This window comes from Rhodosalinus sp. 5P4, assembly GCF_041365695.1.
GTDB lineage: Bacteria > Pseudomonadota > Alphaproteobacteria > Rhodobacterales > Rhodobacteraceae > Rhodosalinus.
In genome coordinates this window covers 1-109580 of record NZ_JBGFSJ010000007.1, presented here as the reverse complement: position 1 = coordinate 109580, position 109580 = coordinate 1, and the positions used below count along the sequence as shown (strand labels likewise).

Genomic DNA, 109580 nt, shown 5'->3' with positions numbered 1-109580 from the left:
CGCGCTGGCCGGTCTCGCCGAGGTCGAGCCAGACCAGCGCCAGCACGGCCGCGCCCATCCAGAAGAGCAGCCAGAAATTCGCCTGCCAGCCGAAGGCCGCGTCGAGGAAGCCGCCGATCGCGGGGCTGATCATCGGCACCACCGCCATGCCCATGGTCACGAAGGCGATCATGGAGCCGGCGCGCTCTGCCGGGACCATGTCGCGCACCACGGCGCGGCCGAGAACCATGCCGACGGCGGCGCTGGCCTGGATCATCCGGAAGACCAGGAAGACGGTCGCGTTGGGCGCCCAGATGCAGCCCAGCGTGGCGACGCAGAAGATGCCGAGCCCGGCGAGTGTCACCGGGCGGCGGCCGAGATTGTCCGCGATCGGCCCCACCAGCACCTGGATCACCGCGCTGACCGCGAGGTAGAGGCCGACCGAAAGCCCGATCACCGCGGAGGAGGTGCGGAAATGCTCGGCCATGGAGGGCAGGCTGGGCAGAAACACGTTCATCGCCATCGCGGACATGCCGGTCAGCGTGATGAGCGTGAAGAGGTGTGGTGGCGTCGTCCGGGACAGGAACCGGACCTCGGGAAGGGCGGGCATGCCATACCGGTTAGGCCCGCGCCGCATGAATGTCCATCGCCCGGCTGCCGCGGGGACGATCTTTGCCGATTTGCATGTTAGCGCAGAGCCCTTTGCTTGGCTTTGCAAATTTGCCCGTTTTTCCTTTTTCGCCGGGCGGCCCATCGTTAAGGTCTGCCGAACCGGCACGAAGGGGAGGCGTGATGAAGGACATCCTGCAGGAACTCGAGACCCGCCGCGGCGAGGCACGTCTCGGTGGCGGCCAGGCGCGGATCGACAACCAGCATGCCAAGGGCAAGCTGACGGCCCGCGAGCGTATCGAACTGCTGCTCGACGAGGGCAGCTTCGAAGAGTTCGACATGTTCGTCACGCATCGCTGCACGGATTTCGGAATGGAGGATTCCAAGCCCTACGGCGACGGCGTCGTCACGGGCTGGGGCACGGTCAACGGCCGCCAGGTCTATGTCTTCGCGCAGGACTTCACCGTGCTGGGCGGCTCGCTGTCCGCGACCCATGCCATGAAGATCGTGAAGATCATGGACATGGCGATCCAGAACGGCGCGCCCGTCATCGGCATCAAGGACTCGGGCGGCGCGCGCATCCAGGAGGGCGTGGACAGCCTCGCGGGATACGGCGACGTCTTCGACCGCAACATCCTCGCCTCGGGCGTCATCCCGCAGATCAGCGTCATCATGGGCCCCTGCGCGGGCGGGGCGGTCTATTCGCCGGCCATGACCGACTTCATCTTCATGGTGAAGGATTCCTCCTACATGTTCGTGACCGGCCCCGACGTGGTCAAGACGGTGACGAACGAGCATGTCACGGCGGAGGAACTGGGCGGCGCGACCACCCACACGCGGAAATCCTCGGTCGCCGACGGCGCCTTCGAGAACGACGTGGAGGCGCTGGCGGAGGTCCGCCGGCTCGTGGATTTCCTGCCGCTCAACAACCGCGCCGGGACGCCCGTCAGGCCCTTCTTCGACGATCCCAAGCGCGTGGAACCCTCGCTCGACACGCTGGTGCCGGAAAACGCCAACACGCCCTACGACATGAAGGAGCTGATCCTGAAGGTCGCGGACGAGGCGGATTTCTACGAGATCCAGGAGGATTTCGCGAAGAACATCATCACCGGTTTCATCCGGCTCGAAGGGCGGACGGTCGGCGTGGTGGCGAACCAGCCGATGGTGCTGGCCGGCTGCCTCGACATCGACTCGGCGCGCAAGGCCGCGCGCTTCGTGCGCTTCTGCGACGCCTTCGAGATCCCGCTTCTGACCTTCGTGGACGTGCCGGGCTTCCTGCCGGGAACCAAGCAGGAATACGACGGCATCATCAAGCATGGCGCGAAGCTCCTTTTCGCCTATGGGCAGGCCACCGTGCCCAAGGTCACCGTCATCACCCGCAAGGCCTATGGCGGTGCCTACGTCGTCATGGCGTCGAAGCACCTGCGCGGCGATTTCAACTACGCTTGGCCCACCTCCGAGGTCGCGGTGATGGGCGCGAAGGGCGCGGTGGAGATCCTCTACCGCTCCGAACTCGGCGACCCCGACAAGATCGCCCGGCGCACCCAGGATTACGAGGACCGCTTCGCCAACCCCTTCGTGGCGGCCGAGCGCGGCTTCATCGACGAGGTGATCCAGCCCCGCTCCACCCGGATGCGCGTCGCCCGCGCCTTCGCGAGCCTGCGCAACAAGAAGGTGGAAACGCCCTGGAAGAAGCACGACAACATTCCGCTTTGAGCGTTCCGATGCGTCTTGCCGCTTCGAAGACCCCCGCCCGCGATGGCCTGCGGCGCCCGGCCGTGCCGGGGGGCGCCCGATGAGCCGCGCGGGCTGGCACGGCGCCTTCGAGGGCGATCGCTTCGTGCTGGCGCGGCGCCTGCCCGTGCGCTGGGATGTAGCGGCCAGCTGCCGGATGCCCCGCGTCTCGGCCCCGCGCCTGGCGCGCGCGGTGCGCCAGGACGTCTGGCGGGCCCTGCGCCGGCTGCGCGGCTTCGCGCCGAGCGTCGAGATCGCGCCGGAGGGGCAGGGGCTTCGGGTGACGGCGGGCGGCCGGGTGGATGGCCCGCTTCCCCGTGCCAGCGTCGAGGCGCGGCTTGCCGAGCTGCTCGCCTGCCCGGTGCGCCGGGCGCGATGGACCGCATATGCGGGGCCGGCCCGGTGATGCGCCCGGCGCTCTTGTTGATCGCGGCGGCGGGCGTCGCGGCCGCGGAGGGCACCGTGCCGGTGCCCTCGGGCCAGCCGGTCACGCGGATCGAGATCATCGAGGAGATGATGGCCGAGGGGCCGGTCCTGCGATACCGTTTCCTGGCCCCGAAGGCCGCGACGCTCGACTTCGAAACCCGCATGGCCGACATGGCGCATCTGTGCGAGTCGGTCGCCGTGCCGGATCTGCGCGACGCCGGGCCGGAGCGTCCCAGGGTGGTCGTCAGCCTGTCGGAAAAGCTCGTGGAATTCGGAGCGCGGGATGCCAGCGTGGCGCAATTCTTCGAGTCCTACACGGTCGCCGAAGATCGCTGCATCTGGGAGGCTTTTTGATGTGCCCTCAAGATCTGGTGGTTTTTCGCGGTTTTTCGGACGCGGATGCGACATTCGGGCCACAACCCCGGCGCATCGCGCATGCGGCATATGATTCCTTCATGGATTGCCGTAATTTGCACCAAGGTTGCCCGGAGGTGACCCGTGCCTCTCCGGCGTGTTCGGCGGACAAGTTGGTGCGTCGGCGCGCTACAAACTTAAACAGGAGTAACAAATGGCCAAGATCGTCAAGCTGTGCGCACTGTTCGGCTTCACCGCCGTCATCGCGGCCTGCGGCCAGCAGCAGCAGCAGGAAGAGTTCATCGTGGTCGAGCCCGAGCCGATCACGCAGGAACCGACCAGCACCGGCAAGTACAAGTAAGCCGGCTTCGGGACGGGCCCATGGGTCCGTCCCGCCTTCACCGCCACGGCGGGCTGAGCATCCTTTCTGTGCGCAAGCGAAGCCGTGCGGTACTTCGCTCATCGCCATTCCGGAGGATGTCAAATGGCTCATATCAGGTCCCTCATCGTTACCGCCGCGCTCTGCGCCGGCCTCGCCGCCTGCGGACAGCAGCAGCAGCAAGCCGCGCCCCAGCCCGTCTACGTTCAACCGACATTCGACAAGTTCGGCGGCGCGAGCTGCCCGGACGGGTACGCCGTTTCGAGCACCGCGAGCGGTCAGATCGTCTGCATCCCCGTGGGCCAGCGCACGCCCGGCCAGCCGGGTTACGGTAACGGAACCCGGACACCGGAGACGCCCGAAACCCCCGGTACCGCGCCCGGCCAGAACCAGAACCGGAACCAGAACGAAAATCAGAACCAGAACAACCAGCAGACGGGCGCCGGCACCTGACGCCACGCTCGCACGCGGCATGGCCACCCCGACGCGGGGGCGGCCATGCTGAAGCACCGAGGCTTTCCCGGCCGGCTGCCCGGCACCGATTACCAGTTCACCATCCGGCGGGCGAACCCGAAGGGCGCCACCGCGATCATCCGCCGCGAACGCCACGCAGACCGCAGGCCGGCCGACCGCCGCGCCGACACGGTCTTCGTCGCCGCGCTGTGGCATCATTTCGGTGACACGCCCTTTCCGCGCGGCAACCTCGATGCCGGTCGTCTCAGCTGGCTTTTTGGCCGAGAAGTGCTTCCCGCCGACGATCCTTTCGATCCGGCCGATTATGACGCGCGGCTCGTGCTGGACGCGACGGCGGCGCGACGCGCCTTCCCCGAGGCGTTCGAGGACAACCCATGGGCATGATCCCGCGCATCCGGTCCCGATCTTGGCGGGTTGCGGCCGAATGGTGCCGCACGGGAACATCGCGCTTGCGGTGCGCGGGGTTCGGCGGATCAATGCAATCTGCACGGGAAACGCTTGCGTCGCGGAACGCGGCCGCGGGCCCGGGTTACCCTTCCCCTGACGGGCGGACCGCTCTCCCCCCGGAGCGGCCGCCCGGATTTTTTTCCGACGCGCGGGAAGCTGCCGAGCCCGACGTGGCGCGCTGGCAAGGTCTTGCGCGCGGGCGTGCCGTTGGGGCATCAATGAGACGCGTAGCAGTCAACGATAAGGAAGCGAACACATGCGAAATGCGTTCCGGGCCATGGCCCTTGCAGGCGTCGCCCTCGTGGCCGCGTGCGGCGACACCCCGCTCGAACAGGGCGTCACTGGCGCCGCGGGCGGCGCCGTCGCCGGCGAAGTGCTCTTCGGCGAGGCGCTCACCGGCGCCGCGATCGGTGCGGCCGGCTCCGTCGCCTATTGCCAGCGCTTCCCAGAGCGCTGCTGACACCGGGCGCGGCCACGCCGCGACCCGTCCAATCGATACCGGGACCATCGGGGCCGCCGCCGCCCCGGTGGTCCTTTTTGCGTTCAGCGATACCGGCGCCCGGGCGCCGGCCATGAAAGACCGGAAGGGATAGCGCATGTTCAAGAAGATCCTGATCGCGAACCGGGGGGAGATCGCCTGCCGGGTCATCAAGACGGCCCGCGAGATGGGCATCGCGACGGTCGCGGTCTATTCGGACGCGGACAAGAACGCGCTGCACGTGGAAATGGCCGACGAGGCCGTGCATATCGGCCCGCCGCCGGCCAACCAGTCCTACATCGTGATCGACAGGATCATGGAGGCGATCCGCGCGACCGGCGCCGAGGCGGTGCATCCGGGCTACGGCTTCCTGTCCGAGAACCCGAAATTCGCCGACGCGCTGGCGCAGGCGGGCGTGGCGTTCATCGGCCCGCCCAAGGGCGCGATCGAGGCGATGGGCGACAAGATCACCTCGAAGAAGATCGCCCAGGAGGCCGACGTGAACACGGTGCCGGGATACATGGGCCTCATCGAGGATGCCGAGGAGGCGGTGCGTATCTCTTCCGACATCGGCTACCCGGTGATGATCAAGGCCAGCGCCGGCGGCGGCGGCAAGGGCATGCGCATCGCCTGGACGGACGACGAGGCACGCGAGGGCTTCCAGTCCTCCAGGAACGAGGCGGCCAGCTCCTTCGGCGACGACCGGATCTTCATCGAGAAGTTCGTCACCCAGCCGCGCCACATCGAGATCCAGGTTCTCGCCGACCAGCACGGCAACTGCATCTACCTGGGCGAGCGCGAATGTTCGATCCAGCGGCGCAACCAGAAGGTGATCGAGGAGGCGCCCTCGCCCTTCCTCGACGAGGAGACGCGCCGGAAGATGGGCGAGCAGGCGGTCGCGCTCGCCCAGGCGGTGGGCTACACCTCCGCCGGCACGGTCGAGTTCATCGTGGACGGGCAGAAGAACTTCTACTTCCTCGAGATGAACACGCGCCTGCAGGTGGAGCACCCGGTCACCGAGCTCATCACCGGGATCGACCTCGTGGAGCAGATGATCCGCGTCGCGGCCGGAGAGCCGCTGACGATCGCGCAGTCGGATGTCAGGCTCAATGGCTGGGCCATCGAAAGCCGGCTTTACGCGGAAGACCCCTACCGCAACTTCCTGCCCTCGATCGGCCGGCTGACCCGTTACCGCCCGCCCGCCGAGCTTGCCGTGGAAGGCGCCGTGGTGCGCAACGACACCGGCGTGTTCGAGGGCGGCGAGATCTCGATGTTCTACGACCCGATGATCGCCAAGCTCTGCACCTGGGGGCACACGCGCCTCGAGGCGATCGAGGGGATGCGCAACGCGCTCGACGCCTTCGAGGTCGAGGGGATCGGCCACAATCTGCCCTTCCTCTCGGCGGTGATGGATCATCCGAAATTCGTGGCGGGCGAGATGACGACGGCCTTCATCGCCGAGGAATGGCCCGACGGCTTCGCCGGCGTGCACTTGCCCGAGGACCAGCTGCGCCGCGTCGCCGCGGCCGCCGCCGCGATGTACCGGGTGGCAGAGATCCGGCGCACCCGCATCTCGGGACGGATGGACAACCACGAGCGCAAGGTGGGCGCCGACTGGGTGGTGACGCTGCAGGGTGCGGATTACGCCGCGCGCGTGGAGGCCGACCGGGAGGGCGCGACGGTCAGCTTCACCGACGGGCAGGCGCATCGCGTCTCGGGCGGCTGGACGCCGGGCGACCCGCTTGCCGAGATGACGGTGGACGGCGCGCCGCTGGTGATGAAGGTGGCCAAGATCTCGGGCGGCTACCGGCTTCGGCTCCGCGGCGCCGACCTCAAGGTGCATGTGCGCACCCCGCGGCAGGCCGAGCTTGCGCGGCGCATGCCCGAGAAGGCGCCGCCCGACACCTCCCGCATGCTGCTCTGTCCCATGCCGGGACTGATCATGAAGGTCGACGTGGAGGTGGGGCAGGAGGTCCAGGAAGGCCAGGCGCTCTGCACCGTCGAGGCCATGAAGATGGAGAACATCCTGCGCGCCGAGCGCAAGGCGGTGGTCGCGAAGATCAACGCCGCGGCGGGCGACAGCCTCGCCGTGGACGACGTGATCATGGAGTTCGAGTGAGCCCGCCGCGCAGCACCGACGCGTCCCGCCGGCCGCGCCTTCAGCGCGCGCCGGCCGCGCCCTGCTCGCGGACTTCCTGCTGGCGGAGCGGCAGCTTGTCGATGGAGGCGGTGATCTCGCGCACATCCCACGGCAACGGCTTGCGCGTGATTAGCGTGCCGTCCTTGCCGATGATCGCCAGCATGAAGCCGCGCGGGCGCAGTTCCCGGCGCAGCGCCGAGCGCGCGGACGGGTCGGTATCGGTAAGCACCACGACGTCGCGGTATGCCAGCGCCTCCTCTCGGGCGCGGATCTCCTCCATCTGCTGGACGAAGCGCGGATCGTTCGGGCTGTCGGCGAACACGACGACGGGGCGTGCCACCCAGAGAAATTCCTCGAGCGTCAGGTCGGTGCCGTCGCGGATGATCGAGGCTTCCGCCGTTTCTTCGGCGGTTTCGGACTGCGCGGCGTCGGCCTGCTGCGCTGTCACGGGATGCGCCGCGAGCGCGGCGAGGATGATGGCGGCTATTCGGGTCATGGTCACTCCTGTCGCCGGAGATATAGTCGGCGCCCGAGAAATTGCGAAACCCCCTAGTGACGCACGGGCGATTTTTTCCCCGAAAGAACCGGGCGCTCCGGCGCGCCGCGAAAGATGAGGACCACGACATGACCAGCAAGAAGGACGCCTGGCGCGCGCTCGCCGAGAAGGAGCTGAAGGGCCGGCCGCTTTCGGATCTGACCTGGGACACGCTCGAGGGCATCGCGGTCGAGCCGGTCTACACCGAGCAGGATCTCGAGGGGCTGGACCATCTGGGCGCGCTGCCCGGCTTCGAGCCCTTCGTGCGCGGCCCCCGGGCCACGATGTATGCCGGCCGCCCCTGGACGATCCGGCAATACGCGGGCTTCTCCACCGCGGAGGACTCGAACGCCTTCTACCGCAAGGCGCTGGCCGCGGGGCAGCAGGGCGTCTCTGTGGCCTTCGACCTCGCCACCCATCGCGGCTATGACAGCGATCACCCGCGCGTGGTCGGCGATGTCGGCAAGGCGGGTGTGGCGATCGACAGCGTGGAGGATATGAAGATCCTCTTCGACGGTATCCCGCTCGACAAGGTGTCGGTCTCGATGACGATGAACGGCGCGGTGATCCCGACGCTCGCCAACTTCATCGTCACCGGCGAGGAACAGGGCCACGACCGCTCCGTGCTCTCGGGCACGATCCAGAACGACATTCTGAAGGAGTTCATGGTGCGGAACACCTACGTGTATCCGCCCGAGCCCTCCATGCGCATCGTGGCCGACATCATCGAGTACACGATGAACGAGATGCCGCGCTTCAACTCGATCTCGATTTCCGGCTACCACATGCAGGAGGCCGGCGCGAACCTCGTCCAGGAGCTGGCCTTCACGCTCGCCGACGGCAAGGAATACGTGAAGGCGGCGATGGCGCGCGGGATGGACATCGACCGCTTCGCGCCGCGGCTGTCGTTCTTCTTCGCGATCGGGACGAACTTCTTCATGGAGATCGCCAAGCTGCGCGCCGCGCGGCTGCTCTGGCACGGGATCATGGAGGAGCTGGGCGCGCAGGACCCGCGCTCCAAGATGCTGCGCACCCACTGCCAGACCTCGGGCGTGAGCCTGGCCGAGCAGGACCCCTACAACAACGTCGTGCGCACCGCCTACGAGGCGCTTTCGGCCGTCCTCGGCGGGACGCAGTCGCTGCACACCAACGCGCTCGACGAGGCGATGGCCCTGCCCACCGAGTTCTCGGCCCGGATCGCGCGGAACACGCAGCTCATCCTGCAGGAGGAGACGGGCGTCACCAATGTCGTCGATCCGCTGGCGGGTTCCTATTACGTCGAGAAGCTGACCCACGATCTCGCCGAGAAGGCCCGCGCGATCATCGCGGAGATCGACGAGATGGGCGGCATGACGGAGGCGGTGATCTCCGGCATGCCTAAGCTGCGCATCGAGGAGACCGCGGCCACCCGGCAGGCGATGATCGACCGGGGCGAGCAGGTCGTGGTCGGGGTCAACAAGTACCGGCTGCCGCACGAGGAGGATCTGGACATCCTCGCCATCGACAACGCGAAGGTGCGCGAAAGCCAGATCGCGCGGCTGGAGACGGTGCGCGCCGCGCGCGACCAGGCTGCCTGCGACGCGGCGCTGGCCGAGGTCGAGCGCGCGGCCGGCGAGGGCGGCAACCTGCTCGGCGCGGCGGTGGGGGCCGCGCGCGCCCGGGCCACCGTGGGAGAGATCAGCATGGCGATGGAGAAGGTGTTCGGCCGCCACCGGGCCGAGGTGAAGACTCTGGCGGGCGTCTACGGAAAGGCCTACGAGGGCGACGAGGGCTTCGCGGCGATCCAGAAGGCGGTCGAGGATTTCGCCGACGAGGAGGGCCGCCGCCCGCGCATGCTCGTGGTCAAGATGGGGCAGGACGGGCATGACCGGGGCGCGAAGGTGATCGCCACGGCCTTCGCCGACATCGGCTTCGACGTGGATGTGGGGCCGCTGTTCCAGACCCCCGAGGAGGCCGCCCAGGACGCGATCGACAACGACGTGCATGTCGTGGGCGTGTCGTCCCAGGCGGCGGGCCACCGGACGCTCGCGCCGCAACTCGTGGACGCGCTGCGCGAGAAGGGCGCGGGCGATGTGCTGGTGATCTGCGGCGGGGTGATCCCGCAGCAGGACTACGAGTTCCTCAAGACGTCGGGCGTGAAGGCCATCTTCGGGCCGGGCACCAACATCCCCGATGCGGCGAAGGACATCCTGGACCTGATCCGCAAGGCGCGCAACGGCGAGGCGGCCTGACGCGCCGAAGCGGCGGGGCATCCGCGCCCGCGCGGGTGCCGGCGGGCCGGGGCCATGGGGGACACGATGGTGACGCTCGAATTCGACCATCTCGCGGTGGCGGGCGAGACGCTCGGCGCGGCCGCGGCGCATGTGGAAGCGACGCTCGGCACGCGGCTTTCGGACGGCGGGCGGCACGCGCGCTTCGCGACGTGGAACCGTCTGCTGTCGCTCGGGCCCGCGGAATACCTCGAGGTGATCGCCGTGCACCCCGAGGCGCCGCCGCCGGCCGGCGCCCGCTGGTTCGGCCTGGACGGGTTCCATGGTCCGGCCCGGCTTCAGGCGTGGATCTGCCGGGTCGCGGACCTCGACGCGGCGCTGGCCGCGCTGCCCGAGGCGGGGCAGGCGGTGGACCTGGCCCGCGGCGACCTGCGCTGGCGCATGGCCGTGCCGGAGAACGGGCTTGCGGCATGGGATGGCCTCTTCCCAGCGCTCATTGAATGGCAGGGGCCGCGCGCGGCGGATCGCCTCGCCGAAAGCGGGTGCGGGCTTCGCGCGCTCGATCTGTGCCACCCGGAGGCCGGTGCGCTCGCCGCGCGGCTCGCGCCCCATCTCGACGACCCGCGCATCGCGTTCCGGGAAGGGCGGCCCGGCCTTCGGGCGTGGATCGACACGCCGCGCGGGGTGCGGCAACTGGCATGATCGTGCGTGCGGCAAGGGTCGGGGATGCCGCGCCCGTCGCGGCGATCTGGAACGCGGTGATCCGCGACACGGCCATAACCTTCACCACCGAGGAGAAGACGGAGGCCCGGATCGCCGCCGATATCGCGGCGCGTGGCGGCGCCTTCGTCGTGGCCGAGGAAGCGGGCGCGCTGCTCGGTTTCGCTACCTATTTCCAGTTCCGCAACGGGCCGGGCTACGCCCGCACGATGGAGCACTCGATCATGCTCGCGCCCATGGCGCGGGGCCGCGGCGCGGGCCGCGCGCTCATGACCGCGCTGGAAACCCATGCGCGGGCGGCCGGCATGTGCAGCCTCTGGGCCGGGATCAGCGGGGCCAACCCCGACGGCGTGGCCTTCCACGCCGCGCTCGGCTTCGCGCATGTCGCGGTGCTGCCCGAAGTGGGCTGGAAGTTCGGGCGCTGGCACGATCTCGTGCTGATGCGGAAACGCCTTCACGGATCCGCCTGACACCGTCGCGCGCCCGCGTTAGGATCGCTCATGTCCATCTGGAACCGCATCTCCGACGCGCTGAAGGCGCTCCGTCAGGGGGAGAGCCTCGCCGACGTCTTCGACCGGTTGAAGACGCCGCCGGATCGCAGCGTGGGGTTCACCATCGCCGTGATCGCGCTCGGCGCGAAGATGGCCAAGGCCGACGGTCAGGTCACGCGCGACGAGGTCGCCGCGTTCCGGGAGGTGTTCCAGATCGCCCGGGAGGATGAGCGCGAGGCGGCGCGCGTGTTCAATCTCGCCCGGCAGGACGTGGCGGGCTACGAACACTACGCGCAGCGCATCCGCAACATGTTCGGCGACGAGATCGCCACGCTGTGCGACCTGATGGAGGGGCTCTTTCACATCGCGCTGGCCGACGGGGCCTATCACCCGGGCGAGGACCGGTTCCTGCGGCGTGTGGCGCAGATCTTCGGGCTCTCCGGGCCGCAGTTCGCGGCGCTGCGCGCGCGCTTCGTGCCCGAGGACGGCATGCGCGACCCCTACGCCGTTCTGGGCCTCGCGCCCGACGCCTCGCGCGAGGAGGCGCGCGCGGCCTGGCGCGCGCTCGTGCGCGAGACGCATCCGGACCGGATGGTCGCACGCGGCGTGCCCGAGGAGGCGATCCGGCTCGCCGAGCGGCGGATGCAGGACATCAACCGCGCCTGGGAAGAGATCAGCGAGCGCAGGGCCTGAGCCATGCGCCTGGCCACCTACAACGTGGAGTGGTTCGACGCGCTTTTCGACGACGAGGGCGGGCTTCTCGCCGACGACGCGCGCTCGGGCCGCCGCGGCGTGACGCGCTTCGAGCAGGCCACGGCCCTCGGCATCGTGTTCACCGCGCTCGACGCCGACGCGGTGCTCGTGGTGGAGGCGCCCGCGGCGCACCGGGGGCGTGACGGGGTCAGGGCGCTGGAATCCTTCGCCGCGATCTACGGGCTGCGCACGCGCCGGGCGCTGATGGGGTTCGCCAACGACACCCGGCAGGAGATCGCGCTGCTTTACGATCCCGACGCGGTCACCGCGCGGCACGATCCGCGCGGGGGCTTCTCCGACAAAGACGGAGAGCCGCCGCGCTTCGACCAGCCGTTCCGGATCGACCTCGACATAGACGACCGGGTGGATCGGGTCGCCTTTTCCAAGCCGCCGCTCGAGGTGGCGCTGGCGTCCGCGGGCGGGGCGCGGAGCCTTCGCCTGATCGGGGTGCACCTGAAATCGAAGGCGCCGCACGGGGCAAGGGACCGCGACGCGGTGATGCGCGCGGCCATCGCCAACCGGCGCAAGCAGCTTGCCCAGGCGATCTGGCTGCGCCGCCGGGTGGATGCCGACCTTGCCCGCGGGTCGGACGTGATCGTGCTGGGGGATCTGAACGACGGCCCCGGTCTCGACGTCTACGAGGATCTCTTCGGCCGCTCCTCGGTGGAGATCGTCATGGGCGGGGACGGCGAAAACGGGCTTTTCGACCCGCATGCTAGGGAGGCGCTGGAGCGGCGGCTCGGCGCGCAACCCAGCACCGCGCGGTTCTACCTGGACACCGAGCGGCGCTTCCTCGCGGCGCTGCTCGATTACGTCATGGTGTCGCCCGCGCTGATGGCCTGCCGCCCGGCCTGGCGGATATGGCATCCTTTCGACGATCCGGTCTGCTGGGAAACGCCCGAGTTGCGCGGCGCGCTTCTGGCGGCCTCGGATCATTTTCCGGTCACGCTCGATCTCGACATCGCGGCGCGATCTTAAAACCGTCATCCGAAGGTCCTATATTGCGGTCCATGAAACGCGTAGCTCCTGCCTGCCTCGCCGTGCTCCTGTCGGCCTCCCCCGCCCTGGCCCAGGAGGCGGAGACACCCCCCGAGACGCCGCCGCCCGACGCGGGAGAGGCCGAGAACGGGCTGAGCCTGATGGAAGAGGGCGCCAAGCTGTTCATGCGCGGCATCATGAACGAGATGGAGCCCGCGCTGCGCGAACTCGAGGGCATGGCGCGCGACTTCGAACCCGCGCTGCGCGATTTCGCCGAGCAGATGGGCCCGGCGCTGCGCGACCTTTTTGCCGAGGTGGAGGACTGGAGCGCCTACCACCCGCCCGAAATGCTGCCCAACGGCGACATCATCCTGCGGCGGAAGACCCCCGAGGAAATGGCGCCCGACCCCGAGGCGGGGCCCGACGGCTCGATCGAGCTCTGACGCTCAGCGCCGCCCGATATTGACCGAGATTTCGGCGCCGAGCGCTGCGCCCAGCGACTGGAACCGGGCCTCGGCGACCTCTCCGTAAAGGGGTGCGGCGTCCGCCGACAGGTGCAGCTGAAGGATCCTCTTCTTCGGAAACCACCGCAGTTCGCCCGGCTGTTCCTCGTTCGACATCCAGAGCATCGCACCGAACCGCATCGCCTTGCCGAGCACTTCCGCCTCGTTGCGTTCGGGCTCGTCGAGCAGGTCGTAAAGCCTGTCGAAGCGGGTGCCCTCGCGCTTGTTGCGGTAGCGGTGCATCAGCGCGAGCCCCAGAAAGACCCGTTCGGAATGCTTCAGCCCGCCCAGATTGGCGCGCGTGGCGTTGTCGAAACAGATCTCGGCGCGATAGTCCGGATGGGCGCGCCAGCTTACGTCGTGCAGCAGGCAGGCCGCCTGCACGAGGCGTTTCTTCGCCTCCGGCGCGTTGCGGAAGAGGGGGCGTATGAACTCGTGAAGCTTGCGCCCGAAGCCCGGCAGCCGCGCATCCTTGGCCTCTGAAAACAGGCACGACTCGATCAGCGGATCGCGGTCGCGCAGCCGCTGGGGCATCTGCTCGTAAAGCAGGCCCTCGCGGATCCCGTAGCTCGACAGCGCGATGTCCTTGGGCTGGAACCGCCGCACCAGTCGCCCCAGTACCTCGGCGGCGTAGGGCACGAGCGACATGCGGCTGGACGAGATGTTGCAGGCGGTGCGCAGCGCCTCGAGATCGGCCTTCTCGATGAACTTGACCGTCTGCGAGACGGCCTTCGCGGTCATGCGGTATTCGTGCAGCACGTGGAGCGGGTAGCCGCGCCGCTCCATGTCGATGCGCGCGATCGCGCGCCACGAGCCGCCGACGAGGAAGAGACGATTGTGTTGCGGGCCCATCTCCGCGGCAAGCTGCTCCATGACCTCGGCGATGTGGGCCGTGCGCGCCTTCTTTCCGCCCGGCATGTCGCGCAGCCTGAGCGGCCCGAGCTGGGAGCTGACCCTGCGCCCGACGCGGCCCTCGAAGATCTCCGCCAGCTCCATCGACGACCCGCCGATGTCGCAGACGAGCCCGTAGGAGCCCGGCCAGCCCAGCAGCACGCCCTGGGCGGAAAGGCGCGCCTCCTCGCGGCCGTCGATCACCCAGAGTTTCAGGCCGGTTTCGCCCTCGACCTCGGCGCGGAACTCCGCCCCGTCGGCCGCGTCGCGCACCGCCGCGGTCGCGACGACCGTGAGCGGCGTCGCGCCCATGCCTTCGGCCAGAAGCTGGAAGCGCGCGAGCGCGGCAAGGGCGCGCGCGCGTCCCTCGGGGTTCAGTCGCCCGGTTTCCGCGAAGCCCGCGCCGAGCGCGCACATGATCTTTTCGTTGTAGAAATAGGCCGGCGAGCGCGCGGCGCCGTCGAACACCACGAGGCGGACGGAGTTCGAGCCCACGTCCACCACGCCGACCCGCGACAGCGCCCGCGCCGAGGCGTCGCGGAAAAGCGGTCTGCCGAAGGGTTCCCCATCGTCAGCGACGGAGTGGTCCGACCCGTCCATCTCGCCCCCAAGCGGTTCACGCGGAAGAATGTGGTCTCGCGTCGGCAAGGTCAATCGCTGGTATGGGTCAGTTGCGGAACGTCATGCGCGCCCGCCGACCCGCGGCCCGAAAGCGAGGGGTTTTCCATGAAGAAGCGGTGGCAATTGAACGCGAACGCGCCCTCAGGCACCGGCTCGCGGTGAAAGCTGCCGTCGGGCCGCATCACCCAGGACTGCGCCGTGTCGGCGAAATTCGCGGCCATGATCTGATCCACGATCTGGGCCTTCACGGTCGCGTTCTCGATCTCCACCAGGGTTTCCACCCGGCGGTTGAGGTTGCGCCCCATCCAGTCGGCCGAGGAGATGTAGACCCTGGCCTCGCTCGAGGGCAGCCCGTGACCGTTGCCGAAGCAGACGATGCGCGAGTGTTCGAGAAAGCGGCCGACGATGGACTTGATGCGGATGTTCTCCGACAGCCCCGCGATGCCCGGGCGCAGCCCGCAGATGCCGCGCACCACCCCGTCGACGCGGACGCCGGCCCGGCTTGCGGCGTAAAGCGCGTCGATCATGTCGGGCTCGATCAGCGAGTTCATCTTCAGCCAGATCCGCGCGGGCTTTCCTTCGCGCGCGAAGGCGGCCTCCCTCTCGATCATCTCGAGCATCCGCGGTTTCAGCGAGTGCGGGGAGATCGCGAGGTTCTCCAGCGTTTCGGGCATGGCGTAGCCCGACAGGTAGTTGAAGACGCGCGTGGCGTCCCGCCCCAGCGCGGGATCGCAGGTGAAGAAGCTGAGGTCGGTGTAGATCTTGGCGGTGATCGGGTGGTAATTGCCGGTGCCGTAATGGGTGTAGGTGACCAGCCGCTCGCCCTCGCGCCGCACCACGGTGCTGATCTTGGCGTGGGTCTTCCAGTCGATGAAGCCGTAGACGACATGGGCGCCCGCGCGCTCCAGCCTTCGCGACTGACGGATGTTCGCCGCCTCGTCGAAGCGTGCCTTCAGCTCGACGAGCGCGGTGACCGACTTGCCGTCCTCCGCCGCCTCGCAAAGCGCCTCGACGATCGGGCTGTCGCGCGAGGTGCGGTAGAGCGTCTGCTTGATCGCGACGACGTCCGGGTCGCGCGCCGCCTGTTGCAGGAAGCGCACCACCATGTCGAAGGTCTCGTAGGGGTGATGGAGCAGCATGTCCTTCTGGCGGATTGCCGCGAACATGTCGCCCTCGTGGTCCTGCACCCGCTCGGGCACGCGCGGCGTGAAGGACGGCCAGAGCAGGTCGGGCCGCGCGTCGAGCACGAGCTCCTTCAGGTCGGCGACGCCGATCATGCCGTCGATCTCGATCACCTCGTCGGGGATCACCTCGAGTTCGCGCATGATCATCTCGCGCAGTTCTTCCGGAGCACCCGAAGAGATCGTCATGCGCACCACCTCGCCGCGCCGCCGGCGCTTCAGCGCGACCTCGAACTCGCGCACGAGGTCCTCGGCCTCTTCCTCGAGCTCGAGATCGCTGTCGCGCAGGACGCGGAAGGTGCAATGGCCGGTCGGCCGGTAGCCGGGAAACAGGCTGTCGAGGTGCAGCATCAGCAATTCCTCGAGCGGCAGAACCCGGTGGTTGCCGTCGGGCGAGGGCAGCGGTGCGAAGCGGTCGATCTGGTGGGGGATCGGCAAGAGCGCCTGAAGCGCGCGCCCGTCCCGGCTACGCTCGAGCTGCAACGCGAGGCTGAAGCCCGTGTTGGGAATGAACGGGAACGGATGCGCCGGGTCGATCGCGAGCGGAGAGAGCACCGGGAAGACGCGGTCGAGGAACACGGTCCCCAGATGGTCGCGGTCGGCCTCCGAGAGCGTCGCGGCCGTCTCGATGACGATGCCTTCCTTCTCCATCTCCGCGCGGAGCGCGGCGTAGACCGATTGCTGGCGCTCCATGAGGCTCCGCGCGTTCTCGTCGATCAGCACGAGTTGCTGGGCCGGGGTAAGCCCGTCGGCGGCCGGCGTCGTGTTGCCGGCCTTTGCCAGTTCGCGCAGGCCGGCCACGCGCACGGTATAGAACTCGTCGAGGTTCGTGGCCGAGATTGACAGGAAGCGAAGCCGCTCCAGCAACGGCACGCGCAGGTTCTCCGCCTCTTCGAGCACGCGCCAGTTGAAGCCGAGCCAGGACAGCTCGCGGTTGAAGAACCGCCGCGGCCCCGACAGATCGTCATCGGGCAGCGGCTCGGGCTCGGGCAGGTCCGAATTGAGGAAATCCGCGGTGGTCATGGTCTCTCCTTGCTCCGCTCTCGTGTCGTCGCGATGACACTGGGCGGGCTGGCGTCATGTTTCATCGAGCACCTCGGCGGCAAGCGCGCGCGTGACCGGACGCTTGCCCGCCAGCGCGGCGCGGTCAAGCTTCGCCACGATCCGGGCGGCGGCGGCGAAGGAGCGGTCGATCCGCCGGGTGAGGTAGGTGATGGTGTCCGGGCTCGGGCTGAGCTGGCGATCGGCGAAGAGCTTCGCCAGCAGCGCCGAAAGCAGCGCGTCGTCGGGCGCGGCGAGGCGGACGATGCCCGCGGCCTGAAGCCGGCTTTCCAGATCGGGCAGACCGAGGCCCCAGCGCCCCGGCGCGTCGCGCCCGGTGACCAGAAGCGCCCGCCGCTCGGCGAGTGCGAGGTTGTGCAGGTGGAAAAGCGCGGCCTCGGCCGCGCCGTCTTGCGCGATGCGGTCCGCATCCTCCACCGCCACGGGGTGGGCGGCCAGCGCGGGGATGTCGGCCGCCGCCAGCTCCGCCGCGGCGACGATCCGCGCCCCCGACAGCGCGGCCCAGACATGGGCGAGGTGGGTTTTCCCCGCGCCCTTCGGGCCGACGAGCACGAGCTTGCCGCCGGGCCAGTCCCGCCACCCCTCGACGGTGGCGAGCGCCTCGGCGTTCGCGGGCGAGACGAAGAAATCGTCCCGCCCGAGTGCCGGCCGCGCCGGCAGATCGAAGCTGAGCTGGCGCGGCATTCGCGTCACTCGTCGTCCATGCTGTCGAGACCGCGATATAGGCGGCTGTCGAGGTATTGCCCGACGGCGAACCGCGCCACGACCCCGATCGCAGCGGCCACGGGAACCGCGACGAGCATGCCGACGAAACCGAACAGCGATCCGAACACGGTCAGCGCCAGCAAGAGCCAGACCGGGTGCAGACCCACCGAGTTGCCGACGAGGCGCGGGGTGATGACGTTGCCCTCCATCAGCTGGCCGAACTGGAAGATCACCGCCACCAGCGCGATCCAGAGCCAGTCGCCCCAGAACTGGAACAGCGCGAGGCCGATCGCCATCATGCCGCCGACGATGGCGCCCACATAGGGAATGAAGGTCAGAAGCCCCGCGATGAAGCCGACCACGAGCCCGAACTGAAGCCCGACGGCCATCAGCGCCACGGCGTAATAGGTTCCCAGAAGAAGGCAGACGGTGCCCATGCCGCGCAGGAACCCCGAAAGCGTCCGGTCGATCTCGCTGGCGAGACGGCGGATCACCGGCGCGTGGTCGCGCGGCAGAAGCCTGTCGATCTGCGCGATCATCCTGTCCCAGTCGAGCAGAAGATAGACGGCCACGACCGGCACGATCACGAAGAGAAGGACGACGTTGAGGAGCGAGCTGACCGAGGACAACGCCCGGTTCAGCATCTCCAGCCCGCGCGACTGCACGGCCTCGGCGATCTGGTCGAGCGAGCGGCGGATCGTGCTGTCGGGCTCGACGATCTCGGGGAAGCGCGCGAGCAGGAAATCGCGCAGCTGGCTCAGCAGTTGCGGCACGACGTTCACCAGCTCGACCGTCTGCTGCACCAGCGTGGGAATGACGAGAAGCGCCATGACAACGAAGACGAGCACAGCGCCGACCGCGATGATCGCCGTGGCCAGGGCCCGGGAACATCCCGCGCGCTGAAGCCGGTCGGCCACGGGATCGAGGAAATAGGCGATGGCGCCGCCGAGTACGAAAGGCAGAAGCACGTCGCCCAGGTACCAGAGCACCACGAGGAAGAGCGCCGCGGCGATGCCCCAGTATTTCAGCTGCTGGCGGACGGGCAGGGCCATGGCTTCTCCTTGCTTTGGGGGTATTTCACCGTATCCGGCCTGCGTTTCAACCCCGCGTTGGCGTGGCGCCGCGCCGCGGCGGCAATCGGGCGGGATCTGACGAAAGGTCAGGTTTTCCGGAATTGCCGGAAAGCGGTCGAGCGTGCACGGTTCAACCACTCCATCGTTTGGAGCTTAGCGAGTGGGCGGCCGACGGCGGCGTCGGTCGCCGGGGTTACCTGTCGTTCTCGTACGAGTGCCGCCGGCCGCGCCTGCCGTCCGGGCGCGCCGGCGGGGGGTGTCCTGTGGCCGGGGCAGGGCGCGGGCCAGCGCGCTGCCCGGGCCCGCCCTCGGCGCTTCCTTGTGCCCGGACGCAACCTCTTCTAAACCGCGCGGGACTGTCATGCCAGAGAGGGTCCGATGCGCCTGTCCCGCTATTTCCTGCCTGTCCTGAAGGAAACGCCCTCCGAGGCGCAGATCGCGAGCCACCGCCTGATGCTGCGGGCGGGCATGATCAAGCAGGCCTCCGCCGGCATCTATTCCTGGCTTCCGCTGGGCTTTCGCGTGCTGCGCAACATCGAGCGCATCGTGCACGAGGAACAGGTCCGCGCCGGGCATATCCCGATGCTGATGCCGACCCTGCAAGCGGCCGACCTGTGGCGCGAGAGCGGGCGCTACGACGATTACGGCGAGGAGATGCTGCGCATCCGGGACCGCCACGGGCGCGACATGCTCTACGGCCCCACGAACGAGGAACTGATCACCGACATCTTCCGCGCCCACGTCGCCAGCTATCGCGACCTGCCGCTCACGCTCTACCACATCCAGTGGAAGTTCCGCGACGAGATCCGCCCGCGTTTCGGGGTGATGCGGGGGCGGGAGTTCTACATGAAGGACGGCTACACCTTCGACCTCAGCCGGGAAGACGCGATCCACGCCTACAACCGCCATTTCGTCAGCTACCTGCGCACCTACGAGCGGATGGGGCTTCAGGCGATCCCGATGCGGGCCGATTCGGGCCCCATCGGCGGCGACGACACGCACGAGTTCCTGGTGCTCGCCGACACCGGCGAATCCGAGGTCTTCTACGACAGTGCCGTGACCGACATTCGCATGGGCGAGCGATCGACCGACTACGACAGCCCGGCCGACTGCAAGGCCGTGGTCGATGAATTCACAGCCCTCTACGCCCGCACCGACGAGACGCATGACGCCGCGGTCTTCGCCGAGGTGCCGGAGGCGCGCCGCCGGAAGGGCCGCGGCATCGAGGTCGGCCAGATCTTCTATTTCGGGACCAAGTACTCGGAACCGATGGGCGCTGTCGTCACCGACCACGACGGCAACCGCGTGCCCGTGCACATGGGCAGCCATGGCATCGGGGTGTCGCGGCTCGTGGGCGCGATCATCGAGGCGAGCCACGACGAGGCGGGGATCATCTGGCCCGAGGGCGTGACGCCTTTCCCGGTGGGGCTGGTCAACCTTCGCCCGGGCGACGGGGCGACCGATGCCGCCTGCGGGCACATCTACGAGGCGCTCGCGGCCGAGGGGCTGGAGCCGCTCTACGACGACACCGAGGAGCGCGCGGGCGCCAAGTTCGCGACGCAGGACCTGATCGGCCTGCCGTGGCGGATCACCGTGGGGCCGCGCGGGATCGCGCAGGGAAAGGTCGAACTGACGTCGCGCCGCACCGGCGAGAGCGAGGAGATGTCGACCGAGGCTGCGGTCGCCCGGATCGTGGAGATCTACGCCCCCCACCGGCCGCGCCACGCGCCCTGACGGGGCGCCCAGTCAGCCGCTCGGCATCCGCAGGACGTGGTTCCGCCCGTTCTTGGTGTAGCGGAGTTCCGCGTCGCCGATGGCGTTGACCTGCCCGCCGTCGAGGCGGTCGCCCACCTCGACCTTGAGGTAGCGCCCGTTCGAGAGGCGCACCAGCGCGCGGCGGTTCGACGGCTGACCGTAAACCCCGATCAGGTTGACCTGTCGCAGGTTGATCGCGTTGTCGAGCGTGGCCTCGCGCGCGACCGTGGTGCTCGACGGGGCGGCGGGTGTCACGGTGCGGGGCGCCGCGGCCGCGATGCGCGTGGGTTCCGGCTCGGCGCGGGCGACGGTCCGGCCGAAATTCCCCGGCCGTGCCTCGGGCGCGATCGACGCGACGACGGCAAGCCGCGTCGCGGAGGACAGATCGGGCGCCTCGGATGCGGGTTCGGCCGTGGCGGTCGAGGCGGAGGCGCTCGCCGAGGCGGCGTCTGCGGCGGCGCGCCGGGCCTCCGCCAGCGCGGCCTCGGCGGCGGTCTGCGCGTCTTCGAACGTGGCCGCCCGGGCCTGCGCCGCGGCCGTCACGGCCGCGGGGCGCGCCTGCGGGCGCAAGGCGGCCAGGGCGCTTTCCGGCCCCGCCTCGTCCCCGAGCAGGCTCTCTTCGGCAGGCGCGGCCTCGTCCGTCCGGAATAGATCGCCCGGCCGCGTCGGCGGACCGTCCTCGGCCACGCCATCGAGGCGCGGGCCGAAGATCAGCCCGATGTCGGGCGCGGCCTCCGGCGCGGTGTTCCCCGTGTCGCGCCTAGGCGGCACCACCGGCGGCGGGCCTTCGTAGATCGTTATGCCGAGCGGCGAATAGGAGCCTTCGGGCGTGGGCCGGATGTTGCCATCCTCGTCAAGCTGGAACACCGTCCCGGGCGGCGGCGCCGGGGGCTGCCGCGGCAGGGTCCTGTCGGCACGCGCCGGCGCGGCGCGCGGGCGCGAAAGCGCCTCGGCCCGCGGGACCGCGCCGTCGATCGAGGCGAGGACAAGCCCGTCGATCGGGATCAGCTCGGGCAGATCGGGCCGCTCCGGCGCGATCTGCCAGATGCCGGTCACCGCGTAGCGCGCCTCGGCCTCGGCGGGGGTGAGTGCGCGCCGGGCCTCCGGGGCCGGTTCCGGCTCTGGCAGCGGTGTCTGCGCGGGGGGCGCCTCGGGGGTGCGTGCGGCCGTCTCGACCGCTTCGGGCTCCGGCTCCGGCGCGGGTTCGGGGGACGCGTCCTCCGCTTCCGCCTCCGGGGCGGCGACTTCCGGCGCTGGGTCGGCGGGCTCTTCCGGCGCGTCGAGACGCGCCGCCGCCCTCTCCGACCGGTCGGGGAAGAACCGCGCGAGACCCTCGTCGACGAAGACCGCGGCCCAGGCGGCGACACCCACGAGAAACAGCAGAAGCGCCGCCGTCAGCATCAGGCCGAGATAGCGGGGCTTGCCCCCCACCTTCTGGTCGCCCCGCGCGCCGAAGAGTGTCAGGCGTTCGGCTTCGTCGTGGCTCGGCGCGCTGCGCGGCGGCTGGCCCGCGGCCGGTTGCGGCGCGGCGATCGCGGGGCCCGACGTCCGGATCGGCGGGGGTGCGGATGGCGTGCCGGTCGTGTCTTTCTCCGCGCCGCGGCGCGCGGCGGGGCCGGCCGCCGGCGGTCGGGCGGGCGGCTCCCGGTGCTGCGGCGTTGGGCCGGTGCCGGGCGCCGGGGGCGTCGCGAGCCTCGGGGCGGGCGCCTGCGGGATGCGCGGCGGCTCGGACCCGGTGCCGCGCAGCGGCGGCGCGACGGGCGCCTCGGGCGGGTCGCGGCGCGCCGGGTCCGCCGAGCGGAAGGACGGCAGGACCGGCGTCGCCTCGGCCGCTTCGGAGGTGGCGGTGCTGCGGCGCGCCCGGATCGAGAAGAAGAGCGCGGGCGGCGCCTCGTCGGCGGCCTCGTCCTCGTCTTCTGCCGTGGCGTCCTCCGGTGTCGCGGCCTCGCCGGACATTCCGCCTGTCGGACCGGCGTCCGTGGGCGCCCCGGCATCCTGCTGTGCGCCGGGCGTTTCGGGGGCGGTCGCGCCGCCGGCATCCGGCGCGGAGGACGCCCCTGCCTCTTCGCCATCGGGTGCCGCCGGCGCGTCTTCCCCCGCGCTGTCGTCGCGGTCCTCGGGGCCACCGGACGGCGTGCCATCCGCCCGCTCGGCCGGAACGGCGGGTGGCGGGGCCGCGCCCACCACCTCGAGGCGGGTGTCTTCGGGCTCAACCGAGGTGCCCGCAGACAGGAAAAGATGCGCCGCGGCGGTTTCCCCGAAAAACACCTGGCGTCCGAAACCGCCGCTTTCCGGCGTGGCGACGAAGCTGACGGGATTGAACCGGTGCTCGAGCGCGAAGGCTTCCGCCTCTTCCAGCGTCTCGCGCGCGACCGCCGCGACCCGCGTGACGGAGCCGTCCACGGTCCAGTCGAAGGTCAGCTCCTCGACCGCGTAGGGCGTCGCGCCGTCGAGCGCATGGCGGATCATCGCCTGGCGAGTCTCGTCGTCCGCCGCGCCCGTCTCGATCTCGAGGTAGCGGATCTGCGACTCGGGGATGACGAGCATCGTGGTGAAGCCGCCCGGCGCGAGGCCGAGGGCGGCGCGCCGCAGGTCCGCAAGTTCGGCGTCGAGATCGTCCACGTCGAGTGTGACGTCCCCCACGCGAAGCCAGCCCCCATCCCCGCGCAGATGGAGGCCGATGCCGTCAAAGGACAGCGACAGGGCAAAATCCGGTTTCATCGCTGAGTCTCATAGCATTCTTGCGACAGGCAATGGGAGTCCCGCGATGCGCGCGCCGCGACCCGGCTAGCGATTTGCCGCCGAGCGCGATGCGCGCGCCGCGCGCGGCGCTTGCCAGCAGCCGGGGGTTGAGCGACGCTGACGCTGACGCTGTGGCCGTGGAATTCGCGGCAGGAGGAGGCTTTCGCATGCGATTTGCACTTGTTCTGGCGGCCGTGCTGGCCATCGCCGCCCCCGCCCTGGCGCAGACGACCGCGCCCACGATCACCGTCACCGGCACCGGAGAGGCGAGCGCCGCCCCCGACACGGCGATCGTCTCGCTGGGCGTCGAGGAGCACGCCGAGACCGCCCGCGACGCCATGGACCGCGCCTCGCGCGCGGCGGGCGCGATCCTGTCGCGCCTCGAGGAGATGGGCGTGGCGGCACGCGACGTCCAGACCAGCGAGCTGTCGCTGACCCCCGTCTGGAAGGACCCGGAGCGCGATGCGCCGCGCGAGATCACGGGCTACGCGGCGCGCAACCAGGTGACGGTGCGGCTGCGCGACCTCGACGCGCTGGGCGGTATTCTCGACGCGGTTCTCGCCGATGGCGCCAACCGGTTCGGCGGTCTGAGCTTCACGCTGGCGGATCCTTCGGGGCCAATGGCCGAGGCGCGCGCGGCGGCCGTGCGCGACGCGATGTCGCGCGCTGCGCAGCTGGCCGAGGCGGCTGGCGTCGGCCTTGGCCCGGTCCAGAGCATCGGCGAGCGCGGCGGCGCGCCGCGCCCGGTGATGATGGAGGGGGCGCGCATGGCCTCGGACGCGGCCATGCCGGTGGCCGCTGGCGAACTCGAACTGCGCGTTCAGGTCGAGATGGTGTTCGCCATCGCGCAGTGAGTTCGCGCGTGGCCGGTTCAGCCGGCCGCTTTCGCGAGGCCCTGCTCGAGGTCGGCGATCAGGTCGGCCGCGTCCTCGATCCCGATGGAGATCCGCACCACGTCCGGCCCCGCTCCGGCCGCGACCTGCTGTTCCGGGGTCAGCTGGCGGTGGGTGGTCGAGGCCGAATGGATGACAAGCGAGCGCGTGTCGCCGAGGTTGGCGACGTGGCTGAAGATCTCGAGCCCGTCGACAAGCTTCACGCAGGCGTCGTAACCGCCCTTGAGCGACACGGTGAAGAGCCCGCCCGCGCCCCTGGGGCAGATCCGCGCCACGCGATCGTTGTAGGGCGAGGAGGGCAGCCCGGCATAGGTGACACGCGCCACCGCCGGATGCTTCTCGAGCCAGCCCGCCACCTCGATCGCGTTCTCGCAGTGCTTGCGCATGCGCAGCGACAGCGTCTCGATGCCCATGAGCGTGTAGTGCGCGGCCTGCGGATTGAGCGTCATGCCGAGGTCGCGCAGCCCCACGGCGATCCCGTGGAAGGTGAAGGCGAGCGGCCCGAACGTCTCGTGGAACTTCAGGCCGTGATAGGCGGGCTCGGGGTCCGACAGGGAGGGGAACTTGCCCGAGGCGGACCAGTCGAACCGGCCCGAATCGACCACCACGCCGCCCGTGACCGTGCCGTTGCCGGTGAGGAACTTGGTCATCGAGTGCACGACGAGCGTGGCGCCGTGCTCGATCGGGCGGCAGAGATATGGCGTCGCCGAGGTGTTGTCGACGATGAGCGGCAGGCCCGCCCCGTCGGCGATCTTCGCGATCTCGTCGAGGTCGGTGATGTAGCCGCCCGGGTTGGCGATCGATTCGCAGAAGATCGCGCGGGTGTCGTCGTCGATCGCGGCCTCGATGGCGGCGTAATCGTCGAAATCGACGAAGCGGGCGGACCACCCGAAGCGCCTGATCGTCTGGCTGAACTGCGTCACCGAGCCGCCGTAGAGACGGGTGGAGACGACGATGTTCCGCCCCGGCTCCATCAGTGGGAAGAGCGCCATGATCTGCGCCGCGTGCCCCGAGGAGCAGCAGACCGCGCCCACGCCGCCCTCGAGCGTCGCCATGCGTTCCTGCAGGACGGCGACCGTCGGGTTGGTGAGGCGCGAGTAGATGTAGCCCACTTCCTGGAGGTTGAAGAGCGCGGCGGCGTGATCCGCGTCGCGGAAGACATAGGCCGTGGTCTGGTAGATCGGGGTCTGGCGGGCGCCGGTCGCCGGGTCGGGGCGGCTGCCCGCGTGGATCTGCAGCGTGTCGAAGCCGTAGTTGGGCCCGTCGGTCATCTGGCACTCTCCCTGTGAAATTCGCCCCGAGGTTTAGGCGCTTTCCGCGCGCCGCTCAATCGTCCCCGGCGGGTGCGGGGCTGGAAAGGACGGCCGTGCGACGCGTGGCGGCGTCCGCGGACGCGCGGCCCGCGCGCCTCGCGGTCCCGGGAACGGCGGCGCGCGGCGGACCCCGGGCGGTGGAACGCCCGTTCCTTGCGGCGCGTCAGTCCGCCAGCGCGTCGAGTACGGGCTGCCACTGCGCGCGCATCGGCGCGTAAAGCTTCTGCCGGCGGTCGAAGATCGACAGGCCCAGGCTGGCCAGGTCGCCGTAGGCCGCGCGCTCGGTGATCCAGGCGAGCGGCATCTGGCCGATTTCCTCGCAGAAGACGGCGAGCTCGCTCGTGGCGCGAGCGCGCGGACGCACGCGATTGGCCACGGTGTGGATTTCCAAGCGGCCCTTGCGGACACGCTTGATCGAGCGGAGATCCCGCAGGAAACGCTTCGTCGCGTCCTCGTCGAACCAGGACGGCATCAGCGGCACCAGCAGAAGATGGCTCCGGGCCACGAGATCCTGCGCCTCGTCCCCGTCGAGCCCGCCCGGCGCGTCCACCACCACCCAGCCGGCCTTCTTCCCGGGCGCTTTGCCGAGCGATTTGGGCGACGTCCAGTCGAGCCGCGCGATGGGCGCGGCGTCGTCCGGCCGGCGCTTCAGCCACCGGAACGCCGATTTCTGCGGATCGGCGTCGGCCAGCGCCACCCTCTCGCCCCGCGCCGCCAGCGCCGCGGCGACGGTGATCGCCAGGAGCGTCTTGCCGGCACCGCCCTTGCGGTTGGCCACGAGGATGGTGCGCACCGCTCTAGCCTTCCTTGCCCTGTCCGTGGCGCTTGACGAAATCGCGGATGAAAAGGCGAATTTCCCGCGCGGCGGAACTGTCCATCTCGTCGCAAAGCTGGATGAACTCGTCGCGATCGTCCTTTGCGATCCGGATCACGAGTTGCCCGTCCTTGGCCTTCTTCTTCTTCGGCATGGGATCCCTTGCGGCGTTAGGTGCCGTTTTTGCCTAGCCTGCGTATATACGCCGCGCAACCCCTTCGCCCTTGCGTCAGCGCATCCAGTAGCCGGCCTTCTTGATCCGGTTGCGCAGCGCCTGCTCGCGCCGGGGCAGGGCGTCGCGGTCGAAAAGGGCGCGTAACTTCCGGCCTCGCCCCTGAAAGATCAGGCGTTTGGCAGGCTCGTGACCCTTGAGCACCTTCTTGATCCGGTTGGGGGCGGCCACCTGTTCGAGAACCTCAACCACGCGGTCGTCCTCGCGGGCGTAGAGTAGCGGCAGCAGCCGGTAATGGCAGGTCGTCCGCCCGTCGAGATAGCCCGGCGGCAGCGTGTCGCGCCCCCCGCCCAGGGAATGGATGACGAGCGGCAGCGCCACCTGGTCCAGCCAGGGATCGAGGCTCTGGCACACCAGTTCCGGTGGCGGGTCGTCCCGGATCGCAAGCGCGTAGTCCAGAAAGCGCCGCCCGAAGGCATGGGCGTCGCGGTGATAGAAGAAGCCCGCGTTGAAGTAGAGATAGCGCCGCCAGAACTCGTCCGGTTCGGTGAGGTCCAGCGACGTTTCGAAATCCAGCCCGAACTTGTCGTAGAGCGAACGCCAGATATCCGTGTAGCCCGGCCCGTAGAGCTCCAGCCTGGGCCAGGTGCCCTCGCGCCGCAGCGACGCGCTCGGCCGGTCGAAGTCGAAGGGCACCTCGGCGAGTTCGCCCGTCACCAGCGTGTCGGTGTCGAAGAAGACGAAGGGCCGGTCGCCGGGCAGGGCGGCGAGCGCCTCGATCTTGTTGCCGTAGGGGTAGCTATCCCCGAAATGCCGGCTTTCGAAGGGCAGGAACTCCGCACCGAGTTCGCGCAGCAGGGCGCGGGTGGCGTCGTCGGAGATCCTCGGGTCGCGCGACCAAAGCGGGCCGGGCTGCGGCTCCGCCAGAAAGAGGCGCCCCGCAAAGCCGGGACTCATCGCGCGAAGTGACGCGGCGAACAGCACCGCCTCGTATTGCAGCCGCCCGGCCTGGACGACGACAAGGATGTCGAAGGGTTCCGCTGCGCGCGCCCCGTCCATGGCTGCCCCTTCCAAGCTCGGCCCCGACTATAGGCGGCGGGCGCACAGGCGCAACGGCACGGCGGCACGGAGCGTGACGCATGGCGGGCTTGCGGTGCGATCGCTTGTCCGGGCCGGGCCGCGAACCGATGTCCTCGGCAGACGTTTCCGAATTCCTGGCAAGACACATCATGGCAGCCGACATCCCTGCAACCCCTTCGCTGCTGCGCGGGCCTCTGGCCGCGCCGCAGGACACCCTGTCGCGCCACTACCGCAGGCTCGGCGCATTGTCGCGGATGTTGCGGTTCCGGGTGGCGGCAAGCGACAGCTGGATGGACCGGCAGGCGCACCGCGCCCGGCCCGCCCGGGTTCTCGGGATCGAGCTCGACGGCGATGTCCGCGCCGTGCTGGAGCTTTACGACCTGGGCGACGGCCACGCCGAGATCGGCCTCTCGGTCGATGACGCCTACCAGAATCGCGGCCTCGGCCGGACGCTATTCCGCGCGGGGCTCCGGGCGGCGCGGGAGATGGGGGTGGAGACGGCGGATCTGTTCTTCTCGCAGTCCAACAGGGCGATCATGAAGATCGTCTCGGAGGTCGGCGCGGAGATCCGGGACCAGCAAGGCGACCGCTGGGCCAGCATCCGCCTCGTCTGACGCCCGTGACGCCGCCGAGCGGACAAGCCTCATTCTCGGGATGAATGGTGGGCGACCCTGGAATCGAACCAGGCATGGGTCTCCCCGGCGGATTTACAGTCCGCTGCCGCACCTTGCAGCGCGTCGCCCTTACGCAGGAAGCCGTTCCGGCGTGCGGCGCGGGATAGCCTTTGGCCCATGAGGCGTCAACCGGAAATCGCGTGCGCCCGGCGTCGAGGCTTGGCAAGCGCGCCGCCGCCGCGTAAGCCGGACACCGCTTGAAGGGGAGGGTCCGACGCGTGGCGAAAAAGCCGACCTGGGTGGTCGAGAAGGAGCGCGCGCGGCGCGCGGCGGCGGCGGAGACGCTGTGGCTTTTCGGGATCCACGCGGTGGGCGACGCGCTCCGGAACCCGCGCCGGGCGCGGCTGCGCCTCGTGCTGACGAAGAACGCCGCCGACCGCCTCGCCGACGCGGTGGCGCAAAGCGGCATGACGCCCGAGATCAGCGACGCGCGAAAATTCTCCGCCCCGCTCGATCCCGGCGCGGTGCACCAGGGCGCGGCGCTCGAGGTGCGACCGCTCGACTGGGGGCCGCTCGACGCGCTGGTCGCGGATGCGCCGCAGCCCGCGCGCATCGTGGCGCTCGACCGGGTGACCGACCCGCACAACGCCGGCGCGATCCTGCGCTCGGCGGAGGTGTTCGGCGCGGCGGCGGTGATCGCGCCGCGCCACCATGCCGCGCCCGAGACCGGCGCGCTGGCCAAGTCCGCGAGCGGCGCGCTGGAGCGCCAGCCCTACCTGCGGGTGCGCAACCTCGCGGACTCGCTCGAAGAGCTGCGCGGAATGGGCTTCGCCGTGATCGGTCTCGACGGCGGGGGCGAGGTGACGGTGGGCGAGGCGCTCGCCGCGCATCGCGACCTGCCGGTGGCGCTCGTGCTCGGGGCGGAGGGGCCGGGGCTGCGTCCCCGCACGCGCGCCACGTGCGACGCGCTGGCGCGCATCCCCGCGGCGGGGCCTTTCGGATCGCTCAACGTCTCCAATGCGGCGGCGGTCGCCCTATATGCAGCACGAGCCGAGTGACGCCGGGAGAGGCCGATGCCGCACGCCACGAAGATCGCCACCTGCACCTATTGCGGAACGCGGGCCGCGCTGGTCCTGCGCGGCGACACCCGCCATGAACTGTCCTGCGCGGCCTGCGGCGCGCCGCTGCACGATCTGAAGATGCTGCGCGCGGATGCCGTGGAGGCGCGGGGCGCCCGCCCCGCGCAGCCGGCCCGGGCGGCCCCGCGCCCCGCGTCGCGCGGCCCGGGCGCCCGCGGCGTGACGCCGCCCGCCCACTGGGAGCGGATGCGCGACGGGCACGACGACCGCCCGCGGCGGAAGAAGACGTCCCGGAAGGCCCGGAAGAAGCGCAAGGGCTTCATGAGAAAGGCGCTGGAAGAGGCGTTCGACGTGCTCGAGGACATCTTCGATTGAGAGCGGGCACCCGGCGCTGGCTCTGGTCAAGGCGCCGGGGCTCCACTAAGTCCGGCCCGAGGAACGGAGGCTGCCCATGACTTACGAAAGACCCGGCCCGGTCGAACAGGCGTGGGGCGACGCGATCTCTCCGATCGAGGAGATCATCGACGACGCGCGCAACGGGCGCATGTTCATCCTCGTCGACCACGAGGACCGGGAGAACGAGGGCGACCTCGTGATCCCCGCGCAGATGGCGACGCCGGACGCGATCAACTTCATGGCGCTGCACGGCCGGGGCCTGATCTGCCTCGCGCTGACGCCGGACCGGGTGGATGCGCTCGGCCTGTCGCTGATGTCGCAGCAGAACTCGTCGCGCCACGAGACGGCGTTCACCGTCTCCATCGAGGCGCGCGAGGGGGTCACGACGGGCATCTCTGCGGCCGACCGCGCGCGCACCATCGCGGTGGCGACCGACGCGACGCGCGGCGCCGAGGATATCGCGACGCCGGGCCACGTCTTCCCGCTGCGCGCCCGCGAGGGCGGCGTTCTGGTCCGCGCGGGCCACACCGAGGCGGCGGTCGACGTGGCGCGACTTGCCGGGCTCAATCCCTCGGGCGTGATCTGCGAGATCATGAACGAGGACGGCAGCATGGCGCGCCTGCCCGAGCTCATCGCCTTCGCGCAGCGCCACGGGCTCAAGATCGGCACGATCTCCGATCTCATCGCCTACCGGCGGCGGCACGACAACCTTGTGCGGGTGGTGCGCGAGGACACGATCACCTCCGTCTTCGGCGGCGAGTGGCAGATGCGCGTCTATACCGACGAGGCGCATGGCGACGAGCATATCGTGCTGACCAAGGGCGACGTGTCGGGCGAGGCGCCGGTGCTCGTGCGGATGCACGCGCTCGACGCGATGCTCGACGTGGTGGGCGCGGGCCCCGAGGGCCGGGTGGGCGAGTTCGGCCGCGCCATGGAGCTCGTCGCGCGCGAGGGCCGGGGCGTCGTGGTGCTGCTGCGCGACACCGAGATGAAGATGACGCCGCAGGACGGCGTCTCTCCGCGGACGCTCCGGCAATACGGGCTGGGTGCGCAGATCCTGTCCTCGCTCGGCCTGTCGAAGCTGGAGCTTCTGACCAATTCGCCAACGCCGCGTGTGGTGGGGCTCGAGGCCTACGGGCTCGAGATCGTCGGCACGCGGGCGATCGGGGGGCAGGGCTGATGGCAGGCCAGGAGACGCATTATACCCTGCCGCGCGCGACGTTCGAGCGCCCGGTGAAGCTGCTGCTCGTCGTCGCGCCCTACTACCGCGACATCGCCGACGGGCTGATTGCCGGCGCGCGCGCGGAGCTCGAGGCCGTGGGCGCCGCGCATGACCTGATCGAGGTGCCGGGCGCGCTCGAGATCCCGCCCGCCATCGGCATGGCCGAACGGTTGTCGAATTTCGACGGCTACGTCGCGCTGGGCTGCGTGATCCGGGGCGAGACGAGCCATTACGAGACGGTATGCAACGACAGCTCCCGCGGGCTCATGCTGCTCGGGCTTCAGGGCGCCTGCATCGGCAACGGGATCCTGACCGTCGAGACCCGCGCGCAGGCCGAGGTCCGCGCCGATGCTGAGGGACAGAACAAGGGCGGCGGCGCCGCCGCGGCGGCCTTGCATCTGATCGCCCTCGCCCGTAACTGGGGCGGCCGGCGCAAGGGGGTGGGCTTTCGCCCCGCCTCCGAGGAATTCCGCATCGCCGGTCAGGACAGCGAAGGCTCCTCCACGGCATGACCGCAGATACCGCGCCCGGGGCCCCCACGGCCCGCCAGATGAGAACGACCGCCCGCCTTCATGCGGTGCAGGCGCTTTTCCAGATGGAAGCATCGGGGCAGGGCACCGAATCGGTGATCCGGGAATTCCTCGATCATCGCTTCGGCGCCGTCTACGACGGCGACGAGATGATGGAGGGCGATCCCGATCATTTCCGCGCCGTGGTCGAGCAGGCGGTGAACTGGCAGGCGCGGATCGACCAGATGACCGACCGCGCGCTCGTGGCCAAATGGCCGATCGCCCGCATCGATCCCACGCTGCGCGCGCTCTTTCGTGCGGCCGGAGCCGAGCTTGTCGCGACCGACACTCCGCCCAGGGTCGTCATCGTGGAATACGTCGAACTGGCGCGTGCCTTCTTTCCCGAGGGCAAGGAGGCCGGTTTCGTCAATGCGGTGCTCGACCACATGGCGCGCGAGGCCCGGCCGGAGGCGTTCTGACGCCGATGCGGCGACGGGGGGTTTTCCTCGCCCGAGACGTGGCTACATTGAGAGGGGCAAGGCAAGGAGAGCGACATGCCCAATCTCATCCGGCTCTACATTACCCAGACGGCCATCGGCTTCGTGGTCGCGGCCGCATTCGTCGCGATGCTCCTGTGGTTCAACGTCGCCAATCTCTGGCACCTGGTGACGCATGATCCCGCGGGCCCGCTCGCGGTACTGCTGTTGTGGGTCTTCAACGGGATCGTGTTCTCGGGCGTCCAGTTCGGCATCTCCGTGATGCGGATGGCCGAGCCCGACGATACGCCGCACGGCGGCGGCAGCGCGCCCGAACACGCCAGTCTGGATTACGCGACCATCCCGGTGCGTGCGGATGAGGGTCGGCGCCAGCGCTGACCGCCGTGTACATCACCGATCGGTGAAAGGGTCGTGCTTCAGGGCACGGCCCTTTTTTCGTCGTGCGCGGATGTCGCCGGACGGGAAATGTGGCGGGCCCGCGCGCAACCGTGTGGTTCTGTCATTCCCGAGGACCTGCGTGAACAGGTGGGCGCCAGGTAACCGGACCAGGGCCCGGACAGAGCCAGCTCCCTCGGAAGTGTTATAGGCCACCGGAATGTCACCGTTCACGAGAAGGGCAGCACCCGCCACAGGAAGAAGTAGTGGTGCGCCGGGGGCGGGACAAGGGGCGTTCACCCGTTCCAGGGCGAGGTGACCAGACGATAGCTCTGCAACTCCTCGGGGGTGAGCAGGTAGATCTCGTCGGGCGGCGTCAGCAGCGCGGGTTGCATCACCGCCAGATCCACACCCATCGCGCTCAGATACGCCATGACCTCGCCCTGGCCGCGCTGGATGTCCTGCACGGCGATGAAGGCCGGAAGCAGCGTGTTCTCGCCGAAATAGTGCTGGTGCACGCCCACCAGCGCGGCGGGATGCGCGCGCCGCGCGGATCCCGCCGCCAGAAGATAGGGGCAGGCGGAAAGGCAGATCGCCTGCGCGTCGACCTCGGTCGCGATGCCGAGGCGCCGGATCATCCGCCCGATGGCGAGCGCGTCGCTCACCGAGCCGCCCGGGCTGTCGAGTCGCAGGATCCCGGGCGTCGGGTCCATGCTGGCGATCCTCCGGGCAATGAGGTCGGCGTCGCCGGTCGCGATCTCTCCGCGGAGCGTCGCCGCGTCATCGCCGTCCCGCTCGAGCTGCAGGCGCACGGGCATCGGCGCGCCATCGGGCCGGGCGGGACGGTCCGTGGGCGCGAAACGACGGGTCTGGTCGCCGGGCCGGGCGGGTTGATCCAGCCCCGGCGCCGCCGGGCCGGTCGAGGGCAGGCTGAATCCGCGGCCGACATCGCCAAGAAAGAGCAGCGCGGCCAGGCCCAGCTGGAAGGCCAGAACCCCGGCAAGCGCCCGGCGTATCGTCCGCGCGCTGTCGCCGTGACCGGATTCGGGGGGCTCCGCGCTCATCCGCGGCGCGGCACCGGAGTGACGCGCGGGGCCTCCTCGCCGGGGGCGTGCGGCGGCTCGCTGTGCTGGGGCAGCCTGTCCGACGCGATCTCCACCTCGCGCAGCGCGGCAAGCGCCGCGCGCAGTTCCGCCAGCGTCAGCGTGTCGGCGGTGCTCGCGCCCTCGCGGCTGGCGCGGATCGCCCCCTGCGTGATCGCCAGGATGAGGACAAGCACGCCGGGCAGCAGGTCGATGGCGATGGCGCCTGCCCAGGAGGGCACGAAGCTCGACGCGTAAAGGATCACCGCGTCCGCCGCCGAGACCGGCGTGTAACGCGTCTCGGGCGGGGGCGGTATGGCGATCACCGCGTCCGCCGCCGCTTCGAGCGTGGCGGCGCGTTGCGCGACGACCTCGAGAACGGCCTCGATCGTGGCCAGCTGGTCGCCGCGGTTCGCCGCGGTGCGCCCGTCGAGCTCCGGCAGCACCGCCGAGGCCGCGAGATCCTGCGCCGCGCGCTGCACCAGCGGCGCGACGGAAAGCTGCCGGAGCTCCGTGACGATTCCGGCCAGGCGCACCGCCTGCTCGGAGAACTCGACCGAGCGCGTCTCGACCGGTCCGGGTTCCACCGTCAGCGCGCGCATCCGGCTCAGGATCGCGTTGCCCTCGTCGAAGGCGGCCGCGACCTGCGGGGCCTGCGCGGCGATCTGCGCCTCGAGCGCGGCAAGCTCCGTGGCCTTCTGGCGCAGCAGCGAATAGACCGACCCGCGCCCGGCGAGCCCCGAAAGACCGCCCTCGGCCTCCTGCGCAGAGAGGTCCTCGAAGCTCTGGCGCACCCGCGCCACGTCCTGTTCGAGCGCCTGCGCCGAGACGGCGATCTCGTGCGCGCGCTCCAGCGTCTGCTGGTAGTCCTGCACCGTGTTGGCGAGATGCTGCTCCACCGCCGCCGAGCCGGCAAGCGCCGCGGCGTTGAGCCAGCTCGACATCGCGACGATGGCGAGGCTGCCGAGCCCCATCGCCCCCATCAGGCCCGCTCGCGCGCGGGCCGAGCGCATGGCGGGAAAGAGGCGCAGCATGTAGGACCAGAAGACGAATATCCCCACGGACACCGCCACCGAATAGGCGATCGCCGCGAAGGCCGACATGGCGCCGCTGTCGTCGAGCAGCGAGGACACGCCGAGATAGGTGTAGATCCCCGAGGCCACGGCGAGCACGCCGAGCGCGGTGCCGGTGAAGCTGTCGAGCCAGCTCACATGGTTCTCTAGATCTCGCGCGGCGCGAAGGTCGGCGGGTCTGGGCTCGGTCGGGCTCATCTTCGGCGCTCCGGGGTGGGGACGCCCCCTTATAGCAGTGTCGCGCCGCGGCGACACTCCCGCGGTGCGGATCGTCGGGGTTGCGGCGCGTTCTTGATATGTTCATATTCGGCCCATGCCGGAAGGTTCCGACAGCACCGCGCTCGCTCCGGGCCAGCTTCTGGCGCGCGGCGTCGCGCGGCACCTGGCAGGGATGGGGTTCGCCTGCATCGAGGAGTTCGTGCCGGACCGCGGGCTGCGCCTCGACGTGCTGGCGCTGGGACCCGGGGGCGAGTTCTGGGTGGTGGAGTGCAAGTCGTCCCGCGCCGATTACGCCTCCGACCGCAAATGGCAGAATTACCTCGGCTGGGGCGACCGGTTCTTCTGGGCTGTGGACGCGGCATTTCCCGCGGACATCCTGCCCGGCGAATGCGGCCTCATCCTTGCGGACGCCTACGATGCGGAGGTGGTGCGGATGGGGCCCGAAACCCGGCTGGCCGGCGCGCGGCGCAGCGCGCTGACCCGCCGTTTCGCCCGTCAGGCGGCGCTTCGCCTGCAGACGATGCGCGACCCGGCCGCGCGTCTCATGCCCTAGCCTTTCGGGCCGGGCTTCTTCCTTTTCTTGCCGAGCGCCCGTGCGGCCCCCGCAGCGGCGCGGATTTCTTCCGCGATCTCCTCCGCCTCCTCCGGTTCGAAATCCATCGGGATCTCGATGCCGCCCTCGGCGGAGACATAAAGGCGCACGAGCCCGGTGTCGGTGGGCCCGATCTGGAGGTTGGCCTCGATGTCGCGTTCGTCGTTGATGCCCATGGGATCGCCCTCGCGCGGATGGGCGATGCTGCTAGCCGGTTTCGACGGGCCGTGCAAGCGGGGGCAAGGGGGCCCGGGCTGCGCCCGCGGGGATCGTGCCGTGCCTGCATCCGTCCCGTCGGGGCAGGGCGCGCTTTCGCACGCTTCGCCGGCCCGCGCGCCGCGCGAAACTGGCGGGCCCCGCCTGCGCCCGTCCGCCCCGCCGCGGCGCCCCCCTATCCGCGGACGGGCGATGCGGACGCCCGGCCGCGACCGCGGGGAAAAGCGCCGCGACCACGGTCTCTGAGCGCTTGCATTCGCCAGGGGCAGGCGTTAGATCGCGCGCACGGTGCCGCCTTAGCTCAGTTGGTTAGAGCGCTGGATTGTGGATCCAGAGGTCCCCCGTTCGAGCCGGGGAGGCGGTACCATCGTCCGGCACACGCGGCCGCAACCTTCCCAAGGCCATCATTCGACCGCGATCTCCTGGCGCATCTCGCCCGTGGCGCGGTCGAAGATCAGGATCCGGTCGTCGTCGGTCGTCACGGCGTACCAGTCCGGTCCCTGCGTGAAGGCCACCGCACGCGCCCCGCCCGGAAGCGCGATGCTGTCGGGCAGCGCGGGGGCCGTGGCGCCCAGGCGGATGACAAGCGCCGTGGCGACCACTACAACGCCCGCGATCATGGTGAGGGTCAGCGCCGTCACCAGCCGCCGCAGGGCCCTGACCTGTGCCGGTTCCGTCTCTGGGGATTCGTCCATGGCCGCTCGCATCCTCCGCTTCCGGATCGCGCCCGATCCGCCGCAGCGCCTTGATAAGGCGCTGGCGCGGGATGCGCCAGCCGAGGCGTCCCTGTCGCGCACCCGGCTTGCCCGGCTCCTGTCCGAAGGCGCGGTGCGGGTGGACGGTGCAACCGCGCGGGATCCGAAGGCCGCGGTGAATGCGGGGGCCGAGGTTGAGATCACCGTCGAGGATGCCGTCGAAAGCCCGATCGGCGCGGAGGCCATTCCCCTCGACGTGGTGCACGAGGATGCCGACCTCATCGTGGTGAACAAGCCCGCCGGCATGGTCGTCCACCCCGCGCCCGGTTCGCCCGCCGGCACGCTGGTGAACGCGCTGATCGCCCATTGCGGCGACAGCCTGTCGGGCGTGGGCGGCGAGAGGCGCCCCGGCGTGGTCCACCGCATCGACAAGGAGACCTCGGGGCTGCTCGTCGCGGCCAAGAGCGATCGCGCCCATCACGGTCTCGCCGCGCAGTTCGCCGCCCACGACGTGGAGCGCGTCTATGCCGCGGTGGTGCACGGCTGCCCCGACGCGGGCGACCCGAGGCTCCTGGGCACGCGCGGGGTCGGGACGGAGCCGGGCGGCGTGATCCGCATCGCCACCGGGATCGGCCGGCACCGCACCGACCGCCAGCGCCAGGCCGTCCTGTTCCATGGCGGACGCCATGCCGTCACCCGCCTCCGGGTCGCGGAACGGTTCGGCCGCCCGCCCGCCGCCGCGCTTGTGCGGTGCTGGCTGGAGACGGGTCGCACGCATCAGATCCGGGTGCACATGGCGCATGCCGGGCACGGGCTGGTGGGCGATCCGCTTTACGGCGGCCGGCGCGCGCCCTCCGTCAAGGCGCTTGGCGCCGCGGCGGCCGAGGCAGTTCGCACCTTCCGCCGGCAGGCGCTTCACGCGGGGGTCCTGGGCTTTGTCCATCCGGTGACGGGGGCGCGCCTGCGCTTCGAGGCGCCGCTTCCATCCGACATGGCGCGGCTGGTCGAAATACTGCGCGGGGCCGCCGACGGGCCCGACACGGATCCGTGAGAACGGCGACATATTGCCCGTCACCCGAAGCAAAAGGCGCCGATATCGTGTAAGCTGCGCCATATCGATCGGTTGCACGGACGGCTTCCGGCACCTAGATTGAATGTTAACGAAATACACATCGAGAGGGGATCTCAGAGAGATGAGCAATTACGGCAATCTGCCGGCACCGACGCCCGAGGGCGGACTGACGCGTTACCTCCAGGAGATCCGGAAATTCCCGCTGCTCGAGCCGGAAGAGGAATACATGCTGGCCAAGCGCTGGGTGGAGGATCAGGACACCGAGGCCGCGCACAAGCTCGTGACCTCCCACCTCCGTCTCGCCGCGAAGATCGCCATGGGCTATCGCGGCTACGGCCTGCCCCAGGCCGAAGTGATCTCGGAGGCCAATGTGGGCCTGATGCAGGCGGTGAAGCGGTTCGACCCCGAAAAGGGCTTTCGCCTCGCGACTTACGCGATGTGGTGGATCCGGGCCTCGATCCAGGAATACATCCTGCGCTCCTGGAGTCTCGTGAAGCTTGGCACCACCTCGGCGCAGAAGAAGCTGTTCTTCAACCTGCGCAAGGCCAAGGCGCGCATCGGTGCGCTGGAAGAGGGCGACCTGCGCCCCGAGGCGGTCAAGCGGATCGCCCACGACCTCGGCGTGACCGAGGACGAGGTGATCTCGATGAACCGCCGCATGTCGGGCGGCGACGCCTCGCTCAACGCCACGGTGGGCCAGGAGGGCGAGGGCACCATGCAGTGGCAGGACTGGCTGGAGGACGAGGGCGCCGACCAGGCGGCGGATTACGAGGCACGCGACGAGCTGGAGATTCGGCGCGAGCTGCTCGCCGAGGCGATGGACGTGCTCAACGAGCGCGAGCGCGACATCCTGACCAGGCGGCGGCTGACCGAGGACCCCCTCACCCTGGAGGAGCTGTCGGGGCACTACGACGTGAGCCGCGAACGCATCCGCCAGATCGAGGTCCGCGCCTTCGAGAAGCTTCAGACCCGGATGCGCGAGCTCGCGCGGGAAAAGGGAATGGCGGCGGCCTGAGGCCGCCGATCCTCATGCCACCGCGTGGGGCCGCCGTCGCACCGGGTGCGGTGCCGCGGCATTCGAATCGATGAAATCCAGAACGAGCGGCCGGATGTTGTGCCGCCAGCTGCGCCCCGCGAAGATGCCGTAGTGGCCGGCGTCGGGCTCCACGTGGCTTGCCTTTTTCGAGGCGGGCAGACCCGTCAGCAGATCGAGCGCGGCGACACACTGGCCCGGGGCCGAGATGTCATCCTTCGCCCCTTCCACCGTCTTGACCGCGACGTTGGTGATCTTGCCGATATCGACCGGCTTGCCGGCCACGGTAAACGCGTTGCGGGCGATCTCGCGGTTCTTGAAGACCCGTTCCACGGTGGAGAGGTAGAATTCCGCGGGCATGTCCATGACGGCGAGATACTCGTCGTAGAACCGGTTATGGCCGTCATGATCCGACGCCTCGCCCCTGGCCGCGCGCAAGATCTGGTCGCGGAAGGCGCGCCCGTGGCGTTCGGCGTTCATCGACATGAAGGAGGCGAGCTGCAGCAGCCCCGGATAGACCATCCGGCCCACGCCCTTGTACTTGAAGCCGACGCGCTGGATCATCGTCTCCTCGAGCTGGCCCATGGTGACGCGGCGGCCGAAATCCGTGACCTCCGTCGGCGTGGCGTCGGGATCGATCGGCCCGCCGATCAGCGTCAGGGTGCGCGGCTGCGCCTCGGGGTCCTCGGCAGCGAGATGCGCGGTGGCGGCAAGGGCGAGCGGCGCGGGCTGGCACACCGCGATCACGTGGGTGTCGGGGCCCATCTCCCGCAGGAAATCGGCGACGTAGAGCGTGTAATCCTCCACATCGAACTTGCCGCAGCTCACCGGGATGTCGCGCGCGTTGTGCCAGTCGGTGATATAGACCTCGCAATTGACGAGGAGGCTCTTGACCGTGGAGCGCAGCAGCGTGGCGTAATGGCCCGACATCGGCGCGATCAGCAGGATCTTGCGCGGCTGCTCGGGCCGGCCGAGCACGTGAAAGTGGATCAGGTCGCCGAAGGGCTTTTCGACCACCGTGTCGACGCGCACGAGGTGGTCGCGCCCGTCCTCGCAGGTGAAGGTGCGGATCCCCCAATCGGGCTTGGCGACCATCCGCTCGAAGCTGCGTTCGGTCACCTCGCCCCAGGCGGCCATCCACTGCATCATTGGATTCGGTGTCAGCGCGAACATGGGGTAGGAGGCCATGGCTTTGGCAGTCGCCCCGAGCCACTGGTTTGTGTTACGCACCGATTCCATAAAATCATATGTCGCCATGTATCGCATTCATGCTTCTCCTTTACCTGCCTCTCGGGCGCCGGTGTTGCCGGGCCCCGCAGTCGGCGACCTTCGCTGCGTGGCAGCGACGATAGGTGGAAATCCTTAACATGACAACTGACGAGGAAAATGCGCCTGAGACCGCGCCCGCGCTTCAGGACAATATCCGCAAGATCGAGGAACTGTCGCAGCGTCTGATCGCGGCGCTCTCGCGGCGCGCGCCGGCGCATCCCGGGCTGCAGGGCCCGAATCAAGAGCTCTACACCAACGCCGCGACGGCCTACTGGTCCGAGTGGATGCACAACCCCGCCAAGCTGCTCGAGCACCAGATCACCTACTGGAGCAAGTCGCTCGTCCATTTCATCGAGGCGCAGCAGCAGTTCGCGCGCGGCCAGCTCGCACCGCCGGAGGATACCACGCCGGACGATCCGCGCTTTTCCAACCCTCTGTGGAAGACGCACCCCTACTTCAACTTCATCAAGCAGCAATATCTCATCTACGCCGAGGCGATGCGCGAGGCGGTGGAGAAGATCGAGGATCTCGACGAGACGGAAAAGCGCCGCCTGAGGTATTTCTCCGACCAGATCGTCGACATGCTCTCGCCCACCAACTATCTCGGCACGAACCCCGACGCGCTTGAAAAGGCCTTGGAAACGGAGGGCGAGAGCCTCGTGAAGGGGCTGGAGAACCTCGTCTCCGACCTCGAGGCGAACGAGGGCGAGCTCGTCGTCCGCCTGGTGGACGAGGACGCCTTCGAGGTTGGCGGCAACCTCGCCACGACGCCGGGCAAGGTGGTCTATCGCAACCACATGTTCGAGCTGATCCAGTATGCGCCCGCCACCGAGAAGGTGCGCGAGACGCCGCTCGTCGTCTTTCCGCCCTGGATCAACAAGTTCTACATCCTCGACCTGAAGGCGCAGAACAGCTTCGTCAAATGGGTGACGGAGCAGGGCTACACCCTTTTCATGGTGAGCTGGATCAACCCCGGCCCGTCCTATGCCGATGTCGGGATGGAGGATTACATCGAGGACGGGTTCCTGGCCGCCATGCGCGAGGTGAAGGCGATCACGGGCCAGGAGCGTCTCAACGTGGTCGGCTACTGCATCGCGGGAACCACGCTGGCGCTGACGCTTTCGCTGATGAAGAAGCGGGGCGACAAGTCGGTCCGGTCGGCCACCTTCCTGACCGCGCTCACCGATTTTTCGGACCAGGGCGAATTCACGCCCTTCCTGCAGGACGATTTCGTGGACGCGATCGAGGAGGAAGCGACGCAAAAGGGCGTGCTGTCGAGCAAGATCATGGGTCGGACCTTTTCCTTCCTGCGCTCGCGCGACCTCGTCTTCGGGCCCGCCGTCCGCTACTACATGATGGGAGAGACGCCGCCCGCCTTCGACCTGCTCTACTGGAACGGCGACGGGGCCAACCTGCCCGCGAAGATGGCGATCCAGTATCTTCGCAGGCTCTGCCAGGCCAACGACTTCGCCGAGGACGGCTACGAGCTGATGGGAGAGACGCTGCGCCTGCGCGACGTGGACGTGCCGTTCTGCGCCGTCTCCTGCGAGTCCGATCACATCGCGCAATGGAAGGACTGCTACCGCGGATTTCAGCAGACCTCGAGCAGGTCGAGAACCTTCATCCTGTCGCAGTCGGGGCATATCGCGGGCATCGTGAACCCGCCGAGCAAGAAGAAGTACGGCCACTATACCCACGACGACCTCCGGCTGGATCACGAGAACTGGCGGGCCGAGGCGGAGTTTCACGAAGGCTCCTGGTGGCCGCGCTGGAACAGCTGGCTCGCCCGACGGTCCGGCAAGTGGGTGCCCGCCCGCGAGCCGGGCGATTCGCAGCATCCGCCGCTGGCCGAGGCCCCCGGAACCTATGTCGTGGCGCCGCCAACCGACTGACATTCCTGCCGCCAGGGAAGTTTTTGCTGCACCGCAGCAAAAAGGCTTGAAATGCTGCGGTGCAGCATGCATATTCGGTGCAGTTGGAGAACACGGGGAAAGTCCCGTTCCACCAAGGCACAAAAGGATAGCATCATGGCAACCGCAAAGACCCAGACGACCGATTTCACCCAGATGATGAAAGACATGATGGGCGCGTTCCCGGTGGACAATTCCGCCATGGAAGACGCCTTCAAGACGACCGCCTCGCTCAACGAGAAGCTGGCCGGCGTCGCGCTCGAGGCCGCCGAGAAATCGTCGGAGCTTTCGGCGAAGTGGACGAAGGACACCATCTCCAAGATGGGCGAGATGACGAAGGCGAAAGCCGAGCCCGCGGACTACGCCAAGGCGATGACCGACTTCGCGTCGGCACAGGCCGAAGTGGCCGCAGAGCACATGGCCGCCTTCGCCGAGATCGCGAAAAAGGTCCAGATGGACACCGTCGAACTGATGATGGCGGCCGGCAAGGACATGACCGAGGACGCGAGCGCGGCCATGAAGAAGGCCACCAACGACATGACGTCCGCCGCCAAGAAGGCCGGCACCGCCGCGTCGAAGTGATCGCGGGGGCGCCACGGGCGCCCGGCACGCATCGGGGCGGGCGCGGCGAGAGCCGTGCCCGCCCTTTTCATTTGATCCGTGGCATTCTAGGCTTCCTCTCGTTCACATCCGGGGAGGAGAGCCCGTGGCCGATACCGAAAAGCCGCTCCTGATCAAGCGCTACGCCAGCCGCCGGCTCTACAACACCGAAACCAGCGACTACGTCACGCTAGAGGATATCGCGGGCTTCATCCGCGCGGGACGCGAGGTCAAGATCGTCGACCTGAAATCCGGTGACGACCTGACCCGGCAGTATCTTCTCCAGATCGTGGCTGAGCACGAGTCGAAGGGCGAAAGCGTGCTGCCCATCAACGTGCTGACCGACCTCGTCCGGAGCTACACCACGTCCGCGCACTCCATGGTGCCGCAATTCCTCGCCATGTCCTTCGAGATGCTCCGCGACGGACAGACGAAGGTGATGGAGAACATGGAGAAGATAAACCCCATGTCGGCGATGCCGGGCTACGATGCCATGCGCGCGCAGCAGGAAGCGTTCCTGAAGGCGATGACCGGCGGCATGGGTGCCAACTGGTCCGGCCCGGGCCGCGAGGACGACGACAACGGCCAAGGCTCCGAGGATCTGGACGAGATCAAGCGGCAGCTCGCGACGCTTCAGGCGAAGCTCGACAAGCTGGGTGAGTGACGCCTCAGGTTCCGTAGGCGCGCGGCGGTGCGCATACCGCCTCTGCCGCCTCGACCAGCGCCCCGGCGATCGCGACGCACTCCTCCCGCGACAGCCGCGCGGGCAGGCGCACGTCGCAGGCGCGCATCAGCATGGTGCGCGTTGCGGGAAGTTCCGGCATCTCGGGCAGGAACCGCCAGTTCCAGAAGGCGCGGGCGTTGTCGTCTGACAGTCCGAAGACCTGAACCTTCACGCCGCGCGCGCCCGCCTCTGTGGCGAAGGCGCGGGTCTGCGCCTCGTCCAGGCCCTCCAGATTGAACTGGATCGAATCGGGTGCGCGCAGCTCGCCGTCGAGGGCCGCGGGAACCGTCATCGAAGGCGATGCGTTCAGCATCGCCGCGACAAGATCGTGGTTCGCGCGGCCGTCGCGCACCCGGCGCGGGATCTCGCGCAGTTGTGGGCGGATTACCGCCGCCGAGAGATTCGACATGCGCATGTTGTAAAGCGGCAGGAGGTTCTGCCAGCGGCGGAACGCCTCCTCGAGCCCGGTGTGCTTCTTCCAGTTGTGCTCGTAGGCGCCCGACATGATCACGGCGCGCGCGACGAGGTCGGCGTCGTCGGTGACGAGGATGCCGCCTTCGCCCGCGTTCACGAGCTTGTAGCTCTGGAAGCTGAAACAGCCCGCCCGGCCGAGCGTGCCGATCTTGCGCCCGCGCCATGTGGTGCCGAGCGAATGCGCCGCGTCCTCGATCACCGGCACGCCGCGCGCGTCACAAAGCGCCATGATCGCGTCCATGTCGGAGGTGTGCCCCCGCATGTGGCTGATGATGACCGCTTCGACGCCGGCAAGCTTCGCCTCGAAATCGGCGAGGTCGACGCGGTAGTCCGCGCCCACTTCGCACAGGACCGGCACGCAGTCGGCATGCACCACCGCCGAGGGCACCGCGGCGAAGGTGAAACCGGGGATCAGCACGCGGGCGTCGCGGGGCAGGTCGAGCGCCTTCAGCGACAGGAAGAGCGCCGCCGAGCAGGACGAGACGGCGAGCGCGTAATCCACACCCATCAGCGCCGCGAACTCCCGCTCTAGAAGTGCCACCGGCGCGTCGGCTGGCGCGGTGTAGCGGAAAAGATCGCCCGAGGCGAGCAGGCGGTCGATCTCGGCGCGCGCGGCCTCGGGGATCGCTTCGGCGTGGTGCACGTCGGGCATCTGGCGCATATTCGGAAATCCTGAATAGATGTTTTGGGAAAGGTAAAACAAAAGGACCATGCGGCCAAGGCGGAAGCGCTGCGCGGTTCGCCGCGTGGCCCGAATGCCGCAGCGGCAAGACCCGTCAGAAAAAATGCCGCGCGATCCGGGCGTCGAGGTCGAGGTCGCATCGCCGCAACAGTCCCTCGCGCGCGAGCGCCGCGAGACGCTCGGGCGTGGCGGTGCAGACCTCCTCGAAGAAGGCGCGAAGCCCGTCCTCGCCCGCGGCCGCCTCGATCTCCGACAAGAGCGCGTGGACGGTCAGATTCCGGCTGCCCGGCCCGGCCTGCGGCGTCAGCTCCGCCCGGTAGGCCCCGGCCTTCAGCCGGTAGCGATACTGCCCGATCCACGTCTCCCAGTCCGGAGCGTGCAGGTGGCAGAGCTCGATGCAGGGCAGGGGGCGCTCGCCGGGGTTCTGCTCCTCGCCGAGCCAGGCGTTGTGGATGCGCGCGCGAAGCCCGTGTCCCGTGCGCAGAAAGAGCTTGCCCGCCACGTGGCTCAGGAAACCGCCCGGCAGATCGCGGCCCCAGGTCGGGAAGACCCGCGCCGCGGCCTGCTGCCGCCGGGTGCGGTCGAGGTGGAACGCCTTGAAATGCACGGGCGGGCCGCCCGATGGCTCGGCGAGCGCCTCGAGGGGGCGTGTGCGGGCGCAAAGGCAGTCGTCGGGCAGGGCGGCCAACTCCTCCGCCACCGAGTTCTCGCGCGGCCACAGGAACTCGTCCACGTCGATATGGGCGAGCCAGTCGACCTCCGCGCGCCGGTCGAGCGCGTGGCGCAGGTTGCGCGTCTGGCGTTCCTGGTGCTTGGCGGGCCGGCCACCCCGTTTTTGCCACCAGTCGTCGTCCGTCCGGAAGACCCGGAGCTTCGGATGCGCGGCGAGCCGAGCCTCTGTCTCGGGCGCCTCGGCGTCGAGATAGACGAAGACGCGGTGCGCGCCGAGGTCGAGATGGTGCGCCGCGAAACCCAGCACCGCCCGCGGCGGCGCCTTCACGGTGGCGGTCACGCCCCAGCGCGGGGCGGTCATGGCGCGGGGTCTTTTCGGCGGGATCGGGCGGTCATGGGCAGAGACTGCGGCCGGGGGCGGGCGGGCTCAAGCCCCGGCGCTTGCGTGCAGGCCCGCCCGGCAGCCCGCGCGCGTCGCGCGCGGGCTCGGCACCGTAACGCGGCCGCGGGGCCGGGGACGCAGCAGGTGGCCGCCCGTCACACGCCACGCCGCGCCGTTTACGAGGATGAAGGCGCCATCGGGCAGCGCGTCCGCCTCGGACGCGTGGCGGATTTCCGAGCGGACCGGCCGCACCCGGTTCCGACGTGTCACACCTGCATTTCCTTGGTGTCGGTGAGCCGGAGTTCGGGGTAGTCGCGCTCGATCCGGTCGATGTCCCATTGCAGGCGGGTCAGGTAGACCGTGTCGCCGTCATTGTCATGCGCGATATGCTGCTTGTTGGCGGTCACGAAGCGGTCCATCGCCTGCTTCTCTCCGGCGACCCAGCGGGCCGAGGTGAACTGCGAGGGCTCGAATCGGACCGGCAGGCCGTATTCCAGTTCGATCCGGCTGGCCAGCACGTCGAACTGGAGCGCGCCCACCACGCCCACGATGAAGCCCGAGCCGATGGCGGGCTTGAAGACCTTGGCCGCGCCTTCCTCTGCGAACTGCATGAGCGCCTTTTCGAGGTGCTTGGCCTTCATCGGGTCGCCCGCCCGCGCGGATTGCAGAAGCTCCGGCGCGAAGGAGGGGATGCCGGTCACGCGGATCGCCTCGCCCTCGGTCAGCGTGTCGCCGATGCGGAGCTGGCCGTGGTTCGGGATGCCGATGATGTCGCCCGCCCAGGCTTCTTCGGCCAGTTCGCGGTCGGCCGCGAGAAAGAGCACCGGCGCGGAGACGGTGATCGGTTTTTTCGTGCGGACATGAGTGAGTTTCATGCCGCGCTTGAAGTGTCCCGACGCCAGGCGGACAAAGGCGACGCGGTCGCGGTGCTTGGGGTCCATGTTCGCCTGAACCTTGAAGACAAAGCCAGAGACGCTTGTTTCTTCAGGGGAAATCTGCCGTGGCTCCGCGCGCTGGACCTGCGGTTCGGGCGCGTAGCGGCCGATCCCGTCCATGAGTTCCTTCACCCCGAAGGAATTGATCGCCGAGCCGAACCAGATCGGCGTCATGTGCCCCTCGCGCACCGCCTTCGGATCGAGGGCGGGCAAGAGGGCGCGCGCCATCTCGACCTCCTCGCGGAGTTTCGCCAGGAGCTGCGGCGGCACGTGATCGGCCATGCGCGGATCGTCGAGGCCCTCGATCTCGACCGTCTCGGCCACGCGGTTCCGATCGGCGCGGTCCATCAGTTCGAGCCGGTCGCGCAGCAGGTCGTAGCAGCCGAGGAAATCCTGCCCCATGCCGATGGGCCAGGAGGCGGGTGTCACGTCGATGGCGAGGTTTTCCTGGATCTCGTCGATGATGTCGAAGGTGTCGCGGCTTTCGCGGTCCATCTTGTTGCAGAAGGTCAGGATCGGCAGGTCGCGCAGGCGGCAGACCTCGAAGAGCTTGCGCGTCTGGCTTTCCACGCCCTTCGCCCCGTCGATCACCATCACCGCCGCGTCGACGGCGGTGAGCGTGCGATAGGTGTCTTCGGAAAAGTCGGAGTGGCCGGGCGTGTCCACGAGATTGAAGCGGAAGTCCCGGTAATCGAAGGACATCGCCGAGGCCGAGACGGAGATGCCGCGGTCCTTTTCCATCGCCATGAAGTCCGAGCGCGTGCGCCGCGCCTCGCCCTTGGCGCGCACCTGGCCCGCCATCTGGATCGCGCCGCCGAAAAGCAGGAACTTCTCGGTCAGCGTCGTCTTGCCCGCATCGGGATGCGAGATGATGGCGAAGGTGCGCCTGCGGGCGATCTCGGGCGGCAGGTCGGGGCGGTTCGGCAGAGTGTCCAGCATGGCCGGGCATATAGGGGAGCGGCGGGGCGCGCGCAATCGCGGCCCGCCGGCGCCCCGGGCCGCCTTCTCTTTCCCTCGTGTCGCGCCGCTAGCGTGCCGAGGCGCGGCGCAGAAGCTCGGCCGCGTCGGGCCGGCGCAGCAGCGTCTCGCGCACCTCGAGGCCGCGAAGCGCCCCGTCGCCGTGGCCCGGCAGCCGGTTCGCCAGCGCGCGGTCGAGCGGCGCGGGCAGCAGGGGCCGGTTGCGCGCATCCAGCAGCATCGATTCGGCCGCGATGCCCTCGGCGTAGATGATCTGGTGGCAGTCGAGCAGCAGCTGGAAATACTCCACGAACCCGCCCGCCCGGCGCCGCACGGTGGTGCCGTTCACGAGATGCCTGGCGCGCACCAGCACCTCGGGCCGGCCGGCGCCGAGCGCATCCTCGCGCTGGTAGACGAAGAGCCGGTGATCGGGGCTGACCACGAGCTCCCCGGTGTTGTGGAGCGCACCTGCCGCGATGACGATGGGCGCGAAGGCGCCCGCAGCGCGCACCGTGCTGCGTCCGATCCAGCGGATTTCCTGCGCACCGTCGTCTCGCGTCAGCAGCCGGTCGCCCGGCGCCAGCGTCTCTATCGGGCGCTGCTCTCCGGAGGCCAGGGTGATCCGCGTCCCCCGCGAGAAGGAGACGCAGCCGAGTTCGGCGAAACGCCGGCGCGCGCCGCCGGGATCGACGTTCACGAGGGTGTAGGACGTGCGCGGCGCCACCCGGTCGAGCGGGTGAGCATGAACCGCGCGCACGGTGCCCGCGCGATCCGTTTCCACCAGCACAAGGACCTCCAGCACCTGCCCGGCGCTGTCCATGAAGGTGAGGCAACTGTCGAGGAAGACCGTCGCGCCGGGGGTGCCGAGCGGGCTGTCGGGGGCGACGACGAGGCTCTCGCCCGCGCCCATCTCCAGCGCGAGCCTGAGCGCCCGGGCGTCCGTCGCGAGTTCGTAGACGTCGTCCGGCGCAAGCGCGTCGGCGTGTTCCAGCGGGTCGCCGCGCCGCGCGCCCTCGGTCGCGCGAAAATCTTCCGCGCGGTGGACGGCCAGATTGATGACGGGTCGTTCTGTCGGCATGAGATCCGGGGATGCAGGGGCTGGCGTTCGCCCCAGCCTACTGCCATCAGCGTGATCATGGAATGTGGCGCGGCAGGGCCGGGGCGCGGGCGATTTGCTGGCATGCCCCGCGCGCCGGTGATAATTGCCACCAACGCAAAAGGGAGGGGCACATGGATCTGGGGATTTCGGGAAAGCGCGCGCTGGTCTGCGCGGCGAGCAAGGGATTGGGGCGCGGCTGCGCCGAGGCGCTCGCAGAAGCGGGGGCGAGCCTGGTGATCAACGCCCGTGGCGCGGAGGCGCTGGAAGAGACCGCCGCCGCGATCCGTGCCGCCCACGGCGTGGAGGTCACGGCCGTGGCCGCCGACATCACCACCGAAGAGGGCCGGTCGAAGGTGCTCGACGCTGCGGGCGCGCAGGTCGACATCCTGGTGACCAATGCGGGCGGGCCGCCGCCGGGGATGTGGACGGACTGGGAGCGGGACGATTTCATCCGCGCCCTCGACGCGAACATGCTGACGCCCATCGCGCTCATCAAGGCCCTGGTTCCGGGCATGATGGAGCGCGGCTGGGGCCGGGTCGTCAACATCACCTCGCAATCCGTCAAGGCGCCGATCCCGGTGCTGGGCCTGTCGAACGCGGCGCGCACGGGGCTGACGGGCTATGTCGCAGGCACGGCGCGGCAGGTGGCCGGCGCGGGCGTCACGATCAACAACCTTCTGCCCGGCATCCACGCCACCGACCGCGCGGTCGCGCTCGATACCGGCGTCGCCGGCAAGGAGGATATCACGCTCGAGGAGGCGCGCCGCCGGCGCGAGGCGACGATCCCCGCCGGCCGCTACGGCACGAAGGAAGAGTTCGGCGCGGCCTGCGCGTTTCTCTGCTCGCAGCACGCGGGCTTCATCGTCGGGCAGAACATCCTTCTCGATGGCGGCGGGACGAACTTCACCATCTGAGCCGCGCCCTCGCGCCCCGGCCGCTTGCGCGGGCGGGGCGGGGTTGCTATCCCGCCCGCATGTCCGAGCAAATTGATCGGGAAAAGTCGGCCGTGGCCGCGCCGGCACCGAGGCTGGAGGTCCGCCACCTCACCCGCCGCTTCGGCGGCCGTGTCGTCGTGGACGACGTGTCGCTGGCGATCCGGCCGGGGCAGGTGACCTGCCTGCTCGGCCCGTCGGGCTGCGGCAAGTCGACCACGCTGCGGATGATCGCGGGCGTGGAGATGCAGGACGAGGGCGAGATCCGGGTCGACGGGGAGCTGATCTGCGACACGGTCTACCGCGTGCCGCCGGAGCGGCGCTCGATCGGGCTGATGTTCCAGGACTTCGCGCTTTTCCCGCATCTCTCGGTGGCCGACAACGTCGCCTTCGGCCTGCGCGCACCGCGCGAGGCGCGCCGCGCGCGGGTCGAGGAGCTTCTCGCGCGGGTGGGGCTGTCGCATTACGTCGACGCGTACCCGCATTCGCTTTCGGGTGGCGAGCAGCAGCGCGTGGCGCTTGCCCGCGCGCTCGCCCCGCGCCCGTCGATCATGCTGATGGACGAGCCCTTCTCGGGCCTCGACAACCGGCTGCGGGACGGGATCCGCGACGAGACGCTGTCGATTCTCAAGGAAGAGGACACGGCCGTCCTGCTGGTGACCCACGAGCCGCAGGAGGCGATGCGCATGGCCGACGAGATCGCGCTGATGCGGGACGGGCGGATCGTGCAGATGGGCGCGCCCTACAACATCTACAATGCACCCCTCGACAAGGCGGCGGTGGCCTTCTTCTCCGATGTCAACGTGATCCGCGGCACGGTGCGCGGGGCGCTGACCGACACCCCCTTCGGCCAGTTCCTGGCCCCGGGCGTGCCCGACGGGGCGGAGGTGGACATCGTCTTCCGCCCGCAGCATGTGGGCATCGACTTCGATCGCGGCGGGCACGGGCCGCAGCCCACCGCGCGGGACGGGGTCGCCGCGCGCGGCGTGGTCGAACGCGCGCGCTTTCTGGGCAACGAAAGCCTCGTGGAGTTCCGCATGGATCATGACGGATCCGTGCTGAAGGCGACCGTGCCCAACGTCTTCCTGCCGAGGCCCGGCCGCGCGCTCTGGCTGACCGTGCGCCGCGACCGCTGCTTCGTCTTTCCCGCGCGCGACTGATTTTCCGCCGCGCGCGGGCCGCCGCGTGGTCCGGGGGCGCTGCCCCCGTCGCGCGTTCCGCGCGACTCCCCCGGAGTATTTCGGCCAAGAAGAAGCCCGGTGTCCTTCCGGCCGGTCAGGGCCTGGCCTCGAAATCGGAAAGGCGTTTGCCCGGCTCGTCCACGAAAAGCGAGGGGATCGTCACGAGGTCCTCGATGCGGTCCAGGCGGAGGGTGGCGAAATCCGCCGCCGCCTCGTCCCAGACCACGGCCGACCAGACGCGCCCCCAGTAGTCGACCTTGAGCGGGCGCACGACGCGCGCGCCGCCGCCGCCGGACATGCGCACGCGGAGCTTCTGGCGTGCCCGGATCGCGGCGCGCAGCCGGGGCATGTGGGCGAAGCCCCGCGCCGCGGCCTCGAACGGGTAGGTGGCCAGGCCGAAGCGGGCCTGCGCGCCCGGCTCCTCGGGCAGGACGGCCTCGATCTTGGCCGAGAGCGAGATGGCGGCGGCGCGCAGATCCTCGTCCACCGCCTCGCCCGTGACGGCGAGGGCGAGGTGCAGGATCTCGAGCTCCGTCTCGGTCAGGTTGAGCGGCGGAAGGGTGATCGCCGCGGAGGCGCGGTAGCCCTCGCCGCGCGCGCCTTCCACCGGCACGCCCGAGGCGGCAAGCGTCTCCATGTCGCGGTAGACGGTGCGCATCGAGACGCCCGTGCGGCGGGCGAGGTCCTCTGCGCGGTGCGGGCCGCCGCGCTTCAGGATCTCGATGAGGGCGTAGAGTCGGTCCGCGCGTTTCACGTCGTCATCCTGCCGGCTGATTCGGTGGATATTTGTCATTGATCTGTCAGTTGACAGAATAGTGACAATAAAGCGCCTGAAAACCTTTGTCAGAGGGGCCGCGAGGCCCGGTTTGGCGCTTTCGTGCCGGCACGGATGAGAGTAGAAACTCACGTGGCTTTTTCGGGCGCGCGGACCATGACCCGGGCTGGCGGCTGGCGGCGCGCCCTCGATCCAGGAGAGACGTCATGCTCAACAATATCGGACTACCCGGACTTCTTCTCATCGCCATCGTGGTGCTCGTCATGTTCGGCCGCGGCAAAATCAGCTCGATCATGGGCGAGGTCGGCAAGGGTATCACCGCGTTCAAGAAAGGCGTGAAGGACGGCACCGAGGAGCTGGAGAACCAGCAGGCCGAGGAGGCCCGCGACGTGACGCCGGAGGGCGAGAAGGAAAAGGACAAGGTCTGATCCATGCTCGATCTCGGCTGGACCGAACTCCTCCTGATCGGAATCGTGGCCCTGATCGTGGTGGGCCCGAAGGATCTGCCCGTGCTCTTTCGAAACGTGGGACGTTTCATGGGCAAGGCGCGCGGCATGGCGCGCGAGTTCAGCCGTGCGATGAACGAGGCCGCCGAGGAGAGCGGCGTCAAGGAAGCCACCAAGGGCTTCAAGGACATGACGTCCTCGAAGTCGCTTGGGCTCGACGGGGTCGAGAACGAGTTCCGCTCCGCCGCGAAGTGGGATCCCGACAGCGAGACGGCGAAGCTTGCCCGCGAGCGCGCCGCCGAGGCGCAAGCGCGCCGGGACGCGCTGCGCGAGCGCAAGGAGCGGGGTGCGGCGGCCGCGGCGGGTGATGCCGATCGGGAGGACGCCGCATCTTCCGAGACCGCGCCCGTTCCCGACACCGCGCCCGCCGCCGGGACGACGGCCAGCGAGGACGACACCAAGGCATGACCGACGCACCGCAGGCTGACGAGATCGACGACAACGAGGCCCCCCTTATCGAGCACCTGGCCGAGTTGCGCACGCGGCTCATCCACTCCGTGCTCGCCTTTATCGCGGGCATGGTGGTCTGCTTCACCGTCTGGAACCCGATCTTCGATTTCCTGACCCAGCCGCTTTGCAGCGCCATGGCGACGCGCGGGATGGAGAATTGCGGCCTGATCCTCATCAAGCTGCAGGAGGGCTTCTTCGTCGCCGTGTCGATCTCGCTCCTGGGCGGGCTGGTGCTGTCGTTTCCCTACATCAGCTTCCAGATGTGGCGCTTCGTGGCGCCCGGGCTCTACAAGTCCGAGCAGAACGCCTTCCTGCCGTTCATGCTGGCCTCGCCCTTCATGTTCTTCCTGGGCGCGTCCTTCGCCTATTACGTCGTGACGCCACTCGCCTTCGACTTCTTCCTTGGCTTCCAGCAAGCCGGCACGGTGCTCGACGAGGGTGAGGTGGAGAACGCGACCGCCGGCATCGCCTTCCAGGGCTCGGCGCAGGAATACCTGTCGCTGACCATCAAGTTCATCGTGGCCTTCGGGCTGTGCTTCCAGCTTCCGGTGCTGCTGACGCTCATGGGAAAAGCCGGCCTGGTCAGCGCTGAAGGGCTTCGGAAGGTCCGCAAATTCGCGGTCGTGGGCATTCTCCTGCTGGCGGCGCTCGTCACGCCGCCCGACGTCATCACGCAGGTGATCCTGTTCGTGGTGGTCTACGGGCTTTACGAGGTGTCGATCTGGCTGGTCGAGCGCGTGGAAAAGCGGCGCGAGGCGGATCTCCGGGCCCGCGGCCTCTGGTTCGAGGATGACGACGATCCCTACGGCGAAGGGTCCGAACAGGACGATCCGCTGATGCGGGAATTCGACGAGACCGACGACGAGGAGCGCGGGCGCTGATGCCGGAGTTCGAGGCGGATGCGCTGGCGCGGATCGCGTCGGCGCTGGAACGGATCGCGCCCGCCGCGCGGCCCGCGCCCGACTTCGAGGCGGCGGACGCCTTCGTCTGGCATGTCGCGCCCGACCGGCTGGACCCGGTAGGACGCGTGAACCGGGTGGATCTGTCGCTTCTCGTGGCGGTGGACCGGGCGAGAGACACGTTGCTTGCCAACACGCGCCAGTTCGCGCGCGGGCTGCCGGCGAACAACGCGCTTCTGTGGGGGGCGCGCGGGATGGGCAAGTCCTCCCTCGTGAAGGCGGTCCACGCTGCGGTGGTGGCCGAGGGGCACGACCTGAAGATCGTGGAGCTGCAGCGCGAGGACCTGCCGAGCGTGGGGCGGCTGCTCTCGATCCTGCGGGCCGCCGGGGATCACCGCTTTCTGCTCTTCTGCGACGATCTCTCCTTCAGCCACGACGACGAACACTACAAGAGCCTCAAGGCCGTGCTCGACGGCGGCGTGGAGGGTCGTCCCGGCAACGTGGTGCTTTACGCGACCTCGAACCGGCGCCATCTGATGCCGCGCGACATGATCGAGAACGAGCGATCCTCCGCTATCGCGCCTTCGGAAGCGGTCGAGGAGAAGGTTTCGCTTTCGGACCGGTTCGGGCTCTGGCTGGGCTTTCATCCCTGCAGCCAGGACGAGTTCCTCGACATGATCCGGGGCTACTGCGCCGCGCACGGCGTGAAGATCGCGGAGGACCGTCTGCGCGCGGAGGCGATCGAGTGGCAGGCGACCCGCGGCGCCCGGTCGGGCCGCGTGGCCTGGCAGTTCTTCGTCGATCTCGCGGGCCGCGAGGGCGTGCCCCTGGCTTGAGGGCGGGCAAGGCCTTTGGAAAGGCCTTGCAAGCGGTTTCGAAACCGCTTGCGCGCCGCCTTGGATGCGGCGCGGTCGATCACAACATCGCGGGCAGCGCCGCTTGCAGACCCGCCCATCCCCCCGGCCGCCAGCCGAGCGCGCGCAGCCTGTCAGTGCGCATCTCGCTCACCGCGGTGTCGCTGGGCGCGGGTGGCGGGTGGCGGCAGCCGGTGAGCCGGGCGACCTCGGCGAGCAGATCGTGGCGATCCAGCAGGATGTCCGAGGCGTTGAAGATCCCGTCGCCGAGCCGTGCATCCGGCACGGTCAGAAGCAGCCGAACGGCCGCGGCGAGGTCGGTACCGTGGAGTTCCGTTCCTTTTCGGGAAACGATCTCGTCTCCTGCCAGGTAACTGTCGAAGAGATCGCGCCACTTGTGGCGCTGTCCGGGGCCTGCCGGGCCGTACACGCCGGTGGCGCGCAGCGAGACACCGGAGAGGGGCAGGGCGGCGAGCGCGGCCTCGGCCTCCCGCTTGACCTCGCCGTAAAGCGTGTCGGGCCGGGCAGGCATCTCCTCGCGAAGCGCCGTGCCGGGCGGGTAGTCGCCATAGACCGCGCGGGAGGACAGGAAGACGATCCGCCCGACGCCCGCGGCCCGCGCCGCTTCGAAGAGCCGCCTCGTGCCTTGGGCGTTGCGCCTCAGGAAGCCTTCGGGATCCTCGCCCTCGCCGCCGCGGTAGCGGCCGGGAATGTGGGCGAAGCCCGCATGGACGAGCGCCTCCACACCCTCGAGCCGCGCCTCGGGGCGGTCGAGATCGAAAGGCTGGTGGGCCACCTCGGACGAGAAGAAGCCCGGCGCGGGCGGGCGGCGCGTCAGCACCGTCACCGCGTCGCCCGCGGCAAGCGCCGCCTCGACGATGAAGCGCCCGACGAGCCCGGTGCCGCCGGTGACGGCGAGCCTCATGCAGGGTTCTCGAGGGCTGAAAGATCGGGCGCCTCGCCCCGGGCGTAGGCGTGCCAGAGCTCGATCAGCGGGCGCAGGCGTTCGGCCTTGGCGTGGTCTTCCCACGGCTTTTCGTACTGGAAGTGCAGCACCCGGATGGATGCCCAGTCCCAGAGCCCGGGCAGGTTGAACCAGACATATTGCAGCATGTTGTCGAAGACGGGCAGCCCGTGCCAGTCGGGGAAACAGGCCTGCAGGAAGGTCTGGTCGGTGCGCCGCCAGAACGCGCCCGGCGCGTCGAGCCGCGCGAGCATCGCGTCGAAGGTCGCCTGCGCGGGCCGCGCGGTGAAGACGCCGGAGTTCATGCGGTGAAAATCGCCGAGGCTTTCGTAGACGTTGGGGGCCGCGCAGAACTCGGGATAGTCGAAGAGCCGGTCGATATCGCGCAGCACCAGCGTGTCGGCATCGAGGAACACGACGCGCGCGTAGTCGAGCTGCCAGAGCCGGAGCTTGGCGAAATTGTCGAGCGGCGTGTGGAAGGCAGGCTTCTCGCCCTTCGTGAAGGGGGCGAGCCCGTGCAACCGGTCGCGCGCGTGGGCGGCGTTGAAGGCGTCCGAGGTGGGCAGAAGATCGGTCGCCACCAGCCGCGCGCCGCGGTCGCGCAGCGGCGCGAGCGCCGCCGCCTCCACGCCGGCCGTGTGCAGCACCACGCGGTCCGCCGCGGTTCCCGTCAGCGCGAGAGAGTGCAGAAGCGCCGCCGCGCCGCGCGCGAAATCGGCATTGGTGACCAGCGTCACGAAGGCACGATCGGAGCGGGCCGGCCGCTCCGGGCTAAGGCCGCTCACGAGACGGACTTGAGCGCCTTGCCTTCCGGGTCGCGCTCCACCCGCTGCGCGATATCCTTGGTCCAGGCCGACACCGCCGGCACGCGCGAGCGGTCGATGCGGTGGGCGTATTTCCTGGCCACCTCGACCACCTCCTCGAGCAGACCTTCGGCCAGCGTCGTGGGGTCGAGGCCAAGGGCCAGGAACTGCTCGTTCCTGACCACGAGCTCGTTCTCGTCGGCCTCCTTGCGCGGGTTGGGCAGGTAGGCGATGCGCGCGCCGGTGAGCTTCGCCACGAGCGCCGCGAGGTCGCGCACGCGGTGCGTCTCGGTCATCTGGTTGAAGATCTTCACCCGCTCGCCCGCCTTCGGCGCGTCCGCCAGCGCCAGCTCGATGCAGCGCACGGAGTCCTGGATGTGGATGAAGGCGCGAGTCTGCCCGCCTGTGCCGTGCACCGTCAGCGGGTGGTCGATCGCGGCCTGGATCAGGAAGCGGTTGAGCACCGTGCCGTAATCGCCGTCGTAGTCGAAGCGGTTGATGAGCTGCTCGTGTCGGCGCGTCTGGTCGGTGTGCGTACCCCACACGATGCCCTGGTGCAGGTCGGTGATCCTGAGCCCGTCATTCTGGGCGTAGAACTGGAAGAGGATCTGATCGAGCGACTTGGTCATGTGATAGACCGAGCCGGGCCGCGTCGGGTAGAGGATCTCGAGCCCCTTCTTCTCGCCTTCAAGGTTCTCGATCTCCACGTCGAGGTAGCCTTCGGGGATCGCCGCGCCCACGCTGGAATAGCCGTAGACGCCCATGGTGCCCAGGTGCACGAGATGGGCGTCGACGCCCGCCTCGACCATCGCGGCCAGCAGGTTGTGGGTGGCGCTGACGTTGTTGTTGACGGTGTAGACCTTGTGGCGGTCGGTCTTCATCGAGTAGGGCGCCGCGCGCTGCTCGGCGAAGTGCACGATCGCGTCGGGGCGGTAGTCCGTCAGCCACTGGCGCAGCCGCTCGTATTCCTTCGCCAGGTCGAGGAGATGAAACCGGATGGTCTCGCCCGAGACCTCCTTCCAGATGCGGCATCGTTCCTGGATCGAGTCCATCGGCGTCAGCGATTGCACGCCGAGTTCGGTGTCGATCCAGCGGCGCGAGAGGTTGTCGAGGATATGGATCTCGTGACCGAGGTGCGACAGGTGCAGGCAGGTCGGCCAGCCGACGAAGCCGTCCCCTCCCAGAATGGCGATACGCATGGGTCCGGTTCCCCTCCAAGTGGCGTTGCGCGCCCGATAGAAGGTCTTCCCGCGGCGCGCAAGTGACGGTTTGGCGACAATAGAGCGTGCGCGGCAGCGGTGCAATTCCGGCCCTGGCCGACGCGATGCGGCGGGGCGGCCGGCGGTTTTGCGCCACGCCCTGTCGGGATCGCGGCCCGCGCGCGCGGTGCGCGGGCGGGGCTGGGCGTGAGCGAGGCGGCCTTCCCGGTCTGTCAGCGTCGGCCGGTGATCCCGCGAAGGAGGCCGCGGCGCTTGGGCGCGAAATCCTGTCCATGGAAGGCGAAGAAGTCACGCACCTCGGGCTGGAGCAGGCCCTTCCCCGTGCCGTTCTGGAGCACGTCGAAACTGCCCGCGTAGTTGAGTTCCACGAGGACCGGCCCGTCGGGCGTGATGGCGATGTCGGTGGACTGGTAGGCAATGCCCCCGAACAGGCGGACCGCGCGCTCATGCAGCTCGCGCACCTGCTGCCAGAAAGGCAGGGCGAGCCCGGTCAGCCCCGGGCGCTCCGGATGATCGGGCAGCGCCGCGACGCGCGGCCCGTCGCGGCCCGCCACGCGCGTCACCTCGCCGGTGTCGACATCGAGCCCGCAGACGAGATTGCCGGGCCGCCAGAAGGCGCAGGCCTCGTTGCCCGCCGTCGCGAGCTTCATGACCGCCATCGGCACGGCGACGTCGCGCCCCATCACGAAGGCGGGCAGCCGGACCGTCGTCAGGCCCGTGCAGAAAGGCGCGAGCGCGGGATGGTTCTTCAGCCGGGTCTGCAACAGGTAGGGCGCATCGCCGAAGACCCGCGAGATGACCTCGTCATAGGCGAGACGGCCGTAACCGGGAACCTCGAGCCCGGATGCGTCCGCGGCGCCCAGCGCGAGCGCGCCCGACCCCACCATGCCGTCGAGCGTCTTGGCGAAGAGGCTTCCGGCCGGCCGCGAGAGGACGACGTCGCGCAGTGCTGCGCCCGTCTCGATCCGGGCCACGCGCCCGTAACTGCGCGCGGACGCTGTGTCGATCACGGCAACGGTCTCGGGCTGTGGAAGCCCGTCGGCCGCGAGCAACTGCGACATCGCGAACTTGTCCTCGGCGGCCGACCACCAGGATTTGCTGTTCACCGCGTGCGCGACGGGCCAGACTGTGGCGGCGCCGACGAAGCGATCCGCGGCGTCACCGGGGTGCAGGTCGCGATCCCAGAGCTGATAGCGCAGGTAATCGGAGACCTCGATCCCGCGGCCCGATCGCGCGTGGCGCATGATGTCGCGGCCGATGGCCAGCGGCGATTGCCCGCTCAGCTTCGCGGCAAGCGCGATGAGAGCGTTGTTGTTGCCTCCGCTGGCGCTCCCCGCCTCGTAAAGCGCGCGGTCGCGGGTCGTCGCGTCGCTTTCCGGCGGAAGATCGATGGGTGCCGTATGGGTCATGGGACGTGTCCCCGGGGTGATCGGTTGCTGTGGGTGCCAGACTGCCTGGGCGCGAAGCTAGCGGCGAAACATGGCAGCAATTGGGCCGGTGTGCCGTGCGGCGCCGTCGAAGCCGTCGCCAAACCCCGGCTCCCCTTGCGCACCGGCGCGCAGGCGGCCATTCTCGTTGTGATCCCGCGCGGGGAGGCGCGCCGTCCCGGTTGAAATTCCGGCGCCGCCCCCCACATTCAGGAACCAGATCGGGGAGGGCCGAAGGCTGCCGCGCAGGCGGGGCAGGGGCCCTCTGCCAAGAACAAGGACCTATCATGCAAGAACCTCTCAACACTTCCTATCCCGTGCTGCCGCTGCGCGACATCGTGGTGTTCCCCCACATGATCGTGCCGCTCTTCGTCGGCCGCGAGAAGTCGGTGCGCGCGCTCGAGGAGGTCATGCAGGACGACAAGCAGATCCTGCTGTCGAGCCAGATCGACCCGTCCGAAGACGACCCGACCTCGGAGGGGATCTACAAGGCCGGCGTGCTCGCCAACGTGCTGCAACTGCTGAAGCTGCCGGACGGCACCGTGAAGGTGCTCGTCGAGGGGCAGGCGCGCGTGCGGATCGTCGAATATCTCGAAAACGAGAATTTCTTCGAGGCGCGGGCGGAATACATGACCGAGATGCCCGGCGACCAGGCCGCGATCCAGGCGCTGCTGCGCACCGTCGCGGACGAGTTCGAGCGCTACGCCAAGATCAAGAAGAACATCCCCGAGGAGGCGCTCGCCGCGGTGGCCGAGACGACGGAACCGGCGAAGCTGGCCGATCTCGTTGCCGGCCATCTGGGCATCGACGTGGCCCAGAAGCAGGAGCTGCTGGAGACGCTGTCGGTCAGCGAGCGGCTGGAGAAGGTCTATGGCCTGATGCAGGGCGAGATGTCGGTCCTGCAGGTCGAGAAGAAGATCAAGACCCGCGTCAAGAGCCAGATGGAGCGCACCCAGCGCGAATACTACCTGAATGAGCAGATGAAGGCCATTCAGAAGGAGCTCGGCGACGGCGAGGACGGCGCGGGCGAAGTCGCGGAACTCGAGGAGCGCATCGAGAACACCAAGCTGTCACGCGAGGCGCGCGAGAAGGCCGAGGCGGAGCTCAAGAAGCTCAAGTCGATGAGCCCGATGAGCGCCGAGGCCACGGTGGTGCGCAACTACCTCGACTGGATGCTGTCGATCCCGTGGGGCAAGAAGTCCCGCGTCAAGAAGGATCTGCACCGCGCGCAGACCATCCTCGACGAGGACCACTACAGCCTCGAGAAGGTCAAGGAACGCATCGTCGAGTATCTGGCCGTGCAGCAGCGCTCGAAAAAGCTCAAGGGGCCGATCATGTGCCTCGTGGGTCCTCCGGGCGTCGGCAAGACGTCGCTGGGCAAGTCGGTGGCCAAGGCCACGGGCCGCGAGTTCATCCGCATCTCGCTGGGCGGCGTGCGCGACGAGAGCGAGATCCGCGGCCACCGCCGGACCTATATCGGCTCCATGCCCGGCAAGATCATCCAGGCGATGAAGAAGGCCAAGACCAACAACCCGCTCATCCTGCTCGACGAGATCGACAAGATGGGTCAGGACTTCCGCGGCGACCCGGCCTCGGCGATGCTGGAGGTGCTCGATCCCGAGCAGAACTCGACCTTCGTCGATCACTACCTCGAGGTGGAGTACGACCTGTCGAACGTGATGTTCATCACGACGGCCAACTCCTACAGCATGCCCGGCCCGCTCCTTGACCGGATGGAGATCATTCCGCTCGCGGGCTACACCGAGGACGAGAAGCTGGAGATCGCCAAGCGCCACCTGCTTGACAAGCAGGTCAAGGACCACGGCCTGAAGAAGGGCGAGTTCGAGGTGACCGATCCGGCGCTTCTGGACATCGTACGCCTTTACACGCGCGAGGCGGGTGTGCGGAACCTCGAGCGCGAGATCGCGAAGCTCGCCCGGAAGGCGGTGACCGAGATCGTGCGTGACGGAAAGACGAAGGTGACCATCACCCAAGAGAACCTTTCGGACTACCTCGGCGTGAAGAAGTACCGCTTCGGCCTGGCCGAGATGGAGGACCAGATCGGCGTCGTGACCGGCCTCGCCTGGACCTCCGTGGGCGGCGATCTGCTGTCGATCGAGGCGTTGCGCCTGCCTGGCAAGGGTCGGATGAAGACCACCGGCACGCTGGGCGACGTGATGAAGGAGTCGATCGACGCGGCCTCGAGCTTCGTGCGCTCCATCGCGCCCGAGATCGGGGTGAAGCCGCCGCGCTTCGAGAAGTGGGATATCCACGTCCACGTGCCCGAGGGCGCCACGCCCAAGGACGGGCCGTCCGCGGGCATCGCGATGGTGACGTCCATCGTGTCGGTGCTCACGCAGATCCCGGTGCGCAAGGACATCGCCATGACCGGCGAGGTCACGCTTCGCGGCAACGTGCTGGCGATCGGCGGGCTGAAGGAAAAACTGCTCGCGGCGCTTCGCGGGGGCATCAAGACGGTGCTGATCCCGGAAGAGAACGAGAAGGACCTCGCCGAGATCCCCGACAACGTGAAGGAGGGGCTGACGATCATCCCCGTCTCGAACGTGAAGGAGGTGCTGAAGCACGCCCTCGTGCGGGAACCCGAACCGGTGGATTGGGACGAGGCGGCCGAGGAAGCGGCCGCGGCGGAAGCCGCGCGCAACGCGGGAACGGCCAGCGCGGTCGCCCACTGACGCGCGACATCTCGCCCGGAACGAGAAGGGCGCCCCCCGGGGCGCCCTTTTTTCTTGCTGCAACACCCGCGCCGCATGCCCGGGAGCGGGGCGGGCGGGCCCGGCTGACGCCGGCCCGGGTTCGATGCTACCGGAGGTTTGGTCCTTCAAGAACAAATCCGTTTCCACCACCGCCGCCGCCGCCACTGGCGCTGGCCGCGATCAGCACGAGCAGCATGGTGGCCGCGATCGCGATCTGGGTGTCGCGGGCGTCCGTCCCGGCCGATTGTGTGGATGTCACCGGTTCCAGCCCTTCCGGCGTGACATGATAGCTGCACCCGGCAAGAAGCGTGGCCGCGCAGATCGTGGCTGTGAGCGCTCGTTTCATGGAATCGTCCCTCGTTCCGTGTCGCGTCTTGGCCCGACGTCGCCGGGCCGACGGGCACATGGATGGCGCATCCTGACGTGACAGGTCAAGCTGTCAGCCCGTGCGATGCGTCGTGGACGCCGGGGGCCTCTCCGTTACCGCCGAAGCCCTTGCGCTGCGCCGGACGAGGGCGCCGGCCGGAACACGCGCGTGGCCTGCACCGCGCATCGCTGCTATGCTTCGTGCCAGTTCCGCGCCGCGAGGGCCGCCGCCAGGGCGGCTGACAGCGACGCGCGGATGGAAAGGCTGAGCGAGGACGCGATGGACAGCAAATCGACCGGAACGAAGGCCGGGGCGAGTGCCGCGGGCGCGGCACCGAAAGCCACGCGATCGACAACGCGGGTCGCGGCGGTGAAGCCGGCGCGCAGGGCGGCGGCAAGGGCCGAGCCGGCGGCGGAAGCGGAGGCGGAGCCTGCAGGAACGGCGCCTGCACGGCAGGAGGCCGCGCAGGCTCTGCCCGCGCTTAAGAAGGCGGAGCTTCTGGACGCGGTGGTTGGACGCTCGGGCGTGAAGAAGGGACAGGCCAAGCCGGTCGTCGAGGCGTTGCTCGCCGTGCTGGGCGAAACCGTCGGCGAGGGGCGCGACCTCAACCTGGAGCCGTTCGGCAAGCTGAAGATCAAGCGCAGCGAGACGGGCGCGAACGGGCGCGTCACGGTGGCGCGATTGCGTCAGAAGGACGGGCCGCCCAGGGCGCCAGCCGAAGATCCGGACGGCTGAGCGGGTCGCCCCGCGCCGCGCTGCCCGCGGCGGTCGTGCCGATCGGCCCGCGCGAAACGCCGCGAGGGCATCGCGACCCTTGCGGCCTTGGTGAAAACCCCCTTGCACGGACGGTGGTCCGTGGCTATGAGAGCCGCCCAGAGGGTGATTAGCTCAGTGGTAGAGCGCTTCGTTCACATCGAAGATGTCGGGAGTTCGAATCTCTCATCACCCACCATTCCTCCCGCAACACCCGTGACCGCCGCGACGGGACCCGCCGTCGGCAAAGGCGCGCCCATCCGGCGGGCGCCATCGTCAACCCCGCGCGCACACGTCTCGTGAGCGCGCCGCCTGCCGCGCATCCCGGACCGCCGTCGCTCCCGCTGGCCGTGACGGTGCGCCGCTGCCGGCGGGCCCGGACCTGAAGATCACGCCTTTTGCGTCGCTTGCGCCGGTTGTCACCGCAAGGGTGGGGAGCGGGGCCGGCGTCGTCGCGCTCGGGGTCCGGCGGTGATTTTCCTCGGCCCCTGGGCGCAAGATGTTGCATGTGTCAGGGCCTTGCAGCGCAGGGCTGCGCCGCGAGCGCGGGCAGGAAAGAAAATGCATACGAGGTCGCGGGACATGCCGGGAACCCGTCTGCATCCCGCGCGGGCAGGAGTACATTTCCCTAATCGCCTCAATCTCCTGGCGGGGCTTCATGCGGAATTACGGCCGTCATGTCCGTGCAGCGCCGCCCGCCTTGATCTGATTGCACAATAATGCATTATTGATTTCAGCCTGCGTCCCGGCCCATGCTCGGGCGCCGGGCCAAGACGACCGGCGCGGAACGACAGGACGGGCGGCTATGGGCGGCTTGCCCGGGAAAACACAAAGGGGAGGTCCTTCATGAAACGCACTCTGGCGACGCTGCTCGCGGCGTCCATGCTCTCGTCACCGGCCTGGGCCGAGGACGTGAAGATCGGCTTCGTCACCACCCTCTCCACTGGGGGCGCGGTGATCGGCAACCAGATGAAGAACGCGGTCGATCTCGCGATGGAGCATCTTGGCGGCGAGGCCGGCGGCCACACGCTCGAGGTGATCTTCGGCGACGACCAGTTCGCGCCCGAGGCCGGCAAGCAGGCGACCGACAAGCTGGTGAAGCAGGACGACGTTGACTTCGTCACGGGCTACATCTGGTCGAACGTGCTGCTGGCGTCGCGGAACTCCGTCGTGAACGCCGACAAGTTCCTGATTTCGGCCAATGCGGGCCCGAGCCAGATGGCGGGCGTCCTCTGCCACCCGAACTTCTTCTCCACCTCCTGGCAGAACGACCAGACGCCCATGGCCATGGGCGAGGTTCTGAACCAGCTGGGCGTGCAGTCGCTTTACGTCATGGCGCCCAACTATGCCGCCGGCAACGACATGGTCGCCGGGGTGGAGCGCACCTTCGCCGGCGAGATCGTCGGAAAGGACCTGACCAAGTGGGGCGCGGATGCGCAACTCGACTTCTCGGCCGAACTCGCCAAGGCGCGGACCTCGGGGGCGGAGGCGATCTTCGTCTTCTACCCGGGCCCGGCGGCCGGGGCCTTCGCCCGGCAATACGACCAGCTGGGCCTGGCGGACGAGCTGCCGCTCTACTCGGTGTTCACGGTCGACGCGATCTCGCTGCCGCGGTTGCAGGAGGCGGGCTTCGAGGCGGTGATCGGCTCGCGCACCACGCAGCAGTGGGACCCGACGCTCGACAACGCCGCCAACAAGCGCTTTGTGGACGACTACAAGGCGACATACGGCAACTACCCCTCCTATTACGCGGCGCAATCCTACGACGCGATCATGCTGATCGCCTCGGCGGTCGAGGCCGTCGACGGCGACATGGAGGACAAGGACGCGGTGCGCGAGGCGCTGCGCGCGGCCGAGTTCGACAGCGTCCGCGGGGAGTTCCGCTTCGGCCCGAACCACCTGCCGATCCAGGACTTCTACCTGCGCGAAGTCATCGTGGACGAGGACGGGGTCTGGACCACCAAGGTCGTCCAGACGGTGTTCGAGGACCACCAGGACAGCTACGCCGAACAGTGCAACATGTAAGAGCGGCGCGGCAACGCTGCGCACCGGCCGGGCGGCACGACCGCCCGGCCGGGCCGTGAAACGCGGACGGAGGGGCCCTTGGATATCGCGCTCTTGGTGCTGCAGACCCTGAACGGGCTGCAACTGGGACTTCTGCTGTTCCTCGTCGCGTCGGGGCTGACGCTCGTCTTCGGCATCCTCGACTTCGTGAACCTCGCGCACGGGGCGCTCTACATGCTGGGCGCGTTCGTCTGCGCCTCGCTCACCCTGGCGACGGGAAGCTTCCTGCTGGCGGTCCTGCTTGCCCTGCCGATCACGGGGGCGGCGGGCTACGTGATCGAGCGCGTCGTGGCACGCAACCTCTACCAGCGCGACCATCTCGACCAGGTGCTCGCCACCTTCGGCCTCATCCTCGTGATCGACACCTTGGTGCACATCCTCTGGGGGCCCGAGGGGATGGCCGTGCCGCTGCCCGACATCCTCGAAGGGCAGCTGCGGGTGGGCGAGAACTTCGTGCTGCCCGTCTACCGCCTCGTCATCATCGGCACCGGGCTCGCCGTCGCCGCGGGGCTCTACTGGCTGGTCAACTTCACGCGGCTCGGCATGCTGATCCGGGCGGGCGCCTCGAACCGCAGCATGGTCTCGGCGCTCGGGGTCGACATCAACACGCTCTTCACCTTCGTCTTCGCGCTGGGCGCGATGCTCGCGGGGCTCGCGGGCATGCTGATCGCGCCGATCACGGAGGCGTCCATCGGCATGGGCAACAACATCATCATCACCGCCTTCGTGGTCATCATCGTGGGCGGCATCGGGTCGATGAAGGGCGCCTTCGTCGGCGCGCTGCTCATCGGGCTCATCGACACGCTCGGCCGGTCCTTCCTCGACTCGTTCTTCGAGCTTTTCATGAGCACCGCCGCGGCCGAGACCTCGGCGCCGGCGGTTTCGGCGATGCTCATCTACATCATCATGGCGGCGGTGCTCGCGGTGCGCCCGCAGGGCCTCTTCCCGCCGAAGGTGCGCTGAGATGGCGGGGCTTTCGAGAACCGCGCTCGCCACCATCGTGCTGCTCGGCCTCCTGGCCGTGCTGCCGCCCATCTTCGTCTGGACGGGCAACGCCTTCTACGTGGATCTGGCCACGCGGCTGGTGATCCTCGGCATCGCGGCGACCAGCCTGAACCTCATTTTGGGCTATGGCGGGCTCATCAGTTTCGGTCACGCGGCCTTTCTCGGGATCGGCGCCTACGGGGTGGGCATTCCCGCCTACCACGCGATCTTCGGCGGCTTTCCCGCGGTGGCGAGCTTCAACGGATTCTTCCAGGTGTTGCTCTCGACGGGGGTCGCGGCGCTCTTCGCGCTGATCACGGGCGCGATCTGCCTGCGCACGAAGGGCGTCTATTTCATCATGATCACCATGGCCTTCGCGCAGATGGTCTATTACTTCTTCGTTTCGCTCTCCACCTACGGCGCCGATGACGGGCTGGTCATCAACATGCGCTCCGAGGTGCCGCTGATCGACCTGAACGCGCCCTTGCAACTCTACTACCTGTGCTTCGCCAGCCTCGTCGCGGCGATGCTGATCGTGCGCACGATCGTGAACTCGCGGTTCGGGATGGTGCTTCAGGGCGCGAAGGGCAACCCCGAGCGCATGGTGTCCATGGGCTACAACATCTTTCGCTACCGGCTGACGGCCTACGTTATCTCGGGCGCGATGGCGGGCTACGCGGGCGCGCTTCTGGGCAACTTCACCACCTTCATCTCGCCCGACATGATGGACTGGACCCGCTCGGGCGAGCTCATGTTCATGGTCATCCTGGGCGGCGCGGCGACGACGCTCGGCCCGGTCATGGGCGCCACGCTCTTCATCGTGCTGGAGGAAGTGCTGCAGATCGTGCTGGACTGGCTCGAACCCGTGGCGGAGCCCGCCTACACGGCGCTGACCGGCCGTGACCTGCAGCTGGAGGTCTACTGGCACCTTCCCTTCGGCATCGTCCTGATCCTCGTGGTGCTGTTCGTGCGGGGCGGCCTCATGGGCCTCATCCGCGGCAGGAGGGACTGAGCCCATGCCCGGCGCGATCCTGAAGGTCGAGGGCCTCAACAAGAGCTTCGGCGGCATCAAGGCCACCGACGACGTGAACCTGAGCGTGGAAGAGAACGAGCTTCACGCGATCATCGGGCCGAACGGGGCGGGCAAGACGACGCTGATCGCGCAGCTCTCAGGCCAGCAAATGCCGGATGCGGGGCGCGTCATCTTCCGCGGCCGAGACATCACCCGCGCGGCGGCGCACCGGCGCGCGCGCCTCGGCATCGCGCGCTCGTTCCAGATCACGAGCCTGGTCATGGACATGTCGGTGCTCGACAACGTGGCACTCGCCGTGCAGGCGCGGCACGGCCATTCCTTTCGTTTCCTGCGGCCGGCGCGCAAGGTGGCGCCGATCCGCGACGCCGCCATGGCGTATCTCGCCGAGGTCGGGCTCGAGGATCGGGCGGAGCGGCCGACGGTGGCCCTCAGCCACGGCGAACACCGGCTGATGGAGATCGCCATCGCGCTCGCCGCCGAGGCGCCGCTTCTGCTTCTCGACGAGCCGATGGCCGGGCTGGGCGCCGAGGAATCCGCGCGGATGGTGGCCTTGCTGAAAGGCCTCAAGGGCTCGCGCACGATCCTGCTCATCGAGCATGACATGGACGCGGTCTTCGCCCTCGCCGACCGCATCAGCGTCCTCGTTTACGGTCATGTCGTGGCCACCGGCGACCCGGTCTCGATCCGCGGCAACGACGCGGTGCGCCATGCGTATCTCGGCGAGGAGTGAGCGCATGCTGACGGTCTCCGAACTCACGGCCCATTACGGCACCTCCCAGGCGCTGTTCGGCATGGATTTCGCCTTCGGCACCGGCGAGGTGGCGACGCTGCTGGGGCGGAACGGGCAGGGCAAGACCACCACGATCCACTCCATCTGCGGGGTGGTGCGGCCCTCGGGCGGCGCGATCCTCTTCGACGGTGAGGAACTTGTGGGACGGCCGTCCTTCCGCATCGCCAATCTCGGGATCGGCCTCGTGCCCGAGGGGCGGCAGGTCTTTCCCAACCTCACGCTGTGGGAAAACCTCGTGGCCACCGCCTCGAACCATCTCGGGCACGCCGATCCGTGGACGGTGGAGCGGGTCTTCGACCTCTTCCCCGAACTCGGGGCGCGCAAGGGGTCCATGGGCAACCTGCTGTCGGGCGGCGAGCAGCAGATGCTGGCCATCGGCCGCGCGCTCATGACCAACCCCAGGCTCTTGATCCTCGACGAGGCGACCGAGGGGCTCGCACCGCTGATCCGGCAGAAGATCTGGCACGCGCTGGCCGAGATCAAGCGCCAGGGCCTGTCGATCCTCGTGGTGGACAAGAACCTGAGCGACCTGCTGCGCATCGCCGACCGCAACTTCATCGTGGAGCGCGGGCGCGTGGTCTGGTCGGGCAACTCGGACGCGTTGAGGGCCGACCGCGACACGTTGCACCGCTACCTTGGCGTGTGACGACGGGACAGCCCCGCGGGCGCGACGGCGATTTCGCGCAGATGCCGGCCCCGCCGTGCAATCCCCTTGCCGCGTCGGGCAAAAGATATGACAATGACGCTGACGACGCCAAGGACACGTCTCTGAGGATTCCAAGCCACATGAACACGCCCCCGAACCGCGCCCCGGTGCTCTCCTTCCGCGCGCCCTCCGCAGAGGATGGCGCGGATGTCTGGGATCTCATCCGGAAAAGCGGCCCGCTGGACGAGAACTCGATGTACTGCAACATCATCCAGTGCGACCATTTCGCCGATACCTGCGTCGTGGCCGAACTCGACGATGAGATCGTCGGCTGGATCTCCGCCTTCATCCCGCCCGACGCGACGGATACGCTTTTCGTCTGGCAGGTCGCCGTGGGCGAGGCCGCACGCGGGCGGGGCGTGGCGAAGAAGATGCTGACGCACCTGCTGGAGCGGGAGGCCTGTTCCGGCGTGACGCAACTCAAGACGACGATTACCGCGGACAACGAGGCAAGCTGGGCGCTCTTCAACAGCTTCGCCGAGAAGATGGACGCCGAACTCGACTACGAGCCGCACTACAAGCGCGACGCGCATTTCGGCGGCCAGCACGCGACCGAATACATGGTGACCATCGGCGACATCGACGCCGACACGGCCAGCGACGACAGCGCCGCGCAAGCGACCCCCACCGAAAAGGAGGCCCCCCATGCAAACTGACGTCTTCGAGCGGCGCGAGTCGCAGGTCCGCAGCTACTGCCGCAACTTTCCCGTCGTCTTCGCCCGCGCCGAGGGCAGCCACATGTTCGACAGCGACGGGCGGCGCTACATCGATTTCCTCGCGGGATGCTCGACCCTGAATTACGGGCACAACGACCCCGACATGCAGGACGCCCTGATCGAGCACATCAAGGCCGGCGGAATCGCGCACGGCCTCGACATGTACACGGTCGAGAAGGCGCGCTTTCTCGAAGCGTTCGAGGACACCATCCTCAAGCCACGGGGCCTCGACTACAAGGTGATGATGACCGGCCCCACCGGCACCAACGCCGTGGAGGCGGCGATGAAGCTCGCGCGCAAGGTGACGGGGCGGCGCAACATCGTATCCTTCACGAACGGGTTTCACGGCATGACGATGGGCGCGCTTTCGCTCACCGGCAACGCGGGCAAGCGCGCGGGCGCGGGAAGCGGGCCGCTCTGCGGCGCGACCCACATGCCCTTCGACCGCGCGCTCGGCGCGGATGTGGACACGCTCGCGCATCTCGAGATCATGTTCTCGAACAGCTCTTCGGGCGTGGATGCGCCGGCGGCGTTCATCTTCGAGCCGGTGCAGGGCGAGGGCGGGCTCAACGCCGCCTCGATCGAATGGATGCAGGGCGTGGCCCGGCTGGCCAGGAAGCTGGGCGCGCTGCTGATCGTGGACGACATCCAGTCGGGCTGCGGGCGCACCGGCACCTACTTCGCCTTCGAGGAGGCCGGGATCGAGCCCGATCTCGTCACGCAGGCGAAATCGCTGTCGGGCTTCGGGCTGCCCTTCGCCACGCTCCTGGTGAAGCCGGAGCATGACATCTGGAAGCCGGCCGAGCACAACGGCACCTTCCGCGGCAACACGCACGCCTTCGTCACGGGCCGTGTAACGCTCGAGAAGTTCTGGAAGGACGACGCCTTCGCCGCCGAGGTCCGCCGCAAGGGCGCGCATCTGCACGAGCGCCTGTCGCGGATCGCGGCCCTGGTGCCGGGCGCGGAGCTGCGCGGGCGCGGCATGATGCAGGGCATCAACGTCGGCACCGGCGACATCGCGGGGCGCATCTGCTCCACGGCGTTCGACAAGGGGCTGATCATCGAGACATCCGGAGCCGACGACGAGGTGGTGAAGTTCCTCGGCCCGCTCACCACGCCCGACGAGGTGCTCGACGAAGGACTCGACATTCTGGAAGCTGCCGTGAAAGAAGTGATGAACGAGAACAAGGAAGCAGCGGAGTAGCCCGATGATCGTAAGAGATTTCAACGAACTGAAAGACAGCGCCCGCGCGGTGTCCGATGCGCAGTGGACCAGCGTGCGGATGCTGCTGGCCGATGACGGGATGGGTTTTTCCTTCCACATCACCACGCTCAAGGCGGGCAGCGAGCACACCTTCCACTACAAGCACCATTTCGAGAGCGTCTACTGCATGTCGGGGCGCGGGCGCATCACGGACCTCGCCGCCGGCGAGACCCACGAGATCCGTCCGGGCGTGATGTATGCGCTCGACCAGCACGACAAGCATACGCTCGTCGCCGACGAGGATCTCGTGATGGCCTGCTGCTTCAACCCGCCGGTGACGGGCACCGAGGTCCACCGCGAGGACGGCTCCTACGCGCCGGCCGACTGAGAGACGCGAGAGAGCATGACGACAGGACACACCGTCGAGAAGATCGGCGGAACGTCCATCAGCCGGGCGGACGAGCTGATGGACACCCTCTTTCTGAAGTCCGACGGCGACGGCCCATATAGCCGGGTCTTCGTCGTCTCGGCCTTCGGCGGCATCACGGACCTGCTGCTCGAGCACAAGAAATCGGGTGAGCCGGGCGTCTACGGTCACTTCGCCGCCGCCGAGAGCGACCTGCGGTGGAGCGAGGCGCTGGACCGCGCCGCCGCGCGCATGGGCGAAGAACATGCCCGGCTTCTCGATCATGCCGCCGACCGGCAGGAGGCCGACGAATTCCTGCGTGACCGGATCGAGGGGGCGCGGTCCTGCCTTCTGGATCTTCAGCGGCTGACCTCCTACGGGCATTTCCGGCTGAGCGACCAGATGCTGACGATCCGGGAACTCCTCTCGGGGCTTGGCGAGTCGCATTCGGCCAAGGTGGTCACCCTGATGCTGAACCGCCGTGGCGTCGATGCGCGGCTGGTGGATCTGTCCGGCTGGCGCGACGAAAGCCATCCCGACCTGGAGACACGGTTGACGGGCGCGATGGAAGGGGTGGATTTCGCCTGCGAACTGCCCATCGTCACCGGCTACGCCCAGTGCCGCGAGGGGCTGATGCGGGAGTATGACCGGGGCTATTCCGAGGTCACCTTCGCCCATATCGCGGCTCTGACCGGTGCGCGCGAGGCGGTGATCCACAAGGAATTCCACCTGTCGAGCGCCGATCCCAAGCTCGTCGGCGAGGACAAGGTCGTCAAGATCGGCCGGACCGACTACGACGTGGCCGATCAGCTCTCGAACCTCGGCATGGAGGCGGTGCATCCGAACGCCGCCAAGATCCTGCGGCAGGCCGGCATCCCGCTGCGCGTGGCCAACGCCTTCGATCCGGGCGATGCGGGAACGCTCATCCTGGCCGAGGTGGACGCCGATCCGCGTGTCGAGATGGTCACCGGCCTGCCCGTCGCGGCGCTGGCGGTGCACGAACCCGACATGGTCGGGGTGAAGGGGTATGACGCCGCGATCCTAGAGGCGCTGACCCGGTTCGATGTCTGGATCGTCTCGAAGGCCTCGAACGCCAATACCATCACCCACTATGTCGATCCCAACCTGAAGGCCCTGCGCCGCGTGGAAAGCGCGATCGAGAAAGCCTTTCCCAAGGCGGAGATCGATATCCGCAAGGTCGCGCTGATCAGCGCGGTGGGCCGCGATCTGCTGAAGCTCGAGGTGCCCGCCCGGGGCTTGCGGGCGCTCGTGGCGGCCGGGATCGAGGTGCTCGGTGTGCATGCGCTCGCCCGTGGCGTCGATGTCCAGTTCCTCGTTCCCGAGGAGCGGCTGAAAGAGGCCGTCGCCGCGATCCACGAGGCCCTCGTCGAGGCGGGGCAGGGCTAGCCCTGGCCCCTGCGCCGGTACACGCGCCCGCCTTTCCCGCCCGCGCATTTCGCGTGGCGCCGTGCGCCGCGCTCCGTCTCCGCCCGGGGCGCGGACGGGGCGCTCCTCGCAGGCTTCACGTCCGCGCGGCCGGGAGCGCATGACCGCGTCGCCGCGTTGTCTTGCACCAGGCGCATGGCGGCTTTCGCGGACATGGTCTTGCTGCGCTGCAGCGAAGCGATAAGTTCAGGGCATCGAGAGGATGCCGCAATGAACACCGCAACGACCACCATGACCGCCGCCGCCGCCCCGACGTCCACCCCCCGTGGAACCGGCCCCGCCAACCCGGTCGCAGCCCTGCTGCGCCTTGTCGACGCGCTCGCGGTGGCCTGCCGCCTGAGCCGCGAGGCACGGCTCCTGCAGTTCTCCGACGCGGCGCTGGCAGAGCGCGGGCTCACGCGGGACGAGGTGCGCGAACAACTGATCGCATCGATCCCGCGCGGCTGAGTCACTGTTTGCCTGCCCGTCTCCGGGCAGGCCGTAGGCTTAGGCGAACGCCCCGAAATCGATCGGCGCGTCCTTGTCGAGGCTCTTCTCCACGGCCGGCATCGGGTATTTGAGACCGGTAGCGCAATTCCACAGCACCGCCCGGTCGTCGCGCGAGATCAGCCCTTCGGCAAGCGCCTTCCTGTAGGCGGCGGCGGTCGCTGCACCCTCGGGGCAAAGCAGCAGACCCTCTTTCGCCGCGATCTCGTCGCGCACGCCCATCAGGTCGTCGTCGGCCACCTCCATCGCGAAGCCGCCCGACTCGCGCACGGCCCGGATGATCAGGAAATCGCCCACGGCCACCGGCACGCGGATGCCGGCGGCGACGGTGTGGGCGTCCTGCCAGAGCGGGGCGTGCTCCTCGCCCTCCTTCCACGCCTTGACGATGGGCGCGCAGCCCTCGGCCTGCACGGCGACCATTTTGGGCAGCTTGCCCGTGATCCAGCCCATCTGCTGCAATTCGTGGAACGCCTTCCACATGCCGATCAGCCCGGTGCCGCCACCCGTCGGATAGAAGATGACGTCGGGCAGCTCCCAACCGAGCTGTTCGGCCAGTTCCAGGCCCATCGTCTTCTTGCCCTCGATCCGGTAGGGCTCCTTGAGGGTGGACACGTCGAACCAGCCGACCTTTTCCTTGCCCTCGCCCACGATCTTTCCGCAATCGTTGATGAGCCCGTTGACCAGATAGGTGTCCGCCCCCTGAAGCTGGATCTCGCGGATGTTGATGTCGGGCGTGTCCGCCGGGCACAGCACGGTCGTGCGGATACCCGCCCTGGCGGCATAGGCGGCCAGCGCCGCACCGGCGTTGCCGTTCGTGGGGATCGCCATGTGGTCGATCCCGAACTCCTTCGCCATCGACACGGCGAGGCAAAGCCCCCGCGCCTTGAAGGATCCCGTCGGAAGGCGCCCCTCGTCCTTGACGAGCACCCGGTCGGGATCCGCGCCGAGCACCGGCGCGCTTTCCCGCAGCGGGATGATCGGTGTCATCACCTCGCCCAGCGAGACGCGGTTTTCGGGCCGCGTGACCGGCAGGAAGCTGGAATAGCGCCAGAGGCCGGGGGCGTCGGATCGGGCCAGCGCATCCTTCGAGAGCGCGGTCTTCATGGCGTCGAGGTCGTAGCGGACAAGAAGCGGCCGCCCCGCCTCCGACAGGCCGTGAACCTGCCCCGCCGGGTAGTGCTTGCCCGTGATGGAGCATTCGAGGTGGGTGACGAACGTCTCGGCCATGCGTGATCTTCCTTCTTGTCGTTACGGTCTGGTCGGTCTTGTCGCGGTTCGGCCCGTAAGCCTTCATTCCATGAGCGCCTTGCGCAGAAGGTTGAGCCCGAGCAGCAGGAAAAGTGCAAGAGACACCTTTCGGAACAGGCCGGGCGAAAGATACGCGCGCGTCATCTCGCCCACACGAAAGCCCATGAGCGCGGGCACCACGAGCGCCGCCGAGCCGAGCGCGAGGCCCCCGGTCAGCGTGCCGCTCGTGGCGTAGCCCGCGATGAGGGGGAGAGAGCCCAGGCTGATCAGAAGCCCCGAGGCCCGCACGAACTCGTCGCCGGTGCGGTGGCGCGCGGAAAGATAGATCGCGATCGGCGGCGCCCAGATCGCGGTCAGCCCGCCGAGAATGCCGGCGCTCGCGCCGAAGCCGAGTTGCGCGGCCCTGTCGTAGCGGTCCGGCAGCGGCGGCAGGTCGACGGTGAGGTTGACCAGGACGAAAAGCACGAAGGCGATCCCGGTGACGGCGTAAAGAAGCCGGTCCGACGCGCCGGCGGCGAAGAGCGCCATGGCGAAGGCGCCGATCATCATCACCGCGGCGAAGGGCGCGTAGTCGCGCGCCGCGCGCAGGATCTCTCCGGCCCGCCAGATCTGCCAGAAATTCGAGACGATCATCGGAAAGAGAACGAGCGCGATCGCCGTGCGCGGGTCCAGGAAGAGTGTCGTGAGGCCGATGCAGATCGCCGGGAATCCCAGCCCGGTGACCCCCTTGATCGTCCCCGCGAGCAGATAGGTCGCAAGGACGAGTGCCAGCAACCCGGCATTCAGCCCCGCCAGATCAGCCATCGCGGGTCCTCGACAGCTCGAGCGTGAGGTAGCGCCCGATCTCCTCGGGCAGGGCGTCGATGCCGAGCCCGGGCGCATCGGAAAGGTGAAGTCGCCCGTCCCCGAGGATCCCCGCGCCGGGGAACGCCTCGCGGAGCGGGTTCGGGTTCGCGTCGATTTCCAGAAGCCCGTCGCCGCCCGCCGCCGCAAGCAGATGCGCGGAGGCCAGGAGCCCGATCCCGCCGCCCAGGAAATGCGGGCAATAGGTCAGGCCCGCTGCCCCGATCGCGCGCGCCACGGCAAGATTGCCGGACACGCCGCCCCATTTCGCGAGATCGGGTTGCAGGTAGGCGAAGCTGCGCGATGCGATGGCCGCGTCGAAGGCGTCATGCCCGGCGATGTTCTCCCCGCCGGCCAACGGGATCGAGGAGGCGCGGGCGAGGTCCGCCCAGTCGGCGGGGGGCGCATCGGCGGGCAGGGGCTCTTCGAGCCAGCCCAGGCCGAGCGCGCGGCCCGCTTCGACGAAGCGCAGCGCCTCGGGGAGCGTCCAGGCCTGGTTCGCGTCCGCGAAGAGGCGCTCGCCCGGGGCGAGGCGAAGCGCGTGCAGCGCCTCGAGGTCGCGGACCGCGTCGAAGCCGACCTTGACCTTGAAGGCGCGGTAGCCGGCGGCGCGGGCCGTGGCGAGCGCCTCCTGCGCGTCGTGCACCGCGATGCCGCTGGCGTAGGCGGGCACGCTGGCGCCCGCCGACGCGTCGAGCCAGGTCCGCATCGGCTGGCCGGCGGCACGCGCGAAGAGGTCGCTGAGCGCCGTGTCGATGCCCGCGATCACCTGTCGGAACGGGCCCCATTCGCCGCATTGCAGGGCGCGGATGCGGGTTGCGCGCTCCAGCTCGTGAAAGGTCCGGGCCGGGTGTTCGACCCTGCGGCCCGGCAGCAGATCGCCCATGTCCTCCATCAGCAGGCGCGCGCGGTGCTCGGCCCCCGCCGCGGGCCAGTTCGCGAAAACCTCGCCCCAGCCGAAGGCCCCGGACGCGGCGGTGATCTTCACGAAGACGGCCGGACGGTCGCGCATCACGCCGAACGAGGTCGCCACGGGCCGCGCCACCGGCACGCGGTAGACCCGCGCCTCGATCCGCTCGATGATCTGGGCGTCGTCGCTCAATGTCCCGGGCCGGCCGGTGCCGGCAGCCCCTCGATCTCCACGTTGACGCAGGCCGGACGGCCGGAGGCGAGCGCCCGGTCGAGCGCCGCGTCCAGCCCTTCGGGCCGGGTGACGTATTCGCCATGCGCCCCGAGCGCGGCGGCGGCGAGATCGTAGCGTGCACCGCTGAGGTCACACCCGATCAGCCGGTCCGGGCCGTAGTCGCGAAGCTGGATCTGGTGTTCGGCGTTCCAGACCCGGTCGTTGCCGATCACGGCCACGAAGCGCGCGCCCGCGCGCACCGCTGTCTCGAACTCGGGAAGGTGAAAGCCCGCCGTCCCGTCGCCCATGAGTGCGAAGACCGTGGCGTCCGGACGGGCGAGCGCCGCCGCCACGGCCTGCGGCAGCCCGCCGCCGATCGCGCCCGAGGGCCCGTTGATCACGCGCGCGTCCGACCAAGTCAGCGCCTGCGCCCATTGGCCGAACTCGCCGCCGTCGCAGATTGTCACCGATGCGGGCGCCGCGGAAATCCGGCGTTGCACCGCGTCGCAGAGCAGATCCGGGGTGATCCCCGGCCCGCCCGGCCGCGCCGCGCGCGCGGCCGTCGCCTCCGCCACCCGGTGCCGCCAGGCCTCGCGCGTGTCGCGCAAGCGGTCCCGGGTGAGCGCGTGGGCAGTGGCGCGGGGGTCGGCGTCGAGGGCCAGGGCAAGCCGCGCGCCGAGATTGCGGCTGGCGCGGTCGAGGGCGGCCTGCTCGGCGTCCACGACGACGAAGGGGCAGCCCGGTGCGACGCGATCCTCCGCGCCGAAGGCGAGGGTGAAATCGATCTGCTTGCCGAGCGACACGATCAGGTCGGCCTCGCGCAGCGCGGCGGCAAGATCGCCGAGCGCCGGATCCTTCAGGCCGCGGGGGCTTTCGAGCGGCAGTACCGCGGCCCCCGTCGCGTCTTCGAGGTCGCGCAGCAGCGCGCCGGCCCGGGTGCGGTTCAGCGCGGGTCCGGTCAGGATCGCGGGCCGCTTCGCGGCGGCCAGCCGGTCGCGCAGGTCGTCCAGCGCGTCGTCCGTGGGCGGCGTTCCTGCACTGGCGCCCCCCGGCGCAGTCACCAGCCCCTCGGCCGGGGCGGTCAGGACATCTGCCGCCAGGGCGAGGTGGACGGGTCCGGGCCGCCCCGACGCCGCGGTTTGCAACGCCGCCTTCGCCGCCTCGGCCAGGGCCGCGGTGGAGGCGGGGCGCGCGGTGGCCTTGACGAGGGGCGCGGCCACGGCGCACTGATCGAGTTCCTGGAAGGCGCCGCGCCCGTCCTGGTCGAGCGGCGAGTCCCCGGAAAGCAGGAGCACCGGGCTTTCGGAACAGCGCGCGCTGTAGACCGCCCCGGCGGCATTCGCGAAGCCCGGGGCGGCGGTGACCAGGGCGACGCCCACCTCGCCGGTGAGTTGCGCCCAGGCCTCCGCCATGAAGACGCAGGCGTTCTCGTGGCGCGTGTGCATGATCTCTATCCCGGCATCGAGACAGGCGTCGTAGACCGGCATGATCTGGTTGCCCGAAAGACTGAAGATGCGCCGGATGCCCGCCGCCGCCAGCGTTTCGACAAGAATATCCGCCCCGCGGCGAGCCATGCGCGTCTCCTTCCAGGCCGCCGCGCGGGCGGTCTTCTTCTCAGCTTTTCGTGTCCTGGGCGTCCCGGCGCACCGTCGTCTCGTCCTGCGCGCCCGCACGGACCTCTTCGACCGGCGCCGCGCCGCGGCCTTTCAGCCCGGCCCGCAGGATCGCCACGATGGTTATGATCGTGAGTCCCCAGAAGAACCAGGTGATCGGCCCGCGCGCGAGGATCGTCGCGTCGCCGCCGGACATCAGCATCGATTGGCGGAAATTGTTCTCGAGGAGCGGGCCGAGGATGAAGGCGATCAGGAACGGCGCGGCGGGCACCCCGTAGATCAGCATCAGGTAACCCAGCCAGCCCATCGCGAACATCACGCCCACGTCGAAGATGGAGTTGTTCACCGCGTAGCCGCCATAGACGCAAAGCACCAGAACCGCGGGGAAAAGGATGCCGCGCGGTATGTCGGCCACGTAGCGGAAGGCGCGGATCGCGGCCGAGCCCACGGCCAGCAGGATGACCGAACTGACGATCAGCCCCATGAACATGCCGTAGATGATGTCGACGTTCATCACGAACATCATCGGGCCGGGCTGAAGCCCGTGGACCATGAAGGCGCCGATGATGATGGCGGTGATGACGTCCCCCGGCACGCCCAGCGCCAGAAGCGGGATCAGCGTCGCGCCGGCGACACCGTTGTTGCCCGCCTCCGAGGCGGCCACGCCCTCGATCTCGCCCTTGCCGAAATTCGCCTTGTTGGGCGATTTGCGCCGCGCCTCGCTGTAGGACAGGAACGCCGCGGGCGCGGCGCCGATCCCGGGGATGCTGCCCAGGAAGACGCCGATGAAACTGCCGCGCACGATCGTGCGGAAGCTCTTGCGGTACTCGGCGAAGCTGACGCCCTTTCGGCCGAGCGCGCGGGTCTCCCCGTCGCGGGGGCGCGGGTCGCGGGCCATGGTCAGGATCTCGGGGATCGCGAAGAGGCCGATCAGCACGGCGATGAAGTTCAGCCCGCCCATGAGGTTGGGATCGCCGAACGTGAAACGGTTCGTGCCGTAGACGAGATCGAGCCCGATCGTGGCGAAGAGCAGCCCCAGCAGCGCGCTGAAGATGCCCTTGATGAGGCTGTCGCCCGAAACGCCCGCGATGATCGTGAGCGAGAACAGGATCAGCGTGAAGAATTCCGGCGGGCCGAAGTTCAGCGCGAAGGAGGCGAGGAACCCGGCGAACAGGATCAGCGCCAGGTTCGAGATCACGTCGGCCGTGCAGGAGGCGTAGAGCGCCATCGACAGCGCGCGCCCGGCCTCTCCCTTCGCCGCGAGCGGATAGCCGTCGAGCGTCGTCGCGCTCGAGGCGGGTGTGCCGGGCGTCTTGATCAGGATCGCGGGAATGGACCCGCCGAAGATGCCGCCCTTGTAGACGCCGAGAAGCAGCAGGATGCCGATGATCGGCGGCATGGAGAACGTGAAGGGCAGGGTGAGCGCGACGGCCATCGTCGCCGACATGCCCGGGATCGCGCCCGCGAACACACCTATGCAGATGCCGCCCGCCAGCGCGAGAAGGCTTTCGACGTTCGCGACGACCGAAAGGCCCAGGGCCAGGTTGTCGAGCAGGCTCATGGCAGTCTCACGAACAGGCCCTGCGGTACGGCGACGGAGGCGACATGCGCGAAGAACCCGTAAAGCAGGAGCGGAATGCAGACGGCGCAGATCAGCGCGGCCAGGGGGTGGCGTGTGTGCATCACGAAGGCCGAGACCGCGAAGGCCGCCATCGAGGCCCACACCATGCCCAGAAGCGGCAGCGCCGCGACATACGCCACCATCACGACCGCCATCGCCGCAAGGCGCAGCGCGCCGCCCGGAGGCGCGTCACCGACCTCGACCGGCTGTGCCACCTCGCTGCGCGCCAGCGAGACGAGCGCAAGCCCGCAGGCCATGAGCACGCCGGAGATCGCGTAGGGCCAGAAGGCCGGCGACAGGACGATGCGGGAGACGTTCGTCGGCACGGAAACCCATGTCGGAATTCCGTAAAGCAACAGGACCCCCGACATGAGGACGGCCGCGGCGCCGACCTGGAACTGGACCGATTTTAGCATGGTGAAAGGCCTCGGAACCGGGCGGGACGTGCCGCGCCGGACGGACCGGCGCGGCGTGGGCGGTGGGGCTGCGTCAGCCCTCGATCCGCATTCCAAGCTCGTCCACGAGGTCACGGAAGACCTCGTACTGGCCGCGGATGAAGGCTTCGCCTTCTTCGGGGGACATCAGCTCGATGACCGACCCGCGCGCTTCCATCTGCTCGCGGAACGTCTGGTTCGCGGTCGCCTCGGCAAGCCAGTCACCCCACTTGGCCGCGACCTCGTCCGGCAGTCCGGTGGGGCCGGCGATGCCGGTCCAGCCGACGAGCTGCTCCAGCGCGGGCATCTCGAGATCCGCCGAGGTCGGCGCGTCGAAGCCCGGCACCGGCTCGGCCGTGGTCACGAGAAGGGGCCGCAGCTGTTCGTTCGCCACGAAGCTCGCCAGCGCCGAAGAGTTCGTGCAGATGAAGGTGGCGGTGCCGTTGAGAACCGCGGTGGCCGCCGCGCCGCCGCCGTCGAAGGGCAGGTGCACGGCCGCAGTCAGCGGATCCTCGATGCCGAACTCGCGCAGAACGTAGGCCCCGGACAGGTGCAGCAGCGAGCCCACGCCCGACGAGCTGTAGCTGACGCGGCCCGGGTTCGCCTCGACCTCGGCGATCAGGTCCTCCATGCTCTGGATGTCCGAGTCCTGACGCACCGCGCAGGCCACGGGGTTGATCTCGTAGACGCCGACGAAGCGGAAATCGTCCAGCGTGTAGGGCAGCGTCGCCTTCATCGCCGGGTTCACGGTGTGCGATCCGACGCGCGCGAAGAGCAGCGTGTAGCCGTCGGGCTGCGCGTTCTGCACGGCGACGGACCCGGTCGCGCCGCCCGCGCCGGTGCGGTTCACCATGACGAGGGGCGAGCCCACGGCCTCGGCCAGCGGCTCGGCGAGGGTGCGGGCGGAAATGTCGGTCGCACCGCCCGGGCCATAGGGGATGACCATGTTCACCGGGCGTTCGGGGTATTCGGCCGTCGCGGCGCCCGCCGCGAGCCCGAGCACGGCTGTGGCAACAGCGGTTTTCACCAGCTTTTTCACGTTAGTCTCCTCCCGTTTTCGAAATTCGGAACGGGCCTCCCAACCCATCCAGGCCAGCATTATGTGGCGCATTGACACACACTAAAAGTAAGTTACTCCTTCCACAAAGCATAATCGCTTTAGAAAACTGAAAGCTCCGCTTACGGAATGGGGCCGAGACATGTCGATCCGGAACCTGCGCACATTGATCGCGGTCGCCGATCACGGCACGTTCAGCGCCGCGGCCGAGGCGGTTTTCGTCACCCATGCCGCGGTCAGCCAGCAGATGAAGTCGCTCGAGGCGGAGTGGCAGGTGCAGCTTTTCGACCGGTCGCGCCGCAGCTCCGATCTGACCCCGGTGGGCCGCGCGCTCGTCGCGCAGGCCCGCGAGGTCGTGGCCGCCTACGACCGCATGGTGCCGATGGTCCTGGGCGACAGCGGCCTGAGCGGCGAGGTCACGATCGGCGCCGTTCCGACCTCCCTCACGGGGCTGATGCCCTTCTCGATGGCGATGCTGAAACGCGACTACCCCGAGCTGCATGTCCGCGTGGTCCCCGGCGAGACCATCGCGCTGGTCGAGCAGGTCGAGCGCGGCGCGCTCGATGCGGCCATCGTCACGCGGCCGAGCTGGACGCGCGAGCGGCTGGACTGGCGCGAGCTTGCCGTGGAGCCGCTGGAACTGCTCGCCGCCAGGGACGTCGAGGGCGAGGACGCACGCACACTCCTCGAACGGTATCCGTTCATCCGCTTCTCGCGGCGAGCCGTCGTCGGGGGCATGATCGAGACATGGCTGCAGAAGCAGGGCATCGAGGTGCGCGACAGCATGGAGCTGGAGAACCTGGACATCATCTTCGGGATGGTGGCGGCCAACCTCGGCGTGTCGATCGCGCCCCGGCGCTGCGTGCTGCCCCCGCACGACCTGGCGTTGCGCCGCCTGTCGCTTCCGGAAGGCGCGCCGATGCGGCATCTGGGGCTGCTGTCGCGCGCCGATACCGTGAAGCGCCGCGTGCTCGACGAGTTGATCCGCCGCCTCGACAAGGCGATCGAGGTCGGGCGCTTCGACCCGGCCGCCATTCCCCCGACCATCGGTTGACAGCAAGGAGACCACCGCATGCAGACGATTTCTCTGGCCGCGACGGACGGGGTGCCGCTCGAGGCCGATCTTTATCCCGGCGGGGCGCGGGCCGTCGTCCTGCTTCACGGCAAGGTCTTCGACAAGGAAAGCTGGGCGGACACCGCGCGCGGCCTGTCCGGGCGCGGCCTCACCGTTCTGGTTCCAAACTTCCGGGGCTATGGCGGGTCGGGCGAGGGCGAGGCCCCCGCCGGGTATGCCGCCGATGTCGCAGGCGCCTGTGCCGCCCTGCGGGACCGGAACGCCGCCTCGGTGTCGATCGTCGGCGCCTCCATGGGCGCCATCGCCGCGGCGAAGGCCGTGTCTGAGGCCATGGCCGGCGAGATCGACAGGCTCGTGCTGATGGCGCCGCGCGCGATGGCGCGGCCCGAGGCGCTGCGCGCCGCAGAGGTGCATTTCATCGTCAGCCGCGACGAGTCGTGCTTCGAGGACGTGGCGGGCTTTCACGCGGCGGCGCCCGACCCGAAGGAGCTGCATGTCTTCCCCGGCGAGGCGCATGCCCAGTTCCTGTTCGGATCGGAACACGGGCCCGAGCTCTCCGCGCTGCTGCATCGCATCCTCGCGGACCCGCGCTGATCCATGGCGCCCGAGACGATCCTGATCATCGCCGCCGGCGCGGCCAGCGGCGGCTTCATCAACGGGCTGGCGGGTTTCGGCACCTCGCTTTTCGCGCTGGGCTGGTGGCTTCAGATCATGCCGCCGGCGCAGGCGGTGCCCGTGGCCCTGGTGATGTCGGTCGCCAGCGGCCTTCAGGGGGTGGCGCTGGTGCGCCGGTCCATCGACTGGCCGCGGCTTCTGCGCTTCCTGCTGCCGGCGGTGGCGGGCGTGCCGCTGGGGCTGATGCTTCTGAGCGAGATCGAGGCGCAGCCGCTCAAGATCGTCATCGCGGTGTTTCTCGTCATCTACGGTGGCTTTCTCGCCTTTCGCCGCGATCTGCCGAACATTTCCCGGCCCACCCCGGTGATCGACGCCGGCGTTGGGTTCGCAAGTGGCGTTCTCGGGGCGCTCGCGGGGCTTTCGGGCGCGCTGCCGACGATGTGGTCGTCCCTGCGAAACTGGGGCAAGTCGGAGCGCCGCGCGCTGCTGCAACCCTTCAACGTCGCGATCCTGGGCCTCTCGGCGCTCGTGCTCGCGCTTACCGGGGGCATCGGCCGCAGCTCGCTTGTCGCCATGCTGATCGCCCTGCCGGTCACGATGCTCAGCGCGCAGCTCGGCATCGCCGTCTTCAAGCGGCTGAGCGACGGCCAGTTCCGGCGCCTGGTGATCGTGCTGATGCTGGTCTCGGGCGTGGTGCTTCTTCTGCGCGAGGCGCTCTAGACGAGCCCGGCCTCGATCACCGCGAGGACGCCGACGGCAAGCGCGACGGTGAGGCCGCAGATCACCACGACGGCCGAGCGGCCGACATCCTTCAGCTTCTTCAGCGAGGTCTTCATCCCCAGCGCGGCGATCGCGATCACGAGGCACCAGCGCGACGCCTCGAGCACCGTCTGCCGCACGGCCTCGGGCACGAGGCCGGTGGATCCGAGCGCCACAAGTGCGCAGAAGCCCAGAACGAAGAAGGGGATCGGCAGGGGGGTCCGGCCCGCCCCGTCGCGCCGGGAGGCGAAGACAAGCGAAAGACCGACCACCACCGGCACGAGGAGGGCCACGCGCATGAGCTTCACGACCGTGGCGGTATCGCCCGCCTCCTGCGAGATGGAATAGCCCGCGCCGACGACCTGCGCGACGTCGTGGATCGTGGCGCCGAGAAAGATGCCGGCTTGCAAATCGTTCAGGCCGAGCCCGGCCGCGACGAGCGGGTAGGCGACCATGGCCACGGTCGAAAGCGCCGTGACACCGATCACGGTGAAGACGGTGTCGCGTTCCTTCGTCGGCCCCTGCGGCAGAACGGACGAGATCGCCAGCGCGGCGGAGGCGCCGCAGATGGCCACCGCGCCCCCGGTGAGCAGGGCGAAACGCGCCCGCCTTCCGACGAGGCGCGACAACAGCAGGCTCATGGCGATGGTGCCCGCCACACCGGCCACCGTCAGCGCGACGACGCCGGTGCCGAGCGCCGCGATCTGCTGCACGGTGATGCCCAGCCCCAGAAGCGCCACGCCGAGGCGAAGCAGGGTCCGCGAGGCGAACTCGATCCCGGCCACGCACCGGCCCTCCGCCTCCTCGGTGAGAAAGTTGAAGGCCATGCCGAGCAGGAGCGCCAGCAGCATGACCGGCGCGCCGTGATGCAGCGACAGGAAACGTGCGGCCATCGCCACGGTCGCGGCGATCAGCAGGCCGGGAAAGAGGCTGCGTGCCCGCGACCGAAGCCGCGGCATAAGGCCGGCGCCCGGGCCTGCCGGGCGCTCTGTCGTCTCTGCCATGGGAAATCCCCGTTCCGGTCCGCGCCGTATCCGCGCGCCGTTCCGTCGGCGCCGGCTCAGATCACCTCGTCGCCGCGATCGTCCGTCTCGCCGAAGCGCTTGAGCACCGCCGGGCGCGTGCCCTCGTAGACCGCGTCGAGATTGGCGCGGATCCTTTCGTTCTCGCGTTCGAACAGGCTGTTGCCCTTGAGGTCGCTCTCGACGATGAACGGGCCGAAATTCTCCACCTCGATCACCCACATGGCCTGAGCGAGGCCAAGCTCTTCACGCCAGTGAAGAGCGCGGACACGCTTCACCCCGCGCCCGAGAAGGGCGCCGGTCCCGTAGCCGACCGTGGTGAGGTAGATCGCGCCGTTCGGAACGAAATGCGTGCGGTAGTCCTGGGCGCTCATGCCGCCCTTTCCGAGGATCAGTTTCGCGCCCGATATCTCGAACCACTTGCCGATCCATTTCGAAAAGCGGAACGAGGCCGTCGCCGTGACCGCGCCCATGCGCAGCGCGCCGTCCTCGGCCTGCGCGGCGGCGGGCGAGCAGTGGAAATTCGCCGCGCTTTCGGCGGGCAGGTCCAGCGGAAGCGCCTCGCCGTCCTCGCAGGCGCGCTTGTAGACGCCCTCCCGCGCCGTGTAGACGACCCCGTCCAGAAACACGATGTCGCCGATGTTGAGCGCCTCCAACGCCTCGCGAGAGGGGTTTGTGCTCAGGCGGACCTTTGTCGGTTGTCCTCCGGTGCCTTCCATTCGACCGTCTCCCGGCGTTGAAAATCCGTGAACCATTGCGGGTCGGTGCGGTATTCGACCCGCCCGTCGGCATGGACGCGCGCCACCGCGCGTCTCGACGACAGGCAGAAGGCGTGAACGCTCATCTGCATGCCGCCTGTGTGGCAGTAGCCGACCTCGATGTGGCAATCGACGACCATCGACTTGCCGACGAACCCCATCGCGCCCATGCCGATGGAATTGCCCAGTTCCTTGAACTCCTCCTCCAGCTCCGCGATCTTCGGGTCCGGGTTGCGGTCGCCCACCGTGCGCAGGCAGGCCGCGCGCTTTCCCAGCACCATGCAGGTGTCCTTGGACCCGCCGAGGCCGATGCCGATGATCGCCGGCTGGCAGGCGAGCCCGCGCTTGCCGAAGGCCACGAGGCAGTCGAGGTAGAACCGCTTGATCCCCTCGATGCCGTCGCTGGGAAAGAGCATCCGGTAGTCGGTGCCGAAGAGCCCGCCCTTGTGCACCGTGATGAGGTCGATCCATTCGCCCCCGGGCTCGAAGCCGTATTCGATCTCGGGCGCGCCGATGCCGACATTGTTGTCGTGGTCGGTGCGCCAGAGCGGATGGACCCGGTTGGGCCGGAGCGGCACGCCGTTCGTGGACGCCGCCGTCGCGCGGCGCAGTGCCGTCTCCAGCGCGACGGGACCGCCCTCGATCCGGGTGTCGTTGCCCATCTTGACATACCAGCGCGGACACCCGGTGTCGCCGCACATGGCGCGGCGATCCTCCTTGGCGGCCTCGTAGTTCTCGAGCATGGCCTGAAGCACGAAGGAGGACAGGTCGCCGTCTTCCGCGGCCGCGGTCTTCTTCAGCCCTTCGAGGTAGTCGTCCGGGATCTCGATCGCCGCCCGCTGCATCAGTTCGACGGCCGTCTTCTCGATGAGGTCTATGGATATCATTGCGCTGCCACCATGGTCTCGGCGTCCTCCTCCAGAAGCGACTCGCCGGGGCGGACGATGGAAAACTCCACGTCCTCCCGCGAGACATCGAGCCCCGAAGCCCCCGCGCGGGCCACGGTGAAATAGGAGGTTTCCAGTTCGCCGGTTTCGGGGAAATCCTCGCGGAAATGCGCGCCGCGCGAGTTTTCGCGCCAGAGCGCGGCGGTGCCGATCACCTCGGAAATCTCGACGAGGCTGCGCAGGTTCAGCCAGTCGTGCCAGGTCAGGTTGAAGCCGAGGTCATCGCCCGCGACGCCCGTCTCCTGCAGTTCGGCGCCGATCTCGCGCACCTGCGCCAGCCCGCGTTCCAGCCGCTCGGCCGTGCGCAAGACGCCGACATCCTCCCACATCGCGTCCATCAGCCCGTCGCGCAGCGGCTGCACGGGCGCCGGCTTGCGTCCCAGCGGATGGCGCGCGCGCGCGATCTCGGCCTCGATCGCGGCCTCGTCGGGATCGCGCAGCGCCCCGTCCCGGCGCGCCTCGGCGGCCATCACGTCGCCCGCGATGCCGCCATAGACGGTCGAGTTGGCGACCCCGTTGCCGCCCAGCCGGTTGGAGCCGTGGGCGCCGCCGGCGTCCTCTCCGGCGACGAAGAGGCCGGGCATGTCGGTGCGCGTGTCCGGGTCGACGACGATGCCGCCCATGAAATAATGCGCTGTGGGCACGACCTCGACCTGGCCCGCGGCCAGATCGAAGCCGCTGTCGGCGCAGCGCTTGACCATGCCCTTGAACTTCTGGCGGACATTGTCGGGGCCGAGATGCGCCATCGAGATGTAGACACCGCCCGAGGGCGAGGCGTTGCTCTTGCGCATCTCGGCGTAGATCGCCCGGCTGACCACGTCGCGCGTCGCCCGTTCGCCCTTGTCGTCGTAGTCGAACATGAAGCGCGCGCCGTGACCGTTCAGCAGGTGGCCGCCGGCGCCGCGCAGCCCCTCCTCGAGCACCGTTCCGGTCATCCTGGTGCCCTCGCCGGCCAGCAGCCCGGTGGGATGGAACTGCACCATCTCCATGTCGCGCAGCGGAAGGCCCGCGCGCAGCGCCATGGCCAGCCCGTCCATCGACTTGTCGCCGGAGGGCGTGTGATAGCGGTACATCGTCGGCCCGCCCCCCGTGGCCAGCAGCACCGTCCTGGCGCGAACGAACCGGAAGCGCCCGGTACGGATGTCGATGAAGAGCACGCCGGCGAGCCCGTCGCCCCCTTTGGCGGGGATCAGCCCCACGGCGCGATGCTCCTCCATCCGTTCGACCGGCCGGGCGAGCACCTGCTCCATCAGGCGGTTGATGATCTCGATGCCGGTCAGGTCGCCCTTGTGCACGGTGCGATCCGCGGTCTGGCCGGCGAAAGCCTTCTGGTGCAGCGTGCCGTCGGTGTTGCGGTCGAAGAAGCAGCCGACCTCGTTCTCCAGCTCGGTGATGCGTTCCACGGCGGTCTTGCACAGCCGCCAGGCCATGTCCTGGTTCGGCAGCCACTTGCCGCCGCGGATCGTGTCCATGAAATGCCGCTCGACGCTGTCCCCATGGCCGAGCGCCACGTTGTACCCGCCCTGCACCATGCGCGTGCAGCCGCATTTTCCAAGCAGACCCTTCACCGCGATCGTCACCTTGCGGTCGGGCGCGGCGCGCTGGGCATGGAGCGCCGCGAAGAGGCCCGCGCCGCCCGCGCCGATGATCAGGATATCCGTGTCGTGCCTGTCGAGCATGGCGTCACACCGCGTTCAGGAAAAAGGTGCCGGAGACGAAGACCGATCCCGCCACCGCGCCGGCGGCCAGCGCCTTCTGGCGGGGCGACCAGGGCAGAAGCTCGAGGGCGAGCAGCCGCAGCCCGCCGAAGAGATGCGCCGCGAGCAGGAACACCAGCCCGAACTCCGCGATCTTGACCATGGTGAAATCGGTCCAGCGCAGGAACCCGTCGAGCGCGGCGGGCGAGGTCAGCGCCAGCGACAGGATCAGGAAATGCGCCGGCAGGAAGAGCGCCAGCGCGAGCCCGGAGACGCGGTGCAGCACGAACGCGTACCAGAGCGGGTGAGAGCGGTGCGGGCGTCTCATGCCGCCACCACGGCGAAGACGGCGTAAAGCCCCATGGCGAGAAGGATGCCCCCGACGCCCCAGGTCAGGGCGCGCAGGCCTCCGCCCGCAAGCCCCAGCGTCTCGTACGCGATCACGCGCAGGCCGATCGCGGCGTGGAGGGAGACCGCGACGACGAAAAGACCGTAGAAGAGCGCCCAGAACACGCTGCCGCTGGTGCGGCCGAGGATTTCCGCCGCACTGAGCCCGCCCTGAACGGCGTAGATCATCACCGCGATGTGCCCCAGCACGAGCGGGACCATGACCAGCGCGCTGATCCGTTGCAGCAGATAGAGCCTGACGTCCAGCATGTCAGCGCCTCCCCAGGCCGAGGAGCCGTCGGGTCGTTTCCCGTTTCAGACCGGCGATGGAGGCGGTGGGGACCAGCTCGCTCGGGCAGTACTCGACGCAGCTCTGGTGCGAGTGGCAGTTGTGGCAGCCGCCTGGGCCGGACACCGCGTCGAGCCGGGCGGCGCGCGCACCGTCCTTCTCGTCGTTGACGAGGCTCCAGGCGCGGTTGAGCGCGGCGGGGCCGAGGTAGTCGGGGTTCGAGGACACCACATCGCAGGCAGCATAGCAGACCGCGCAGTTGATGCATTCGGTCGCCTGGTCGGCGCTGAGGCGCAGTTCGCTCTCCGGGTCGATGCGGGGGATCTCGTCCTCGCGGGTCGCCGAGGGATGGAAGACGCCCTCGGCCTCGATCCACTTGTCGAAGAACGGCGCCATGTCCACGACGAGATCCTTCACCACCGGCAGGTTGCGCAGAGGCGCGATCTCCAGCCGGCCGTTCTCGGCCACCTTGTCGACATGCGTCCGGCAGGTCCAGCGCGGACGCCCGTTCACCATCATGGCGCAGCTGCCGCACATGCCGACCCGGCACGCGAAGCGGTAGGACAGCGACGGGTCGGAGTATTGCTGCACCCAAGAGACCACGTCCAGCACTGTCTGGCTGTCCCGCCGGGGCACCTCGTAGGACGCGAAATCGCCATCCCCGCCGCGTCCGCGCCAGACCTGCACCGTCATCTGCCCTGTCGAATCGTTCAAGGCCCGCTCCTTTCGATTGCAACAGAAAGGTAACGGTAATCTTTTCTAACAAATATCTAAAACTTCTTTCCTGAGCGGTTAGGAAAACTTTCAAGGTGCGCGTGGCCGCCTCCGCTCCATGTTTCGGCGCGCCTGCCCGGATCCTGCGGGCTACCCCTGTCGAAAGGACGCCGTGATCCTTGCGCGAGGCATCTCGGGGCCGTCACGGCAGGTCGGCACCTCCGCGGGTGTCAGAGGGGTCCGACATCAGGGCGGACGCACCCGTCAGCCGGTCGGGCGGCGGCGAGTGCCCGCGGCTGCACGACCTCGCTTTGGTATCGGCTGACCTCTCCGGCGTCTCACCGCCCCGGCCCGGCTGCGCGGGCCGTCCGGGCGCGCGCGACGCCGCCGATGGGCGGCGAGGGGCCCCGATCATCCCCGCAGGACAGGACGAACGCCGGGAACACCCGTCGCCGCCCCGTTTCGCCGCGCCCGGTCATGGCGGAGCGCGTCTCCGTGCTTTTCCGCGGTGTCAGAACTTGAAGCGCGCGCCGAGGAAGACCGAGCTTGCATCCTGGTAGGATGCGGCATCGTCGTCGTAGTAGTATTCCCGGTACCCCAGATACACGTCGAGATCGAGATCGGTGAAGGTCTGCATCGCCGCGAAGCCGACCCCCTCGGACGACGAGTTTTCCTCGGCCACGTCGCTGCCGCCATAGTAACTGACCGCGAGGGCGGTCGGACCCTGCGACGTGACATCGTAAACCCATCCGGCCCTCACGAAGCCGTAGTTGCCGCCGTCGGGATCTCCCCCGGCCGAGGCGCTGAGATTGAGGCCGGTCGGCGTGTGAAGCAGCGAGAAGGAACCCGAGTAGCGCTCGTTCGTCGTGACGTCGCCCGGTTTCAGTCCGGGGGCCCTGCTGTTGCCTTCGTCTTCCCAGGCATAGCCCGCCGCCGCGGCCAGCGCGAAGTCGCCCTGCGTGCCGGACCAGCGAAGCGCGATGTCGTAGTAGTCCGTGTCGTCGTCTTCGGCCAGCACGTTTCGCCCGTAGGATACCGCCCCGGAAAAGCCCGAATAGGTCGGCGTATCGTAGCGGATCCTGAACAGGCGCGCGCCATCGAGCTCCTTGAATGCGTCGATGACGCGGACGTCGGAAAGTGCGCCGGACTTTTCGCGGAATGCAAAGGCCGCGTCCGAAACCCCGACCGAGACGACGAGCGCCGTGCCCGACGGATCGAGTGTCGCGACATTGTCCGTCGCCATGAACCCCTGACCGATCGCAAGTGTCCCGAAGTCGGCGGTGTAGGCGGCCTCGAGCCGGCGAAGGGCGGTCCTACGCCAATCGAGCGTCGGGGGCGTGTTGGACTGCGAGAGCAGAGCGCTTTGGCGAAACCCGAGCCCCGTCTCGAAGGTGAAGACAAGGTCGCCGTCAGACATCGGCTGGGTCACGGCAAATCCGAACCGGGTGTTGGAGTTGGAATTGTCGACGATCTTGCCGGTCGTCTCCTCGCCGTCGTCGAAACTCAGGTAGGAGGGGCTCGCCTGCCCGTAGAAGCGGACCGATCCGCCGGTATCGTTCTCGAACGTCTGTGCGCCGGCGGACGTGCCAGCGATGACGGCCGCGAAGGTCAGGCCGGGGCCCACTCTCGCATCGATTCTGCTCATGTCATCCCTTTCGCTCCCCCGCGGCGGTTTCCGTGACGGGGCTTTTCAAGTCAGTCGCCGGGTCGAAAAAGACGGGCTCGGCGCCGGTCCACGGATTTCAGAGCCCTCGCCGAAACGGCTTCGGTGGCGCTGGCGAAACACGCTGCGAAATGCCGGAATGCCGCTGCGGCAAGGCAAGGCCGCATTCCGGGAAAGTCATGATACGCGGCCGAATTCGCTCTCGTTTCATTTCGACTTGGCCCGGTTCACTCCGTCCAGATCGAGGGCTCGAGCCGCAAATGCGTTTCCGGCGGATGTTGTGCGCGCCAGTGATCGGCGCACTGCTTCGCCGTGGCGATCCAGACGTCTTCGTTTTCCGTCACGGATGCGAGAAACTCCTCGAGCATCCTTATCCGATGCAACGTCCCGATGATGTGAGGGTGCAGCGTCATGGTGAACATGCGCCCTCTGTCGTATTGGGCCGCGAAAGCGGAACGCCAATTGCTTGCAAGAACCTCGGGGTGCTCGATCCCGGACCCGCCGCGCAGGGCGAGGGGCGGAAACTGAAGAAAGAACTGGTCATCGGAATGATAGGAATACGGCATCGTGACCAGTGCCTTTGGCGGCTCGGGGTCCGTGACCCAATAATGCGGCGTATCGTCCGCCATGCCGTTTCCGAGATATTCGAATCCTTCGTCTATCAGCAGATCGACGGTATTGGGGCTGACCGAGCCCGCGGCATACCTGTCGCCCTGGCGGGGCAGGCCATACCATCCGGCCGGGGCGTTCCCCGTGGTTTCGCCGATGGCGTAAGCAGTCGCCCTGAGGCGCACGCGCTCCACGTCCGGCGGAAGCTCCGTCGGGTCCTCATGCCGAAAGCCGAGCGCGGCAATCTCGTGGCCGGCCTCGGCCAGCTGGCGAACCCTGTCCGCTTCGACCGCGGCGATCACCGCGGGGACCGCGAATGTCGCGCGAATGTCGAAGCGATCGAGGACGTCCAGCAGCGCATCGAGCCCCGCACCGAAGGCCAGCTCCGCATCGTCCCCCGACAGATCCCTGGCAAGAAGACCTTCGGGCATGATCGCGGTGCTCAGCGCCACCGTGACGTTGACCGCACAGCGCTTGTCCGAGGGCCAGACGATCTCGTCGTCCGCGAGGGCGATCTCGTCCGAGATGGTGTAACCTGATTTCCATGGCATAACGGCGTCACTCCTCGTTGCAGGCGAAGGCTTCGGACGGAAGGGCGAGACAGTGGCGCGCGACGTCCTCGGAATTGGCGAACCACACGCCGGGCAGGCTCTTCATTCGGGTGATCAACTCGTCGAGCATCGCGATGCGCGCGGAGTGACCGATGATGAAGGGATGCAGGGCGATGTTCAGGTAGCCGCCCGCCTCATATTGCTGCTGAAAGGCCTGCCACCAGATATCCAGCACGAGGTCCTGGTCGGAAAGACGCTGCGCCGAGGCGGCGCTGCCGATCCAGCCGTAATTGAAATACATGGCATCGTCGATCGCCAGATGGACGGACAGATTGAGCAGCTCCTTGCCGTCCCGTCTCACCTTGAAGGGAAGAGGAGAGGCGAAGCCGTGCGAATTGTAGATGTAACCCATCTCCAGAACGAGGGCGTCCGGATAACTGCTGCGGGTGCCCACGGGCGGACGACCGGCCAGTTCGGTCAGCACGTCGCGGGTTCTCAGCATGTGGTCGCGCTGAACGACGGGATCGGCCGGCACGTAATGCTCCCACATGTGATCCGCGAATTCGTGGCCCCGTTCGGCGATCTCGCGAAGAACGGACGGGTAGAGATCCACGCTACGCCCGGGCGTGAAGAAGGTTCCGACGATGCCGTGACGGTCGAGCAGTTCGAGCGTGCGCCATGCCCCCACGCGACCGCCGAATTCGCCCTTGGCGACCTGCATGGGCGGCTCGTCATTCGCCGTGCGACTCAGGACATGGTCGACATCGAACGTGAAATTCACTGCGATCCTCGCACCGTCCGGCCAATTCGGCTGTGTCAGATGGCAATAGCGGCGTCTTCGGGCCTGCGTGGCGGCTTGCAATTCTTCCAGCTCTGCCAGCAGGCTTTCCCGGCTGGAGAGCGGCAGGCTTCCCTTGTCACCCGGCGTCGGGTGGCGCGTCATTCCGCGTGAGGTTTGCCCGGCGGCCCATACGGAGGCCGGCGCGGCGGTCATTGCCCCCCCCGTGGCAAGCAATTGCAGAAGAAGCCTTCGGTCCATTTTCGCCAGTCCTTTTCGCCTGTCGGATGCGCCGTTTCGATCTGTTGCGCGGCGCGCGTCCGTCTTCCGGCACGCGGCCTTGCTGTGGAAACGGCCAGAGATCGGGCGGACGCCTTCCATGAAGCCGTTCGCCGGTCCAATGCGGAATTCCGCGCCGGTGATGCGTGTCATGCATGAGCGCGCGCGCCGTCACGATGCGACGTTCGGGCGGAAGGGCGCCGAAGGATCCGGCCGGCCGCAAGGGCGGTGGGCGTCACCGTCCGCTGATCTGGAAAGGCCAGGTCAGGGGGATGCGGCGGCCGCGCGGATCGGTGGACGGCGCCAGCGGGCTCGCTCGGGCTTGCCCCCTTCGAAGCGGGCCCGCCGGCATGAGCGTCAGGCCCTATGCCCCCGGATTCAGTAGCGTCTTTTGCCGAGCCTGTGTCATCCGCAGGGTGTCGACGAAACGAACGAGGGTGCGCGGCCACGACCGTTCGGCATGCCAGACCAGCCCGTATTCCATGCGCATCCAGGGCTCTTCGATGGGCAGCGTCACGAATTCGCCGCGTTCGATCTCGTCGCGGATGAAAGCCGGTGGCGCGGCGCTGATCGCGCGTTCGTTGCGGACGGCGGCCGTCATGGCCGGAAAGCTGTCGACGCAGATCGCGGGAACGAAGTCGCCGGTCTCGGGGTCGCGCCGTCCCGCCGCCCCGAGATCCTGCGGCAGAAGATCGAGCCACCGTCCCTGCATCAGCGTCAGGGCCCAGGGAAAGCGCATGATGTCGTCCCACCCGACGTCGGATCGCTGGGCGAGGGGATGGCGCCAATGACAGAAGAACGACACCGGACCGCCTCCGAGCGTTTCGGTCGCAAGTCCGGGGCGATCGGCAGCCGATCGCGTGTCGGTGATGGCGAGATCGCTGCGGCCGTCGAGCACGTCTTCGAGACAGGTCCGCCAGTCGCGCACCACGAGCCTGCCAAGCGAGATCCGGCTCGTTCCGGCGTGGTCGGCGAAGCTTTCAAGCCCGACGGCCTCGGCCGCGAACGGGCCGACCGAGACGCGGAAGCCGCGCTGGTCCTCGTTGCGTTTCAGCTCGAGCGTCTGCGCGAGATCGTCGAAACCCGCAATCAGCGCGTCGCAACGCTGCAGAACGATCTCTGCGGCAACGGTTGGCGTGACGGAGGTGCGGCTCCGGTCGAAGAGCGGCATGCCGACGGAGTCTTCGAGGCTCCTCAGGGCGCGGCTCAGGTTCGGCTGGCTCATCCCGAGTTCATCGGCCGCCCGCGCAAAGTTCCGATGCAGGGCGAGGGACCGGACGATCCGGAGGTCCCGGACGGATCTCATTGATGCAGGACCTGTATCACAACGGGGCCAGACTGCATTGAACAGGGCGCATAGCGCAACCTGTTTCTCCCCGACCGGATCTCCGGCACGCGGCAGCGAACCTGCGTTCGCGGTCCCGGCGCGCGGGCTGTGCCGTCCCTTGACTGCCCGGGGCCATGGCGACGCGCGCCGGCGGCCGACCCTCGTGATGGCCCCGGCGTTCCTTGCCGGAACTGCGGTTGCAACGCGGAAGCGAGAGGGCGCGTCCCGCCCCGTCCCCTGGGAAAACGCCCGCATGGCCGGCTCGGACCCATGCAGGGTGTGCATCACACGGACGGAATTGGGAATTGGACAGTCCCGACCGCGCACGAGAGAAGCCTGTCCGGGGCGCGCCCTTCCGGCTTGCAACGCTCAGCCGACCGCGCGCGGCCCTTGACCGAATAAGCTGGGAGCCAGACTCATCATGACTGCAAGCACCAATCGCGGCGCGCCGACGGGCAGCGGCCTGACCCGCCGCACATTGCTGAAATCCGCGCCCGCCACCGGCTTTGCGCTGGGGTCCGGCGCATTCGCCGGAACGCTGGCATCCACGAGCGCGCCCGCCCGCGCCCAGGACGGGCAGCCGCCCCTGCAAGGTCCGGGCATCGAGACGTCGAGCGGGCAGGCGCTCTATTCGCTGCCGCGCGATCACGCGTGGCATGGCGGCGAATTCTACCAGACCAACGATTTCAACGAGTGGCATTACATCACGGTTCTCGGTCGTGACCTCGACACCGGCGAGCGCATCTCGGTGTTCTGGGTGCCGCTCAGCCAGGGCTGGGTCGCGAGGGAGGGCCGGCCGCTGCACAACGTGCTCTTCGCCTTCCACAACCTCGACACCGGCGAGTTCCACACCGCGCTGCTCTACATCACGGGGCCGATGACCACGGAAGGCTCGGGCCCGGACGCGGAGGATTTCCACTTCCGCTACGAGATCGACGACGGCAAGAGCGGTTTCACGACGGCCTATACGCACGCCAACGAAACCTGGGAATTCGGAGGGTATACCACCGAGAAGGACGACTGGAACGAACCGTTCCGCCTGTCGATGACGTCGCAGGCCCGGGCGCCGGGCTATGCGCCGATGGCCTATTGGGGTCTGGAAAGCATCGGGGTCGATCCGCAGGAGCGCCAGAACCCGGAAACGATGTACGGCCTGACCTACTACTACACCGCACCCGACATGGCCTCGTCGGGCGAGCTCGAAGTGGCCGGCCGCACGGTCCGTTTCGAGGGAACCGGCTGGTTCGAGCACCAGTGGGGCAACTTCCGCAACACCTACCAGTATCGCTATTTCTGGGCCTGGTTCCGGTTCGAGGAGAGCGGAGACCTGATGACCTTCCGCCAGTACTACGAAGGCGAGGATTTCCGGAATCCGAACTACGGCGTGAACCGCTACTTCCACATGGACGGCGAGACGTTCGAGCGCAGCTATGCCTTCGGCCCGGCCTTCAAGCTCATCCCCGAGCGCATGTGGACCTCGCCGAAATCGGGCAAGGTGTATCCCTGGTATGGCCGGATCGAGACGCCGAACGGCACCTACTGGTACGAGCCAACCCTCGAGGAGCAGGAGGGCCTCGGTTTCGCCGGCCCCTATATCGAAGGCGTGATCCAGCTGCGCGACGGCGGGCCGGACGGACCCGTCGTGGCGACCGGCTTTTGCGAGATGATCATGTTCACGGGGTCCTACGACGACGGCACCGACCACTCGATGGGTCCGCCGATCTCGCGCGGCCTGCCCGAAGACGAGAACGGGCCCTGGACGCCCGAACTCTGATCCCCTGATCCCGGACGCAAATCCCCAGCGTCCGGGTCTCTCCGGCGCCGCCGCGTCCCCGCAAGGAGAAGTGCCCGGTGCCCTCGTGCCGGGCATGTGCGCCGGCGGCGCCGGATCCAGATGGATGTTTGCACGGCCCCGTCCATCGACCGGGCGCAATCGATTGGAGGCATCAGCGATGAAAACCGGTCTCGGACTCGCGGCTGCGATGCTCATGGCGGGCGCGGGCGCGGAGGCGCAGACGCCTGTCAGTTACGTGGAAGACGGGCGCGCCCTTTTCACCGTCGAGGTTCCGGACTTCTGGTCCGTACGCACCGGCGGCAGCCGCCGGATCGCGCCGTCCGATGGCGCGGTGCCCGCCGACGTCCCGCGGGTGCTGGCGTTGCAGCCGACCGTCGACGAGGGGGCGTGGCTTGGCTTCATCTCGCCTCCCGGGGTGGGGGACCTGGCCGAGGCCCGCGGCTATCTCGGCCAGCTGGGCCGTTTCCTCGCGCTCGAGGCCAGGACCGCCGAGCCCGTTTCACGGCGGATCGGGGGACGCCCGGCGGAGGTGTTTGCCGGACGTGGGCGTCGCGACGGCCGGGCGTTGCAATTCACGGTCGCGGCCATCGATCTGCCGGGCGAGCGCGTCGCCATTGCCGCCGCCGTTCTGGAGGCCGGCGTCGATCCGGCCTTCGCAGAGGCGCTGAACGGGGTGTTCGCCTCGTTCCGCGCCGCACGCTGATGGAAGGAGAGGTCCAGATGGCCGGAATGATGCGTCGCTCCGCGATTTTCGCCGCGCTCACCGGTGCGGCGTTCGGGCTTGCCGCCTGCGACGGGGTGGGCGTCGGGATCTCTTACGGCTACGACGACGCCTTGTTCTGGAACCATTACTACCATCACGACCATCGCCCGGATCGTCCCGTGCGCCCGGATCCCCCGGGGCAGGCCGTTCCCCCGATCGCGACGGCACCCCGGCCGGTCCCGCCCATCGCCACCGTACCGCGCCCGACCCCCCGTATCGCGACCCCGCCCGCGATCCGTCCGCCTCTGGCGCGCCCGGTCGTGGCCCGGTAGGCACGTCCGGCGCCGTCGCGGGCGCAGGGTGGACGGAAAGATCGGGCGGCCCCTTTCTTCTGACCGGCACGCGGAAGGTGCCGTCGCGCCCCGAAAGCCAGGAAAGCCACGGTCGAGGGGGCAGGGACGTGTTTGCCATCACCCATGGCAACGGCGTGCGCCGGCGCGATCCGCGCACGGCGCAACCGGTTGTCGGGGATGTCGCGCGGCACCGCCGTGACACCGCTTGCCGGCGGGCGCCGCGCCGGGCGGCAGGCCCGACCGAGGGCCGGGCTCATTCGAAGATCGAGCTTTCGATGTCCTCCCCGGTCATGCGGTTGAACATGTACTGGTGCCAGTATGGCGTCCAGGCGATCATCACCTTTCCGGTCCCCTCGAAGAGACGCAGACGTTTCTGGCCGGAAATGAAGTTGCGCGGGAACCGGGCGGAGCGGACGGACCGGAAGCGCAGCCCGGCCGTGCGGCCCAGCACCAGGCGACCCTGCACCCGGAACTCGCCATCGATGTCGATCGTCTCCACCGGGCCGGGGGCGTTGATCGCGACCTGACCCGGGCCGGTGAGCGTCGTCTTCCAGTTCAGCAGCCCGTCGCCCGCCCGGAGGCTGGCGAAGAGCGGCTCTCGTGAAAGGCCCAGCCTGACGGAGCCTTCCGACGCCCAGTAGACGCCGGGCTCGAGCAACCATCGCTCTCCCTTCGCGACGTGAAGGACATGGTAGCCCGAGAGCGAGGGCTGCAGGATGATCCTGCCGGTGCCGCGATACCACGGTCTCACCCGGGCTTCGCGCGTGAAGAGCGAACGCCACAAGTCGCCGGCGCCCGGCAGGCGCGGGGTGAACTCGATACGCCCGCACATGTTCGAAAGGGCGCCGGCGCGGGCACGCACCGTCTCGTCGGCGATGTCGATCGCCACCTGGCGCATCCCCTCGACCTCGCGCTGCGTGAATTCAGCCATGCCGCGCGTTCCTCATGTCAGCCCCTCGTCCCACTGCATCCGCCGTTCCCACAAGAGCGCGAAGGGCGTCGGCTCCAGGCCGGCCTCGCCGCGCAGCGGGTCGTCGAGCATGACGATGACGAACAGGATCACGCCGAGGAAGAAGGAGGTGATGGTGCCGACCATGAACTGCGTATGCAGGCGCATCTTCAACAGGCACAGAAGGAGGACATTGACCGCCGCGCCGACGAGCACGGCGTACCAGAGGATGTCCGGGATCTCGGTGATGACGCCGGCGAGGCGCCGTTCACGGGCCGCGTCGAACTCGCGAAAGCCCTGCATGACGCCTTCGTGGACGATGGTCTGCCCGGCGCCTTCGGGCTCGAACCGCGCGAGGCGCTGCCGCATCGCGTCGGCACGGTTCGCGCCGCCGTCGAGGAAGGCGCCCTGTCGGTGGGCCGGCCAGTCGCGGTGGATCGTGTATAGCGTGTAGTCCCGCAGCATCTCGCGCATGTCCGAGCGCGTCGGTTCGGGATAGGTCTCCATGTCGGCGTAAAGGCCGCCGATCGCCAGGGCCTCGGACTGGATCGCCAGCCGGACCTTCTCGCTGTTCTGGTAGGCCGAGACGGTGAGCAGGCCAAGCAGCAGGCCATAGAACAGGTTGAACCCCGAGGCTCCGAAGGCGAGGTTCTGGTTGAAATCGGGCCCGGTTCCGAAGACGATCCGCATGAGCGGTTTCGTGACCAGAAGCCCCAGGGCAACGGCGGCGACCGCGACCGCGGTAAAGAGAAGCGCGAGTTCGGTGCTCGGCAGGTAGTAGAGGAACTCGGGCATCATCGGCCTCCGTCGGTGAGGCGACCGTAACCTCGGGCGACGCTGCCGGCAAATTCGAATCCGAACGATCCGTTCGGACCCGTGCCGGGCGCACGCGCGCGGCGTTCTTGCAGGAGGCGTCATGCCCGTCAGCGAATGCGCAATCCGGTGCCGGCACGTTGCGGCGGCCCTCGTCCTGATGGTCGCCGGCGCGTTCCAGGCACCGCCTGCCGGCGCGGAACAGCTGCGCTTTTTCACGCTGGGGACGGCCGCGCTGACCGGGAACTACTACGCGGCCGGCCGTGCGATCTGCCGCGTGATCAACCGCGAGGGGCCGGCGGACCTGCGGTGCAGCCCCGAGCCGACGCCCGGCTCGCAATACAACCTTCTCGCGCTGGAAAAGGGTGAACTCGACTTCGCCTTCGTCCAGTCCGACTGGCAGCACCGGGCCCATGAGGGTCGCGGAGCCTTCGCCGGAGCGGCGATGAAGGAGCTGCGAAGCGTCATGTCGCTCTATGCGGAGGCGGTCACCCTCGTGGCGCGCACCGACGCGGGCATCGGTTCGGTGAACGATCTCGCCGGCAAGACGGTGGACCTCGGCAATCCGTCGACGGCCCGGCGGGGAACGAATGTCAGGGTCCTGCGCGCCATCGGGATCGAGCCCGGCCTGTTCGGGCGGATCACCGAGCTTTCCAGCGCGACCGTGGGGCCGGAGCTCTGCTCCGGCCGGATCGACGCCGCGCTGATCGTGATCGGGCATCCGAATGCGCAGTTGGCCGAGCTGCTGGAGCTCTGCGAGTTGCAACTCGTCTCGATCGACGGGCCCGCGGTGCGTGATTTCGTCGATACGAGCGCCGACTTCGAGACCTACGCGATCACGCCGGGCACCTACCAACAGTTGAGGAGGCCCGTACGCACCGTCTCGACCGTCGCGACGCTCGTCACCCGAGCGCAGGTGTCGGACGATCTCGTTGCCCATGTCGCGCGCACGGTCATCGCGCGATACGAGACGCTTGCAGAACAGGTGCCGGCGCTCGGCACGCGCGATCTGGAGAAGATGCGCCGCGCCGGACTGACCGCGCCCCTGCACTCCGCGGCCGCAGCCGTCTTCGACGCCTCGCCGGGCGGCCCCGACGACTGACCGGGGTCGCCACGGCGGCATGATCCCGATCGTCCGTGACCCCGGGCGCGCCGCCGGAGGCACGCGCGGGACGCATCGGTGCATCACCCGCGTGCCCGGCGGCCCGATCGACGCGCAAGGGGCCCGGGCGCCCCTTCTTCCACCGACACCGCACGGGCGGGCACGACATTATCGCGTGTCGGTGCCGCAGGATCGCGGAATTGAACCGGCACATGAGGCGATGCTCGCCACGATCGCGCGCGTGAACGAGCGCCCGCGGCCGTTCGATCTGCTGGCAAAGGCGCGTTGCATTTGCCGATGACGCGGTGGTGGCCTGAGGTCGAGACTGCATCGCAAGGCGCAAAACTGCATTGGACGCATTCATTGGCACAGTGATAAGCGTCTGACTTTTTTTGCTGCGAAACCTGTCCGGACCGATCCCCGGCTTTTAAGGGAGGACGGGCACGTCTTCGCATAGAGAAGGAACAGGAAATGGATCGCAGACGTCTCCTGAAATTGCTGGCGTCCGGCCCGGGCAATGACCGCCGCGCCCGCCTTTGTCTCGGCGCAGGTGCAGGGCGAAAGCTCGCCGCGCAAGTACGAATGGGGCTTTCCCGAATATCCTCCCACCCCGGCGGGCAGCGGCAATGCCACGCCCTTCGGCGAGGGCCCGCTGAACGCCATCGAGACGGAAAGCGGGCACGAGCTTTACAGGTTCCCGCGCGATCATCGCTATCATTACGGCCCGATCTATCGCGGCCCGGAATACTGCGAATGGTACTATTTCAGCGCTTCCGTCTACGACAAGGCCACCGGCGATCCCTACACGATCTTCTGGATGACGCTGTTCGCCGGCTGGGATGAAGGTTTGCAGCGGCCGGTGAAGAACATGTTCTTCGCGCTTCACAACCTGAAGACAGGCGCGTTCAAGCCCGCCTTCACTTTATATCCGGGCGAATTCGTTGCCGAGGGATCGCCCAGCGACGCGCCGAAGGAGGATTTCTGGACACCCTGGGGGCCTGGAGAACGAAGGCTACGACGTCTCATGCACGGGCCGCCACAACCCCGAGACGGTCTACGGCATCTCTGTTACACGATCGCGCCCAAGATGATGATCTCCGGCCCCGTTGTCGTGGACTGCCGCGAGATGGAGGTTGAGGGCCTGGCCTGGTGGGAGCACCAGTGGGGCAACCTGCGCACGCCCGATCATCTCGAGGGCCACTACATCTGGCAGAACGCCTATCTCGACAACGGCGACATGTTCCGCCTGCGTTTCTGGCGCAAGCCTGACCTCTCGGTCGCCGACTAGGTCACGAACTACGCCTACATCCACGCCGACGGGCGGATGGAATACGCGCTGGGCGGGTCCGTGAAGTGGACCACGATCAAGTCCTGGCCCTCGACCGTCGTCGAGAACGTCGATATCCCGCTCTACGGGAAGCTCGAGACGCCGCAGGGCACCTTTTACGTGGCACCGGAATATCCCAACCAGCAGGCGATCGGCTTCACCGATTATACCGCGCTGTGGGAAGGGGCCGTGTATCTGCACGAGGGCTCGCTCGACGGGCCGATCGTGGGCCGCGCCTACCACGAGAACATGATCGTGCCGTGGTATTACATCCCCCGCGGCTTCGACAAGCCGATGCGCGAGGATCTTCCGCGCAAGCTCGACGGCGGCATGCCGCCGGCCCCACCGTTCAACTTCTTCAAGTAAGGCAAGTGGGGGCGGCGGAAGGCCCCCTGCCACGGGGCGATCGGGGCTTCGCCGGGCACGTCCATGCCTAAAGTGCATCGCACGGCGACAGGACTGCATTGGACAGGCCGCCGCCCGTCCGTCAGCAACGCGCCACCACACCGGACCGTGAGTCATCGCGGAAAGGTGCGCTCCTGCCAACGTCGGAAGGCCCGCCAGCATGAAGTCGAATGCCGTCTTCCTGATTGCCCTCGCCATCTGCGTGCCCGTGGGGCTTTGGGGCCTCTTCGCACCGGACACGATGGCGGGCAGCGTGCTGGGCTTCACCACGTGGTTCATGGTGGGCGCCAGCTGGTGGTGGCTCGCGCTCTGCTCCGCCTTCGTGATTTTCGCCGCCGTGCTCGCCCTCGGCCCGTGGGGAAGCATCCGCCTCGGCGCGGACGACGACCGGCCGGACTTCTCCACCGCATCGTGGATCGCGATGCTGTTCGCCGGGGGCATGGGGGCGGGGCTCTTGTTCTGGGGCGTGGCCGAGCCGGTCACGCATTTCGCCGCGCCACCGGGACTGGAGGGCGGCACGCCCGAGGCGGCCCGCGTCGCGATGGTGATCACCAATCTGCACTGGGGTCTGCACGCATGGTCGATCTACGGCATCTGCGCCCTCATCATCGCCTATTTCACCTTCCGCCGCGGCGGCAAGCCGCTGATCTCGACGCCGCTCGTCGGCCTGATCGGGGGGCGGGCCGAACGCGGCGTGCTGGTCGGGGCGGACGTGCTCGGCGTGGTGGCGGTGGTCTTCGGTCTCGCCGGCTCGCTCGCGATGGGCGCGTTGCAGGTGCGGTCCGGCCTCGCGAGCGTGCTCGATGTCCCCGAGACGATCGGCGTCGCGCTCGCGATCCTCGCCGTTCTCTACGCGGCCTACATGATCTCCACGCTCACGGGCGTCGAGAAGGGCATGAAGCTGCTTTCGAACATCAACATGGTGCTCGCCCTTGCGATGATGCTTTTCATCATGCTGGTCGGGCCCACCGCCTTCATCTTCGAAAGCGCGGTCGACACGCTGGGCGCCTATGTCTCGCAGATCGTGACGCTCTCGTTCCGCCTGTTTCCTTATGAAGGGCTGACCGAGTGGTCGGCGAGCTGGACGCTGACCTATCTCATCTGGTGGCTCGCCTGGGGTCCGTTCGTCGGTGTCTTCATCGCGCGGATCTCGAAGGGCCGCACGATCCGCGAGTTCTGCGCCGGCGTGATCCTCGTGCCGACGCTGTTCTCGATCCTTTGGTTCGCGGTGTTCGGCGGCGCGGGCATCTATGTAGAGCTCTTCGGTCCGGGCGGGCTCTCGGCGCTCGTGGCCGATAACGTCTCCGAGGCGCTTTTCGCCTTCTTCGGCTACTTCCCGCTCGCGGGGCTCCTCAGCGTGGCGGCGCTCGCGCTGATCTTCATCTTCCTCGTGACCTCGGCGGATTCCGGCACCTTCGTCCTGTCCATGATGACCACGGACGGGCGCCTCGAACCGCCCCCCACGGCCAAGATCGTCTGGGGCGGCCTTGTCGCGGTCATCACCGCGGCGACGCTTCTGTCGACCTCCGTGGAGGTGGCGCGCGCCATGGCGACCCTGGGCGCCATCCCGTTCTCGGCGGTTCTGATGCTTCAGGTCGTCGGTTTTCTGCGCGCGCTCGCCAGCGAGCCCACCGGCAGAGCGAAGGGAGATCAGGTGGCATGATGCGAGGGGTCGCCGCCTTCTGCCTCGTCGCAGCGCTGACGCTTTCGGCCTGCGCCCGGACCTCGGTCGTCGTGGCCTCGAAGAACACGGTTCAGGACCGTGTTCTCGCCGAGATGATGGCCCTGACGCTGGAGGCGCGGGGCCTCTCCGTCGAGCGGCGCATCGGCCTCGGCGACAGCGCGGACGTCTTCCAGGCGCTGCGGGCGGGCAGCGTCGATGTCTATCCGGAATATTCCGGCACCGCGCTCGCGCTGCTCGACGTGCCGACCGAGGTCGATCCGGACGCCGTGCGCGCGCGGCTCGTCGAACCCTTCGCCGCGCTCGGCCTCGAGTTCCTCGCTCCGTTCGGGGTCGAGTCGCGTTTCGTGCCGGTGACGCGCCGGGCGCTGGCGCAGCGCGCGGAGCTTGCCGGCGTCAGCAGCCTCGCGCCCATCGCCGGGGAGCTTCGCCTCGGCGTCAGCCGGAGTTTCGCCGAACGTCCGCGAGACGGCCTGGCCGGCTTCGTCGAGCTCTTCGGCCTCGACTTCCGCGATGTGGTCGTGGTCCCCGACGAGCGGCGCGAGGGCCTTTACCAGATGCTCATCGACGAGCGGATCGACGTGATGATCGGTTTCTCGACCGACCCCCAGATCTTCGATTTCGGCCTTGCGCCCCTGTCGGTGGACCGGCCCTTCTTCCCGGCCTACGACGCGGCCCCTCTGACGAGCAGCGCGGCGCTTTCGCGGCATCCGGCCCTGCCCGACGCCCTTGCGCCGCTGGCCGGCGCGGTCGACGCGCCGACGCTGCGCGAACTGGTCAGGCAGGTGCAGGTCACGGGGCGCACGCCGCGCGCCGTGGCGGCCATCGCGCTGGCGCGCCTCGGCATTGTCGAGGGCAGCGCCGCCACGCCGCCGGAGATCCCGCTGGCAATCGCGGTCAATCCCGAGGAGTTGGGCAGCAGCCCGGCCAATCGCGCGCTCGAGGCGGTGCGCACGGCGATGCCGGGCCGCGCCGTGGCGCTGGCGCCCGCCAAGCGCCCGCTCTTGGCCCTCGCCGAAGGCGAGGCCCGCATGGCCGTCGTGCCGGCGGCCGCGCATTTCCGGCTCACGCCGGATGGCGCGATCCGCGAAGAAGGCGTCGAGGCGATCGGCGTGGTCGGGCGGTCCGTCCTTTACGCCATCGCGCAGGATGACGGGCCGGCGCGCCTTGGCGACGCGCGGGTGGTGGCCACCGGCCCGGAGGGATCGCCGAGCCACCTCATCGCCTCTGTCCTGACCCGGCACGGACAGGGCGATCTCACGCTCGCGCCACAGGCCGACAACGGCGCTGCGTCCATCGGATCGGCGATCGCCCGGGGTGCCGCCGAGGCGGGCCTCGTGATCGCGAGCCGCCAGCGCGGCGACGTGGTGCGCCTGCTCCGCGAGTCGCCCGGGCTGCGCCTCGTGGACGCGTCCGCCTGGTGGCAGGGGCCCAGGCGCATCGCCCTGCCGTTTCTCGGAGAGGCCACGCTGCGCCCCGAAAGCCACCCCGGGCTCGACCGCGCCGTCTCCGTGCTGTCGATGCAGACGGTCATCACCGGACCCGCGCCGCCCGGAACCGCCGGGCTTGGCCGGCAGGGGCCGATTTCCTTCGACACGCGGGTGCAGCCGCTCACGGACACGACCGTGCGCGCGATCGATCGGGCGCTCGGCACGCGCGTGGACGTCGGCGCGAGCCTGCGCGCCGCCCCGGCGCTCGTGCCGCGCCCGCCCGAGGCGCGCACCGCGCGCAACCCCAGACCCGACCAGGCGCTGCTGACCGCGGGCATCTTCGCCTATCTCGGGGTGATCGGCTGGCTGCTCCTCCGGCGCCGCGGGCAGCTTCCGAATGCACGGTCGGGCGACCGCGCAACGCCGGCCGCCTCCGCCCCGCGAGCGGCCGCATCCGATCACTCGCAGAATCAGGAGACCTGAAATGCATCGCCTCCGGGTCCTTCTCATCCTTCTTCTTTTCGCCATGGCGCCTCTGCCCGTCGCGGCGCAAAGCGAAACGGCGAACGATCGCGCCACATCCGATAGCGCCGCCGAAGAGGCCACTGCGACGCCCCGCGCCATCGAGGCCCCCGGCTTTCCCGAGGGCCTCGCCGATCCCGCGATCCCGCTCGAGGAGTTGCGCCTCCGGCTGGTGCCGCTCACGGTGGTGGAACTGACCGCGCTCGCCGAGGCCTGGCGGGACATTGCCCGCGACGCCACGCTCGCGGTCGTGGAACGCAACCTGGAGATCCGACAGGAGGGCGAGGGCGTCGCGGAGGCGGAAAAGGCCGCGCAGGCCGACCTGCTGGCCGCGCGCAGCGAGATCTTCGAGAAATACGGCGCCGTCGTCACCAGCCTGGAGGGCAAGGGCGGCGACCCGGCCCTGATCGACTCGCTGCGGACCTACCGCAGCGCCATCACGGTCGAGGAGACGGCGACGCTGGAGCCGCAGGAGATCGCCGGGAACGTTCTGGCCTGGTTCGTCTCGCCCGAGGGCGGGCTTCAGCTCGCGCTCCGCGTTGCCGTGATCGGGGGCTCGCTGCTCGGCCTGCTGGTCGTGGCGCGGATCGTGCGCGCCTGGGCGCGGCGGCTGCTGGAGCGCGTGCCGAACCTGTCGAAGCTCTTGCGGGGCTTCCTCGCCATGGTCGTCTACTGGCTGGTCATCGCCGTGGGCCTGATGATCGTGCTCGCGGCGCTCGGCGTGAACATAACGCCGCTCTTCGCGCTCGTCGGCGGCGCCTCGTTCATCGCCGCCTTCGCGATGCAGGACACGCTCGGCAACCTTGCCGCCGGGCTGATGATCATGATCAACCGCCCCTTCGACGAGGGCGATTACGTGACGGTGGCGGGCGTCGGCGGCACGGTGAAGAAGGTGTCGGTCGTGTCGACGACGGTGACGACGCCCGACAACCAGGTGATCGTGATACCCAATTCCAAGGTCTGGGGCGACGTCATAATAAACACCACCGCCTCGGAGACGCGGCGCGTCGATATGGTTTTCGGCATCGGCTACGAGGACTCGATCGAACTCGCTCAGGAAACGCTCGAGGAGGTGCTCGACGCGCACCCCAAGGTGCTGAAGGAGCCCGCCCCGGGCATCCGCGTCCACGAACTCGGCGAGAGCTCCGTCAACTTCATCGCCCGGCCATGGGTGCGCGCAGAGGACTACTGGGAGGTCTACTGGGACCTGACCCGGCAGGTGAAGGAGGCCTTCGACGCCCGTGGCCTGACGATACCGTTCCCGCAGACCGAGATGCGGATCAAGGGAGACCCGCGCGGCGGGGCGGCCATCGCGCCGGTGGCGTGAAATTTTCCTGGTGCCCGGCCAGGGACGAACGGGCCATCGCGACACGCTGTCTTGCGCAGGCCGCTGACCGCCGACGTCCCGAAGGCGCGCGTGAGGGGCGCGTGCCCGTCGCGTCGTCTTCCCTTGGCCGTCTCGATCAGCCGGAGGCTGGCCGCCGGGATCGCGGCAGATATCCCGCGCGCGGCGATATCGGAAAAAGGCGTGATGCCCGGGCGGCATCACAGGGATGGAAGTCTGCATTGGACAGCGGATCTGCTGCCAAGGGAAAAGACGGCCACGACAAGACGAGGCGGGCGGTTTCCGGTTTCGCGGGGGATGCGCGCCGGGGCGCTTGCCCTGGAAAGAACCCTCGGGGGATTTCCGCAAAGAAAGGAGACGTCGATGGAAGGGATTGTCGCAGTCGCGGTACAGGCCCTGGCCGGCATCGCAGGTGGCGGGGTGGCGAGCCAAGTCGTCAAGTCCGCGGGCATGGCGCTTTTGCCGAAGCTTCTGTCCGGCGCGTTGGGCGGCGTGGCTGGCGGCTCGCTGATCGGTGCGATCCTGGGCGGTGCGGGCGACCCGGCCGCAGCGGCCGGCGGACTGGATCTGGGATCGCTGATCGGTCAGCTGGCCGGCGGCGCGGTCGGCGGCGGGGCTTTGACGGCGATCGTCGGGCAGGTTCTGGGCAAGCGCGGCTGAACCGGTTCGCGGGCGGCAAGTGGCGGGCGCCTGAAGCGGCGCGCGTCCCCTCGCCCTCGCTCGGCGACTCGACCGCAGACCGTGACGACATCCCCCGGGACGGGTTCCCGGGGCGATATGGCGCCCGGAGGATTTCCGGGGGCAGGAAAGAAAAGGAAATCCCATGGAAGACAGTATCGGTTTCTTCGACCTCATATGGTCCATCTTCTTGCTTTTCATGCTCGCCGCCTGGATCTGGGTGTTGATCTCGGTCGTTGCCGACATCTTTCGCTCGCAGGACATGGGCGGCGTGGCCAAGGCGCTCTGGATCGGCTTCGTCATCATCATTCCGTGGCTCGGTGTTCTCGTCTACATCGTCGTCCGTGGCGACAGGATGCACGAGAACACGGTGGATGCGATCGCCCGTGCCGAGGAGGCGCGCCGCGACTACATCCGCTCGGTCGCCCAGGTCTCGCCCGCGGACGAGCTTTCCAAGCTGGCGGCACTGAAGGAAAAAGGCATTCTGACGGATGACGAATTCGTCACTCAGAAGTCGAGAATTCTCTCGGCCTGACATCATCCAATCAGGAGACGGTCGATGCGCCTCCCGCAACCCATGCTCTTCGTCAATGCCCTTGCCCTCGTGCAGTCGGTTTTTCTCGGCGCCGCCTTTGCCGGCGAGGCGCGCGTCACTGGCAGCGTGACCTATCCCGACCACGTCACGCTGCCACCGGGCGCCGTGCTCGAGGTGGCGCTGGAGGACGTGTCGCTGGCCGACGCCCCGGCCACGGTGATCGCCACCGACACGCCGAAGAACCTGGGCCTTCCGCCCTTTCCCTTCTCGTTGACCTACGACCCCGCCGAGATCGATGAGCGCCACAGCTACGCGGTGCGCGCGCGCGTCACGCTGGGCGAACGGCTGTTGATGACGACGGACACGCACGCGCCGGTCATCACCCGCGACGCCCCCGTGCAGGTGGACGTGATCCTGCGCCCCGTTTCGGCGCCGCCCGACCGCGCGGGTCAGGTGCATACGGCGCCGGGTCTCACGCTGCCCGCGAGCTTTACCGGAACGATGCCGTTGGCCTCCGGTCCCGGCGTCGACTGGCATCTCGATATCTGGCCGGACCAGGTCTACCACCTTCGCCAGACCTACGGCGGTGGCGACCCGGTTTATGACCGGGGGCGTTGGCACGCGGATCCCGCGCGCGGCGCCATCGTGCTTCGCGGCGGGCGCGAGGCGCCGGTCGTCCTCGACATCATGGGCAACGGCGATCTTCGCATGACGGATACGCAGGGAAACCGGATCGAGAGTGACCTTCCCTACACCCTCGCCGCGGGCCCTTTGCAGCCCGCAGAGGGGACCCAGTTTCTGACCGGAATGTTCCGCCATGTCGCGGACGCGGCACGCTTCACCGAATGCCTGACAGGCCGGTCCTACCCCGTCCTGATGCACGGCGCGTTCATCGATGCCGAGCGCGCCTATGAGCGCCTCGACACGCAAGAGCCCGGCGCCCCGGTCCTGGCGATGCTCGAAGGTCGACTGGCGGTGCACCCGGCGATGGACGGGCCGGACCGCATGCAGCTGGAGATCGAAAGCTTCTTGCGGTTCGAGCCCGGACTGACCTGTGCCGGCACCGGCGGCCACGCCGGTCCGCGGGGTGTCGCGGCGTTGACGAACACGTACTGGAGGATCCTCGAGATCGAAGGAGAGGCGACACGCCCCGTCGAGACCAGGCGCGAGCCCCATCTTTTGCTGCGCACCGGCGAAGAGGCCGCCTTCGGCGCCACCGTGGGCTGCAACAGGATCCGTGGCGGCTACGAGACCGAGGGCAACACGCTATCCTTCGCTACCGCCGCGATGACCCGGATGATGTGTCCGTCGCCGCTGGATGAGGCCGAGCGGGCCCTCGCACGGGCCCTGGAACGCGTGGCGCGCTGGCAGATCGACGGCACCACGCTGGACCTCTTCGACAAGAGCGGCGTGCGCGTGCTCAGGGCGGAAGCCGTCTACCTCTACTGAGCGGCGACCCGCTGTCTACCTCGCTGCGTGCCGAAGCCCGCTCAACCCGGCGTTGACGCGTCTGCGACCCTGGTGTGGCAGGTGGGACGATTGTCGGTCACCCACAGCCGGTGATCAGGTGATCTCGAGCGCGTCCAGTATAAACAGCATTGCCAAGGTCGTTGCGCCGCTCACCAGGTTCAGACCGAAGATGAAAAGCCGCGGCCTTCCTGCCAATGGGGTCGCCTCGGGGGGCAGCCATCTCAGGATCACCCAGTATTCGATGACGAGATTGACCAGCGATGTCACCAGCAGAAACAGAAGGACCCCGAGAATTGCGACCTCGACGGGCATACGCGTGAAGGAGATGTTGAGGCTCGTGTCGAGCGGGATCCCGATGATGAAGCGGCGTTGTTGCAAAAGTCTGACGACGAAGGATTCACTTCGCGAATCCATGGCGTTAGACGCGGTGCATGAGCAAGCCCTCTCCCGCCCGCTATCGCACGACGAACTGGTCCAGCTACAACGCGTCGCTCAGGAAGCGGGGGTCTCTGCTCATCTGGGTCGACAAGGACATGACCTGGCGCGCGCCGCGTGACGGTCGACCCGGACGTCCGGCGGTGTTTTCCGATGCGGCCATACAGTTCTGCTTATCGATCAAAGTCCTGTTCAAGTTGCCTTTGCGCCAGACCGCCGGAATGGTGGCCAGCCTGCTGCGACTGGCCGGCCTGGACTGGCCCGTGCCGGACTTTTCCACGCTGTGCCGCAGGCAAAAGACCTTGGCCGTCCAGGTCCCTTATCGCCGTGCGGACGGCCCGCTGAACCTGCTGGTCGACAGCACCGGGACCAAGTTTCTCGGCGATGGCGAATGGCAGGCTCGCAAGCACGGGGTGCAAGGCCGACGCCAATGGCGCAAGGTCCATCTGGCCATGGACCCGGCCACATCCGACATCCGAGCGGTGGAATTCACCCCCAGCCGCGACGGCGACAGCCCCGTGCTGCCCGACCTGCTCGGCCAGATCCCGGCAGGTGAGCAGATAGGCACGGTCACCGCCGACGGCGCCTACGACACACGCCGCTGCCACAAGGCCATCATCGAACGCGACGCCGTTCCGATCATCCCGATCCGAAAGAACGGACGTCTCTGGAAAGAAGACTGCCCGGCTGCACGCGCCCGCAACGACACCCTGCGCGCGACGCGATACTACGGGCGGGCGTTCTGGAAACGCTGGACCGGATACCACGCCCGCAGCCGGATCGAGGCGAAGATGCGCTGCCTGAAATCCTTCGGCGAGCGTATCATGGCAAGAGACCCCGACCGACAGACCGCCGAAATCCACATCCGCATCGCCCTCATGAACCGCTTCAACGCCCTCGGCACCGCCGAGATCGTCCGCGTGGCATGACGTCAGTGGGGTAAGGGGACGTCACGCCTCAGGCCGGGGTAATGCAACAACGCCCGCGTGTCGGCTTCATCGTCACCAACATGCCCATGGACCCGGACTGGGTGGTGCAGTTCTACAACCAGCGCGGCA

General features: G+C 68.7%; 112 protein-coding genes and 3 tRNA genes (1 of these 115 running past the window's edge). 66 read left to right on the top strand and 49 right to left on the bottom strand.

All coding sequences use genetic code 11. The features are described from left to right. Positions 1 to 589, bottom strand: partial view of a multidrug effflux MFS transporter gene (locus AB6A69_RS13950; RefSeq protein ID WP_371061225.1) — the 5' end (the start) only. 626 nt of this gene lie to the left of the window's left edge; the window shows 589 of its 1215 coding nt (coding positions 1–589); the start codon lies at positions 587 to 589; its stop codon lies beyond the left edge, outside the window. Between the two features lie 182 nt (positions 590 to 771). Between AB6A69_RS13950 and AB6A69_RS13945 the strand changes: the two genes are divergently transcribed. The 8 genes from AB6A69_RS13945 to AB6A69_RS13910 all read left to right on the top strand — a co-directional run bounded on the left by AB6A69_RS13945 (position 772) and on the right by AB6A69_RS13910 (position 6999). After that, on the top strand, positions 772 to 2304 hold the full coding sequence (locus AB6A69_RS13945) for an acyl-CoA carboxylase subunit beta (protein ID WP_371037869.1): 1533 nt from the start codon (positions 772 to 774) through the stop codon (positions 2302 to 2304). A gap of 79 nt (positions 2305 to 2383) precedes the next feature. Further along, a complete protein-coding gene (locus AB6A69_RS13940) occupies positions 2384 to 2728 on the top strand; it encodes a hypothetical protein (protein WP_371061224.1) in 345 nt (114 codons plus the stop codon). Beyond that, positions 2698 to 3102 (top strand): DUF6497 family protein, encoded by a 405-nt coding sequence (locus tag AB6A69_RS13935; protein WP_371054511.1) that lies wholly within the window; start codon positions 2698 to 2700, stop codon positions 3100 to 3102. The genes AB6A69_RS13940 and AB6A69_RS13935 overlap by 31 nt, the downstream gene beginning before the upstream one ends. Positions 3103 to 3316: 214 nt before the next feature. Then, positions 3317 to 3463: a hypothetical protein gene (locus AB6A69_RS13930; protein ID WP_371037866.1), complete on the top strand. Its 147-nt coding sequence runs from the start codon at positions 3317 to 3319 to the stop codon at positions 3461 to 3463. Positions 3464 to 3586: 123 nt separating this feature from the next. Beyond that, positions 3587 to 3934: a hypothetical protein gene (locus AB6A69_RS13925; protein WP_371061223.1), complete on the top strand. Its 348-nt coding sequence runs from the start codon at positions 3587 to 3589 to the stop codon at positions 3932 to 3934. Positions 3935 to 3979: 45 nt separating this feature from the next. Beyond that, the gene (locus tag AB6A69_RS13920) at positions 3980 to 4339 is read left to right on the top strand and encodes a hypothetical protein (protein ID WP_371061222.1); all 360 of its coding nucleotides are present in this window, start codon (positions 3980 to 3982) and stop codon (positions 4337 to 4339) included. Between the two features lie 319 nt (positions 4340 to 4658). Beyond that, positions 4659 to 4862, top strand: coding sequence for a hypothetical protein (locus tag AB6A69_RS13915; RefSeq protein ID WP_371037863.1), 204 nt, complete (start codon positions 4659 to 4661; stop codon positions 4860 to 4862). Positions 4863 to 4998: 136 nt separating this feature from the next. Next, positions 4999 to 6999, top strand: coding sequence for an acetyl-CoA carboxylase biotin carboxylase subunit (locus AB6A69_RS13910; RefSeq protein WP_371061221.1), 2001 nt, complete (start codon positions 4999 to 5001; stop codon positions 6997 to 6999). A gap of 40 nt (positions 7000 to 7039) precedes the next feature. On the opposite strand, the gene AB6A69_RS13905 is transcribed toward AB6A69_RS13910, so the two are convergent. After that, the gene (locus tag AB6A69_RS13905) at positions 7040 to 7516 is read right to left on the bottom strand and encodes a DUF4174 domain-containing protein (protein ID WP_371054507.1); all 477 of its coding nucleotides are present in this window, start codon (positions 7514 to 7516) and stop codon (positions 7040 to 7042) included. A 128-nt stretch (positions 7517 to 7644) separates the two neighbouring features. On the opposite strand from AB6A69_RS13905, the gene scpA reads away from it, so the two are divergent. The 6 genes from scpA to AB6A69_RS13875 are packed head-to-tail and all read left to right on the top strand — an operon-like array spanning position 7645 to position 13150. Continuing rightward, a complete protein-coding gene (scpA, locus tag AB6A69_RS13900) occupies positions 7645 to 9786 on the top strand; it encodes a methylmalonyl-CoA mutase (RefSeq protein ID WP_371061220.1) in 2142 nt (713 codons plus the stop codon). Between the two features lie 54 nt (positions 9787 to 9840). Continuing rightward, complete coding sequence (locus AB6A69_RS13895) at positions 9841 to 10467, top strand: VOC family protein (protein ID WP_371061219.1); 627 nt, start codon at positions 9841 to 9843, stop codon at positions 10465 to 10467. Then, positions 10464 to 10955 (top strand): N-acetyltransferase family protein, encoded by a 492-nt coding sequence (locus AB6A69_RS13890; protein WP_371061218.1) that lies wholly within the window; start codon positions 10464 to 10466, stop codon positions 10953 to 10955. Before AB6A69_RS13895 ends, AB6A69_RS13890 begins: the two co-directional genes overlap by 4 nt. A gap of 30 nt (positions 10956 to 10985) precedes the next feature. Then, positions 10986 to 11669: a TerB family tellurite resistance protein gene (locus tag AB6A69_RS13885; protein WP_371054503.1), complete on the top strand. Its 684-nt coding sequence runs from the start codon at positions 10986 to 10988 to the stop codon at positions 11667 to 11669. Positions 11670 to 11672: 3 nt separating this feature from the next. After that, on the top strand, positions 11673 to 12707 hold the full coding sequence (locus AB6A69_RS13880) for an endonuclease/exonuclease/phosphatase family protein (protein ID WP_371061217.1): 1035 nt from the start codon (positions 11673 to 11675) through the stop codon (positions 12705 to 12707). A gap of 32 nt (positions 12708 to 12739) precedes the next feature. Then, a complete protein-coding gene (locus AB6A69_RS13875) occupies positions 12740 to 13150 on the top strand; it encodes a hypothetical protein (RefSeq protein WP_371061216.1) in 411 nt (136 codons plus the stop codon). A 3-nt stretch (positions 13151 to 13153) separates the two neighbouring features. Here AB6A69_RS13875 and AB6A69_RS13870 read toward each other — a convergent pair whose 3' ends face one another. From AB6A69_RS13870 to AB6A69_RS13855, 4 genes are read right to left on the bottom strand one after another with little or no spacing between them, the layout of a single operon-like run. Next, positions 13154 to 14701, bottom strand: a complete 1548-nt coding sequence (locus AB6A69_RS13870) for a Ppx/GppA family phosphatase (protein ID WP_371061215.1) — start codon at positions 14699 to 14701, stop codon at positions 13154 to 13156. A 50-nt stretch (positions 14702 to 14751) separates the two neighbouring features. Next, entirely contained in the window at positions 14752 to 16926 is a 2175-nt protein-coding gene (locus AB6A69_RS13865) for an RNA degradosome polyphosphate kinase (RefSeq protein WP_371061214.1), read from the bottom strand. A gap of 54 nt (positions 16927 to 16980) precedes the next feature. Then, positions 16981 to 17649, bottom strand: a complete 669-nt coding sequence (locus AB6A69_RS13860; protein ID WP_371061213.1) for a chromosomal replication initiator DnaA — start codon at positions 17647 to 17649, stop codon at positions 16981 to 16983. 5 nt (positions 17650 to 17654) lie between these two features. Continuing rightward, positions 17655 to 18722 (bottom strand): AI-2E family transporter, encoded by a 1068-nt coding sequence (locus AB6A69_RS13855; RefSeq protein WP_371037852.1) that lies wholly within the window; start codon positions 18720 to 18722, stop codon positions 17655 to 17657. Between the two features lie 399 nt (positions 18723 to 19121). Between AB6A69_RS13855 and proS the strand changes: the two genes are divergently transcribed. Next, entirely contained in the window at positions 19122 to 20477 is a 1356-nt protein-coding gene (gene proS / locus AB6A69_RS13850; protein WP_371054497.1) for a proline--tRNA ligase, read from the top strand. A 12-nt stretch (positions 20478 to 20489) separates the two neighbouring features. Here proS and AB6A69_RS13845 read toward each other — a convergent pair whose 3' ends face one another. Further along, entirely contained in the window at positions 20490 to 23219 is a 2730-nt protein-coding gene (locus AB6A69_RS13845; RefSeq protein WP_371061212.1) for a hypothetical protein, read from the bottom strand. Between the two features lie 188 nt (positions 23220 to 23407). Between AB6A69_RS13845 and AB6A69_RS13840 the strand changes: the two genes are divergently transcribed. Continuing rightward, positions 23408 to 24094, top strand: coding sequence for an SIMPL domain-containing protein (locus AB6A69_RS13840; protein ID WP_371061211.1), 687 nt, complete (start codon positions 23408 to 23410; stop codon positions 24092 to 24094). Positions 24095 to 24111: 17 nt separating this feature from the next. On the opposite strand, the gene AB6A69_RS13835 is transcribed toward AB6A69_RS13840, so the two are convergent. From AB6A69_RS13835 to AB6A69_RS13820, 4 genes are all read right to left on the bottom strand, one after another. Then, the gene (locus AB6A69_RS13835; RefSeq protein ID WP_371061210.1) at positions 24112 to 25404 is read right to left on the bottom strand and encodes an O-acetylhomoserine aminocarboxypropyltransferase/cysteine synthase family protein; all 1293 of its coding nucleotides are present in this window, start codon (positions 25402 to 25404) and stop codon (positions 24112 to 24114) included. A gap of 205 nt (positions 25405 to 25609) precedes the next feature. After that, the gene (locus AB6A69_RS13830; RefSeq protein ID WP_371061209.1) at positions 25610 to 26239 is read right to left on the bottom strand and encodes an AAA family ATPase; all 630 of its coding nucleotides are present in this window, start codon (positions 26237 to 26239) and stop codon (positions 25610 to 25612) included. A 4-nt stretch (positions 26240 to 26243) separates the two neighbouring features. Then, positions 26244 to 26414 carry a hypothetical protein gene (locus tag AB6A69_RS13825; protein ID WP_371037846.1) on the bottom strand — a complete coding sequence of 57 codons (171 nt, stop codon included), beginning with the start codon at positions 26412 to 26414 and terminating at the stop codon, positions 26244 to 26246. 75 nt (positions 26415 to 26489) lie between these two features. After that, positions 26490 to 27491 carry a hypothetical protein gene (locus AB6A69_RS13820; protein ID WP_371061208.1) on the bottom strand — a complete coding sequence of 334 codons (1002 nt, stop codon included), beginning with the start codon at positions 27489 to 27491 and terminating at the stop codon, positions 26490 to 26492. A 170-nt stretch (positions 27492 to 27661) separates the two neighbouring features. Between AB6A69_RS13820 and AB6A69_RS13815 the strand changes: the two genes are divergently transcribed. Continuing rightward, the gene (locus AB6A69_RS13815) at positions 27662 to 28126 is read left to right on the top strand and encodes a GNAT family N-acetyltransferase (protein WP_371061207.1); all 465 of its coding nucleotides are present in this window, start codon (positions 27662 to 27664) and stop codon (positions 28124 to 28126) included. Between the two features lie 45 nt (positions 28127 to 28171). Here the strand turns inward: AB6A69_RS13815 and AB6A69_RS13810 are convergent. After that, positions 28172 to 28255: transfer RNA gene (locus tag AB6A69_RS13810), tRNA-Tyr, on the bottom strand. 149 nt (positions 28256 to 28404) lie between these two features. Here AB6A69_RS13810 and rlmB point away from each other — a divergent pair. The 6 genes from rlmB to AB6A69_RS13780 all read left to right on the top strand — a co-directional run bounded on the left by rlmB (position 28405) and on the right by AB6A69_RS13780 (position 32207). After that, positions 28405 to 29184 (top strand): 23S rRNA (guanosine(2251)-2'-O)-methyltransferase RlmB, encoded by a 780-nt coding sequence (rlmB, locus tag AB6A69_RS13805; RefSeq protein ID WP_371061206.1) that lies wholly within the window; start codon positions 28405 to 28407, stop codon positions 29182 to 29184. Positions 29185 to 29199: 15 nt separating this feature from the next. Continuing rightward, positions 29200 to 29580 (top strand): hypothetical protein, encoded by a 381-nt coding sequence (locus tag AB6A69_RS13800; RefSeq protein WP_371061205.1) that lies wholly within the window; start codon positions 29200 to 29202, stop codon positions 29578 to 29580. 76 nt (positions 29581 to 29656) lie between these two features. Then, positions 29657 to 30781 (top strand): 3,4-dihydroxy-2-butanone-4-phosphate synthase, encoded by a 1125-nt coding sequence (ribB, locus tag AB6A69_RS13795; RefSeq protein ID WP_371061204.1) that lies wholly within the window; start codon positions 29657 to 29659, stop codon positions 30779 to 30781. After that, positions 30781 to 31335: a 6,7-dimethyl-8-ribityllumazine synthase gene (locus AB6A69_RS13790; protein WP_371061203.1), complete on the top strand. Its 555-nt coding sequence runs from the start codon at positions 30781 to 30783 to the stop codon at positions 31333 to 31335. The genes ribB and AB6A69_RS13790 overlap by 1 nt, the downstream gene beginning before the upstream one ends. After that, complete coding sequence (nusB, locus tag AB6A69_RS13785; protein WP_371061202.1) at positions 31332 to 31811, top strand: transcription antitermination factor NusB; 480 nt, start codon at positions 31332 to 31334, stop codon at positions 31809 to 31811. Before AB6A69_RS13790 ends, nusB begins: the two co-directional genes overlap by 4 nt. 75 nt (positions 31812 to 31886) lie before the next feature. Next, positions 31887 to 32207, top strand: coding sequence for a hypothetical protein (locus tag AB6A69_RS13780; RefSeq protein ID WP_371037838.1), 321 nt, complete (start codon positions 31887 to 31889; stop codon positions 32205 to 32207). Between the two features lie 293 nt (positions 32208 to 32500). Here AB6A69_RS13780 and AB6A69_RS13775 read toward each other — a convergent pair whose 3' ends face one another. Together AB6A69_RS13775 and AB6A69_RS13770 are read right to left on the bottom strand one after the other, a co-directional pair. Further along, positions 32501 to 33268, bottom strand: coding sequence for a hypothetical protein (locus AB6A69_RS13775; protein ID WP_371061201.1), 768 nt, complete (start codon positions 33266 to 33268; stop codon positions 32501 to 32503). Further along, positions 33265 to 34557, bottom strand: coding sequence for a hypothetical protein (locus tag AB6A69_RS13770; RefSeq protein ID WP_371061200.1), 1293 nt, complete (start codon positions 34555 to 34557; stop codon positions 33265 to 33267). Before AB6A69_RS13770 ends, AB6A69_RS13775 begins: the two co-directional genes overlap by 4 nt. A gap of 115 nt (positions 34558 to 34672) precedes the next feature. On the opposite strand from AB6A69_RS13770, the gene AB6A69_RS13765 reads away from it, so the two are divergent. Then, the gene (locus AB6A69_RS13765) at positions 34673 to 35131 is read left to right on the top strand and encodes an MmcB family DNA repair protein (protein WP_371037835.1); all 459 of its coding nucleotides are present in this window, start codon (positions 34673 to 34675) and stop codon (positions 35129 to 35131) included. Here AB6A69_RS13765 and AB6A69_RS13760 read toward each other — a convergent pair. Beyond that, positions 35128 to 35346, bottom strand: coding sequence for a DUF6324 family protein (locus AB6A69_RS13760; protein ID WP_371037834.1), 219 nt, complete (start codon positions 35344 to 35346; stop codon positions 35128 to 35130). The genes AB6A69_RS13765 and AB6A69_RS13760 overlap by 4 nt on opposite strands. Positions 35347 to 35676: 330 nt before the next feature. Between AB6A69_RS13760 and AB6A69_RS13755 the strand changes: the two genes are divergently transcribed. Next, positions 35677 to 35753, top strand: a tRNA-His gene (locus tag AB6A69_RS13755). A gap of 37 nt (positions 35754 to 35790) precedes the next feature. On the opposite strand, the gene AB6A69_RS13750 is transcribed toward AB6A69_RS13755, so the two are convergent. Further along, the gene (locus AB6A69_RS13750) at positions 35791 to 36081 is read right to left on the bottom strand and encodes a DUF6476 family protein (RefSeq protein WP_371061199.1); all 291 of its coding nucleotides are present in this window, start codon (positions 36079 to 36081) and stop codon (positions 35791 to 35793) included. Between AB6A69_RS13750 and AB6A69_RS13745 the strand changes: the two genes are divergently transcribed. Both AB6A69_RS13745 and rpoH read left to right on the top strand, forming a co-directional pair. Then, positions 36080 to 37132, top strand: coding sequence for a pseudouridine synthase (locus tag AB6A69_RS13745; RefSeq protein WP_371061198.1), 1053 nt, complete (start codon positions 36080 to 36082; stop codon positions 37130 to 37132). The two genes, AB6A69_RS13750 and AB6A69_RS13745, sit on opposite strands and share 2 nt — an antisense overlap. Before the next feature lie 142 nt (positions 37133 to 37274). Continuing rightward, entirely contained in the window at positions 37275 to 38168 is an 894-nt protein-coding gene (rpoH, locus tag AB6A69_RS13740) for an RNA polymerase sigma factor RpoH (RefSeq protein WP_371061197.1), read from the top strand. 12 nt (positions 38169 to 38180) lie between these two features. Here rpoH and phaZ read toward each other — a convergent pair whose 3' ends face one another. Continuing rightward, complete coding sequence (phaZ, locus tag AB6A69_RS13735; protein ID WP_371054480.1) at positions 38181 to 39452, bottom strand: polyhydroxyalkanoate depolymerase; 1272 nt, start codon at positions 39450 to 39452, stop codon at positions 38181 to 38183. Positions 39453 to 39553: 101 nt separating this feature from the next. Here phaZ and AB6A69_RS13730 point away from each other — a divergent pair, with 101 nt between their 5' ends. The 3 genes from AB6A69_RS13730 (at position 39554) to phaR (ending at position 42629) form a co-directional block, all read left to right on the top strand. Continuing rightward, on the top strand, positions 39554 to 41347 hold the full coding sequence (locus AB6A69_RS13730; protein WP_371061196.1) for a PHA/PHB synthase family protein: 1794 nt from the start codon (positions 39554 to 39556) through the stop codon (positions 41345 to 41347). Between the two features lie 135 nt (positions 41348 to 41482). Continuing rightward, on the top strand, positions 41483 to 41947 hold the full coding sequence (locus AB6A69_RS13725; RefSeq protein ID WP_371037828.1) for a phasin family protein: 465 nt from the start codon (positions 41483 to 41485) through the stop codon (positions 41945 to 41947). Between the two features lie 124 nt (positions 41948 to 42071). Next, on the top strand, positions 42072 to 42629 hold the full coding sequence (gene phaR, locus AB6A69_RS13720) for a polyhydroxyalkanoate synthesis repressor PhaR (RefSeq protein WP_371037827.1): 558 nt from the start codon (positions 42072 to 42074) through the stop codon (positions 42627 to 42629). 4 nt (positions 42630 to 42633) lie between these two features. On the opposite strand, the gene AB6A69_RS13715 is transcribed toward phaR, so the two are convergent. From AB6A69_RS13715 to AB6A69_RS13695, 5 genes are all read right to left on the bottom strand, one after another. After that, on the bottom strand, positions 42634 to 43824 hold the full coding sequence (locus AB6A69_RS13715) for a DegT/DnrJ/EryC1/StrS family aminotransferase (RefSeq protein WP_371061195.1): 1191 nt from the start codon (positions 43822 to 43824) through the stop codon (positions 42634 to 42636). A 115-nt stretch (positions 43825 to 43939) separates the two neighbouring features. Further along, positions 43940 to 44878, bottom strand: a complete 939-nt coding sequence (locus AB6A69_RS13710; RefSeq protein WP_371061194.1) for a glycosyltransferase family 2 protein — start codon at positions 44876 to 44878, stop codon at positions 43940 to 43942. Positions 44879 to 44944: 66 nt separating this feature from the next. Beyond that, a complete protein-coding gene (locus AB6A69_RS13705; protein ID WP_371061193.1) occupies positions 44945 to 45169 on the bottom strand; it encodes a hypothetical protein in 225 nt (74 codons plus the stop codon). Further along, entirely contained in the window at positions 45166 to 46773 is a 1608-nt protein-coding gene (locus tag AB6A69_RS13700; RefSeq protein ID WP_371037824.1) for a peptide chain release factor 3, read from the bottom strand. Before AB6A69_RS13700 ends, AB6A69_RS13705 begins: the two co-directional genes overlap by 4 nt. A gap of 88 nt (positions 46774 to 46861) precedes the next feature. Beyond that, positions 46862 to 47869 (bottom strand): Hint domain-containing protein, encoded by a 1008-nt coding sequence (locus tag AB6A69_RS13695; protein ID WP_371061192.1) that lies wholly within the window; start codon positions 47867 to 47869, stop codon positions 46862 to 46864. 152 nt (positions 47870 to 48021) lie between these two features. Between AB6A69_RS13695 and AB6A69_RS13690 the strand changes: the two genes are divergently transcribed. Beyond that, on the top strand, positions 48022 to 48804 hold the full coding sequence (locus AB6A69_RS13690; protein ID WP_371037822.1) for an SDR family oxidoreductase: 783 nt from the start codon (positions 48022 to 48024) through the stop codon (positions 48802 to 48804). Between the two features lie 59 nt (positions 48805 to 48863). Further along, on the top strand, positions 48864 to 49982 hold the full coding sequence (locus tag AB6A69_RS13685; RefSeq protein WP_371061191.1) for an ABC transporter ATP-binding protein: 1119 nt from the start codon (positions 48864 to 48866) through the stop codon (positions 49980 to 49982). A 115-nt stretch (positions 49983 to 50097) separates the two neighbouring features. Here the strand turns inward: AB6A69_RS13685 and AB6A69_RS13680 are convergent, their stop codons facing one another. Continuing rightward, complete coding sequence (locus AB6A69_RS13680) at positions 50098 to 50757, bottom strand: helix-turn-helix transcriptional regulator (protein WP_371037820.1); 660 nt, start codon at positions 50755 to 50757, stop codon at positions 50098 to 50100. A gap of 227 nt (positions 50758 to 50984) precedes the next feature. Here AB6A69_RS13680 and AB6A69_RS13675 point away from each other — a divergent pair, with 227 nt between their 5' ends. Genes AB6A69_RS13675 through AB6A69_RS13660 form a run of 4 tightly spaced genes read left to right on the top strand, consistent with a single transcriptional unit; the run spans position 50985 to position 53469 of the window. After that, positions 50985 to 51206 (top strand): twin-arginine translocase TatA/TatE family subunit, encoded by a 222-nt coding sequence (locus AB6A69_RS13675; protein WP_371037819.1) that lies wholly within the window; start codon positions 50985 to 50987, stop codon positions 51204 to 51206. Between the two features lie 3 nt (positions 51207 to 51209). Next, entirely contained in the window at positions 51210 to 51692 is a 483-nt protein-coding gene (gene tatB, locus AB6A69_RS13670) for a Sec-independent protein translocase protein TatB (protein WP_371061190.1), read from the top strand. Beyond that, complete coding sequence (tatC, locus tag AB6A69_RS13665; RefSeq protein WP_371037817.1) at positions 51689 to 52615, top strand: twin-arginine translocase subunit TatC; 927 nt, start codon at positions 51689 to 51691, stop codon at positions 52613 to 52615. The genes tatB and tatC overlap by 4 nt, the downstream gene beginning before the upstream one ends. Further along, a complete protein-coding gene (locus AB6A69_RS13660; RefSeq protein ID WP_371061189.1) occupies positions 52615 to 53469 on the top strand; it encodes an ATP-binding protein in 855 nt (284 codons plus the stop codon). The genes tatC and AB6A69_RS13660 overlap by 1 nt, the downstream gene beginning before the upstream one ends. 79 nt (positions 53470 to 53548) lie before the next feature. Here AB6A69_RS13660 and AB6A69_RS13655 read toward each other — a convergent pair whose 3' ends face one another. The 4 genes from AB6A69_RS13655 to AB6A69_RS13640 form a co-directional block, all read right to left on the bottom strand. Further along, positions 53549 to 54412 (bottom strand): NAD-dependent epimerase/dehydratase family protein, encoded by an 864-nt coding sequence (locus AB6A69_RS13655; protein ID WP_371061188.1) that lies wholly within the window; start codon positions 54410 to 54412, stop codon positions 53549 to 53551. Beyond that, complete coding sequence (locus tag AB6A69_RS13650; RefSeq protein WP_371061187.1) at positions 54409 to 55236, bottom strand: glycosyltransferase; 828 nt, start codon at positions 55234 to 55236, stop codon at positions 54409 to 54411. Before AB6A69_RS13650 ends, AB6A69_RS13655 begins: the two co-directional genes overlap by 4 nt. Next, entirely contained in the window at positions 55233 to 56453 is a 1221-nt protein-coding gene (locus AB6A69_RS13645; RefSeq protein ID WP_371061186.1) for an NAD-dependent epimerase/dehydratase family protein, read from the bottom strand. The genes AB6A69_RS13650 and AB6A69_RS13645 overlap by 4 nt, the downstream gene beginning before the upstream one ends. A gap of 233 nt (positions 56454 to 56686) precedes the next feature. Then, positions 56687 to 57883, bottom strand: coding sequence for a sugar-transfer associated ATP-grasp domain-containing protein (locus tag AB6A69_RS13640; RefSeq protein ID WP_371061185.1), 1197 nt, complete (start codon positions 57881 to 57883; stop codon positions 56687 to 56689). 305 nt (positions 57884 to 58188) lie between these two features. Between AB6A69_RS13640 and lon the strand changes: the two genes are divergently transcribed. Continuing rightward, positions 58189 to 60594, top strand: a complete 2406-nt coding sequence (lon, locus tag AB6A69_RS13635) for an endopeptidase La (protein WP_371037811.1) — start codon at positions 58189 to 58191, stop codon at positions 60592 to 60594. 127 nt (positions 60595 to 60721) lie between these two features. On the opposite strand, the gene AB6A69_RS13630 is transcribed toward lon, so the two are convergent. Then, on the bottom strand, positions 60722 to 60961 hold the full coding sequence (locus AB6A69_RS13630) for a hypothetical protein (RefSeq protein ID WP_371061184.1): 240 nt from the start codon (positions 60959 to 60961) through the stop codon (positions 60722 to 60724). 276 nt (positions 60962 to 61237) lie between these two features. On the opposite strand from AB6A69_RS13630, the gene AB6A69_RS13625 reads away from it, so the two are divergent. From AB6A69_RS13625 to AB6A69_RS13570, 12 genes are all read left to right on the top strand, one after another. Then, the gene (locus tag AB6A69_RS13625) at positions 61238 to 61717 is read left to right on the top strand and encodes an HU family DNA-binding protein (RefSeq protein WP_371061183.1); all 480 of its coding nucleotides are present in this window, start codon (positions 61238 to 61240) and stop codon (positions 61715 to 61717) included. Positions 61718 to 61859: 142 nt separating this feature from the next. Continuing rightward, positions 61860 to 61934: transfer RNA gene (locus AB6A69_RS13620), tRNA-Val, on the top strand. A 647-nt stretch (positions 61935 to 62581) separates the two neighbouring features. Next, positions 62582 to 63760 (top strand): ABC transporter substrate-binding protein, encoded by a 1179-nt coding sequence (locus AB6A69_RS13615; RefSeq protein ID WP_371037808.1) that lies wholly within the window; start codon positions 62582 to 62584, stop codon positions 63758 to 63760. Between the two features lie 78 nt (positions 63761 to 63838). Beyond that, a complete protein-coding gene (locus AB6A69_RS13610) occupies positions 63839 to 64762 on the top strand; it encodes a branched-chain amino acid ABC transporter permease (RefSeq protein ID WP_371061182.1) in 924 nt (307 codons plus the stop codon). A gap of 1 nt (position 64763) precedes the next feature. Then, positions 64764 to 65795 (top strand): branched-chain amino acid ABC transporter permease, encoded by a 1032-nt coding sequence (locus tag AB6A69_RS13605; RefSeq protein ID WP_371037806.1) that lies wholly within the window; start codon positions 64764 to 64766, stop codon positions 65793 to 65795. A gap of 4 nt (positions 65796 to 65799) precedes the next feature. Further along, a complete protein-coding gene (locus AB6A69_RS13600; protein ID WP_371054468.1) occupies positions 65800 to 66546 on the top strand; it encodes an ABC transporter ATP-binding protein in 747 nt (248 codons plus the stop codon). Between the two features lie 4 nt (positions 66547 to 66550). Next, positions 66551 to 67252, top strand: coding sequence for an ABC transporter ATP-binding protein (locus tag AB6A69_RS13595; RefSeq protein WP_371061181.1), 702 nt, complete (start codon positions 66551 to 66553; stop codon positions 67250 to 67252). A 140-nt stretch (positions 67253 to 67392) separates the two neighbouring features. Further along, entirely contained in the window at positions 67393 to 67968 is a 576-nt protein-coding gene (gene ectA / locus AB6A69_RS13590) for a diaminobutyrate acetyltransferase (RefSeq protein WP_371061180.1), read from the top strand. Then, on the top strand, positions 67958 to 69232 hold the full coding sequence (gene ectB / locus AB6A69_RS13585; RefSeq protein ID WP_371061179.1) for a diaminobutyrate--2-oxoglutarate transaminase: 1275 nt from the start codon (positions 67958 to 67960) through the stop codon (positions 69230 to 69232). Before ectA ends, ectB begins: the two co-directional genes overlap by 11 nt. A gap of 4 nt (positions 69233 to 69236) precedes the next feature. Further along, a complete protein-coding gene (locus AB6A69_RS13580; RefSeq protein ID WP_371061178.1) occupies positions 69237 to 69620 on the top strand; it encodes an ectoine synthase in 384 nt (127 codons plus the stop codon). Positions 69621 to 69635: 15 nt separating this feature from the next. Beyond that, a complete protein-coding gene (locus AB6A69_RS13575; protein ID WP_371061177.1) occupies positions 69636 to 71045 on the top strand; it encodes an aspartate kinase in 1410 nt (469 codons plus the stop codon). A 249-nt stretch (positions 71046 to 71294) separates the two neighbouring features. After that, a complete protein-coding gene (locus AB6A69_RS13570; protein ID WP_371037799.1) occupies positions 71295 to 71531 on the top strand; it encodes a hypothetical protein in 237 nt (78 codons plus the stop codon). Between the two features lie 39 nt (positions 71532 to 71570). On the opposite strand, the gene AB6A69_RS13565 is transcribed toward AB6A69_RS13570, so the two are convergent. From AB6A69_RS13565 to AB6A69_RS13535, 7 genes are all read right to left on the bottom strand, one after another. After that, positions 71571 to 72797, bottom strand: coding sequence for a threonine synthase (locus tag AB6A69_RS13565; protein WP_371037798.1), 1227 nt, complete (start codon positions 72795 to 72797; stop codon positions 71571 to 71573). A 63-nt stretch (positions 72798 to 72860) separates the two neighbouring features. Then, positions 72861 to 73622: a sulfite exporter TauE/SafE family protein gene (locus tag AB6A69_RS13560; protein WP_371061176.1), complete on the bottom strand. Its 762-nt coding sequence runs from the start codon at positions 73620 to 73622 to the stop codon at positions 72861 to 72863. After that, the gene (locus AB6A69_RS13555; protein WP_371061175.1) at positions 73615 to 74763 is read right to left on the bottom strand and encodes a mandelate racemase/muconate lactonizing enzyme family protein; all 1149 of its coding nucleotides are present in this window, start codon (positions 74761 to 74763) and stop codon (positions 73615 to 73617) included. The genes AB6A69_RS13560 and AB6A69_RS13555 overlap by 8 nt, the downstream gene beginning before the upstream one ends. Further along, positions 74760 to 76358, bottom strand: coding sequence for a thiamine pyrophosphate-binding protein (locus AB6A69_RS13550; protein WP_371061174.1), 1599 nt, complete (start codon positions 76356 to 76358; stop codon positions 74760 to 74762). The genes AB6A69_RS13555 and AB6A69_RS13550 overlap by 4 nt, the downstream gene beginning before the upstream one ends. Positions 76359 to 76398: 40 nt before the next feature. After that, positions 76399 to 77958: a tripartite tricarboxylate transporter permease gene (locus tag AB6A69_RS13545; protein ID WP_371054459.1), complete on the bottom strand. Its 1560-nt coding sequence runs from the start codon at positions 77956 to 77958 to the stop codon at positions 76399 to 76401. Beyond that, positions 77955 to 78434, bottom strand: a complete 480-nt coding sequence (locus tag AB6A69_RS13540) for a tripartite tricarboxylate transporter TctB family protein (protein ID WP_371061173.1) — start codon at positions 78432 to 78434, stop codon at positions 77955 to 77957. Before AB6A69_RS13540 ends, AB6A69_RS13545 begins: the two co-directional genes overlap by 4 nt. A gap of 73 nt (positions 78435 to 78507) precedes the next feature. Further along, the gene (locus tag AB6A69_RS13535; protein WP_371037792.1) at positions 78508 to 79491 is read right to left on the bottom strand and encodes a tripartite tricarboxylate transporter substrate binding protein; all 984 of its coding nucleotides are present in this window, start codon (positions 79489 to 79491) and stop codon (positions 78508 to 78510) included. Positions 79492 to 79651: 160 nt separating this feature from the next. Here AB6A69_RS13535 and AB6A69_RS13530 point away from each other — a divergent pair, with 160 nt between their 5' ends. The 3 genes from AB6A69_RS13530 to AB6A69_RS13520 are packed head-to-tail and all read left to right on the top strand — an operon-like array spanning position 79652 to position 81919. Next, a complete protein-coding gene (locus tag AB6A69_RS13530; protein WP_371054457.1) occupies positions 79652 to 80563 on the top strand; it encodes a LysR substrate-binding domain-containing protein in 912 nt (303 codons plus the stop codon). 18 nt (positions 80564 to 80581) lie between these two features. After that, a complete protein-coding gene (locus tag AB6A69_RS13525; RefSeq protein ID WP_371054456.1) occupies positions 80582 to 81178 on the top strand; it encodes an alpha/beta hydrolase in 597 nt (198 codons plus the stop codon). A 3-nt stretch (positions 81179 to 81181) separates the two neighbouring features. Beyond that, on the top strand, positions 81182 to 81919 hold the full coding sequence (locus tag AB6A69_RS13520) for a sulfite exporter TauE/SafE family protein (protein ID WP_371061172.1): 738 nt from the start codon (positions 81182 to 81184) through the stop codon (positions 81917 to 81919). Here AB6A69_RS13520 and AB6A69_RS13515 read toward each other — a convergent pair. The 11 genes from AB6A69_RS13515 to AB6A69_RS13465 form a co-directional block, all read right to left on the bottom strand. Then, positions 81916 to 82962, bottom strand: a complete 1047-nt coding sequence (locus AB6A69_RS13515) for a YeiH family protein (protein WP_371061171.1) — start codon at positions 82960 to 82962, stop codon at positions 81916 to 81918. The two genes, AB6A69_RS13520 and AB6A69_RS13515, sit on opposite strands and share 4 nt — an antisense overlap. Before the next feature lie 56 nt (positions 82963 to 83018). Further along, the gene (locus AB6A69_RS13510; protein WP_371061170.1) at positions 83019 to 83699 is read right to left on the bottom strand and encodes a fumarate hydratase C-terminal domain-containing protein; all 681 of its coding nucleotides are present in this window, start codon (positions 83697 to 83699) and stop codon (positions 83019 to 83021) included. After that, positions 83660 to 84625, bottom strand: a complete 966-nt coding sequence (locus AB6A69_RS13505) for a fumarate hydratase (protein ID WP_371061169.1) — start codon at positions 84623 to 84625, stop codon at positions 83660 to 83662. Before AB6A69_RS13505 ends, AB6A69_RS13510 begins: the two co-directional genes overlap by 40 nt. Beyond that, positions 84622 to 86364 (bottom strand): L-aspartate oxidase, encoded by a 1743-nt coding sequence (locus AB6A69_RS13500; RefSeq protein WP_371061168.1) that lies wholly within the window; start codon positions 86362 to 86364, stop codon positions 84622 to 84624. Before AB6A69_RS13500 ends, AB6A69_RS13505 begins: the two co-directional genes overlap by 4 nt. A 4-nt stretch (positions 86365 to 86368) precedes the next feature. Next, positions 86369 to 86710: a succinate dehydrogenase gene (locus AB6A69_RS13495; protein WP_371037784.1), complete on the bottom strand. Its 342-nt coding sequence runs from the start codon at positions 86708 to 86710 to the stop codon at positions 86369 to 86371. Next, complete coding sequence (locus AB6A69_RS13490; RefSeq protein WP_371037783.1) at positions 86707 to 87039, bottom strand: succinate dehydrogenase; 333 nt, start codon at positions 87037 to 87039, stop codon at positions 86707 to 86709. The genes AB6A69_RS13495 and AB6A69_RS13490 overlap by 4 nt, the downstream gene beginning before the upstream one ends. A 1-nt stretch (position 87040) precedes the next feature. Further along, the gene (locus tag AB6A69_RS13485; protein WP_371061167.1) at positions 87041 to 87772 is read right to left on the bottom strand and encodes a succinate dehydrogenase/fumarate reductase iron-sulfur subunit; all 732 of its coding nucleotides are present in this window, start codon (positions 87770 to 87772) and stop codon (positions 87041 to 87043) included. 511 nt (positions 87773 to 88283) lie between these two features. After that, on the bottom strand, positions 88284 to 89417 hold the full coding sequence (locus AB6A69_RS13480) for a porin (protein WP_371061166.1): 1134 nt from the start codon (positions 89415 to 89417) through the stop codon (positions 88284 to 88286). A gap of 245 nt (positions 89418 to 89662) precedes the next feature. Continuing rightward, positions 89663 to 90496, bottom strand: coding sequence for a polysaccharide deacetylase family protein (locus AB6A69_RS13475; RefSeq protein WP_371054452.1), 834 nt, complete (start codon positions 90494 to 90496; stop codon positions 89663 to 89665). A gap of 106 nt (positions 90497 to 90602) precedes the next feature. After that, positions 90603 to 91805, bottom strand: a complete 1203-nt coding sequence (locus AB6A69_RS13470) for a polysaccharide deacetylase family protein (RefSeq protein ID WP_371061165.1) — start codon at positions 91803 to 91805, stop codon at positions 90603 to 90605. A gap of 211 nt (positions 91806 to 92016) precedes the next feature. Then, the gene (locus tag AB6A69_RS13465) at positions 92017 to 92958 is read right to left on the bottom strand and encodes a LysR family transcriptional regulator (protein WP_371061164.1); all 942 of its coding nucleotides are present in this window, start codon (positions 92956 to 92958) and stop codon (positions 92017 to 92019) included. Positions 92959 to 93400: 442 nt separating this feature from the next. Here AB6A69_RS13465 and AB6A69_RS13460 point away from each other — a divergent pair, with 442 nt between their 5' ends. From AB6A69_RS13460 to AB6A69_RS13450, 3 genes are all read left to right on the top strand, one after another. Further along, complete coding sequence (locus AB6A69_RS13460) at positions 93401 to 94753, top strand: lipocalin family protein (RefSeq protein ID WP_371061163.1); 1353 nt, start codon at positions 93401 to 93403, stop codon at positions 94751 to 94753. Between the two features lie 178 nt (positions 94754 to 94931). Next, positions 94932 to 95477: a hypothetical protein gene (locus AB6A69_RS13455; RefSeq protein WP_371061162.1), complete on the top strand. Its 546-nt coding sequence runs from the start codon at positions 94932 to 94934 to the stop codon at positions 95475 to 95477. A 17-nt stretch (positions 95478 to 95494) separates the two neighbouring features. Beyond that, entirely contained in the window at positions 95495 to 95809 is a 315-nt protein-coding gene (locus AB6A69_RS13450) for a hypothetical protein (RefSeq protein WP_371037776.1), read from the top strand. A gap of 274 nt (positions 95810 to 96083) precedes the next feature. On the opposite strand, the gene AB6A69_RS13445 is transcribed toward AB6A69_RS13450, so the two are convergent. Next, complete coding sequence (locus AB6A69_RS13445) at positions 96084 to 96761, bottom strand: AIM24 family protein (protein ID WP_371054446.1); 678 nt, start codon at positions 96759 to 96761, stop codon at positions 96084 to 96086. Between the two features lie 12 nt (positions 96762 to 96773). Further along, positions 96774 to 97574 carry a hypothetical protein gene (locus tag AB6A69_RS13440; protein WP_371037774.1) on the bottom strand — a complete coding sequence of 267 codons (801 nt, stop codon included), beginning with the start codon at positions 97572 to 97574 and terminating at the stop codon, positions 96774 to 96776. Positions 97575 to 97695: 121 nt separating this feature from the next. Between AB6A69_RS13440 and AB6A69_RS13435 the strand changes: the two genes are divergently transcribed. The 10 genes from AB6A69_RS13435 (at position 97696) to AB6A69_RS13390 (ending at position 108066) form a co-directional block, all read left to right on the top strand. Continuing rightward, positions 97696 to 98694: a TAXI family TRAP transporter solute-binding subunit gene (locus AB6A69_RS13435; RefSeq protein ID WP_371061161.1), complete on the top strand. Its 999-nt coding sequence runs from the start codon at positions 97696 to 97698 to the stop codon at positions 98692 to 98694. 19 nt (positions 98695 to 98713) lie between these two features. After that, positions 98714 to 98995: a hypothetical protein gene (locus tag AB6A69_RS13430; RefSeq protein WP_371061160.1), complete on the top strand. Its 282-nt coding sequence runs from the start codon at positions 98714 to 98716 to the stop codon at positions 98993 to 98995. A gap of 216 nt (positions 98996 to 99211) precedes the next feature. Beyond that, the gene (locus AB6A69_RS13425) at positions 99212 to 99982 is read left to right on the top strand and encodes a hypothetical protein (protein WP_371061159.1); all 771 of its coding nucleotides are present in this window, start codon (positions 99212 to 99214) and stop codon (positions 99980 to 99982) included. A gap of 36 nt (positions 99983 to 100018) precedes the next feature. Beyond that, positions 100019 to 100387 carry a hypothetical protein gene (locus AB6A69_RS13420; RefSeq protein WP_371061158.1) on the top strand — a complete coding sequence of 123 codons (369 nt, stop codon included), beginning with the start codon at positions 100019 to 100021 and terminating at the stop codon, positions 100385 to 100387. A gap of 199 nt (positions 100388 to 100586) precedes the next feature. Continuing rightward, complete coding sequence (locus AB6A69_RS13415; protein WP_371061157.1) at positions 100587 to 102089, top strand: BCCT family transporter; 1503 nt, start codon at positions 100587 to 100589, stop codon at positions 102087 to 102089. Beyond that, positions 102086 to 104020 (top strand): glycine betaine ABC transporter substrate-binding protein, encoded by a 1935-nt coding sequence (locus AB6A69_RS13410; RefSeq protein WP_371061156.1) that lies wholly within the window; start codon positions 102086 to 102088, stop codon positions 104018 to 104020. The genes AB6A69_RS13415 and AB6A69_RS13410 overlap by 4 nt, the downstream gene beginning before the upstream one ends. 1 nt (position 104021) lies before the next feature. Continuing rightward, a complete protein-coding gene (locus AB6A69_RS13405; RefSeq protein ID WP_371061155.1) occupies positions 104022 to 105386 on the top strand; it encodes a mechanosensitive ion channel family protein in 1365 nt (454 codons plus the stop codon). Between the two features lie 381 nt (positions 105387 to 105767). Then, positions 105768 to 106064: a hypothetical protein gene (locus AB6A69_RS13400; RefSeq protein ID WP_371061154.1), complete on the top strand. Its 297-nt coding sequence runs from the start codon at positions 105768 to 105770 to the stop codon at positions 106062 to 106064. 163 nt (positions 106065 to 106227) lie between these two features. After that, on the top strand, positions 106228 to 106617 hold the full coding sequence (locus AB6A69_RS13395; RefSeq protein WP_371061153.1) for an SHOCT domain-containing protein: 390 nt from the start codon (positions 106228 to 106230) through the stop codon (positions 106615 to 106617). Between the two features lie 24 nt (positions 106618 to 106641). After that, complete coding sequence (locus AB6A69_RS13390) at positions 106642 to 108066, top strand: YbaY family lipoprotein (RefSeq protein WP_371061152.1); 1425 nt, start codon at positions 106642 to 106644, stop codon at positions 108064 to 108066. Positions 108067 to 108180: 114 nt separating this feature from the next. On the opposite strand, the gene AB6A69_RS13385 is transcribed toward AB6A69_RS13390, so the two are convergent. Beyond that, complete coding sequence (locus AB6A69_RS13385) at positions 108181 to 108501, bottom strand: hypothetical protein (RefSeq protein WP_371061151.1); 321 nt, start codon at positions 108499 to 108501, stop codon at positions 108181 to 108183. Between the two features lie 17 nt (positions 108502 to 108518). Here AB6A69_RS13385 and AB6A69_RS13380 point away from each other — a divergent pair, with 17 nt between their 5' ends. Then, the gene (locus AB6A69_RS13380) at positions 108519 to 109451 is read left to right on the top strand and encodes an IS5 family transposase (RefSeq protein ID WP_371061150.1); all 933 of its coding nucleotides are present in this window, start codon (positions 108519 to 108521) and stop codon (positions 109449 to 109451) included. The last annotated feature ends 129 nt before the right edge of the window (positions 109452 to 109580 follow it).

Excerpts from the sequence above, each read along its gene's own strand:
- AB6A69_RS13675 (WP_371037819.1), top strand. The coding sequence starts at position 50,985 with ATGCTCAACAATATCGGACTACCCGGACTTCTTCTCATCGCCATCGTG.
- AB6A69_RS13495 (WP_371037784.1), bottom strand. The coding sequence starts at position 86,710 with ATGAGACGCCCGCACCGCTCTCACCCGCTCTGGTACGCGTTCGTGCTG.
- AB6A69_RS13910 (WP_371061221.1), top strand. The coding sequence starts at position 4,999 with ATGTTCAAGAAGATCCTGATCGCGAACCGGGGGGAGATCGCCTGCCGG.
- AB6A69_RS13395 (WP_371061153.1), top strand. The coding sequence starts at position 106,228 with ATGGAAGACAGTATCGGTTTCTTCGACCTCATATGGTCCATCTTCTTG.
- AB6A69_RS13505 (WP_371061169.1), bottom strand. The coding sequence starts at position 84,625 with ATGATATCCATAGACCTCATCGAGAAGACGGCCGTCGAACTGATGCAG.
- AB6A69_RS13780 (WP_371037838.1), top strand. The coding sequence starts at position 31,887 with ATGCCCAATCTCATCCGGCTCTACATTACCCAGACGGCCATCGGCTTC.
- ectB (WP_371061179.1), top strand. The coding sequence starts at position 67,958 with ATGCAAACTGACGTCTTCGAGCGGCGCGAGTCGCAGGTCCGCAGCTAC.
- phaZ (WP_371054480.1), bottom strand. The coding sequence starts at position 39,452 with ATGCGATACATGGCGACATATGATTTTATGGAATCGGTGCGTAACACA.
- AB6A69_RS13550 (WP_371061174.1), bottom strand. The coding sequence starts at position 76,358 with ATGGCTCGCCGCGGGGCGGATATTCTTGTCGAAACGCTGGCGGCGGCG.
- AB6A69_RS13540 (WP_371061173.1), bottom strand. The coding sequence starts at position 78,434 with ATGCTAAAATCGGTCCAGTTCCAGGTCGGCGCCGCGGCCGTCCTCATG.
- AB6A69_RS13815 (WP_371061207.1), top strand. The coding sequence starts at position 27,662 with ATGGCAGCCGACATCCCTGCAACCCCTTCGCTGCTGCGCGGGCCTCTG.
- AB6A69_RS13875 (WP_371061216.1), top strand. The coding sequence starts at position 12,740 with ATGAAACGCGTAGCTCCTGCCTGCCTCGCCGTGCTCCTGTCGGCCTCC.
- AB6A69_RS13605 (WP_371037806.1), top strand. The coding sequence starts at position 64,764 with ATGGCGGGGCTTTCGAGAACCGCGCTCGCCACCATCGTGCTGCTCGGC.
- AB6A69_RS13660 (WP_371061189.1), top strand. The coding sequence starts at position 52,615 with ATGCCGGAGTTCGAGGCGGATGCGCTGGCGCGGATCGCGTCGGCGCTG.
- AB6A69_RS13570 (WP_371037799.1), top strand. The coding sequence starts at position 71,295 with ATGAACACCGCAACGACCACCATGACCGCCGCCGCCGCCCCGACGTCC.
- AB6A69_RS13500 (WP_371061168.1), bottom strand. The coding sequence starts at position 86,364 with ATGCTCGACAGGCACGACACGGATATCCTGATCATCGGCGCGGGCGGC.
- AB6A69_RS13865 (WP_371061214.1), bottom strand. The coding sequence starts at position 16,926 with ATGACCACCGCGGATTTCCTCAATTCGGACCTGCCCGAGCCCGAGCCG.
- AB6A69_RS13715 (WP_371061195.1), bottom strand. The coding sequence starts at position 43,824 with ATGCGCCAGATGCCCGACGTGCACCACGCCGAAGCGATCCCCGAGGCC.
- AB6A69_RS13615 (WP_371037808.1), top strand. The coding sequence starts at position 62,582 with ATGAAACGCACTCTGGCGACGCTGCTCGCGGCGTCCATGCTCTCGTCA.
- AB6A69_RS13920 (WP_371061222.1), top strand. The coding sequence starts at position 3,980 with ATGCTGAAGCACCGAGGCTTTCCCGGCCGGCTGCCCGGCACCGATTAC.
- AB6A69_RS13800 (WP_371061205.1), top strand. The coding sequence starts at position 29,200 with ATGCCGCACGCCACGAAGATCGCCACCTGCACCTATTGCGGAACGCGG.
- AB6A69_RS13510 (WP_371061170.1), bottom strand. The coding sequence starts at position 83,699 with ATGGAAGGCACCGGAGGACAACCGACAAAGGTCCGCCTGAGCACAAAC.
- AB6A69_RS13710 (WP_371061194.1), bottom strand. The coding sequence starts at position 44,878 with ATGACCGCCCCGCGCTGGGGCGTGACCGCCACCGTGAAGGCGCCGCCG.
- AB6A69_RS13895 (WP_371061219.1), top strand. The coding sequence starts at position 9,841 with ATGGGGGACACGATGGTGACGCTCGAATTCGACCATCTCGCGGTGGCG.
- AB6A69_RS13820 (WP_371061208.1), bottom strand. The coding sequence starts at position 27,491 with ATGGACGGGGCGCGCGCAGCGGAACCCTTCGACATCCTTGTCGTCGTC.
- AB6A69_RS13730 (WP_371061196.1), top strand. The coding sequence starts at position 39,554 with ATGACAACTGACGAGGAAAATGCGCCTGAGACCGCGCCCGCGCTTCAG.
- AB6A69_RS13775 (WP_371061201.1), bottom strand. The coding sequence starts at position 33,268 with ATGAGCGCGGAGCCCCCCGAATCCGGTCACGGCGACAGCGCGCGGACG.
- AB6A69_RS13685 (WP_371061191.1), top strand. The coding sequence starts at position 48,864 with ATGTCCGAGCAAATTGATCGGGAAAAGTCGGCCGTGGCCGCGCCGGCA.
- AB6A69_RS13695 (WP_371061192.1), bottom strand. The coding sequence starts at position 47,869 with ATGCCGACAGAACGACCCGTCATCAATCTGGCCGTCCACCGCGCGGAA.
- AB6A69_RS13560 (WP_371061176.1), bottom strand. The coding sequence starts at position 73,622 with ATGGCTGATCTGGCGGGGCTGAATGCCGGGTTGCTGGCACTCGTCCTT.
- AB6A69_RS13645 (WP_371061186.1), bottom strand. The coding sequence starts at position 56,453 with ATGCGTATCGCCATTCTGGGAGGGGACGGCTTCGTCGGCTGGCCGACC.
- AB6A69_RS13580 (WP_371061178.1), top strand. The coding sequence starts at position 69,237 with ATGATCGTAAGAGATTTCAACGAACTGAAAGACAGCGCCCGCGCGGTG.
- rpoH (WP_371061197.1), top strand. The coding sequence starts at position 37,275 with ATGAGCAATTACGGCAATCTGCCGGCACCGACGCCCGAGGGCGGACTG.
- AB6A69_RS13440 (WP_371037774.1), bottom strand. The coding sequence starts at position 97,574 with ATGCCCGAGTTCCTCTACTACCTGCCGAGCACCGAACTCGCGCTTCTC.
- AB6A69_RS13420 (WP_371061158.1), top strand. The coding sequence starts at position 100,019 with ATGGAATACGCGCTGGGCGGGTCCGTGAAGTGGACCACGATCAAGTCC.
- AB6A69_RS13885 (WP_371054503.1), top strand. The coding sequence starts at position 10,986 with ATGTCCATCTGGAACCGCATCTCCGACGCGCTGAAGGCGCTCCGTCAG.
- AB6A69_RS13940 (WP_371061224.1), top strand. The coding sequence starts at position 2,384 with ATGAGCCGCGCGGGCTGGCACGGCGCCTTCGAGGGCGATCGCTTCGTG.
- AB6A69_RS13425 (WP_371061159.1), top strand. The coding sequence starts at position 99,212 with ATGACCGCCGCGCCCGCCTTTGTCTCGGCGCAGGTGCAGGGCGAAAGC.
- ectA (WP_371061180.1), top strand. The coding sequence starts at position 67,393 with ATGAACACGCCCCCGAACCGCGCCCCGGTGCTCTCCTTCCGCGCGCCC.
- AB6A69_RS13905 (WP_371054507.1), bottom strand. The coding sequence starts at position 7,516 with ATGACCCGAATAGCCGCCATCATCCTCGCCGCGCTCGCGGCGCATCCC.
- AB6A69_RS13600 (WP_371054468.1), top strand. The coding sequence starts at position 65,800 with ATGCCCGGCGCGATCCTGAAGGTCGAGGGCCTCAACAAGAGCTTCGGC.
- AB6A69_RS13515 (WP_371061171.1), bottom strand. The coding sequence starts at position 82,962 with ATGGCAGAGACGACAGAGCGCCCGGCAGGCCCGGGCGCCGGCCTTATG.
- AB6A69_RS13470 (WP_371061165.1), bottom strand. The coding sequence starts at position 91,805 with ATGACACGCATCACCGGCGCGGAATTCCGCATTGGACCGGCGAACGGC.
- AB6A69_RS13770 (WP_371061200.1), bottom strand. The coding sequence starts at position 34,557 with ATGAGCCCGACCGAGCCCAGACCCGCCGACCTTCGCGCCGCGCGAGAT.
- tatB (WP_371061190.1), top strand. The coding sequence starts at position 51,210 with ATGCTCGATCTCGGCTGGACCGAACTCCTCCTGATCGGAATCGTGGCC.
- AB6A69_RS13430 (WP_371061160.1), top strand. The coding sequence starts at position 98,714 with ATGATCCCGATCGTCCGTGACCCCGGGCGCGCCGCCGGAGGCACGCGC.
- AB6A69_RS13945 (WP_371037869.1), top strand. The coding sequence starts at position 772 with ATGAAGGACATCCTGCAGGAACTCGAGACCCGCCGCGGCGAGGCACGT.
- AB6A69_RS13380 (WP_371061150.1), top strand. The coding sequence starts at position 108,519 with ATGAGCAAGCCCTCTCCCGCCCGCTATCGCACGACGAACTGGTCCAGC.
- AB6A69_RS13595 (WP_371061181.1), top strand. The coding sequence starts at position 66,551 with ATGCTGACGGTCTCCGAACTCACGGCCCATTACGGCACCTCCCAGGCG.
- AB6A69_RS13760 (WP_371037834.1), bottom strand. The coding sequence starts at position 35,346 with ATGGGCATCAACGACGAACGCGACATCGAGGCCAACCTCCAGATCGGG.
- AB6A69_RS13525 (WP_371054456.1), top strand. The coding sequence starts at position 80,582 with ATGCAGACGATTTCTCTGGCCGCGACGGACGGGGTGCCGCTCGAGGCC.
- lon (WP_371037811.1), top strand. The coding sequence starts at position 58,189 with ATGCAAGAACCTCTCAACACTTCCTATCCCGTGCTGCCGCTGCGCGAC.
- AB6A69_RS13840 (WP_371061211.1), top strand. The coding sequence starts at position 23,408 with ATGCGATTTGCACTTGTTCTGGCGGCCGTGCTGGCCATCGCCGCCCCC.
- AB6A69_RS13935 (WP_371054511.1), top strand. The coding sequence starts at position 2,698 with ATGGACCGCATATGCGGGGCCGGCCCGGTGATGCGCCCGGCGCTCTTG.
- AB6A69_RS13415 (WP_371061157.1), top strand. The coding sequence starts at position 100,587 with ATGAAGTCGAATGCCGTCTTCCTGATTGCCCTCGCCATCTGCGTGCCC.
- AB6A69_RS13480 (WP_371061166.1), bottom strand. The coding sequence starts at position 89,417 with ATGAGCAGAATCGATGCGAGAGTGGGCCCCGGCCTGACCTTCGCGGCC.
- AB6A69_RS13700 (WP_371037824.1), bottom strand. The coding sequence starts at position 46,773 with ATGCTGGACACTCTGCCGAACCGCCCCGACCTGCCGCCCGAGATCGCC.
- AB6A69_RS13520 (WP_371061172.1), top strand. The coding sequence starts at position 81,182 with ATGGCGCCCGAGACGATCCTGATCATCGCCGCCGGCGCGGCCAGCGGC.
- scpA (WP_371061220.1), top strand. The coding sequence starts at position 7,645 with ATGACCAGCAAGAAGGACGCCTGGCGCGCGCTCGCCGAGAAGGAGCTG.
- AB6A69_RS13690 (WP_371037822.1), top strand. The coding sequence starts at position 48,022 with ATGGATCTGGGGATTTCGGGAAAGCGCGCGCTGGTCTGCGCGGCGAGC.
- AB6A69_RS13870 (WP_371061215.1), bottom strand. The coding sequence starts at position 14,701 with ATGGACGGGTCGGACCACTCCGTCGCTGACGATGGGGAACCCTTCGGC.
- AB6A69_RS13575 (WP_371061177.1), top strand. The coding sequence starts at position 69,636 with ATGACGACAGGACACACCGTCGAGAAGATCGGCGGAACGTCCATCAGC.
- AB6A69_RS13880 (WP_371061217.1), top strand. The coding sequence starts at position 11,673 with ATGCGCCTGGCCACCTACAACGTGGAGTGGTTCGACGCGCTTTTCGAC.
- AB6A69_RS13630 (WP_371061184.1), bottom strand. The coding sequence starts at position 60,961 with ATGAAACGAGCGCTCACAGCCACGATCTGCGCGGCCACGCTTCTTGCC.
- AB6A69_RS13925 (WP_371061223.1), top strand. The coding sequence starts at position 3,587 with ATGGCTCATATCAGGTCCCTCATCGTTACCGCCGCGCTCTGCGCCGGC.
- AB6A69_RS13490 (WP_371037783.1), bottom strand. The coding sequence starts at position 87,039 with ATGCTGGACGTCAGGCTCTATCTGCTGCAACGGATCAGCGCGCTGGTC.
- ribB (WP_371061204.1), top strand. The coding sequence starts at position 29,657 with ATGACTTACGAAAGACCCGGCCCGGTCGAACAGGCGTGGGGCGACGCG.
- AB6A69_RS13400 (WP_371061154.1), top strand. The coding sequence starts at position 105,768 with ATGGAAGGGATTGTCGCAGTCGCGGTACAGGCCCTGGCCGGCATCGCA.
- AB6A69_RS13410 (WP_371061156.1), top strand. The coding sequence starts at position 102,086 with ATGATGCGAGGGGTCGCCGCCTTCTGCCTCGTCGCAGCGCTGACGCTT.
- AB6A69_RS13530 (WP_371054457.1), top strand. The coding sequence starts at position 79,652 with ATGTCGATCCGGAACCTGCGCACATTGATCGCGGTCGCCGATCACGGC.
- AB6A69_RS13745 (WP_371061198.1), top strand. The coding sequence starts at position 36,080 with ATGGCCGCTCGCATCCTCCGCTTCCGGATCGCGCCCGATCCGCCGCAG.
- nusB (WP_371061202.1), top strand. The coding sequence starts at position 31,332 with ATGACCGCAGATACCGCGCCCGGGGCCCCCACGGCCCGCCAGATGAGA.
- AB6A69_RS13790 (WP_371061203.1), top strand. The coding sequence starts at position 30,781 with ATGGCAGGCCAGGAGACGCATTATACCCTGCCGCGCGCGACGTTCGAG.
- AB6A69_RS13625 (WP_371061183.1), top strand. The coding sequence starts at position 61,238 with ATGGAAAGGCTGAGCGAGGACGCGATGGACAGCAAATCGACCGGAACG.
- AB6A69_RS13765 (WP_371037835.1), top strand. The coding sequence starts at position 34,673 with ATGCCGGAAGGTTCCGACAGCACCGCGCTCGCTCCGGGCCAGCTTCTG.
- AB6A69_RS13460 (WP_371061163.1), top strand. The coding sequence starts at position 93,401 with ATGACTGCAAGCACCAATCGCGGCGCGCCGACGGGCAGCGGCCTGACC.
- AB6A69_RS13435 (WP_371061161.1), top strand. The coding sequence starts at position 97,696 with ATGCCCGTCAGCGAATGCGCAATCCGGTGCCGGCACGTTGCGGCGGCC.
- AB6A69_RS13655 (WP_371061188.1), bottom strand. The coding sequence starts at position 54,412 with ATGAGGCTCGCCGTCACCGGCGGCACCGGGCTCGTCGGGCGCTTCATC.
- AB6A69_RS13465 (WP_371061164.1), bottom strand. The coding sequence starts at position 92,958 with ATGAGATCCGTCCGGGACCTCCGGATCGTCCGGTCCCTCGCCCTGCAT.
- tatC (WP_371037817.1), top strand. The coding sequence starts at position 51,689 with ATGACCGACGCACCGCAGGCTGACGAGATCGACGACAACGAGGCCCCC.
- AB6A69_RS13915 (WP_371037863.1), top strand. The coding sequence starts at position 4,659 with ATGCGAAATGCGTTCCGGGCCATGGCCCTTGCAGGCGTCGCCCTCGTG.
- AB6A69_RS13390 (WP_371061152.1), top strand. The coding sequence starts at position 106,642 with ATGCGCCTCCCGCAACCCATGCTCTTCGTCAATGCCCTTGCCCTCGTG.
- AB6A69_RS13890 (WP_371061218.1), top strand. The coding sequence starts at position 10,464 with ATGATCGTGCGTGCGGCAAGGGTCGGGGATGCCGCGCCCGTCGCGGCG.
- AB6A69_RS13545 (WP_371054459.1), bottom strand. The coding sequence starts at position 77,958 with ATGAGCCTGCTCGACAACCTGGCCCTGGGCCTTTCGGTCGTCGCGAAC.
- AB6A69_RS13930 (WP_371037866.1), top strand. The coding sequence starts at position 3,317 with ATGGCCAAGATCGTCAAGCTGTGCGCACTGTTCGGCTTCACCGCCGTC.
- AB6A69_RS13405 (WP_371061155.1), top strand. The coding sequence starts at position 104,022 with ATGCATCGCCTCCGGGTCCTTCTCATCCTTCTTCTTTTCGCCATGGCG.
- AB6A69_RS13835 (WP_371061210.1), bottom strand. The coding sequence starts at position 25,404 with ATGACCGACGGGCCCAACTACGGCTTCGACACGCTGCAGATCCACGCG.
- AB6A69_RS13855 (WP_371037852.1), bottom strand. The coding sequence starts at position 18,722 with ATGGCCCTGCCCGTCCGCCAGCAGCTGAAATACTGGGGCATCGCCGCG.
- AB6A69_RS13725 (WP_371037828.1), top strand. The coding sequence starts at position 41,483 with ATGGCAACCGCAAAGACCCAGACGACCGATTTCACCCAGATGATGAAA.
- AB6A69_RS13445 (WP_371054446.1), bottom strand. The coding sequence starts at position 96,761 with ATGGCTGAATTCACGCAGCGCGAGGTCGAGGGGATGCGCCAGGTGGCG.
- AB6A69_RS13860 (WP_371061213.1), bottom strand. The coding sequence starts at position 17,649 with ATGCCGCGCCAGCTCAGCTTCGATCTGCCGGCGCGGCCGGCACTCGGG.
- AB6A69_RS13450 (WP_371037776.1), top strand. The coding sequence starts at position 95,495 with ATGGCCGGAATGATGCGTCGCTCCGCGATTTTCGCCGCGCTCACCGGT.
- AB6A69_RS13750 (WP_371061199.1), bottom strand. The coding sequence starts at position 36,081 with ATGGACGAATCCCCAGAGACGGAACCGGCACAGGTCAGGGCCCTGCGG.
- AB6A69_RS13845 (WP_371061212.1), bottom strand. The coding sequence starts at position 23,219 with ATGAAACCGGATTTTGCCCTGTCGCTGTCCTTTGACGGCATCGGCCTC.
- AB6A69_RS13565 (WP_371037798.1), bottom strand. The coding sequence starts at position 72,797 with ATGGCCGAGACGTTCGTCACCCACCTCGAATGCTCCATCACGGGCAAG.
- AB6A69_RS13640 (WP_371061185.1), bottom strand. The coding sequence starts at position 57,883 with ATGACCCATACGGCACCCATCGATCTTCCGCCGGAAAGCGACGCGACG.
- AB6A69_RS13825 (WP_371037846.1), bottom strand. The coding sequence starts at position 26,414 with ATGCCGAAGAAGAAGAAGGCCAAGGACGGGCAACTCGTGATCCGGATC.
- AB6A69_RS13455 (WP_371061162.1), top strand. The coding sequence starts at position 94,932 with ATGAAAACCGGTCTCGGACTCGCGGCTGCGATGCTCATGGCGGGCGCG.
- AB6A69_RS13385 (WP_371061151.1), bottom strand. The coding sequence starts at position 108,501 with ATGGATTCGCGAAGTGAATCCTTCGTCGTCAGACTTTTGCAACAACGC.
- proS (WP_371054497.1), top strand. The coding sequence starts at position 19,122 with ATGCGCCTGTCCCGCTATTTCCTGCCTGTCCTGAAGGAAACGCCCTCC.